Source organism: Bradyrhizobium sp. KB893862 SZCCT0404, assembly GCF_018130885.1.
In the GTDB taxonomy this organism is placed as follows: Bacteria; Pseudomonadota; Alphaproteobacteria; order Rhizobiales; family Xanthobacteraceae; genus Bradyrhizobium; species Bradyrhizobium stylosanthis.
In genome coordinates this window covers 57,672-170,809 of the sequence record NZ_JAFCLT010000002.1, presented here as the reverse complement: position 1 = coordinate 170,809, position 113,138 = coordinate 57,672, and the positions used below count along the sequence as shown (strand labels likewise).

General features: G+C 64.5%; 102 protein-coding genes (2 of these 102 cut by a window edge). 60 read left to right on the top strand and 42 right to left on the bottom strand.

All coding sequences use genetic code 11. The annotated features are described in order from the left end of the window. The 3 genes from JQ617_RS09620 to JQ617_RS09610 form a co-directional block, all read right to left on the bottom strand. Positions 1–422, bottom strand: partial view of a DegT/DnrJ/EryC1/StrS family aminotransferase gene (locus JQ617_RS09620; protein ID WP_212026116.1) — the 5' portion only. It extends 703 nt beyond the left edge of the window; the window shows 422 of its 1,125 coding nt (coding positions 1–422); the start codon lies at positions 420–422; its stop codon lies beyond the left edge, outside the window. A 125-nt stretch (positions 423–547) separates the two neighbouring features. Beyond that, entirely contained in the window at positions 548–1,576 is a 1,029-nt protein-coding gene (locus JQ617_RS09615; protein WP_212026115.1) for a glycosyltransferase family 2 protein, read from the bottom strand. Next, positions 1,576–2,436 (bottom strand): NAD-dependent epimerase/dehydratase family protein, encoded by an 861-nt coding sequence (locus tag JQ617_RS09610; protein WP_212026114.1) that lies wholly within the window; start codon positions 2,434–2,436, stop codon positions 1,576–1,578. Before JQ617_RS09610 ends, JQ617_RS09615 begins: the two co-directional genes overlap by 1 nt. Before the next feature lie 134 nt (positions 2,437–2,570). On the opposite strand from JQ617_RS09610, the gene rfbF reads away from it, so the two are divergent. The 7 genes from rfbF (at position 2,571) to JQ617_RS09575 (ending at position 11,507) form a co-directional block, all read left to right on the top strand. After that, complete coding sequence (gene rfbF / locus JQ617_RS09605) at positions 2,571–3,380, top strand: glucose-1-phosphate cytidylyltransferase (RefSeq protein WP_212026113.1); 810 nt, start codon at positions 2,571–2,573, stop codon at positions 3,378–3,380. After that, the gene (gene rfbG / locus JQ617_RS09600) at positions 3,377–4,483 is read left to right on the top strand and encodes a CDP-glucose 4,6-dehydratase (protein ID WP_212026112.1); all 1,107 of its coding nucleotides are present in this window, start codon (positions 3,377–3,379) and stop codon (positions 4,481–4,483) included. Before rfbF ends, rfbG begins: the two co-directional genes overlap by 4 nt. Beyond that, positions 4,407–5,705: a class I SAM-dependent methyltransferase gene (locus JQ617_RS09595; protein WP_212026111.1), complete on the top strand. Its 1,299-nt coding sequence runs from the start codon at positions 4,407–4,409 to the stop codon at positions 5,703–5,705. Before rfbG ends, JQ617_RS09595 begins: the two co-directional genes overlap by 77 nt. Positions 5,706–5,707: 2 nt before the next feature. Beyond that, complete coding sequence (locus JQ617_RS09590) at positions 5,708–6,532, top strand: glycosyltransferase family 2 protein (RefSeq protein ID WP_212026110.1); 825 nt, start codon at positions 5,708–5,710, stop codon at positions 6,530–6,532. Further along, positions 6,529–8,607, top strand: coding sequence for a hypothetical protein (locus JQ617_RS09585; RefSeq protein ID WP_212026109.1), 2,079 nt, complete (start codon positions 6,529–6,531; stop codon positions 8,605–8,607). Before JQ617_RS09590 ends, JQ617_RS09585 begins: the two co-directional genes overlap by 4 nt. A gap of 316 nt (positions 8,608–8,923) precedes the next feature. Continuing rightward, entirely contained in the window at positions 8,924–9,148 is a 225-nt protein-coding gene (locus JQ617_RS39930; protein ID WP_249156914.1) for a hypothetical protein, read from the top strand. 151 nt (positions 9,149–9,299) lie between these two features. After that, positions 9,300–11,507, top strand: a complete 2,208-nt coding sequence (locus tag JQ617_RS09575; protein ID WP_212026108.1) for a hypothetical protein — start codon at positions 9,300–9,302, stop codon at positions 11,505–11,507. 758 nt (positions 11,508–12,265) lie between these two features. Here the strand turns inward: JQ617_RS09575 and JQ617_RS09570 are convergent. Further along, positions 12,266–14,185 (bottom strand): N-acetylneuraminate synthase family protein, encoded by a 1,920-nt coding sequence (locus JQ617_RS09570; RefSeq protein ID WP_249156912.1) that lies wholly within the window; start codon positions 14,183–14,185, stop codon positions 12,266–12,268. A gap of 22 nt (positions 14,186–14,207) precedes the next feature. After that, on the bottom strand, positions 14,208–15,584 hold the full coding sequence (locus JQ617_RS09565) for a GHMP family kinase ATP-binding protein (protein WP_212026106.1): 1,377 nt from the start codon (positions 15,582–15,584) through the stop codon (positions 14,208–14,210). A 378-nt stretch (positions 15,585–15,962) separates the two neighbouring features. On the opposite strand from JQ617_RS09565, the gene JQ617_RS09560 reads away from it, so the two are divergent. Genes JQ617_RS09560 through JQ617_RS09550 form a run of 3 tightly spaced genes read left to right on the top strand, consistent with a single transcriptional unit; the run spans position 15,963 to position 18,599 of the window. Beyond that, positions 15,963–17,024: a Gfo/Idh/MocA family protein gene (locus JQ617_RS09560; protein WP_212026105.1), complete on the top strand. Its 1,062-nt coding sequence runs from the start codon at positions 15,963–15,965 to the stop codon at positions 17,022–17,024. Further along, a complete protein-coding gene (locus tag JQ617_RS09555) occupies positions 17,021–17,476 on the top strand; it encodes an acyltransferase (protein ID WP_212026104.1) in 456 nt (151 codons plus the stop codon). Before JQ617_RS09560 ends, JQ617_RS09555 begins: the two co-directional genes overlap by 4 nt. 25 nt (positions 17,477–17,501) lie before the next feature. Beyond that, complete coding sequence (locus JQ617_RS09550) at positions 17,502–18,599, top strand: DegT/DnrJ/EryC1/StrS family aminotransferase (protein WP_212026103.1); 1,098 nt, start codon at positions 17,502–17,504, stop codon at positions 18,597–18,599. On the opposite strand, the gene JQ617_RS09545 is transcribed toward JQ617_RS09550, so the two are convergent. Beyond that, on the bottom strand, positions 18,596–19,819 hold the full coding sequence (locus JQ617_RS09545; protein ID WP_212026102.1) for a phenylacetate--CoA ligase family protein: 1,224 nt from the start codon (positions 19,817–19,819) through the stop codon (positions 18,596–18,598). The genes JQ617_RS09550 and JQ617_RS09545 overlap by 4 nt on opposite strands. Before the next feature lie 86 nt (positions 19,820–19,905). Between JQ617_RS09545 and JQ617_RS09540 the strand changes: the two genes are divergently transcribed. Then, the gene (locus JQ617_RS09540) at positions 19,906–21,057 is read left to right on the top strand and encodes an AGE family epimerase/isomerase (RefSeq protein WP_212026101.1); all 1,152 of its coding nucleotides are present in this window, start codon (positions 19,906–19,908) and stop codon (positions 21,055–21,057) included. Positions 21,058–21,122: 65 nt separating this feature from the next. Here JQ617_RS09540 and JQ617_RS09535 read toward each other — a convergent pair whose 3' ends face one another. The 7 genes from JQ617_RS09535 to JQ617_RS09505 all read right to left on the bottom strand — a co-directional run bounded on the left by JQ617_RS09535 (position 21,123) and on the right by JQ617_RS09505 (position 28,280). Then, complete coding sequence (locus JQ617_RS09535) at positions 21,123–21,962, bottom strand: ABC transporter ATP-binding protein (RefSeq protein ID WP_212026100.1); 840 nt, start codon at positions 21,960–21,962, stop codon at positions 21,123–21,125. Positions 21,963–22,115: 153 nt separating this feature from the next. Continuing rightward, positions 22,116–23,399, bottom strand: coding sequence for an ABC transporter substrate-binding protein (locus JQ617_RS09530; protein WP_212026099.1), 1,284 nt, complete (start codon positions 23,397–23,399; stop codon positions 22,116–22,118). A 43-nt stretch (positions 23,400–23,442) separates the two neighbouring features. Then, positions 23,443–24,516: a branched-chain amino acid ABC transporter permease gene (locus JQ617_RS09525; RefSeq protein WP_212026098.1), complete on the bottom strand. Its 1,074-nt coding sequence runs from the start codon at positions 24,514–24,516 to the stop codon at positions 23,443–23,445. Between the two features lie 3 nt (positions 24,517–24,519). Continuing rightward, a complete protein-coding gene (locus tag JQ617_RS09520; protein ID WP_063688070.1) occupies positions 24,520–25,413 on the bottom strand; it encodes a branched-chain amino acid ABC transporter permease in 894 nt (297 codons plus the stop codon). 1 nt (position 25,414) lies between these two features. Then, positions 25,415–25,525, bottom strand: a complete 111-nt coding sequence (locus JQ617_RS09515; RefSeq protein ID WP_212026097.1) for an ABC transporter — start codon at positions 25,523–25,525, stop codon at positions 25,415–25,417. Positions 25,526–25,530: 5 nt separating this feature from the next. After that, positions 25,531–27,462 (bottom strand): long-chain fatty acid--CoA ligase, encoded by a 1,932-nt coding sequence (locus tag JQ617_RS09510; RefSeq protein WP_212026096.1) that lies wholly within the window; start codon positions 27,460–27,462, stop codon positions 25,531–25,533. Then, entirely contained in the window at positions 27,459–28,280 is an 822-nt protein-coding gene (locus tag JQ617_RS09505) for an ABC transporter ATP-binding protein (protein ID WP_063690633.1), read from the bottom strand. The genes JQ617_RS09510 and JQ617_RS09505 overlap by 4 nt, the downstream gene beginning before the upstream one ends. 336 nt (positions 28,281–28,616) lie before the next feature. On the opposite strand from JQ617_RS09505, the gene JQ617_RS09500 reads away from it, so the two are divergent. Next, a complete protein-coding gene (locus tag JQ617_RS09500) occupies positions 28,617–29,291 on the top strand; it encodes a Crp/Fnr family transcriptional regulator (RefSeq protein ID WP_063688065.1) in 675 nt (224 codons plus the stop codon). Here the strand turns inward: JQ617_RS09500 and JQ617_RS09495 are convergent. Together JQ617_RS09495 and JQ617_RS09490 are read right to left on the bottom strand one after the other, a co-directional pair. Further along, a complete protein-coding gene (locus tag JQ617_RS09495; protein WP_212026095.1) occupies positions 29,288–30,550 on the bottom strand; it encodes an MFS transporter in 1,263 nt (420 codons plus the stop codon). The genes JQ617_RS09500 and JQ617_RS09495 overlap by 4 nt on opposite strands. Before the next feature lie 124 nt (positions 30,551–30,674). Continuing rightward, positions 30,675–31,517: a uroporphyrinogen-III synthase gene (locus tag JQ617_RS09490; protein WP_212026094.1), complete on the bottom strand. Its 843-nt coding sequence runs from the start codon at positions 31,515–31,517 to the stop codon at positions 30,675–30,677. Between the two features lie 159 nt (positions 31,518–31,676). Here JQ617_RS09490 and purU point away from each other — a divergent pair, with 159 nt between their 5' ends. Continuing rightward, positions 31,677–32,540 (top strand): formyltetrahydrofolate deformylase, encoded by an 864-nt coding sequence (gene purU, locus JQ617_RS09485; RefSeq protein ID WP_145661446.1) that lies wholly within the window; start codon positions 31,677–31,679, stop codon positions 32,538–32,540. Positions 32,541–32,657: 117 nt separating this feature from the next. On the opposite strand, the gene JQ617_RS09480 is transcribed toward purU, so the two are convergent. After that, the gene (locus tag JQ617_RS09480) at positions 32,658–32,951 is read right to left on the bottom strand and encodes a hypothetical protein (protein ID WP_212026093.1); all 294 of its coding nucleotides are present in this window, start codon (positions 32,949–32,951) and stop codon (positions 32,658–32,660) included. A 580-nt stretch (positions 32,952–33,531) separates the two neighbouring features. Here JQ617_RS09480 and JQ617_RS09475 point away from each other — a divergent pair. From JQ617_RS09475 to JQ617_RS09450, 6 genes are all read left to right on the top strand, one after another. Next, the gene (locus JQ617_RS09475; protein ID WP_212026092.1) at positions 33,532–34,710 is read left to right on the top strand and encodes an ABC transporter substrate-binding protein; all 1,179 of its coding nucleotides are present in this window, start codon (positions 33,532–33,534) and stop codon (positions 34,708–34,710) included. A gap of 136 nt (positions 34,711–34,846) precedes the next feature. Next, the gene (locus JQ617_RS09470; RefSeq protein ID WP_063688054.1) at positions 34,847–35,716 is read left to right on the top strand and encodes a branched-chain amino acid ABC transporter permease; all 870 of its coding nucleotides are present in this window, start codon (positions 34,847–34,849) and stop codon (positions 35,714–35,716) included. A gap of 8 nt (positions 35,717–35,724) precedes the next feature. Continuing rightward, positions 35,725–36,753, top strand: coding sequence for a branched-chain amino acid ABC transporter permease (locus tag JQ617_RS09465; RefSeq protein ID WP_145661441.1), 1,029 nt, complete (start codon positions 35,725–35,727; stop codon positions 36,751–36,753). Next, positions 36,750–37,505: an ABC transporter ATP-binding protein gene (locus tag JQ617_RS09460; protein WP_063688050.1), complete on the top strand. Its 756-nt coding sequence runs from the start codon at positions 36,750–36,752 to the stop codon at positions 37,503–37,505. Before JQ617_RS09465 ends, JQ617_RS09460 begins: the two co-directional genes overlap by 4 nt. Continuing rightward, positions 37,498–38,214, top strand: a complete 717-nt coding sequence (locus JQ617_RS09455; RefSeq protein ID WP_063688048.1) for an ABC transporter ATP-binding protein — start codon at positions 37,498–37,500, stop codon at positions 38,212–38,214. Before JQ617_RS09460 ends, JQ617_RS09455 begins: the two co-directional genes overlap by 8 nt. Positions 38,215–38,234: 20 nt before the next feature. Next, positions 38,235–39,353, top strand: a complete 1,119-nt coding sequence (locus JQ617_RS09450; protein ID WP_212026091.1) for a cobalamin-independent methionine synthase II family protein — start codon at positions 38,235–38,237, stop codon at positions 39,351–39,353. A 171-nt stretch (positions 39,354–39,524) separates the two neighbouring features. Here the strand turns inward: JQ617_RS09450 and JQ617_RS09445 are convergent, their stop codons facing one another. The 4 genes from JQ617_RS09445 to JQ617_RS09430 form a co-directional block, all read right to left on the bottom strand. Beyond that, positions 39,525–40,253, bottom strand: coding sequence for a site-2 protease family protein (locus tag JQ617_RS09445; RefSeq protein WP_212026090.1), 729 nt, complete (start codon positions 40,251–40,253; stop codon positions 39,525–39,527). Next, complete coding sequence (locus tag JQ617_RS09440) at positions 40,250–41,179, bottom strand: DUF2167 domain-containing protein (RefSeq protein ID WP_212026089.1); 930 nt, start codon at positions 41,177–41,179, stop codon at positions 40,250–40,252. Before JQ617_RS09440 ends, JQ617_RS09445 begins: the two co-directional genes overlap by 4 nt. Before the next feature lie 259 nt (positions 41,180–41,438). Next, positions 41,439–43,160 (bottom strand): caspase family protein, encoded by a 1,722-nt coding sequence (locus tag JQ617_RS09435; protein WP_212026088.1) that lies wholly within the window; start codon positions 43,158–43,160, stop codon positions 41,439–41,441. Between the two features lie 93 nt (positions 43,161–43,253). Continuing rightward, the gene (locus tag JQ617_RS09430) at positions 43,254–44,345 is read right to left on the bottom strand and encodes a retropepsin-like aspartic protease (RefSeq protein WP_212026087.1); all 1,092 of its coding nucleotides are present in this window, start codon (positions 44,343–44,345) and stop codon (positions 43,254–43,256) included. 140 nt (positions 44,346–44,485) lie between these two features. Between JQ617_RS09430 and JQ617_RS09425 the strand changes: the two genes are divergently transcribed. The 7 genes from JQ617_RS09425 to JQ617_RS09395 all read left to right on the top strand — a co-directional run bounded on the left by JQ617_RS09425 (position 44,486) and on the right by JQ617_RS09395 (position 54,009). Next, positions 44,486–45,841, top strand: coding sequence for a hypothetical protein (locus JQ617_RS09425; RefSeq protein WP_063688040.1), 1,356 nt, complete (start codon positions 44,486–44,488; stop codon positions 45,839–45,841). A 63-nt stretch (positions 45,842–45,904) separates the two neighbouring features. Then, positions 45,905–47,101 carry a methionine adenosyltransferase gene (gene metK, locus JQ617_RS09420; RefSeq protein WP_212026086.1) on the top strand — a complete coding sequence of 399 codons (1,197 nt, stop codon included), beginning with the start codon at positions 45,905–45,907 and terminating at the stop codon, positions 47,099–47,101. Positions 47,102–47,224: 123 nt separating this feature from the next. Next, a complete protein-coding gene (ahcY, locus tag JQ617_RS09415) occupies positions 47,225–48,646 on the top strand; it encodes an adenosylhomocysteinase (protein ID WP_212026085.1) in 1,422 nt (473 codons plus the stop codon). Between the two features lie 167 nt (positions 48,647–48,813). Next, positions 48,814–49,071, top strand: a complete 258-nt coding sequence (locus JQ617_RS09410; protein ID WP_212026084.1) for a hypothetical protein — start codon at positions 48,814–48,816, stop codon at positions 49,069–49,071. Positions 49,072–49,074: 3 nt separating this feature from the next. Beyond that, on the top strand, positions 49,075–50,229 hold the full coding sequence (gene grrM, locus JQ617_RS09405) for a cyclophane-forming radical SAM/SPASM peptide maturase GrrM/OscB (protein WP_212026083.1): 1,155 nt from the start codon (positions 49,075–49,077) through the stop codon (positions 50,227–50,229). A 28-nt stretch (positions 50,230–50,257) separates the two neighbouring features. Beyond that, the gene (locus tag JQ617_RS09400; protein WP_212026082.1) at positions 50,258–52,459 is read left to right on the top strand and encodes a hypothetical protein; all 2,202 of its coding nucleotides are present in this window, start codon (positions 50,258–50,260) and stop codon (positions 52,457–52,459) included. An 80-nt stretch (positions 52,460–52,539) separates the two neighbouring features. Continuing rightward, positions 52,540–54,009, top strand: a complete 1,470-nt coding sequence (locus JQ617_RS09395; RefSeq protein ID WP_212026081.1) for a flavin-containing monooxygenase — start codon at positions 52,540–52,542, stop codon at positions 54,007–54,009. An 18-nt stretch (positions 54,010–54,027) separates the two neighbouring features. Here JQ617_RS09395 and JQ617_RS09390 read toward each other — a convergent pair whose 3' ends face one another. The 3 genes from JQ617_RS09390 to JQ617_RS09380 are packed head-to-tail and all read right to left on the bottom strand — an operon-like array spanning position 54,028 to position 56,265. Continuing rightward, a complete protein-coding gene (locus JQ617_RS09390; protein WP_212026080.1) occupies positions 54,028–55,269 on the bottom strand; it encodes an MFS transporter in 1,242 nt (413 codons plus the stop codon). A gap of 32 nt (positions 55,270–55,301) precedes the next feature. Then, a complete protein-coding gene (locus JQ617_RS09385; RefSeq protein WP_212026079.1) occupies positions 55,302–55,538 on the bottom strand; it encodes a tautomerase family protein in 237 nt (78 codons plus the stop codon). A gap of 16 nt (positions 55,539–55,554) precedes the next feature. Continuing rightward, on the bottom strand, positions 55,555–56,265 hold the full coding sequence (locus JQ617_RS09380; protein WP_212026078.1) for an SDR family NAD(P)-dependent oxidoreductase: 711 nt from the start codon (positions 56,263–56,265) through the stop codon (positions 55,555–55,557). A gap of 202 nt (positions 56,266–56,467) precedes the next feature. On the opposite strand from JQ617_RS09380, the gene JQ617_RS09375 reads away from it, so the two are divergent. The 3 genes from JQ617_RS09375 to JQ617_RS09365 all read left to right on the top strand — a co-directional run bounded on the left by JQ617_RS09375 (position 56,468) and on the right by JQ617_RS09365 (position 58,764). Beyond that, entirely contained in the window at positions 56,468–57,391 is a 924-nt protein-coding gene (locus tag JQ617_RS09375; protein WP_212026077.1) for a LysR family transcriptional regulator, read from the top strand. Between the two features lie 146 nt (positions 57,392–57,537). Beyond that, positions 57,538–57,693, top strand: coding sequence for a hypothetical protein (locus tag JQ617_RS09370; protein WP_018317399.1), 156 nt, complete (start codon positions 57,538–57,540; stop codon positions 57,691–57,693). A gap of 141 nt (positions 57,694–57,834) precedes the next feature. After that, the gene (locus JQ617_RS09365; RefSeq protein WP_212026076.1) at positions 57,835–58,764 is read left to right on the top strand and encodes an aspartyl/asparaginyl beta-hydroxylase domain-containing protein; all 930 of its coding nucleotides are present in this window, start codon (positions 57,835–57,837) and stop codon (positions 58,762–58,764) included. 159 nt (positions 58,765–58,923) lie between these two features. On the opposite strand, the gene JQ617_RS09360 is transcribed toward JQ617_RS09365, so the two are convergent. Beyond that, positions 58,924–59,751: an amino acid kinase family protein gene (locus tag JQ617_RS09360; RefSeq protein WP_212026075.1), complete on the bottom strand. Its 828-nt coding sequence runs from the start codon at positions 59,749–59,751 to the stop codon at positions 58,924–58,926. Positions 59,752–59,764: 13 nt separating this feature from the next. Beyond that, positions 59,765–60,577, bottom strand: a complete 813-nt coding sequence (locus tag JQ617_RS09355; RefSeq protein ID WP_212026074.1) for an amino acid kinase family protein — start codon at positions 60,575–60,577, stop codon at positions 59,765–59,767. A 136-nt stretch (positions 60,578–60,713) separates the two neighbouring features. On the opposite strand from JQ617_RS09355, the gene JQ617_RS09350 reads away from it, so the two are divergent. Further along, positions 60,714–61,172: a YybH family protein gene (locus tag JQ617_RS09350; RefSeq protein WP_212026073.1), complete on the top strand. Its 459-nt coding sequence runs from the start codon at positions 60,714–60,716 to the stop codon at positions 61,170–61,172. A gap of 66 nt (positions 61,173–61,238) precedes the next feature. Here the strand turns inward: JQ617_RS09350 and JQ617_RS09345 are convergent, their stop codons facing one another. The 3 genes from JQ617_RS09345 to galE form a co-directional block, all read right to left on the bottom strand. Next, entirely contained in the window at positions 61,239–61,940 is a 702-nt protein-coding gene (locus JQ617_RS09345) for a fumarylacetoacetate hydrolase family protein (protein WP_063688010.1), read from the bottom strand. Between the two features lie 37 nt (positions 61,941–61,977). Then, positions 61,978–63,780, bottom strand: coding sequence for an ABC transporter ATP-binding protein (locus tag JQ617_RS09340; RefSeq protein ID WP_212026072.1), 1,803 nt, complete (start codon positions 63,778–63,780; stop codon positions 61,978–61,980). Positions 63,781–63,900: 120 nt separating this feature from the next. Continuing rightward, a complete protein-coding gene (gene galE / locus JQ617_RS09335) occupies positions 63,901–64,914 on the bottom strand; it encodes a UDP-glucose 4-epimerase GalE (RefSeq protein ID WP_063688006.1) in 1,014 nt (337 codons plus the stop codon). Positions 64,915–65,040: 126 nt separating this feature from the next. Here galE and JQ617_RS09330 point away from each other — a divergent pair, with 126 nt between their 5' ends. Next, entirely contained in the window at positions 65,041–66,078 is a 1,038-nt protein-coding gene (locus tag JQ617_RS09330) for a glycosyltransferase family 4 protein (protein ID WP_212026071.1), read from the top strand. Between the two features lie 208 nt (positions 66,079–66,286). Here JQ617_RS09330 and JQ617_RS09325 read toward each other — a convergent pair whose 3' ends face one another. The 3 genes from JQ617_RS09325 to waaF form a co-directional block, all read right to left on the bottom strand. Beyond that, positions 66,287–66,595 (bottom strand): hypothetical protein, encoded by a 309-nt coding sequence (locus tag JQ617_RS09325; protein WP_063688002.1) that lies wholly within the window; start codon positions 66,593–66,595, stop codon positions 66,287–66,289. A 3-nt stretch (positions 66,596–66,598) separates the two neighbouring features. Continuing rightward, positions 66,599–66,781 carry a hypothetical protein gene (locus JQ617_RS09320; RefSeq protein WP_212026070.1) on the bottom strand — a complete coding sequence of 61 codons (183 nt, stop codon included), beginning with the start codon at positions 66,779–66,781 and terminating at the stop codon, positions 66,599–66,601. An 89-nt stretch (positions 66,782–66,870) separates the two neighbouring features. Then, positions 66,871–67,941, bottom strand: coding sequence for a lipopolysaccharide heptosyltransferase II (gene waaF, locus JQ617_RS09315; protein ID WP_212026069.1), 1,071 nt, complete (start codon positions 67,939–67,941; stop codon positions 66,871–66,873). Between the two features lie 170 nt (positions 67,942–68,111). Between waaF and rfaD the strand changes: the two genes are divergently transcribed. From rfaD to JQ617_RS09285, 6 genes are all read left to right on the top strand, one after another. Continuing rightward, positions 68,112–69,092, top strand: coding sequence for an ADP-glyceromanno-heptose 6-epimerase (gene rfaD / locus JQ617_RS09310; RefSeq protein WP_212026068.1), 981 nt, complete (start codon positions 68,112–68,114; stop codon positions 69,090–69,092). A gap of 12 nt (positions 69,093–69,104) precedes the next feature. Further along, on the top strand, positions 69,105–70,589 hold the full coding sequence (gene rfaE1, locus JQ617_RS09305; protein ID WP_212026067.1) for a D-glycero-beta-D-manno-heptose-7-phosphate kinase: 1,485 nt from the start codon (positions 69,105–69,107) through the stop codon (positions 70,587–70,589). 44 nt (positions 70,590–70,633) lie between these two features. Beyond that, the gene (locus JQ617_RS09300; protein WP_212026792.1) at positions 70,634–71,896 is read left to right on the top strand and encodes an O-antigen ligase family protein; all 1,263 of its coding nucleotides are present in this window, start codon (positions 70,634–70,636) and stop codon (positions 71,894–71,896) included. 84 nt (positions 71,897–71,980) lie between these two features. Then, entirely contained in the window at positions 71,981–73,894 is a 1,914-nt protein-coding gene (locus JQ617_RS09295; protein ID WP_212026066.1) for an SDR family NAD(P)-dependent oxidoreductase, read from the top strand. 2 nt (positions 73,895–73,896) lie between these two features. Next, positions 73,897–75,117: a glycosyltransferase family 4 protein gene (locus JQ617_RS09290; RefSeq protein ID WP_212026065.1), complete on the top strand. Its 1,221-nt coding sequence runs from the start codon at positions 73,897–73,899 to the stop codon at positions 75,115–75,117. Then, on the top strand, positions 75,114–76,061 hold the full coding sequence (locus tag JQ617_RS09285) for an NAD-dependent epimerase/dehydratase family protein (protein WP_212026064.1): 948 nt from the start codon (positions 75,114–75,116) through the stop codon (positions 76,059–76,061). The genes JQ617_RS09290 and JQ617_RS09285 overlap by 4 nt, the downstream gene beginning before the upstream one ends. Here JQ617_RS09285 and JQ617_RS09280 read toward each other — a convergent pair. Both JQ617_RS09280 and JQ617_RS09275 read right to left on the bottom strand, forming a co-directional pair. Beyond that, entirely contained in the window at positions 76,049–77,062 is a 1,014-nt protein-coding gene (locus tag JQ617_RS09280) for an MraY family glycosyltransferase (RefSeq protein ID WP_212026791.1), read from the bottom strand. The two genes, JQ617_RS09285 and JQ617_RS09280, sit on opposite strands and share 13 nt — an antisense overlap. A gap of 2 nt (positions 77,063–77,064) precedes the next feature. Then, entirely contained in the window at positions 77,065–78,024 is a 960-nt protein-coding gene (locus JQ617_RS09275) for a lysylphosphatidylglycerol synthase transmembrane domain-containing protein (RefSeq protein WP_212026063.1), read from the bottom strand. 243 nt (positions 78,025–78,267) lie between these two features. Here JQ617_RS09275 and JQ617_RS09270 point away from each other — a divergent pair, with 243 nt between their 5' ends. The 10 genes from JQ617_RS09270 to JQ617_RS09225 all read left to right on the top strand — a co-directional run bounded on the left by JQ617_RS09270 (position 78,268) and on the right by JQ617_RS09225 (position 90,443). Beyond that, positions 78,268–78,840 carry a Rossmann-fold NAD(P)-binding domain-containing protein gene (locus JQ617_RS09270; RefSeq protein ID WP_212026062.1) on the top strand — a complete coding sequence of 191 codons (573 nt, stop codon included), beginning with the start codon at positions 78,268–78,270 and terminating at the stop codon, positions 78,838–78,840. A gap of 7 nt (positions 78,841–78,847) precedes the next feature. After that, positions 78,848–80,260 carry a mannose-1-phosphate guanylyltransferase/mannose-6-phosphate isomerase gene (locus JQ617_RS09265; RefSeq protein ID WP_212026061.1) on the top strand — a complete coding sequence of 471 codons (1,413 nt, stop codon included), beginning with the start codon at positions 78,848–78,850 and terminating at the stop codon, positions 80,258–80,260. A 182-nt stretch (positions 80,261–80,442) separates the two neighbouring features. Next, the gene (locus tag JQ617_RS09260; protein ID WP_212026060.1) at positions 80,443–81,447 is read left to right on the top strand and encodes a Gfo/Idh/MocA family protein; all 1,005 of its coding nucleotides are present in this window, start codon (positions 80,443–80,445) and stop codon (positions 81,445–81,447) included. A gap of 33 nt (positions 81,448–81,480) precedes the next feature. Further along, positions 81,481–82,632, top strand: coding sequence for a DegT/DnrJ/EryC1/StrS family aminotransferase (locus tag JQ617_RS09255; protein WP_212026059.1), 1,152 nt, complete (start codon positions 81,481–81,483; stop codon positions 82,630–82,632). Positions 82,633–82,858: 226 nt separating this feature from the next. After that, positions 82,859–84,385: a murein biosynthesis integral membrane protein MurJ gene (murJ, locus tag JQ617_RS09250; protein WP_212026058.1), complete on the top strand. Its 1,527-nt coding sequence runs from the start codon at positions 82,859–82,861 to the stop codon at positions 84,383–84,385. Positions 84,386–85,046: 661 nt separating this feature from the next. Next, positions 85,047–85,436: a DUF1127 domain-containing protein gene (locus JQ617_RS09245; RefSeq protein WP_212026057.1), complete on the top strand. Its 390-nt coding sequence runs from the start codon at positions 85,047–85,049 to the stop codon at positions 85,434–85,436. Beyond that, complete coding sequence (locus JQ617_RS09240; RefSeq protein WP_212026056.1) at positions 85,437–85,607, top strand: hypothetical protein; 171 nt, start codon at positions 85,437–85,439, stop codon at positions 85,605–85,607. A gap of 145 nt (positions 85,608–85,752) precedes the next feature. Continuing rightward, a complete protein-coding gene (locus JQ617_RS09235; protein WP_212026055.1) occupies positions 85,753–88,062 on the top strand; it encodes a xanthine dehydrogenase family protein molybdopterin-binding subunit in 2,310 nt (769 codons plus the stop codon). 182 nt (positions 88,063–88,244) lie between these two features. Continuing rightward, entirely contained in the window at positions 88,245–88,691 is a 447-nt protein-coding gene (locus tag JQ617_RS09230) for a c-type cytochrome (protein ID WP_212026054.1), read from the top strand. 468 nt (positions 88,692–89,159) lie between these two features. Continuing rightward, positions 89,160–90,443 (top strand): cystathionine gamma-synthase family protein, encoded by a 1,284-nt coding sequence (locus tag JQ617_RS09225; protein ID WP_145661345.1) that lies wholly within the window; start codon positions 89,160–89,162, stop codon positions 90,441–90,443. A 9-nt stretch (positions 90,444–90,452) separates the two neighbouring features. Here the strand turns inward: JQ617_RS09225 and JQ617_RS40215 are convergent, their stop codons facing one another. Together JQ617_RS40215 and JQ617_RS09215 are read right to left on the bottom strand one after the other, a co-directional pair. Continuing rightward, positions 90,453–90,899 (bottom strand): VF_A0006 family four-cysteine protein, encoded by a 447-nt coding sequence (locus JQ617_RS40215; RefSeq protein WP_283842054.1) that lies wholly within the window; start codon positions 90,897–90,899, stop codon positions 90,453–90,455. 83 nt (positions 90,900–90,982) lie between these two features. After that, the gene (locus tag JQ617_RS09215) at positions 90,983–91,399 is read right to left on the bottom strand and encodes a CHRD domain-containing protein (protein ID WP_212026052.1); all 417 of its coding nucleotides are present in this window, start codon (positions 91,397–91,399) and stop codon (positions 90,983–90,985) included. A gap of 154 nt (positions 91,400–91,553) precedes the next feature. Here JQ617_RS09215 and JQ617_RS09210 point away from each other — a divergent pair, with 154 nt between their 5' ends. Beyond that, positions 91,554–92,483, top strand: coding sequence for a c-type cytochrome (locus JQ617_RS09210; RefSeq protein WP_212026051.1), 930 nt, complete (start codon positions 91,554–91,556; stop codon positions 92,481–92,483). A gap of 34 nt (positions 92,484–92,517) precedes the next feature. On the opposite strand, the gene JQ617_RS09205 is transcribed toward JQ617_RS09210, so the two are convergent. Continuing rightward, on the bottom strand, positions 92,518–92,763 hold the full coding sequence (locus tag JQ617_RS09205) for an Lrp/AsnC ligand binding domain-containing protein (protein ID WP_018317369.1): 246 nt from the start codon (positions 92,761–92,763) through the stop codon (positions 92,518–92,520). A 91-nt stretch (positions 92,764–92,854) separates the two neighbouring features. Next, positions 92,855–94,834 (bottom strand): hybrid sensor histidine kinase/response regulator, encoded by a 1,980-nt coding sequence (locus tag JQ617_RS09200; protein WP_212026050.1) that lies wholly within the window; start codon positions 94,832–94,834, stop codon positions 92,855–92,857. Positions 94,835–95,119: 285 nt separating this feature from the next. Here JQ617_RS09200 and thiD point away from each other — a divergent pair, with 285 nt between their 5' ends. From thiD to JQ617_RS09180, 4 genes are all read left to right on the top strand, one after another. Further along, a complete protein-coding gene (gene thiD / locus JQ617_RS09195) occupies positions 95,120–95,920 on the top strand; it encodes a bifunctional hydroxymethylpyrimidine kinase/phosphomethylpyrimidine kinase (protein WP_212026049.1) in 801 nt (266 codons plus the stop codon). Between the two features lie 218 nt (positions 95,921–96,138). After that, positions 96,139–96,951, top strand: coding sequence for a UDP-2,3-diacylglucosamine diphosphatase (locus tag JQ617_RS09190; RefSeq protein ID WP_063687950.1), 813 nt, complete (start codon positions 96,139–96,141; stop codon positions 96,949–96,951). Beyond that, on the top strand, positions 96,951–98,009 hold the full coding sequence (locus JQ617_RS09185) for a glycosyltransferase family 4 protein (RefSeq protein ID WP_212026048.1): 1,059 nt from the start codon (positions 96,951–96,953) through the stop codon (positions 98,007–98,009). Before JQ617_RS09190 ends, JQ617_RS09185 begins: the two co-directional genes overlap by 1 nt. Positions 98,010–98,137: 128 nt before the next feature. Then, positions 98,138–99,121 carry a threonine/serine dehydratase family protein gene (locus JQ617_RS09180; RefSeq protein WP_063687946.1) on the top strand — a complete coding sequence of 328 codons (984 nt, stop codon included), beginning with the start codon at positions 98,138–98,140 and terminating at the stop codon, positions 99,119–99,121. 428 nt (positions 99,122–99,549) lie between these two features. Here JQ617_RS09180 and JQ617_RS09175 read toward each other — a convergent pair whose 3' ends face one another. Further along, positions 99,550–101,382 carry a caspase family protein gene (locus JQ617_RS09175; protein WP_212026047.1) on the bottom strand — a complete coding sequence of 611 codons (1,833 nt, stop codon included), beginning with the start codon at positions 101,380–101,382 and terminating at the stop codon, positions 99,550–99,552. A gap of 176 nt (positions 101,383–101,558) precedes the next feature. Here JQ617_RS09175 and JQ617_RS09170 point away from each other — a divergent pair, with 176 nt between their 5' ends. Then, positions 101,559–101,999, top strand: a complete 441-nt coding sequence (locus JQ617_RS09170) for an RbsD/FucU family protein (RefSeq protein ID WP_212026046.1) — start codon at positions 101,559–101,561, stop codon at positions 101,997–101,999. A gap of 2 nt (positions 102,000–102,001) precedes the next feature. On the opposite strand, the gene JQ617_RS09165 is transcribed toward JQ617_RS09170, so the two are convergent. Further along, positions 102,002–103,681, bottom strand: a complete 1,680-nt coding sequence (locus JQ617_RS09165; RefSeq protein WP_212026045.1) for a Na/Pi cotransporter family protein — start codon at positions 103,679–103,681, stop codon at positions 102,002–102,004. Between the two features lie 173 nt (positions 103,682–103,854). On the opposite strand from JQ617_RS09165, the gene JQ617_RS09160 reads away from it, so the two are divergent. Continuing rightward, complete coding sequence (locus JQ617_RS09160) at positions 103,855–104,214, top strand: hypothetical protein (RefSeq protein ID WP_249156908.1); 360 nt, start codon at positions 103,855–103,857, stop codon at positions 104,212–104,214. Positions 104,215–104,218: 4 nt separating this feature from the next. Here JQ617_RS09160 and JQ617_RS09155 read toward each other — a convergent pair whose 3' ends face one another. Then, the gene (locus JQ617_RS09155) at positions 104,219–104,572 is read right to left on the bottom strand and encodes an ADP-ribosylation/crystallin J1 (RefSeq protein WP_212026043.1); all 354 of its coding nucleotides are present in this window, start codon (positions 104,570–104,572) and stop codon (positions 104,219–104,221) included. Positions 104,573–105,046: 474 nt separating this feature from the next. Then, entirely contained in the window at positions 105,047–106,495 is a 1,449-nt protein-coding gene (locus tag JQ617_RS09150) for a hypothetical protein (RefSeq protein WP_212026042.1), read from the bottom strand. Positions 106,496–106,570: 75 nt separating this feature from the next. Here JQ617_RS09150 and JQ617_RS09145 point away from each other — a divergent pair, with 75 nt between their 5' ends. Further along, on the top strand, positions 106,571–107,767 hold the full coding sequence (locus JQ617_RS09145) for an MFS transporter (RefSeq protein ID WP_212026041.1): 1,197 nt from the start codon (positions 106,571–106,573) through the stop codon (positions 107,765–107,767). Here JQ617_RS09145 and dgcA read toward each other — a convergent pair. After that, positions 107,737–108,732 (bottom strand): N-acetyl-D-Glu racemase DgcA, encoded by a 996-nt coding sequence (gene dgcA, locus JQ617_RS09140; protein ID WP_212026040.1) that lies wholly within the window; start codon positions 108,730–108,732, stop codon positions 107,737–107,739. The two genes, JQ617_RS09145 and dgcA, sit on opposite strands and share 31 nt — an antisense overlap. A gap of 134 nt (positions 108,733–108,866) precedes the next feature. Here dgcA and JQ617_RS09135 point away from each other — a divergent pair, with 134 nt between their 5' ends. The 5 genes from JQ617_RS09135 to mctP all read left to right on the top strand — a co-directional run. Then, positions 108,867–110,000, top strand: a complete 1,134-nt coding sequence (locus JQ617_RS09135; RefSeq protein ID WP_063687928.1) for an MlaE family ABC transporter permease — start codon at positions 108,867–108,869, stop codon at positions 109,998–110,000. A 2-nt stretch (positions 110,001–110,002) separates the two neighbouring features. Next, complete coding sequence (locus JQ617_RS09130) at positions 110,003–110,773, top strand: ABC transporter ATP-binding protein (protein WP_063687926.1); 771 nt, start codon at positions 110,003–110,005, stop codon at positions 110,771–110,773. Positions 110,774–110,801: 28 nt separating this feature from the next. Further along, positions 110,802–111,677 (top strand): MlaD family protein, encoded by an 876-nt coding sequence (locus tag JQ617_RS09125; RefSeq protein ID WP_063687924.1) that lies wholly within the window; start codon positions 110,802–110,804, stop codon positions 111,675–111,677. Between the two features lie 392 nt (positions 111,678–112,069). Beyond that, the gene (locus JQ617_RS09120; RefSeq protein WP_027552712.1) at positions 112,070–112,246 is read left to right on the top strand and encodes a DUF3311 domain-containing protein; all 177 of its coding nucleotides are present in this window, start codon (positions 112,070–112,072) and stop codon (positions 112,244–112,246) included. Continuing rightward, a protein-coding gene (gene mctP / locus JQ617_RS09115) for a monocarboxylate uptake permease MctP (protein ID WP_212026039.1) crosses the window boundary here: on the top strand, positions 112,236–113,138 show its 5' portion. Its footprint extends 588 nt past the window's final position; the window shows 903 of its 1,491 coding nt (coding positions 1–903); the start codon lies at positions 112,236–112,238; the stop codon falls past the right edge of the window. The genes JQ617_RS09120 and mctP overlap by 11 nt, the downstream gene beginning before the upstream one ends.

Sequence of the window (113,138 nt, the reverse complement as noted above, 5' to 3'; positions counted from 1 at the left end):
TCGCACAGGTTGCCGTAAAGATGGACGGCCAGGATAGCTTTTGTCCTCGGCGTAATCGCAGCCTCTACCATAGCGGGATCAATGCACCAGCTATCCTCTCGGATATCAGTAAATACCGGCGTGGCGCCGAGATGAATGATCGGCGCGGCTGAAGCGATCCAGTTGGTATCGGCCATGATGACTTCGTCGCCGGGACCAATCCCAAGCGCCGCCATTCCCATGTGCAGCGCTCCCGTGCAGCTAGACGTAGCAATCGCATACGATGTGCCAAGGTGGGCCTTGAACGCGGCTTCGAAGCGATTGATGTATTCATAACAGCGCTCGCCCCAACCATTTGCGGCCGCGTCCGTAGCATATCGAACTTCCAGCTCGGTAATGGAGGGTTTGGTGTAGAGAATTCGCGATGGTTTGGCTGTATCCATGCTGGCTTGCTCCTAAATGTGACCCATCAGGGCCAGCTCTGAAGAACGGAGACAGGATCGCGTCGATCAGACGCTTGCGCATCACGGGGACGGGCGGGCCAATTGGTCATCGCGTCATCTCCCAGCTAAGGTCTGTCATGATTTCCGGTCCAGAGAACCTCGATCGGTTGGCCGCTTATGGCCGCAGCACCGCCATCGGTCCCTTGTTGAATGGAGTGCTCGATAATTGCCAGCGGCTTGTCCTTGACCTGATTGTAGATCCGCTGCACGTAGAATCCCTGAATCGCAAATAGAAACGACACGGTAGCCATTGTTCCGAGCTGAAGTAGTGCTAGAGTCATGAATCCGAGCGGCATTGGCCTATCGCTCGTGATCCAGGCGAACAAATAGACGCACACCAACACGCTTGCCGCAGCTACCAGAATAAGCCCCAGATAGCTTGAAAGCCGCAACGGAATGGTGGTGTGATTGGTGATGCCGTCGATCGCCAATTTGAAGAGCTGTGAAAGACCGAATTTCGATCGTCCGTGTGCTCTCGACGAGCGCTCATATGTTATTCCGATCTGCTTCAGGCCAAGACTGGCGATCGTGCCGCGCAGATAAGGATCATTATCGTGCAGCGCGCAGACCACGTCCACGACTTGCCGGTCCAGCAGACGGAAATCACCGGCATCGTGGGGAAGGACATCATCGCTCAGATGATTGATGAGACGATAAAAAGCCATCCGCGCGGTTCTTGTAGGCAGATCCTCCTCGGGGCGCCGCCGCACACCGTAGACGATGTGATATCCTTCTTTCCATTTCCGCAAGAACTCGAGCAGAAGCTCGGGCGGATCCTGCATATCGGCATCGATTTGCGCGACCGCATGGCCTCGCGCCTTGTGATATCCGACGAGAATAGACTTCTGGAATCCAATATTGCGCGAAAAGCGGAAGATGCGAATGGTGAGTACGCGGGGGTCGATCTGAAGCGCCTGCTGTTTGAGCTCCTCGAGTGTCTTGTCGACAGAACAATTGTCGTTGGCCACGACCTCGGTTGACATATCGAACTCTTCGCGGATTCGCTTCGCCAGCGCGGTTAGCCGCTGGAATAAGGGTTCGATATTCCCCTCTTCGTTCAGGGCTGGAACGATAATGGAGACCGTGCCGGTCATCACGACCTCCCCACGTTCAGCTCCTTGAACCAACAAACGACTCCCTCGATCGGATCACGGTTCGCGGCAAGATAAGGACTGCGCTGATAGATACTTTCGAACACTTCGCCCTGAGAATGGATCTTGGAACCGACTTCCAGCAGATCAGTTTCATTGAAGTATTTGAACACGGCGGAGGCGAGGTCACGCAGACGGATCGGCTCCCCGGAACTCAACTCGATCATTTGATCCTGACCGTCTCCAGAGAGAAACGACCAGATGCTCGCTGCGATGTCATGGACATGATGGTATTCGCGCAGCTGCGCGCCGCCGCTCATCCTGAACCGTTCCTTCCGAACGAGCGCTTCGAACATCTGACCGGCGAACATGAATCGGTGTGGCCTCTTACTCCCCCCGTAGAGCGTGTGTAGCCGGATGTGGTGCCAGCGCAATGGGTCGCCTGCACGGGATAGGGCCTCAAACATACGGGACTTGGACGCCAAATAGGCATTGGAAGATGCCAGCGCACTGTGACTTTCGAGCACCGATCCAATTGTCACTAAGCGTACCCGGCCTGGCCGTGCCAGGTTGCCGAGAAGGGCGTAAAGGCGCCGTGGAAATTCGACGTTGATGGCCTCGATAACGGCGGGATCGGCGCCTGGATTGACAATGCCTACCGCACAGATCCAGTCCTGTGCGACGCCAGGTGCGAACAAAGATGAAACGACTTGGTGCCCATTTCCTTCCAGGACCTGCCTGACTAAGTCGCCGCTTGCAAGATCGACGCGAGCCCCTGGCTGCGCCTCGATTACGGCTCTTAGCGCAGTACCGAGAAAGCCCGAGTGTCCAATCAGTACAGCGTTGCGATTGGCGCCGTTCATGTCACCCTTAGATCAATCCGGCCTTGCGAGTCCCCCGGGACCGTGCCCAACAATACGCGTTTAGCTTGAGCGACCAGGGAAATGGTTATAGAGGACTGCCTTTGGCGTCAAGGTACGCCCGCATAGGAGGATCGATGAAACGTTCAGGGAAAAGCGGTGACCTTGGGGTTATAATCCTCTGTGGCGGACAGGGTACGCGCCTGCGTGAGGAGACCGAGTTCAAACCGAAGCCGATGGTGGCCATCGGGGGGCGCCCGATCCTCTGGCACATCATGCGGATTTACAATCATTTTGGCTGCAATGATTTTCATCTTTGTTTGGGCTATAAGGCGGAGATCATTAAGAACTACTTCCTGAATTATCGATCGAACACCGGCAGCTACCGCGTCCACCTGGCCGACAATCACGTCGAACACCTCGGGCCACAGGAGCGGGTGGAGAATTGGCGGGTGTCCTTGATCGATACCGGTATCGAGACCTTGACGGGAACGCGCGTGAAGCGCGCGCTTACCCTTCTCGACGGCGAGCGCTTCTTTTTGACCTATGGCGACGGCGTGGCCGACATTGACGTTGATCGCCTGCTTGAGCATCATTTCGCCTCGGGCAGGCTAGTGACAGTCACAGCGGTTCGACCGTCTTCAAGGTTCGGCGAACTCGATCTTGAGGGGGACACGGTGCGGAGCTTCGTCGAGAAGCCGCAAGTGGGGTCAGGCTGGATCAACGGCGGCTTCATGGTTTTCGAGCGGGCAGCGTTCGAAATGCTCTCGAGTGATGGCAACGATCCTCTCGAAACGTCCGTGCTCGAAATACTGTCCCGGAAAAACCAGGTCAGCGTGTATCGGCACAGCGGTTTTTGGCAGTGCATGGACACGTTCCGCGAGATGCAGTTACTCGAACAGCTGTGGGCGGAAGATCGGGCCGCCTGGCGCATGTGGAAGTCATGACCGAAGCCAATGCGGTTCTGGATCGCCATTTCTGGGACGGGAAAAAGATTCTGCTGACGGGGCACACGGGCTTCAAGGGCGCGTGGATGAGCATGTTGCTCGGCAGCTTAGGAGCGCGCATTGCCGGGGTCTCGCTTGAGGCCGACAAGCCGAGCCTCTTTGAGCAGGCCGGGCTAGCTAAACGCATCGAAGCCCATTACGCGGCAGATTTGCGGGATTTGAAGCAGATCCAGGCCATCGTGGATGCGGAGCGGCCAGAAATCGTCATCCATCTCGCCGCCCAGTCGCTCGTCCGCTTTGCCTATCAATTCCCAGTCGCTACCTTCGATACGAATGTGATGGGTACCGTCAATTTGTTCGAAGCATTGCGTGAGCAGAGGTCGTTGCAAGCGATTCTGACCACCACCACTGACAAGGTTTATTACAACCAGGAGCTGGGGCGACAATTCGTTGAAAGTGATCGCCTGGGCGGCCACGATCCCTATAGCGCGAGTAAGGCTGCCACCGAGGCGGTGATCGCCGCCTATCGCGCCTCTTATCAGCAGTCTAATGGTGTGATTTCACTGGTGGCGCGGGCTGGCAATATCGTCGGTGGTGGCGACTGGGCCCAGGACCGCCTGATCCCGGATGCCGTCCGCGCCGCATTTAGCCAAACTCCATTGAGCGTTCGAAGCCCGTCATCGACCCGGCCCTGGCAGTTTGTGCTCGATGCTCTGGTCGGCTATCTGATGTTGATCGAACGTTGCATCCGACAAAAGCAGTTGTTCGCTGATCCCAACGAAGCCGCGTACAATTTCGGCCCGCTGCCCGATCAACCCAGCGCGGCGGTCTCAGAGGTCTGCAACTGGATCGCCGAGATCTGGCCCGAGCGCTTCAGCTGGAACGTCGTCGTCGCCGATAGTCCAATGAAAGAAAGCAAGCTCTTGCAGCTCGATTCCCGCAAAGCGGTCGGCGTTTTGGGATGGCGGCCTCGCATGTCCTCTCGCGAGGCGGTCGCCGAAAGCATATCGTGGTATAAAGCCTTCCATGCCGGCAATGACCCATTCGAGCTTTGCCAACAACAGATTGAGCATCGACTTGCCCCCGTCCGTAATCCGATCTAGCCACTGCCGCTCCTGCGGCGCGGAGCTGCGCCAGGAAATCATCGATTTCGGCGCTATGCCGATCTCGAATGCGCTACTGCGTCCGGAGGACGTCGCTTCGGGTGAAAAATTCTATCCGCTGCGAGTCATGGCTTGCGAGGCGTGCCACTTGGTTCAGCTCGCTGAAGACCTTCCGGCCGATACGCACTTTCACAGTGATTACGCCTATTTCTCGTCCTTCTCGAATTCATGGCTGGCGCATTGCGAGGCTTTCGTCGATCAGGCCATTCAACGCTTTTCGCTCCAGGAAGGAGATGTCGTCGCCGAAGTTGCATCCAATGACGGTTATCTGCTGAATTTCTTCAAGAAGCGGGGGATGCAGGTGTTGGGCGTCGAGCCTTCGGCGAACGTCGCGAACGCGGCGCGCCAGAAGGGTATCCCGACCGAGACCGCGTTCTTCGGATTGCAGACCGCCGAGCGACTCGCCGCCGGTGGGTTGAAACCCAAACTGATTGTAGCAAACAACGTATTTGCGCATGTCCCTGACCTGAACGACTTCGCCGCAGGCTTTGCCCGACTCATGCACGGCGAGAGTGTGCTGACGGTTGAGGTGCACTACTTTCTTTCGCTGATCAAGAATTCGCAGTTCGATTCATTTTACCACGAGCATTACAGCTATTATACCATTCGCGCCGCGGTTGAGCTTTTCAACCGGCACGGTCTTCGCGTCTATGATGTCGATTTTCTGCCGACGCACGGAGGCTCGATCCGTTTGTACATCTGCCGCGAGACGGCGTCATTTTTGCGGTCTCAACAGCTGTCCGATACGCTGTCGCGTGAGGACACCGATTTCTCTACGGCAATTTTGGAAGCAGCGGCCTTTCGAGATCGAATCGATCGCATCGGCGACGATCTACGCCGCTTCCTTATCGAGGCGCGTCGCTCAGGGCGCAAGGTTGCCGGATTCGGTGCCCCCGCAAAGGCGACCACGCTGCTGAATCACGCGCGCATTACCAGACATCTGCTGCCCTTCACTGTCGATAGCAATCCCGCCAAGCAGGAACTGCTGATCCCGGGCGTCCATGTGCCGGTTTTTGCGCCGACTATTCTCGACAGTGAACGCCCGGACTTCGTGCTGGTGCTGCCATGGAATCTTCGAGAAGAACTATTGCGGCTGTTTGCGGCGCGTCGTGAGAACGGCACGAAAATCGTGTTTGCCGTACCTGAGCTTGAGATCGTTTAGCGATGGCTGGATCAAACGAGACAATCCAGGTCTATATTCCAGTCTACAACGATATTCGGTTCCTGCCTGACGCCGTTGCATCTGTGCTTATGCAGCAGGATGTCGACGTTGAGGTGATTGTCAGCGATAACGCAAGCAATGACGGAACTTCGGAATGGCTAAAAAACGCAGCCTTGACCGAGCCTCGCCTCGTGGTTCATCGCAATCGCGAGAACCAGGGGATGATGAACAATATCAATCGCCTTAGCGAGTTAGTTACGGCTGACTACTATATGTTCCTTTGCAGTGATGATCGCCTCGGCGCGCCCGATGCACTGAGCAGCGCGTTGAAGGTGATGATTGATGCGCCTGACGTCGTGTCGGTGTATTGTGATATGCTTTACATAGACGGACGGGGCAGGTCGTTGGCAGCACGCCGCTTCGACCGCGTAGGTCGCTTCGACACAGCTGCCACGCTCAAGGCCTCGATTATTTCGGGTAGAAATCTATTCGGTATTCCGCTGCTGCACCGCCGGTCGGCGGGAGCCTCCATCGCCTATCCCGACGAGTTCAGCTACCTCGCCGATGTGTATCACTCGGCCAAATGCGCTGAGCATGGTTCACTGTTTCATCTGCCGCGGCAGCTCATCCACAATCGATATTCAGGGGGCAATGCCACCGGCAAGCTTTATCATTTGAGCTTGCTGCAGTTCAATGCATTGGCCGACGACTTCGGTATCAAGTTGTCACGGACTGAGCGAATGCTGCAACGGCTGCAAACCCACAAGACCGTGCTGAGCAAGGCAGCGTTTATGCGCTACGCCGGCTGGCGGTCGCGGCGAAGATGAAGAATGGGTTCGCGAGCGTGCTGCTAACTCGACGATTGTTCGAGACGCCAGTCTCGAAGCTTGGCGCAGACGAATTGCCCGGCGCGCCGACCTCGAGTCCCATCTACTTTGCCGCTATTTTCGGATGGACCATGTCGGCGGTTTCGGCAGTCATATGCGCCGTCGTGCGCATGCCGCTGGGCAGCCCTCATTGGTTCGCCTTTATCAAGGCGTTCCTGTTGGCTGCCGCGATCATATCCTGCGCAACCGTCCTGACCGTAAGATGCGTTGAACAGCGGCGCAGTGGTTATGCTCCGGTGCTCCTGTCCATGCTCGCGGTGATGTTCCTCCCGTGTTTTGCCTGGCTGATCGGGGCGGCCGCGACGGACATTGTCGCCTATCCCTTGTTGTTTGGATTGATAGCAATCGGGGTACGTCAGGTCGTGGCTGCCCGCGATATGCCGGGCAGTCGATTTATGTTGGCGCTGACATGCGGATGCGCCGCCGGCGTCGGTTATTTCTTCGTGGTGAATTCAAAAGGCTATGCGACTGTTCTCACGCCAGAGCAGGCCGTGGTCGGTACTCAACATCTTGACACGCTCTTCCATGCTGCCATCGCCAACATGCTGCTCAAGTATGGCGCTCTAAGCTTCGGACTCGATGGGCTAACTCCGATCAAATACCACGTGCTCTCACACATATGGCTGGGCTGTCTCGGAATCTGGCTTCGGGTCCCCACGCTCGACGCTTACTACATTGGCGCTCAGATCGTTGCTATTCCAATGTTGTTTTTCAGTCTGGCGTCATCGGTCCACTTGCTGCGGCCGCTGAAAGCGGGATCGGGCGATGACGCAGTCGTCACACTGTTTCCACTTTTGCTTTTATTCGTTGCTGACCTTTGGGGATATACTTCTTATCTCGTCTCGGAGTCTTACATTCTATCGATCATCCTGCTTTTGCTCGCGTTGCCGTTGTTGGCAGAAATTGCTGCAGACGAGTTTCGGTTGCGTCCTAGCTTGCAGATCGCGGCGCTAGTCATTACCGGAATTTTGATCCAGCTCTCAAAAGTTTCCGTGGGTGTGATATTTTGGGGCGCTGCCGGCTTCCTGCTCTGGCGACAGCAGGGATTGACGCTGCCGAACCTGATCAAGCTGGCGCTGCCAATTCTCCTGTTCGTCGCGCCGCTGGCCGCGATCTTTTCGCCGGATGCAGGCTCATATTCTCGCGGGTTGAGCCCCTTTCGTTTCGTCGTGGATTATCCTCGGGCCGCATGGCCGAACATCGCGGCACATCTCGTGCTGCTATGTGCTGCAGCGAAGGTATGGCTATCTGGCTCCGCGCGCGATCGGAAAGTCGCCGAGACGTTTGTTATCATCGTAGCCGGTTGTCTTCTGCCGGCCTTGCTGCTCGACATCTACGATACAGCATACTATTTCATGAATGTCGGGACGTGGGGTTGCATCGTGTTTATAAGCGCCTACGGCCTGGCCGTTCTCGGAGAAGGAGGTCTTCGCTGGTTGACGCCTGGCGTTGTCATTCTGGCTATCGCTCTCGTGGCGCTGGCCACGGACGAAAAGAGGAGCAGCCTCAAGAAAGTTGCACTCCAGTTCGATGACCTTCAGACGCGGGTGCGCACGCTGAACCAAGAAGGTGTTGTTCGAGACACAAGGACAAGTCAAAGGCTTCTCGAGCTCCTCGCCCCTGGCAATGCAGTTCGCGCGGCGTTGGCAGACGACGTCAAGCGAACTTCCGGAGCCGAGGCAAAGCAAACATTATTGTCCCTAGGACTGGCGCAGGATCGCCACTCCGCCGTGTTCGTTCCTCCCGACAATTCGGTATTTTGGAGCACTTATGAGGATTGCCGCGGAGATCCCTTTTTTGTTTCGGCGATAATCGGCGTGCCGCTGCTAAAGGGTCTCACGCCATCTGCGCTCAAATGCGGCCTGTATTCTCCTCCCGTCTATGCGCCTGATGCTAGCTCTGCTCCAACGACGGACATACAGCTCTGCCTGAGGGCTGCTAGATCGAGCTTGACGACGGTATTCGTCCTGGAGACTCCGACCATCGTGCGCAAGATCGATTGTCCTCTTAAGTGACGCCAGTTGTTTCGGCATCGAAAACGGCCAGGTCCTCCGGGCCTCGATCGTATCGCGCCGTCACAGCGATCTGCAATTTACATTGCACCAGTTCTTCTAAAAGGCCAGCCGGAGCTATTCACGAATGTATGTGATTGGGATCAGCTCCGGCATCAAGCACGGCCGTCACGACCGTCCTGCTCCGCGACGAAGGGTTGATCGCGGGCGCTGAGGGGGGGCGATTCACGCTGGCCCAGCACGCGCGGAGCGATTTGCCGCGCGGCGCGAGCGGCTTCTGTCTCGATCAGGTCGGCACTAAGCCCGAGGATCGAGCTTTATGGCCATCAGCTCTGTCACGCGGCGAGCTCGTTCTGTGGCTCCCGTTTTTCAGAACCGACAGTCGCCTGCTTCGATTTTCTCCGGCGATTCTAGTTCCGGACTGGTCACGTATGCGCGCGGCAATGAGTTCGCGCTGACGCGGTTCAGCCAGCACAACGGCTTGGGTCTCGATTGCGGGATGCTGACCCAGTATCTCGGGTATCAAATGACCAATGACGAGTAGCATGCCTGCATCTGAAGTGATGTAGGAGCGCGCTGACCCGCTTGCCGGCACGGATTCCAGTTTTTCCCGCCGGGTTGCGCACCGAGGCCGTGAAAGTGCAAGACAAAAATCGCCTGTTTACTGGATAATGGCAGACGGGCAAATAGTAGGCATGCAAACCAATCGACTCAATCATCATGCCGTCCTGCTCCTAGTTTGCCTGATCGTCCTGATCAGCGTTTTTGCTAGCCGCCAGTTCGTGGATCTGTGGCACGGCCAAGTCGACACCGTGGGCCAGACCGAGTCGGTTTCACTCTCTCTGTATGGCCGTTTTCATGGCCTCGCCCTCGTGACGGACGCCTACTCGGGCGAGTTCCCGACCTACTATAACTTCCTATCCGACTGGCTGATTAATTCAGTTGCGTGGGCAACTGGCCTTCCAACGTATTCAGCTCAGGCCCTGATCTACGTTCCGTTTCTGATCGCATTCATGTTTCTTGGTACCTACTTGTCCGTCCGCGCCGTCGCGGGCAATCGCGAAGTAGCGTTGCTTTCGGCCGTTCTTGCCCTTGCCGCGGCTGAAACCCCGTTCGTTCACTATCTCTATCCTTTGTTTGAACCTATCTCGGGGCTGCATGCGCCCACCCAAACGTTGATACCGCCAGCGCAGGCGATCGGCATTGCCTCTTCGCAGGGCTTCGGTTGGGGCTGGTTTCTTCCTTCGCTCGCAGCGCTGTATTGTGCGAGACGGCAAGGCGGAGTGCTACTTACCTCGTTCGCAGGAGCGTTGCTTGGCGTATGCTGCCTGGCCCACACGCTGACCTTTCTGCAGGTCGCGACGACGGCAAGTGTCTATGTCGTCTCCGATACGATCGTAGCCCGTATCCGAGAGGGGCGAGCGATCGATGCCCTGTTGAGGATTGCGGCAATGCTAGTGCTTACAGTTGGTGTCGCGCTTGTGAGCCAGAGAACCGGCGTATCCATGCGTAATTTCGCGGTTTATTGGTTCTTTTGCTTCATCATCTCGCTGACGGACCTGAGAAGTCTGGGCTTTGCCACCGTTTATGGCTTTGCAGCCTTAGCCGTTGCGTCTCCCTATTTGCTTCAGGTATGGCAACTCGGGTTGCAGGGCAGTGCATTCCAATCCTACGATTCGCCTCTGCCAAAGACTGAGTTCGTTCTGTTCCATCTAGGCTACATCCTTTGTGCCCTGCTGGTTTTCCTGAACGCGTCACGGCTCAAGCGCTCCGACGCCTTGATCTGGATTGCAGTAATGTTGATCGTCTCGATCGGGATGGGTTACGGCAAGATCTTCGGGTTCCAGAGCCATGAATACCGTTTTCTGACTAACGCCATTCTCCCATTGGCGGTCGTCTCGGGTTTCATCATCATCATTCCGCTCTCAGCTAGCCGGACGATCGCGATCGTTGCGCTATTGCCCCTTTTGATGCTGGGCGTATTCCGCAATCTCTGGGCGACAACGGCTACACTGCCGGACTTTGTTGACAGATCAGTAGGCGCCTTCACATATCTTGGTCGTGCAATTCCGTTACCAGAGGGAGCTTCGACGCTGCTGGACCGTCTTCGGACTCAAACAGCGGAATTACCGAAAGGGAGCCGAGTGCTGGTGCCACCGGAATACGAGTATCCGCAGCAAGCTTATAGGAACGGCTTGCTCCTCGCTGTTTCACGATATCCAAGCTTTATTCCCGACCCGCGATACATCATGTGGAGGGATCTCTATGCGGACCGAGTCGCCGTGTTCTGCAGCCTTTTCCCTGCCTATCAACATATCGACACGCACACGTCGCTGCGGTTGTGCGACGAAACGCCAAAGGAATTCGCGCCGAACCTGATCCTTGCTAATTCCGGGTTCGACGTACTTTCCCTTTACAAAATCAATTTGCTCGCATCCTTTCGTGGTCCGCAAGATAGCTACCTCGCTGAGCGCGCCTTGGCTCTCGGCATGACGCCGATCTATGACGCCGACGGTGGTATGCTTTGGCAAAGCTTGGCCAAGCCGGATCCGGATCGGCTCTTCTTTGGCGCGGCGTCCTACGCCGACCGCTTTCTGTCGATTCCGGTCGTCGCGCCGCAGGCCGGAAAATATCTCGTCGTTTTTGCTGGCAGGTCGATAGTCAGACGCGTTGAGCACATCCAGATCGGCTCCGCAGTTGTTGAGTCACGTCCACTGGGGGATGATGCGTTGGCGATAACGGCGGATTTGGAGGTGGGGGCGTCACAGCTCACTCTTGCCCTGACGCCCGACCCCCGTTTTCGCTTTGTTTTTCCAACGCCTATCAGGCAGATCATAGGAGTTCGGCGAGAAGTGGCGGCGAAATTCCTGGCGGGGCAACAGTTGGAAGATTTGTTGCGGTGACGAGCAAGCAAAAGGGTAGTGCAGGACCAATTTCAATTCTGTACTCTTTGGTACAGGCTTTTTTCGCCTGTTTTGCCTGTGTCGGTAAGCGCCTAGACGTCAGGAGTTTTATGGGCGCGAGTTTGGCGCGACCATGAGCGGGCTGGGCGTCGCCTTGTAAGTTGCAGATGACAGGCTGAACGCAATTGGCGATGTCGACGCGCGATGGCTTGCGTCGCGCTCCCCGCCTCTGCGGAAAATCACGAAGGGTAGTGCACTCAGGCTGGAGCGATGTTTCTAAGTTGCTGCGGCGCGTTCTCGCCCTCAAAGCGCAAGAATGTAAGCTTTCGAGAGCGACGCTGCGCTAAACCTAAACCATCCCACCGAAGTCGATGCCTTCCTTGGCGAGCTCCTCCGCTTCCTCTGCAGACGCAGCCGGCTTCGTATCAAGGTAGGGATGCTCGGAAGCCGGCAGAATGGTCCGGATGTTCCGACCATCTGCCCGCGTGATACGGGCAGTCCAGCGCTTATGGTCGTGCTCAACTCGCTGAATGTGGTACTGCTTGTACGTAATCATGACTCATAAACGCAACTGACTTGGGGCTGGCCATCATTCTAGCCAGAGCGATGCCTCCGCACAATAGATCTTAAAAATTTCCTTACGACCGCACGCCGACCGCGCCGGCGGCTTCCGCCGCTTCCAGAATCCTGTCGCTGTCCGACGAGACCGCCACGACGTCGACGCCGCGCGGCGATCACGGCCAGCGCCTTGCGCGCCATCAGATGTGTCCCTCGAGACGTTCGAGCGCGGTCCAGAAGCCTTCGCCCATGTTCTTGTGGCCCTGCCAGATTTCGGGAATGAAGGATGCGGTGGGCGCATGCTTGCGCAGCACCTTCCCGATCTCGTCGAAGTCGATCTCGCCTTCGCCGACCTGAAGGCCTTCGCCGTCGAGGCCCTTGGCGTCGCCGAAATGCAAATGCGCGGTGTGCGGCCCGAGCTGGGCAAGACCCTGCGCGAAGTCGAAGCCGAAATGGTTGGCGGCGAGCTTGGTGTGGGAGATGTCGACGCACATGCGCAAATCATGCTCGGCGCAGAATGCGGCCGACTCGTCCGGGAAGATGAAGATGTTCTGATGGCGCTGGCCGCCAAAATGCCAGGGGAAGGGCGCCATGGTCTGCGGCGTCAGCTCGACGCCGTCCATGTCGAGCTCCTTCAGGCTCTGCGCGAAAATGCGGTAGCGCTCGGCCTTTTCCTCCGGGGGCAGGGGCTCGTCCATGGTGAAGCCGCCGATATTGGCGACGATCGGCGGGCGCTTGGTCTTGGGAAAGAACTTCTTCAGGCCGCGGGTGATGTCGATCACCGCCTGCGTCTGCTCGAGCGAATAGCGGCGCAGCGCCTCGTCGGGCGTTGCGAGATCCATCAGCTTGGAGCCGGCGAACAGTTCCGGCGCGTGCACGACGAAGCCGAGATCGTAGGTGCCGGACAGATAGGCCGCCGGATCGCGCTCCATGTCGCTGTAGCTGAGATGGAATTCGATGATGTCTGGCTCGCAGATCTCGAGGAAGCGCTCGGTGTCGTGATAGCGCACCGGCACGCCCCACGGCCGGTCGAAGCGATAGCGTCGCGCCTTCGCCGCGCCCTCGTCGAGGTCGCTCTGGAAGAAATAGTCGTCGGCCGCCATCCTGCGCTTGATCGTCCTGCCGATGAGCGCCGGCATCTTCAGCGGCGACAGGCCCTGGCCCGGGCTCTTCACGGCGATGTCGTCGTCGGAGATGACGGTGCCGGCCTCCAAATCGCGCGCGGCGACCAGGCTTTTGGCGAGGTTTTCGCGGTTGATCAGTTCGCCCTGGCTGAGCGCGCGCTCGGCGAGCTTCTCGCCGCGCGCTGCTTCCACCTCGCGGATGCCGGCGACGAGGGTCTTGAACTCTCCCGGCTCCAGGCTCGCGGCATGGTCCGGGCCTTCCATCTCGCGGTCGAGCGTGATGTGGCGCTCGATCACGACGGCACCGAGCGCGACCGCCGCGGTCGACACCGCGGTGCCGCGCTCATGGCCGGAATAGCCGACGTGCGAATGGATTTCGCGCAGCGTCTCCATGAAGCGCAGGTGGATGTTGTGCAGCGCCGCTGGGTAGGTGCTCTGGCAATGCAGTAGCACGTAGCCGGCCTTGCGGTCGTCGAGGAATTTTGCCGCGGTCTTGATCTCGTCCGTCGTGCTCATGCCGGTCGAGACGATCAGCGTCTTGCCGGTCGCGGCCAGCTTCGCGAGCAGGGGAAGGTTGGTGAGGTCGGCGGAAGCGACCTTGTAGGCCTGCACCCCGAAACCCTCGAGCACTGCGACGCTCTTCGCGTCCCAGGGCGTGCAGAGATACTGAATGCCCTTCGAGGCGCAATAGTCGGCGATCTTCTTCTGCTGCTCCGTGGTCAGCTCGAAGCGGCGGAGCAGGTCGAGCGTGTACTCGACGGCAAGGTCGTCGTCCTTTCCGGAGAGCGAGGAGGCGCGATAGACCTCGTCCAGCTTGCGCATCTGGAACTTGGCACAATCCGCGCCGGCCGCAACCGCGGCGTCGACGAGCGCAATGGCGCGGTCGAAATCGCCGTTATGGTTGTTGCCGATCTCGGCGATGACGTAGCAAGGCTCGCCCTCGCCCAGGAGGCGGTTGCCGATACGGACCGGAGCTGGCTGTTTGGGCGGTGTCATCAACATTCTCGTCTCACATGCGTCAGGCGGATCGCGCCGGAAGGCGTGATTTCCACGTCCGCAATCCGTTCTCTTCGAACATGATGCGGGAGCAGCTATGCCCCTGCTGTTCCAGCGCCGCGATGAGCTGGTAGCGCTCGAACGGACGGACGAAGAACATGAAGTAGCCGCCGCCGCCGGCGCCCAGCAGCTTGCCGCCGACGGCGCCGTGCGATTTAGCGAAATCGTAGAGGGCGTCGAGCTCGCTTGAGGAGATCTTGGAGCTGAGCTTGCGCTTGGCGTGCCAGGCTTCGTCGATGAGGCGTCCGCAATCCTGCAGCCGGCCGCGCAGGAGATGCTTGCGGATCTCGCGCGTCACCTCCTTCTGCTTGGCGGCGGCGCTCACGGCGTCGATCGTCTCGTGCTGCGCCTTCTGGTCGCGATGGATCGCCCCGGAGTCGCGGCCCGCGCCGGTGTAGCAGAGCACCAGGCTCTCCTCGAGCTCGGCGATGATGTTGGGGTCGAGACGTAGCGGTACGATGGTGTTCTGGTCGGAGAAGAACTCCATGTGGTTGAAGCCGCCGAACACGGTGGCGTACTGATCCTGCCATCCGCCGGGAATGTTCAGCATCAACCGTTCCGCCTGGAACGCCATTTCCGCGATCTCGTGGCGATCCCACTGGTCGCTGCGGAATTCGTTGAAGCAGCCGATGATGGCGGAGGAAACCACCGCCGAGCCGCCGAGGCCGGAGCCGACGGGGAAGTCCGCGGAGACCTCGAGCTCGAAGCCGTAGGCCGGCTTAATCAGGCGCACCACCGACTTGATCAAGGCGAGATCGCCGCCGGTGCCGAGTTCGACGAGATTGTCGGCTTCGACCGTGCGGCGAAAATCGTGCGAATAGATCCGGATGCGGGGATCGCTCCGGCGCCGCAGCGTCGCATGCGCGTACATCTTGATAGTGGCGCTGATCACCGCGCCGCCGTCATTGGCCACGAAATAGTGCGTCAGATCGGTGCCGCCGCCGGAGAAGGAGATGCGGACCGGCGAGCGGGCGCGCGCGAAGACCTCGCTCTCCTCCGACAGGTTGAACAGCTCGCGGCTGAACACGTCGACCAGCCGGCCGTCGGTATCGAGGATGGGCACCACATGCACGCGCTGGTCGAGCAGCTTGAGGATCTGCTCCCGCGGTCCCCCCGCCTGCGCCCTGACGAAGTTGCGGTTGATGCAGGCTGCCACCTGGTCGTGGATGGTGAGGCCCGTCAGCATCCGCCGACGGATGTCGCCATCGGTCACCGCGCCGACGATTCGTCCATTCCCATCCTGTGCGAACAGGATGCCGAGCATGTTGGCGTTGAGGCGCCGGAAGGCTTCCTCAATCGTCTCCGTTTCGGCGATGGTGAGATGGCTCGTTTCTGCCAATGCTGTGGATCCAAAAAGGGGAAGGAATTTCAGGCCCTTAACCCCGCGCGAGCCGCCTTTTCGAGTCGTTAGATACGGCAGGGGGGCGGATCATGCAAGTTTCCCGCATCGAGCGCGCCGGCGCCGCAAACCGGCTCGTCGGCGCTGGAACCGGCTTGATCCAAGGGCGGCTCGGACATGGCGGACCGCTCGCGCAATGCTGCCCCAGATGGCTGCGCCACGGGAGCTGCGGGGGCCGATCGACCCGGTTGGCCGCTCGCCTTGCCTTGCCGTCGGCTTTGCCTGTATTTGACGAGCCTGCCACTTCGGACGGTCGGCCTTGCCTCGGCCGGTCCCGTCTGCGACCACCGGCGTTTACCGGTATGATGAAGGCTCTGCATGATTAGATTTGGGCTGCTCGGCTGCGGGCGGATTGCCAAACGCCACTCCGATCTGTTGGGCGGCAACCACATCGAAGGTGCGAGCCTCGTTGCGGTCTGCGATCCCATCCGCGCGCGCGCCGATGCCATTGCCGGAAAATTCGGCGTGCCGGCGCATTACGACATGGACGACTTCCTGGCCCGCAAGGACATCGATGCGGTCGCGGTGCTGACGCCGAGCGGCCTGCATCCGGCGCACGTCATTGCCTGCGCCAAGGCCGGCAAGCATGTCGTCGTCGAGAAGCCGATGGCGCTCCGGCTGCAGGATGCCGACGAGATGATCCGTGCCTGCGACGAGGCGGGCGTAAAGATGTTCATCGTCAAGCAGAACCGCTTCAATGTTCCTGTCGTCAAGGCGCGCGAGGCGCTCGACGCTGGCCGTTTCGGCAAGCTGATCCTGGGCACCGTGCGCGTGCGCTGGTGCCGCGACCAGGCCTATTACGACCAGGATTCCTGGCGCGGCACCTGGGCCTATGACGGCGGCGTGCTGACCAACCAGGCGAGCCATCACATCGACATGCTGGAATGGTTCTTCGGCGATGTCGTCAGCGTGCATGCGCGCGGGATGACGGCGCTGGCGAAGATCGAGACCGAGGACACCGCGGTTGCGACGCTGAAGTTTCGCAACGGCGCTCTCGGAATCGTCGAGGCCACCACGGCGGCGCGGCCGACCGATCTCGAGGGATCGCTCTCGGTGCTCGGCGAAAAGGGCACGGTGGAGATCTCCGGCTTCGCGGTCAATCAGATCCGGCACTGGCGCTTCGTCGACGAACTGCCGTCCGACAAGGACGTGGTCGAGAAATTCTCGGTCAATCCGCCCAACGTCTACGGCTTCGGCCACCAGGCCTATTATCACCATGTGGTCGACTGCCTGGAGAACCAGCGCGCCGCGCTTGTCGACGGGCTCGAGGGCCGCAAGAGCCTGGAGCTGATCTCCGCTCTCTATGAATCGATCGAGACCGGCGCGGAGGTGCCGCTGCGCTTTACACCGCGGCTGAGCCGCCTGGGTGTCACCACGTGAACAAGCCGGAGATCCATCAGGCCGCCATTCGCGATGTCGTGTTCGGTGCCAGCGTCAAGGTCGTCGAGCCCTGCAATCTCTATGGCTGCACGATCGGCGACGATTGCTTTGTCGGTCCGTTCACCGAGATCCAGAAGGGCGTGGTGATCGGCGCGCGCACCCGCGTGCAGTCGCATGCGTTCGTCTGCGAACTGGTGACGATCGGTGACGACTGCTTCATCGGCCACGGCGTGATGTTCATCAACGATACGTTTTCGACGGGCGGCCCGGCGCGGGGCCGCAAGGAACTGTGGCGCGAGACGGTGATCGGCAATCGTGTGTCGATCGGTTCGAACGCCACCATCCTGCCGGTGAAGATCGCCGACGACGTCGTGATCGGCGCGGGCTCCGTGGTGACCAAGGACATCACGACATCAGGCACCTATGCCGGCAATCCGGCGCGCCGGCTGTAGACGGGTAGTTGAGGGAATTCGATCGATGGCCGTGCCTTTTGCCGACCTGCATCTGCAGCATCAGACCGTCAAGCGCGAGATCGATGCCGCCATTGCGGGCGTGATCGCCGACAGCGCCTTTATTCGCGGCAGCTATGTCGATGCCTTCGAACGGGAGTTCGCCGAAGCCGCCGAGGTGAAGCATTGCGTGTCCTGTGCCAACGGGACCGACGCGCTCTATCTCGCCATGAAGGCGCTGAAGGTGAAGCCGGGCGACGAGGTGATCACGACGGCGCATTCGTGGATTTCAACGGCGGCGATGATTACCCATGCCGGGGCTTCGGTCGTGTTTTGCGACACCGAGGCCGCGACCTTCACGATCGACCCGGCGGCAATCGAAGCCGCGATAACCCCGCGCACGGTTGGCATCATTCCCGTTCATCTCTACGGCCAGCCGGCCGACATGGACGCGATCATGGCGATCGCGGCGAAGCATGGATTGTGGGTGATCGAGGATTGCGCCCAGGCGCATCTGGCGCGCTACAACGGGCAGATGGTGGGTACGTTCGGCGCGGCCGCGACCTATTCGTTCTATCCGGGCAAGAATCTCGGTGCGATGGGCGATGCCGGTGCGGTGGTCACCAATGACGGCGCACTCGCCGAGCACATGACGATGCTGGCGCGCCATGGCGGGCTCGTGAAGCATCAGCACCAGATCGAGGGCGTCAACAGCCGGCTCGATGGCCTGCAGGCGGCCATCCTGTCGGCGAAGCTGCCGCATCTGGCGGCCTGGACCGAGGCACGGCAGGCTGCCGCGAAGGTCTACGACGCAGGGCTCGGCCAGATCGAGGATGTCATCGTGCCCGCGGTCGCGCCCCGGCGCAGCCACGTCTACCATCTCTATACGATCCGCCATCCGCGCCGTGACGCGTTGGCCGCCCATCTCAAGGCCAATGGTGTGCAGACCGCGATCAACTATCCCGTTGCGCTGCCGTTTCTGGCCGCCTATCAGCGGCTCGGCTACCGCACCGAGCAGTTTCCGAACGCGTACCGCGACCAGACGCAGATCTTGTCGCTGCCGATGTTTGCCGAAATCACGCGTCCGCAGCTGGACGAGGTGATCGACCTCGTCCGGAAGTTCTAGCGCTCGTCCGCAATCACCTTGCCGTCGTTCGGCAGTGCGCCGGGGCCAAGCAGTTCGACCGCGCCGCCGAGCTTCGTCACCGCCCGCAATGTGCCCGCGATCTCCTCGCGCAGCGTCTCGCTGGCGGCGGCGGTTTCCGCCCTCAGCGTCATCGCGTCGGCTTCGCCCTGGCGCGTGACGACGAGACGGAGGCGCCCGAGCGCGGGATGACGCTTGCCGATTTCGGCGACCTGCTCGGGACGGACGAACATGCCCTTGACCTTGGTGGTCTGGTCGGCGCGGCCCATCCAGCCCTTGATCCGCATGTTGGTGCGGCCGCAGGGGCTGGTGCCGGGCAGGGCGGCGGTGAGATCGCCGAGCGCAAGCCGGATCCAGGGATGATGGGGATCGAGCGAGGTGACGACGATCTCGCCGACATCGCCCGGCGCCACGGGATCGCCGGTGCCGGGCCTGACGATCTCCATGATCAGGTCCTCGTTGACGACCATGCCGTCACGGGCCTCGGTCTCGAACGCGATCAGGCCGAGATCGGCGGTGCCGAAGGCCTGGTAGGCGTCGATGCCGCGCGCCTTGATCTCGGCCTGGAGCGAGGGCGGGAAGGCCGCGCCCGAGACCAGCGCGCGCTTGATCGAGGAGACGTCGCGGGCCGAGCTTGCCGCCGCATCGAGCAGGATCTTCAAAAAGTCCGGCGTGCCGCTGTAGCCGACCGGCCGGTAGGCCTCGATCAGCTCGAATTGCTGCTCGGCATTCCCAGGACCTGCGGGGATCACCGCGCAGCCGAGCGCGCGCGCCGAGGAGTCGAAGATGAAACCGCCGGGCGTGAGATGGTAGCTGAAGGTGTTGAGCACGATGTCGCCCTCGCGGAACCCGGCCGCGAACAGCGCCCGCGCGCCGCGCCACGGATCGGCCTGGCGTCCCTCCGGCTCGAAGATCGGCCCGGGGGAGGTGAAAAGGCGCGCGAACGAGCCCGGGGCCGCCGTCACGAAGCCGCCGAACGGCGCGGAGGCCTTGTGCAGGGCCGGCAGTTCCGACTTGCGCAGCACCGGCAGTTGCGCCAGCGCCGCGCGCGTGGTCACGGCGCCCGGATCCACACCTTTGAGCCGCTCGGCGTAGGCCGGCGCCGCAATCGCGCTGCGCAGCACACCCGGCAGGCGCGAAAACAGCTCGGCCTCGCGCGCAGCTTGCTCGCGCGTCTCGAGGGCGTCGTAATGGGCGGTCATGGCTGATCTTTCCGGGTTGGCATCCGTTGCACGCCGCCGCTGGCATGGGTATCAGACGGCCATTGTCGGGACGTGGAGAGAGCGAGATGGCGGAGGAACCGGTCATGGCGGCGGAGGAGACGGCCGAGGTCGTCGCGCGCCTGAAACGCCGCATGATCGACGACGCGATGCCGCTGTGGTCGACCGTCGGCTGGGACGACGCCGCGGGCGGCTTCATCGACCGGCTGCACCGCGACGGCACGGCGGATGCCGCCGCGCCACGGCGCGTGTTCGTGCAGGCGCGCCAGATCTGGTGCTACGCCAAGGCGGCGCAGATGGGCTGGTACCCGGAAGGCCGCGCCATCGCGCTGAAGGGGCTGGAGCATCTCTTGGCGAAGGCGAAATCGCCGGACGGCAAGCCCGGCTATGTGCACCGGCTGACGCCGGAGGGCGCGGTGCTGGACGGAAGGCGCGATGCCTACGACCACGCCTTTATCCTGTTTGCGCTCGCGACGGTCTACGGGCTCGACAAGGACGCGCAGGTGCGCGCCGAGATCGACGCGCTGCTCGGCTTCCTCGACGGCCATTTGCGCTCGCCGCATGGCGGCGTCCACGAGGGCCTGCCGGTCTCGCTGCCGCGCCGGCAGAACCCGCATATGCATTTGTTCGAGGCGATGATCGCCTGCTTCGACGCGACCCACGATCTGTCGTTCCAGAACCGCGCCGGCGAGTTCTTCGCGCTGTTCCTGGCCAATCTCTACGACAAGCAGAAGCACGTCCTGTCCGAATATTTCGAGGAGGACTGGTCCAAGATCGAGCCGGTCAGCGTCGAGCCGGGCCATCAGGCGGAATGGGTCTGGCTGCTGAAGGGCTTTGAACGCATCACGGGTTGTCCGACCGGCCAGCGGCGCAGCGAACTGCTGGCGACCGCGCTGCGCTATTGCGACGAGGCGACCGGCTGCCTGATCGACGAGGGCGATGCGAGCGGTAACATTCGCCGCAGCACGCGCCGGCTGTGGCCGCAGACGGAGATCGCAAAGGCGTGGATCGCGCAGGCCGAGTCCGGCGAGGCGGGCGCGGCGGACAAGGCGCGTGCGGCGCTGGTGCGCCTCGAACGGAATTATCTCAGCCATCCCGTCAAGGGCGGCTGGTACGACCAGTTCGATCGCGACGGTAAATCGCTGGTCGACACTATTCCTGCGTCGTCGTTCTATCATGTTCTCTGCGCAGTCACGGAAGCGGAGCTGGTGCTCGAGTAAGGCTTTTTTGTTTTGACGCGTTTTCTTCACGCGAACCGGTTCCCGCTTCGCTCGAAAACGCTTTGTCAGAGCCACCGCTTGCGTCGCTTGAAGCTCTTGAGGTTCTTGAAACTCTTGCGCTGGTCGCCGGCGCCGCCGAGGTAGAACTCCTTGACGTCCTCGTTGTCGCGCAAGTCGTCGGCGGTGCCGTCGAGCACGACCTTGCCCTGCTCCATGATGTAGCCGTGGCTTGCCACCGACAGAGCGGCACGGGCGTTCTGCTCGACCAGCAGGATGGTGACGCCGAGATCGCGGTTGATCTTCTGGATGATGGAGAACACCTCCTTCACCAGCAGCGGCGACAGGCCCATCGACGGCTCGTCCATCAGGATCATCTTCGGGCGCGCCATCAGCGCGCGGCCGATCGCGAGCATCTGCTGCTCGCCGCCGGAGAGATAGCCGGCAAGGCCGGTGCGCTCCTTCAGGCGCGGGAAATAGTTGAAGACCATGTCGAGGTCCGCATCGACCTCGCGGTCCCTGCGGGTGAAGGCGCCGAGCTTGAGGTTCTCCAGCGACGTCATGTCGGCGACGATGCGGCGGCCCTCCATGACCTGGAAGATGCCGCGGCGGACGATCTTGTCGGGATCGATGCCGTTGATGCGCTCGCCCTCGAACAGGATCTCGCCGCGCGTGACCTCGCCGTCCTCGGTCTTCAGAAGTCCCGAGATCGCCTTCAGCGTGGTCGACTTGCCGGCGCCGTTCGCACCCAGCAGCGCCACGATCGCCCCCTTGGGCACGTCGAGGCTGAGGCCGCGCAGCACCAGGATGACGTCGTCATAGACGACCTCGATGTTGCGCACGGCGAGCAGGGGTGGTGCGGGCACGACGCTTGGCGAGGAGCGGGATGCTTCGATGATTTCGGTCATTGGGTATGCCGCCAAATCTACTGCTTTCGTCATGCCCGGGCTCGTCCCGGGCATCCACGTTCTTCGTGCCGAGCGGTCAGGGGTGGATGGCCGGGACATCTGTGCGAAGACGCGCTTCGCGCTTTTGCCCGGCCATGACGCCTGAAGTTGTGGCTACCAGCCCAGCAGTTCTGCCTTGCGCGGCAGCTCGACGGTCTTGACCTTCTCGAGCTTGATCGTGCCCTTGGCCATGAGGTCGTTGAGGTCGCCGTCGGTCGCGCCCGACACCTTGGTGCGGTAGAGGTCGACCTTCAGCGTGCCGCGGTGGTCCTTGTCGGTCCAGGTCGAGGGATTGCAGACGCCCTCCATGCCGGCCGGCACCCAGTCCTTCTTCTGGTAGAAGCCCTTGGCGACGTTCTCGCCGGTGGCGCCGCCGTTCTTGGCGGCCCAGTCGAGTGCCTCCTTCATGTACAGCGCCGAGCAGACTGCCGCGATGTAGTGCACGGGGCGATAGACCTTGCCGCTGGGGTCGGAGATCTTGGAGATCTCCATCACGGTCTTCATGCCGGGCGCATCGCCGCCCCAGCTCACCGCGGTGCGCAGCGGGAAGATCACGCCATTGGCGGCATCGCCTGCGGTCTTGGCGGCGTTCTCGTCCATGCCCCAGACGTTGCCGAGGAACTGGATCTCGACGCCGGCGGTCTTGCAGGCCTTCATCACCGAGATGTTTGAGGCCGCAGTGTTGCCGAGATAGGCGTAGTTGGCGCCCGAGGACTTCAGGCTGAGGCACTGCGCGCTGTAGTCACCCGGCGTGAGTGCGAACACCAGCGGCGGCAGCACTTCGAAGCCGAGCTCCTGCGCCATGGCCTCGCCGGCGGCCTTCGGCGCGTTCGGGTAGGGATGGTTGGCACCCATGTGGACGAATTTCGGCTTGCCGGACTTGCCCTTGGCCTTCCAGTCCTCGGCCGCCCAGATCAGCATCGCGCGCAGCGAGTCCGAATAGCTCGGGCCGTAGAAGAAATTGTAAGGCGCAGGCTTGGCCTTGCCGCTGACGCCTTCGGGATCGGTCAGCGCAGCGGCGTAGGAGCCGGAGAGATCGGGGATCTTGTCCTGGGCGAGGAAGCCGGTCAGTGCTTCGGTATCGGCCGTGCCCCAGCCCATGATCGCCGCGACCTTGCCGTCCGGCGCCGACCACTTCTTGTACAGCGCGATCGCGCGCGGCACCTGGTAGCCGTAGTCGTTGGTGTCGACGTTGAGCTGCTTGCCGCCGACGCCGCCGTTCTTGTTGACCCACGCAAAGGTGTCGGCGACGGCCTGGCCGTAGGGGGTGCCGACGTCGGAGGTGCCGCCGGAATAATCGGCGAGATGACCGATCGCGATCTGCGCCTGTGCACCCGCCGAGAATGCGGCGATCACGAAAGCGAGCGATGCGGTGCTCAAAAGGGACTTCATCGTCATGGGTCGGTTCCTCCTGTTTATTGTTTAAGTGAGATTGCCGCGCTCAGTGCGAGAACGGATAGAGTTTCCAGTACGCCTTGATCTGCCGCCAGCGATGCGCGAGCCCGTCGGGCTCGAACATCAGGAACGCGATGATGATCACCCCGATCGCGATCTCGCGCAGGAAGGTGATGTTGGTGTTGAGCGACAAAGCCTTATCGACCGCGCCGCCCTTCAGATAGTGGCTGATGAACTCCATTCCCTCGGGCAGCAGCACCACGAAGGCGGTGCCCATCAGCGTGCCCATGATCGAGCCGGTGCCGCCGATGATGATCATGGCCAGGAACAGGATCGATCGCTCGATCCCGAAACCTTCCTGGGAGACCACGAGCTGGTAGTGCGCGTAGAGCGCACCGGCGATTCCGGCGAAGAACGCGGCGAGGCCGAACGACAGCGTGCGGTATTTGGTGAGGTTGATGCCCATGATCTCTGCGGAGAGATAATGGTCGCGGATCGCCACCAGCGCGCGGCCGTCGCGCGTGCGCATCAGATTGGTGACCAGGATGAAGCTCGCCAGCACATAGGCCAGCACGACGTAGAAATATTGTTTGTCGCCGCGCAGCGTGTAGCCGAAGATCGAGAACGGGTTCGCGCTCGCCGGCACCGATCCGCCGGAGAACCATTCGGCGCGGGAGAAGAAGTCGAGCAGGATATATTGCGCGGCCAGCGTCGCGATGACGAGATAGAGGCCCTTCAGCCGCGCGGCCGGGATGCCGAAGATCAGTCCGACCAGCGCGGTCACGAGCCCTGCGAGCGGGATCGCGAAGAATACGGGGATCGGCGCGTTGTTGGAGATGTAGGCCGAGGTGAAGGCGCCGAGCAGGAAGAAGGCGGCGTGCCCGATCGAGATCTGGCCGGTGAAGCCGACCAGAATGTTCAGCCCGAGCGCGGCAATCGAGAAGATGCCGATCTGGATCAGGATGCTGAGCCAGTAGCCGCTGAAGAATTGCGGTGCGAGGCACAGCAGCGCAACGCCTGCGATCGCGAAGTTGCGGCTGGTGGTGGTCGGGAAGATCGTGGTGTCGGCCGCATAGGAGGTGCGGAAATCACCAGCGGGGATGAGGGCAGGGCCGGCCATGGGTCAGATCCGCTCGATGTCGTGGGTGCCGAACAGGCCGTAGGGCTTGATCATCAGCACGATGATGAGGACGTAGAACGGCGCGATCTCGTAGAGATTGCCCCAGTGTAGATATTCGCTGTCGACATATTGGGCGACGTTCTCGAGCAGCCCGATGATGATGCCGCCGAGCACGGCGCCGCCGACGGAATCGAGCCCGCCGAGGATCGCGGCCGGGAACACCTTGATGCCGTAGGCGGCAAGGCCCGAGGAGACGCCGTTGACGACGGCGACGACGACACCCGCGACCGCCGACACCGTCGCCGAGATCGCCCAGGCCATCGCGAACACGCTCTTGACGGAAATGCCCAGCGACTGCGCCACCTGCTGGTTGAACGCGGTGGCGCGCATCGCGAGGCCGTATTTGGAGGCACGGAAGAACCAGGCCATGCCGACCATCATCGCGACCGAGACGACGAGGCTCATCACGTAGACGGTCTGGATCTGAAGGCCGAACAGGCCCACCGACTGGCTCTCGAACACGCGCGGGAACGGCTGCGGATTGACGCCGAACATCCATTTCAGCGTGGCCTGGAGCACGGTGGAGAGGCCGATCGTCACCATGATGACCGAAATAATGGGCTCGCCGATCATCGGCCTGAGGATCAGGACCTGGACCGCGATGCCGAACACGAACATGAACACCAGGGTCATCGGCATGCCGATCCAGAACGGCACCTGGTATTTGGCGAGCAGCGCCCAGCACACCCAGGCGCCGACCAGCAGCAGTTCACCTTGTGCGAAATTGACGACCTGTGTCGCCTTGTAGATCAGCACGAACGACATCGCGACCACGCCATAGAGCGTGCCGACCACGAGGCCGTTGACCAGGAGCTGGATGAGGAAGGCGGTGTTCATGTTATTGACCCAGCTCGTCATTGCCGGGCTTGACCCGGCAATCCATCGATGCGGAAAGAAGCTTGTTCGGAAGGGGATGGATGCGCGGGTCGAGCCCGCGCATGACGACCATTTGTGTCACTCCGCGGCCTCCGCCATGTGCCCGTGCCCGCCGAGATCGACCACGCGCAGCGTCGTTCGCACGCGCTGCGTGGTGCCGTCCTGGAAGCGGATCACGGTGTCGACGGGGATGTCGGCATCGCCGCGGTAGATGGCGTCGATGATCCCTTCGTACTTCTCGTTGATGACGCCGCGCCGCACCTTTCGCGTGCGGGTGAGCTCGCCGTCGTCGGCATCGAGCTCCTTGTAGAGCAAGAGGAAGCGTGAGATCCGCTGGGCCGGCGGCAGCGTGGCGTTGACGGTCTCGACCTCCTTCTGCAGCAGCTTGTAGACCTCCGGCCGCGAGGCGAGATCGCTGTAGGTGGTGAAGGAGAGGCGGTTCTTCTCCGCCCATTTCGAGATGATGGAGTAGCGGATGCAGATCATCGCCGCGAGCGCGTCGCGTCCGGCCCCCAGCACCACCGCCTCCGCAATGTAAGGCGAGAATTTCAGCTTGTTCTCGATGAATTGCGGCGAGAAGCGCTCGCCGCGCGAGGTCTCGGCGAGGTCCTTGATGCGGTCGATGACGACGAGCTGCTGGTTGGCGTTGAAATAGCCGGCATCGCCCGACAGCATCCAGCCGTCCTTGATGTCGGCAACGCTCGCTTCGGGGTTCTTGTAGTACCCCAGGAACATATTGGGATGTCGGACCACGATCTCGCCGACGCCGTGGACGTCGGCATTGTCGATTCGGATCTCGACGCTGTCGGCCATCGGCACGCCGGTCGTGTCAGGGTCGACCTTGCCTTCGGGATGCAGCGTGTAGGCCCCCAGCAACTCGGTCTGGCCGTAGAGCGTGCGCAGCGGCACGCCCATGGCCTGGAAGAACTTGAAGGTGTCGGGGCCGAGCGCGGCGCCGCCGGTGGCGGCCGAGCGCAGGCGGGTGAAGCCGAGGCGGTCGCGCAGCGCACGGAACAGGATGGTGTCGGCAAAGCCGGAGCGCTTGCCCTGGTCGAGCGCGGCGAGGCCCGATTTCATGCCGATGTCGAACAGGCGCTGCTTGAAGGGCGTTGCGTCCATCACCTTGGCGCGGACGTCGGCGGCGATGGACTCCCAGACCCGCGGGGCAAAGAGCACGAAGGTCGGCGCGATCTCGCGCAGATCGTTCATCATCGTGTCCGGCTCTTCGACGAAGTTGATCTTCATCCGGCAGAGCAGGCCTTTGCCCAGCACATAGACCTGTTCCATGATCCACGGCAGAGGCAGCACCGAGACGTATTCGTCCTCAGGCCCCTTGGGATCGAAGGCGAGATAGGTCGCGCAATGGCCGAGCACGCGGCCGGCGGCGAGCATCGCCAGTTTCGGATGCGAGGTGGTGCCCGACGTGGTGCAGAGGATCGCGACGTCCTCGCCCTTGGTCGCATCGACCAGCTTGTTGTAGAGGTCCGGTTCGCGCGTCGCGCGGGCACGGCCGAGTTCGGCAAATTTCTCCGCCGACATCAGGCGCGGGTCGTCGTATTTCCGCATGCCGCGCGGGTCGGAATAGACGATGTGCTTCAGCTTCGGCACGCGCTCGGCCAGCGCCAGCAGCTTGTCGACCTGTTCTTCGTCCTCGGCAAAGACGAGCTGCGCCTCGCCATAGGTAAGAAGGTAGGCGGCTTCTTCATCGAGCACGTCGCGATAGAGCCCGAGGCTGAGGCCACCGATCGCATGCGTCGCCACTTCCGCCGCAACCCAGTCCGGCCGGTTGTCGCCGATGATGCCGATGACATCGTTGCGTCCGAGGCCGAGCTCGATCAGGCCGAGCGCGAAGTCGCGCACGCGCGTCTGATAGTCGTTCCAGGTGAAGATGCGCCAGAGCCCGAGATCCTTCTCGCGCAGCGCGATCTCGTTGCCGTGCTCTTTCGCGTTCAGCCGCAGCATCTTGGGATAGGTGTCGGCCTGCGCGACGCGGCCCGCATAATCCATCATGCCGCGCTCTCCTGCGCCGGCGGAGCATCGTCGGGGTCAACCAGCACCTCGTCCTCTTCGCCGAGATAAGCGCGCCTGACGTGGGGATCGGCGAGCACCGCGCCCGGATCGCCCTCGGCGATCTTGCGGCCGAAATCCAGCACCATGACGCGGTGGGAGATGTCCATCACCACGCCCATGTCATGCTCGATCATCACCACCGTCATCCCGAACTCCTCGTTGAGGTCGACGATGTAGCGGGCCATGTCCTCCTTCTCCTCGAAGTTCATGCCGGCCATCGGCTCGTCGAGGAGGATGAGGCGGGGCTCCAGCGCCATGGCGCGGGCGAGCTCGACACGCTTGCGCAGCCCGTAGGAGAGGGTGCCTGCGGTCGCCTTGCGCACCGACTGCAGGTCGAGGAAGTCGATGATCTCCTCGACCTTGCGGCGGTGCGCGAGCTCTTCCTTGCGCGCGCCGGTGAGCCAGTACAGCGATCCCGTGAGGAAGTTGTTCTTCAGGAGGTGATGGCGGCCGACCATGATGTTGTCGAGCACGCTCATGTGGTGGAACAGCGCCAGATTCTGGAAGGTGCGGCCGATGCCGAGCGAGGCGCGGGCGTTCGGCGTCAGGCCGGTGATGTCGCGGTCGCCGTAGAACAGCTGGCCTTCGGTCGGTTTGTAGCGACCGGAAATACAGTTCACGATCGAGGTCTTGCCGGCGCCGTTGGGGCCGATGATCGAGAACAGCTCGCCCTCCTTGATGGCGAAGCTGACATCGGTCAGCGCACGGACGCCGCCGAATCGCAGGGACACGCCGCGCACTTCGAGACTGGTAGCCACCAAACAAATCCCTCCCGGTGATGGCGCATTCTGCGGCGCTCTTCGTCCGTTCTTCGCGGGTGATCCTAGTACGGCCGTGCCGGACAGACCATGCAGCAGATGGTCCCGACCGGACCCGCGCCACTTTCGTTCCCGTTTGGGATCAAAAGCCGCATCACCCGAGGTGGCTCTCAATAAGGGAAAGCGCTATTTTGAAATGTCTCCGGCCTGACAATTCTGCGACAAAGTTTTTCGGACCGAGGCGGTCTTCATCTTTCGTCGGATGGCGGCGGGAATAATGATGCTGCGATGCAGCATGGAGCGGAGTGACGATACGGTGCGGCTGACTTCGGGATCATGATTTCAGAGGATCAACTGAAGCGCATTGCCGCCTGGTCGCGCGAGCTCACGCAAGCGGAGATCGAGGTCGCGCGCGCCGGGATCACGGAGCGGTCCTACGGCACCGGCGAGACCGTGTTCATGCGCGGCGATACTTTCGACTATTGGGCGGGAATGGTGTTCGGCCTTGCCCGGATGGGCGGGGTGTCGCGCGACGGCAAGGAGACCAGCCTTGCGGGGCTGACGGCAGGGGCCTGGTTCGGCGAGGGCAGCGTGCTCAAGAACGAGCCGCGCCGCTACGACGTGGTGGCGCTGCGCAACAGCCGCGTCGCGCTGATGGAGCGCAGCGCCTTCATGTGGCTGTTCGAGAACAGCGTCGGCTTCAACCGCTTCCTGGTGCGCCAGCTCAACGAGCGGCTTGGCCAGTTCATCGGCATGCTCGAGGTCAACCGCACGCTCGATGCCACCTCGCGCCTTGCCCGCAGCATCGCCTCGCTGTTCAACCCGATCCTCTATCCGGAATCGACCGCGCATCTGGAGATCACCCAGGAGGAGATCGGCGCGCTGTCCGGCATGTCGCGCCAGAACGCCAACCGCGCGCTGAACCGGCTGGAGAAGGAGGGGTTGCTGCGGCTCGAATATGGCGGCGTCACCATCCTCGATGTCGAGCGGCTGCGTGGTTACGGCGATTAGCGCGCGTTGGCGGGGGCGTGCAGCGGCCAGAGGTCGGCGCGCCAGCGGATAGCGATCGCCAGCATCGCGATGAAGCCGGCGGCGGCGTAGAGCGAGCCGGTCGCGGAATAGCCGATGATGTCGATCAGGCTGCCCGCCGCGAGCAATCCGAGCGGCAGGCCGTAGATCACCATCATGCGCACGCCCATCACGCGGCCGCGCAGATGTGCGCTCGCCGTGCGCATCAGGATCACGGCCGCCGAGATCATCGACATGCTCTGCGCGATGCCGGCGAGAACGAGGCAGGCCATCGCCACCGGCATGGTCCTGATCTCCACGAACACCAGCAGCATGGTGTACCAGGCCAGCGTCGCGCCGATCAGCAGCCGGGCAATCCGCAATCCGCCGACCAGGCTGAGCGTGATGGAGCCGATCAGCGAACCGACGGCGAAGCTCGCCGAGAGATAGCCGAGACCGGTCTGGTCGGTGTGAAAGATCTCCCGCGCGATGTAAGGCAACAATCCGCCGGTGAATGGAAATGCGGTGAGATTGGCGAGGAACGCCACGCACAGCGCAGCACCCATTCCAGGGCCGTTCCAGGCGTAGACGATGCCTTCCTTCAGCTCGTCGAGCAGTTTTGAAACGGCGCGGCTGTTCGCCGGCAGATCGGTCGTGACAACGGATCTTTCCGGCCGGGTCAGGCAGGACATGAGAATTGCCGCCACGAGATAGAGGCTGGCGACCGCCGCATAGACGAATCCAATGCCGAGCACGGCGAAGAGGCCGGCTCCCGTCAGCGCTCCGGCAATGCGGGCGCTATCCTGGGTCGTGCGTGACAGGCTGATCGCGCCGACGAGCTGCGCGGCCGGCATGATGTCGGCGAGCAATGCGCTGCGAAGGCCGAGATCGGAGGAGCGGATCAGGCCCATGATCGTCACGATGATCATGACGTTGAGCGGGGCGAGGTGTCCCGTCAGCGCCAGCACCATGATGGTCGCGGCCAGCACCGTATAGGTGAGGCGCAGCACGACGAGGAGATCGCGGTGACCCATGCGGTCGCCCACCATCCCGAGCACGGGTGCAATCAGCGTTCCCAGATATTGCAGCGAGGCGAGAACGGTCAGCAGCAGCACCGAGCCGGTCTCGACCAGGATGTACCAGCCGAGCACCAGCGTCTCGACCTCGAAGGCCCAGGAGGTGAGCAGGTCGGAGGGCCACTGGAAGCGATAGTTGCGGATGCGGAATGGCGCGAGTGCGGATGGCCGTGCGGCTGCACTCACGACGCGATGACGCGTGTCACTGCGATTCCCTTGCCCTTGTTGTTTCTTCTTGCTGTTCGGCAAACTAGCGCTGAGGTCAAGCCTGTCAATCGCAGCCGCCGCAGGCCGCCCCCGCGCTCGGCTCTTACCTCGCTGCGCGTCCCGACTTGCGCTCCGCCAGCGCACTCGCCATCGCCGAGATCAGCGGACGCATGAAATAGGCTTCCTCCGCAGGCGAGACGTCGGTGCGCAGGCCGTGCGCGGCGAGCTCGCCGGAGACGGCCGGGCCCACCGAGGCGATCAGCGTGCGCGCGAGGCCGGCGCGCAATTTCGACTCGCTGCCATGCGCCTTGGCGGCTTCGACCAGGCGGCGGACCTGGCCGAGATTGGTCAGCGCGATGGAGTCGATTCGGCCCTCCGCCATGTCGTCGATGGCGGCGACGATATTGGCATCCGCGGCCTTGGAATCGTAGACATAGGGCAGCACGGTATCGACTTCGGCGCCTTGCGCCGAAAGCGCGCCGGTCAATGCGCCGTGGTCCTTGTCCGGATAGAGCTGAAGACCGAGCCGCCGCCCTTTCAGGTCGAGCTTGCCCAGCATCTCGATCACGCCCTCGGTGGTCGGCTTCTCCGTGGTCTGCTGCGCCTCGAGCGAGATCTCGCGCAGCGCCTTCCCCGGCTTCGGCCCGCGGGTGAATTTTCGCGATTGGCCGAGCGAGTTCACGAGGGCCTGGTCGAGCCCGCGGGCGCGCGCGAGCTTCATGATCCGCCGCAGGCCTTCGCCGGTCATCAGCACGAGATCGTCGAACGGCTTGTCGATGGCGCGGCGGATCCAGGCCTCGACCGGGGCGGGGTCCGGTGCATCCTCGATGGTGAACATCGGGCATTGCACCACCTCGGCGCCTTGCTCGGCCAGGAGCTTCGAAAACTGCGCCTCCTCGCGTGTTTCCAGGATCAGGATGCGGGTGCCGTTCAAGCGGTCGGCCATGGGCGAGCTCCGGTCAGTCAAATCGCAATGGACCATTCATCCTGACTCCGCGGTCGGGATTGGCGCAAGGCCGGGGTCGGTGCTAGAGCAGGGCGCAAATCGCGGGGTGTTCCGCGCCCGTTGCCCAAACCTTCATCACGAGCCATTTCTTCAACAGCCATGCCCGACCATCAATATGTCCTGACCCTGTCCTGTCCGGATCGTCCCGGCATCGTCTCGGCGGTATCGACCTTCCTGGCGAATTCCGGACAGAACATTCTCGACGCCCAGCAGTTCGACGACGTCGAGACCAAGAAGTTCTTCATGCGCGTGGTGTTCACCGCGGCCGACCTTGCCGTGGAACTGTCCGCGCTGCAGACCGGGTTTACCGCGATCGCGGAGCGTTTCGGCATGGAATGGCAGATGCGCGACCGCGCTGCGCATCGCAAGGTGATGCTGCTGGTGTCGAAGTCCGACCACTGCCTGGTCGACATCCTCTACCGCTGGCGCACCGGCGAATTGCCGATGACGCTGGCCGCGATCGTCTCCAACCATCCGCGCGAGGTTTATTCGGGGCTCGATTTCGGCGAGATCCCGTTCCACTATCTGCCCGTGACGAAAGAGACCAAGCGCGAGCAAGAGGCGCAGATCATGGACCTCGTCGGCACGACGAAGACCGATCTGGTGGTGCTCGCCCGCTACATGCAGATCCTCTCCGACGATCTCTCGGCAAAGCTCTCGGGACGCTGCATCAACATCCATCACTCGTTCCTGCCGGGCTTCAAGGGCGCAAAACCCTATCACCAGGCCCATGAGCGCGGGGTCAAGCTGATCGGCGCCACCGCGCATTACGTCACGCGCGATCTCGACGAAGGTCCGATCATCGACCAGGACGTCGAGCGCATCAGCCACCGCGACACGCCGGAAGATCTCGTGCGCAAGGGCCGCGACATCGAACGCCGCGTGCTTGCCCGCGCGATCCGCTACCATCTGGACGATCGCGTCATCCTCAACGGCCGCAAGACCGTGGTGTTCGTGGATTAGCGCGGGAGTCATTCCGGAGCGCGCGAAGCGCGAATCCGGAATCTCGAGATTCCCCGGTGCGCAATTGCGCACCTGAGGTCTGGTCCTTCGGACCATCCCGGAATGACGGCTGTCCCCTCAGCGCACCGCGCTGCCCGACGTCGTGCCCGTCGCGCCCTTCTGCGCCTGCTCTTCCTTCTCGCGATCGGCCGCCGGCATCAGCCGCTTGCGCTCGCGCTCCTTCATGTAGGCGTCGTATTGCGGCGTTCCCGGCCGCGGCGGCGCGTCTGCCGGAAGGCCGCCGGCCCATTGCGGAACGTAGTCGCCCATGCCGGCCGAGAGTTTCTCGTTGACGGTGCCGCAGCCTGCAAGATTGGAAGCGAGCAGGGCGACTGCAGCAGCGATCGAAAGCGAGCGGGTACGCATGGACATCTTCTGGGTCGTGCCCGAACGGGCGCGGATGGAAGGGGGCCGCCAATGGGCGTCAGCGGCGAACTGTAGCTCTCAACATCTAAAATTGGCCTATTCGAGGGTGAGTGAAGCTGTATACAAAGAAGGTATTATAATAAGCAAATTTAGCCCTTGAAGGGGTGCATCCAGCTGCTACGGTATACATCACGTATTTTCTTGCTCGGTGAGTGTCATCGGCGGCCTCGCCGCGGAGCGCATGAGATGTCCGGATTCTGCAAATCAGAGGCGGAATCCTCCATCCACGGTGTCGTGCGGCCTTCTTAAAGTGACGCGCAAACCACCGCCCAGCCGGCCAGCGCCACGAGGGGCTTTTTCGTTGACAGGACCATTATATTTGTACAATCGTACAAATCTCTCTCTGCCGTCGTTGAGGCAGATCGCGCGGCTTGCGCCGAATGGTCGCCCAACGTCCGATTGACAACGGGGTTGCAGAGGACGCCATGTGGCCGCACGGCATGGCTCGTCCGAGAGTGAAGCGCGGCAAGGATCGGGCACTCGGTCCGGCGCACAAGAGATCAGGAATGAAGGGGAGGGACATTTGATGTTCGAACGCAAGATTTTCTCACGCACCGCAGCCGCGGCCGCCATCGCGGGCCTTGCAGCCGTCGCACCCGCGACGGCCGAGGACAGCGTCAAGATCGGCCTGATCCTGCCGATGACCGGCGGCCAGGCCTCGACCGGCAAGCAGATCGAGAACGCGATCAAGCTCTACATGCAGCAGAAGGGCGACACCGTCGCCGGCAAGAAGGTCGAGATCATCCTCAAGGATGACGCTGCTATCCCCGACAAGACCAAGACCGCCGCGCAGGAGCTGATCGTCAACGACAAGGTCAACTTCATCGCCGGCTTCGGCGTGACGCCCGCCGCGCTCGCCGCCGCGCCGCTGGCGACGCAGGCCAAGATCCCGGAAGTCGTGATGGCCGCCGGCACCTCCATCATCACCGAGCGTTCGCCCTACATCGTGCGCACCAGCTTCACGCTGGCGCAGTCCTCGACCATCATCGCGGATTGGGCCGTGAAGAACGGCATCAAGAAGGTGGCGACGCTGACCTCGGACTACGCGCCGGGCAATGACGCGCTCAACTTCTTCAAGCAGAACTTCACCGCCGGTGGCGGCGAGGTGGTCGAAGAGGTCAAGACCCCGCTCGCCAACCCCGACTTCGCGCCGTTCCTGCAGCGCATGAAGGACGCCAAGCCCGACGCCATCTTCGTGTTCGTGCCGGCCGGTCAGGGCGGCAACTTCATGAAGCAATATGCCGAGCGCGGCCTCGACAAGGCCGGCATCAAGGTCATTGGACCCGGCGACGTCACCGACGACGACCTGCTCAACAACATGGGCGACGCCGTGCTCGGCACGGTCACCGCGCACCTCTACTCGGCGGCGCACCCCTCGCAGATGAACAAGGACTTTGTTGCGGCCTACAAGAAGGCCTTCGGCAACCGTCCGGGCTTCATGGCCGTGAGCGGCTATGACGGCATCCACCTGATCTACGAGGCGCTGAAGAAGACCAACGGCGACACCAACGGCGACAAGCTGATCGAGGCGATGAAGGGCCAGAAGTGGGAGAGCCCGCGCGGCCCGATCTCGATCGACCCCGAGACCCGCGACATCGTGCAGAACATCTATATCCGCAAGGTCGAGAAGGTCGACGGCGAGCTCTACAATGTCGAGTTCGCGACCTTCGAGGCCGTCAAGGATCTCGGCAAGACCAAGAAGTGACGCGCGAAAAGCGCGTCATCCCGGGGCGCACATTAGCGCGAACCCGGGATCTCGAAATTGTTGAAACGAGATTCCGGGTTCAGCGCTGCGCGCTGCCCCGGAATGACCGGCGATTACCAGGGTTCACCCGCTACCGATGACCGCAATCCTCACCAACCTGTTCGATGGCGTTGCCTACGGCATGCTGCTGTTCGTGCTCGCTTGCGGGCTTGCGGTCACGCTTGGCCTGATGAACTTCGTCAACCTCGCGCACGGCGCCTTCGCCATGGCCGGCGGCTATGTCTGCATGGTGCTGGTCAACCGGATGGGCTGGCCGTTCTTCGCCGCGCTGCCGCTCGCTTTCGTCTCCTCGGCGGCGATCGGCATCCTGCTCGAACGCACGCTCTACCGCCATCTCTACGCGCGCAGCCATCTCGACCAGGTGCTGTTCACCATCGGCCTGACCTTCATGTCGGTCGCGGCCGTCGACTACATCCAGGGCTCCTCGCGCGTCTTCATCAACCTGCCGGCGGCGCTCCAGGGCCAGTTCGACGTGTTCGGCGTTGGCATCGGCCGCTACCGGCTGATGATCATCGTGATCTGCGGCCTGCTCACCATCGGCCTGCAGATGGTGCTGGCCAAGACCCGCTTCGGCAGCCGCCTGCGCGCAGCGGTCGATGATCCCCGCGCCGCGAGCGGCCTCGGCATCAACGTGCCGCAGGTGTTCGCCTTCACATTCGCATTCGGCTGCGGGCTCGCCGGCCTCGGCGGCGCGCTCAGCGCCGAGATCCTCGGCCTCGATCCGTATTTCCCGCTGAAGTTCATGATCTACTTCCTGATCGTGGTGACCGTCGGCGGCTCCTCCTCGATAACGGGCCCGTTCCTGGCCTCGCTCCTGCTCGGCATCGGCGACGTCGCCGGCAAGTATTACGTGCCGAAGATGGGACCCTTCGTGATCTACACCATGATGATCGTGATCCTGATCTGGCGCCCGAACGGCCTGTTCGGCCGCACGGCCGCGCGTTGAGTTCGCCGATGACCGCTTCTTCCGACGTCGGGTATCACGCCCAGCGCCAGGCGCGCTGGCATTACGGCGAAGTCGCCTTCTGGCTCATCGTGCTGGGTTGCGGCTTCCTGTTTCCCTCGCGCTATCTGATCATGACCGACATCCTGCGCCTCGCGTTGTTCACGATGTCGCTCGATCTCATCCTCGGCTATGCCGGCATCGTCTCGCTCGGCCATGCCGCCTTCTTCGGCGTCGGCGCCTATGCCGCGGGCCTGCTTGCGCTGCACGGCATCATCACGGAGCCGGTGCTGGCGCTGGTCGTGGCGGGCCTCGCCGCGATGGTGCTGGGCTTTGCCACCAGCTTCCTGGTGATCCGCGGCGTCGATCTCACGCGCCTGATGGTCACGCTCGGCATCGCGCTGCTGCTGGAAGCGCTCGCCGAACGCTTCTCCAACATCACCGGCGGCACCGATGGCCTGCAGGGCATCGAGATGCAGCCGATCTTCGGCGAGATCCCGTTCGACATGTTCGGCAAGACCGGCTTCTTCTATTCGCTGGCCGTGCTGTTCCTGCTGTTCCTGTTCGCGCGCCGTGTCGTGCATTCCCCGTTCGGGTTGTCGCTGCGCGCGATCAAGAACAATCCGCTGCGCGCCGCCGCGATCGGCATCCCCGTCAATCGCCGCCTGATCGCGATCTACACGCTGGCGGCGTTCTATGCCGGCATTGCTGGCGCGCTGTTCACCCAGACCACGGCGATCGCCTCGCTCGACGTCTTCGCTTTCGAGCGCTCGGCCGACCTGATGCTGGTGCTCGTGATCGGCGGCACCGGTTATCTCTATGGCGGGCTGATCGGCGCGGTGATTTTCCGCATGCTGCAGGAATTCTTCTCCACCATCACGCCGCAATACTGGCAGTTCTGGATCGGCCTCGTGCTGGTGGTCATCGTGCTGATCGGCCGTCAGCGTTTGCATCGCTGGGTGTTGTATGTGCCCAACCTGGTGATCAAGCAGGTGATGGGACGCAAGGCCGTCGTCGCCGTGCCGGAGAGCGACGCATGACCATCGCGCTGGAAACCCAGAATCTCGAAAAGACCTTTGGCGGCCTGCGCGTCACCCGCGACCTGTCCCTGAAGATCGAGCAGGGCGCCCGCCATGCGCTGATCGGCCCCAATGGCGCCGGCAAGACCACCGTCATCAACCAGCTCACCGGCGTCCTGAAACCGAACTCGGGCCGCATTCTGCTCGAGGGGCAGGACATCACCGACCTGCCCGTGCACAAGCGCGTGCTGCGCGGCCTGTCGCGGACCTTCCAGATCAACCAGCTCTATCCTGATCTCACCCCGCTTGAGACCATCGGCCTCGCCGTCTCCGAGCGACTCGGCCATGGCGGCGACTGGTGGCGGCGGATGGGCACGCGCAGCGACGTCAATGACGAGATCGCCGATCTTCTCACCCGCTTCCACCTGCTCGACGTCATGAACGAAGAGACCGTGACGCTGCCTTACGGCAAGCAGCGCCTGCTCGAGATCGCGGTCGCGATCGCTGCCAAGCCGCGCGTGCTGCTGCTGGATGAGCCCGCCGCCGGCGTGCCCGAGAGCGAGCGCCATGACATTCTCGCCGTCGTCGGCAGCCTGCCGCGCGACGTCACGGTGCTCTTGATCGAGCACGACATGGACCTCGTGTTCTCCTTTGCAGACCGCATCTCGGTACTGGTCTCCGGCGCGCTGCTGACCGAGGGCCCGCCGGAGCAGGTCGCGCGCGATCCGCAAGTGAAGGCGGTCTATCTCGGCGAGGAGGCGGTCAATGTCTGACCTGCTCGCGATCGATGCCCTTCGTGCCGGCTATGGCGAGGCTGTGGTGCTGCCGAAGATGAGCCTGCGCCTCGCCGAGGGCCAGGTGCTGGCTCTGCTCGGCCGCAACGGCACCGGCAAGACCACGCTGATCAACTCCATCGTCGGCGTCACTCGCCGCTTTTCCGGCACCGTCGCGCTCGCCGGCACCGACGTCACGGCGCTTCGGCCCGACCAGCGGGCCCGCGCCGGCATCGGCTGGGTGCCGCAGGAGCGCAACATCTTCCGCTCGCTCACGGTCGAGGAGAACATGACCGCGGTGGCCCAGCCCGGTCCCTGGACGGTGGAGAAGGTCTACGAGATGTTCCCGCGGCTGAAGGAGCGGCGGACCAATTTCGGCAACCAGCTCTCCGGCGGTGAGCAGCAGATGCTGGCGATCGGCCGCGCGCTGACCCTCAATCCCAAGGTCCTGCTGCTGGACGAGCCGACCGAGGGCCTGGCTCCCATCATCGTCGAGGAGCTGCTCAAGGCGATCGGGACCATTACCCGGGCAGGCGGCATCTGCTCCATCATCGTCGAGCAGAATGCCCAAAAGATTCTGGGGCTCGCCGACCGCGTTGTGATATTGGAGCGCGGAACGATCGTCCACGACGCCCCGAGCGCCGCGCTGAAGGCCGACCCGTCGGTCCTGGAGCGCCACCTCGGGGTCGCAGGGGCGGCCGGCCACTAAAAAACTTTCGGGAGTTGAGAATGCAGCGAACCAAAGCCCCCTTCCGCGCAGACGAGGTCGGCAGCCTCCTGCGCCCCGCCAAGATCAAGGAAGCCCGCGCAAAGCTGGAGAAGGGCGAGATCTCGGCCGACGATCTGCGCAAGATCGAGGACATGGAGATCGAGAAGGTCGTGCACAAGCAGGCCGCGATCGGGCTCAAGCTCGCCACCGACGGCGAATTCCGCCGCTCCTGGTGGCATTTCGACTTCCTGGCCAAGCTGACCGGCTGCGAGCTCTTCCACCCCGACACCGGCATCCAGTTCACGGGCGTGCAGACCCGTCACGACGCTGTGCGTGTGATCGGCAAGCTCGACTTCCCCGATGACCATCCGATGCTGGACCACTTCCGCTTCCTGAAGAAGGTCGCCGACCAGGCCCACGTCACCGCCAAGATGACGATCCCGTCGCCGGCGGTGCTGCACTTCCGCGGCGGCCGCAAGGCGATCTCCAAGGATGTCTATCCCGATCTCGAGCCCTTCTACGAGGACCTCGGCAAGACCTATCGCAAGGCGGTGAAGGCGTTCTACGACGCCGGCTGCCGCTATCTCCAATTCGACGACACCGTCTGGGCCTATCTCTGCTCGCCGGACGAATTGCAGAAGGCGCGCGAGCGCGGCGACAATCCGGATGGCCTGCAGCAGATCTATGCCCGCATCATCAACTACGCGCTGGCCGAGAAGCCCGCCGACATGGTGGTGACGACGCATGTCTGCCGCGGCAATTTCCGCTCGACCTGGATCTCCTCCGGCGGCTACGAGCCGGTGGCCGAGACCCTGCTCGCCGGCACCAATTACGACGGCTATTTCCTTGAATACGACAGCGACCGCGCCGGCGGCTTCGAGCCGCTGCGTTTCCTGCCTAAGGGCAACAAGGTCGTCGTGGTCGGCGTCATCACCTCGAAGTTCGGCGAGCTCGAGAAGAAGGAAGACATCAAGCGCCGCCTGGAAGAAGCCGCCAAGTTCGCGCCGCTGGAGCAGCTCGCGCTGTCCCCGCAATGCGGCTTCGCTTCGACCGAGGAAGGCAACATCCTTTCCGAGGACGAGCAGTGGAACAAGCTCGGCCTCGCGGTGGAGATCGCCAAGGAAACGTGGGGCAACTAAGTTGCCACGTGGCTGCTGTCATGCCCCGCCTGGTGCGCAATTGCGCACGGGGGCGGGGCATCTAATACGCCGCAGCTTCCCGGTGAATCGCTAACCCCTCGGAATACTGCATCGCCCGGTCAAGCCGGGCGACGACAGCTGCGCATGCAGCGCCGTCAGCGGCGAGCTTGACTATGGCGCCGTCCGCATCATCGGCCCGAGCATCTCGTGGACATCGTAGGTCATGACCGCGAGCAGCGCGGCGAGTGCGAGATAGGCGCCGCCATATTCGAGCTTGGTCTGGAGCGGGACGCCGTAATAGGCGACGTTTTCCGGCGCGTGCGGATCGTAGCGCCACGCGCTGATGAGTTGCGGAACGGCGAGGATCGCCACGATGAGCAGCATCGGGCTCGGCCGGTAGATCATGAGTGCGACCAGCATCGGCGCGCCAAGGAGCCAGATCCGCGGGCTGAGGACGGCGGTCACCCGGCCGCCATCGAGCGGCGAGATCGGCAGCAGGTTGAACAGATTGAGGAACAGGCCCGCATAGGAGATCGCAAGCAGCAGGGCGCTGTTCTCTGATCTGGCCCAGAGATACACCGCGAGCGCGGCACCGGTGCCGACGACAGGACCTGCGAGCGCGACATAGGCCTCGGTCTCGACGTCGACCGGCTGGTCCTTGAGCGCGATCCACGCGCCGACAAACGGGATGAAGGCCGGCGCGCCGACATCGAGGCCGCGCTGGCGCGCCGCGACGTAGTGGCCCATTTCATGCGCGAACAGCAGTGCGATGAAGCCGGCCGCATAGCGCCAGCCCCATATCGTCGCATAGACCGCGAGCGACAGCAGCATGCTGCCGCCGCTGGCCGCGAGCTTTCCCCATTTCAGGCCGGAGAACGGCAGCAGGAAGAGTGTCTTCATGCCGCGCCGCCGGCCGAATCGTCCCGTGGCTTGCGGCGGAAGAATTTCACGACGGCGGTGCCGAACACGGCCGCGCCGATGAAGATGGCCTTGGCGAATTTGAGCACGAAGGCGAGCACCAGGGCAAACAGGCCGAGCTTCTTGGCGGCGACGCCGCCGACCAGCGCGAGCAATCCGTATTCGGCGATCCGGTCGGTCGAGGCACTGAAATCCTCGTAGCGCTTGCCGGATTGATAGGAGAGGTTGGCGAGCAATTCGTGCGCGGCGGACTTGTCGGTCGCGATCATGGCCGAGTCCGACAGCAGGTTCAGGCTGAAATAGCCTTCGCGGCCCAAGGCATAGGTGTTGTAATTGACGTCCTTGCGGGCGTCGTTCGGTGCGCCCTTGTCCTTGCCCAGCACCGACCACACCAGGCGATGCGCCGTTGCATCATAGGTCGGCGGCTCGATCCAGCCGATCACCTCCATCTCGGGAAATCCGCGGGCGGCGCGATCCTTGTTGGACTCGTCGACGCCCTCCTTGAGGTTCTTCAGCAGGTCGTCGGCGTTCCAGTCCTTGGCGGCGTCATCCTTGATATAGCCTTCCTTGATGTAGTTAATCACGACCAGCCACCGGTCGTTCTGCCGTGTGCCGAGCACGAGGCCGACGAAGCTCGCATCGTGAATCGTGTTGCCAAGCGCGCGCATCACTCGCGCTCCCTCGGCCTTGGGTACGAAGAAGTCGCCGGCCGGAATTTTCAGCGTCGCCTGATCGATCAGCGGAACGTCTGCAGGGCCTGCGGTCCCGGCATTGCCGGCCGCCTGCCAGGCGGCGGCAAGCTCCGCCTTGCGTGCGGCTTCGCTCGGCGGAGTGGCCTGGGCAAAAGTGGGCTGTGCCCCGAATATGACGGACAGAATGATGCCGGCAGCGGCAATGAATTTTCGCACCAGATTTCCCCAGCAATCGGTCCACCGATGATCGGCGTTGACCGCACTGTAGGATAACGATGTGCGACAAAATAGAGCAGCCACAGGTTGTAGCCGACTATCTCTCGGGCTGTTGCAATTTTGGCTCTTTTGACGGGCCGCCGGGCCCAGGGCAGGTGGAGGTCGTTCGTAACCCGGATCAGCGAAGCGACATGCGGGGCTGCTTGGACCCGGATATCGCTTCGCTCATCCGGGCTACGGCATTCGCGCAAGCCCGCCGTCACTTCTCCGCCAGATAGACCTCGCCCAGCAGCGACGAATTCGACCACGGTACCTGCTTGTTCTTCGTGGAGGAGACCACCTCGGCCCGGACGCGCGTGAGCATCTGCTGCACTTCCAGGCCCGGCGTGCCGATATGGCGGGACAGCGCGGCCGAGAAGGGCGAGTTGGCGCCTTCGCCGTCCAGCGCGACCTGACCGGGCGCGGTTGCGAAAGCGATCAGCGTGCCGGCGCCGAGCGTCGCGCCGGCGCCGAGGCTGGTTGGCGCTGCAAGGCCCGAGGCACCCTCGATGGCGCGGTTGGTGCCGGTGCTCGCCACCTGCTGCGCCATTGGATTGTTGCGGCAGGCATCGAAGATCAGGATGTTGGTGCGGACCTGGTCGTCGAGACCGGCCATGATGGTGTCCATGTCGATCATCGCCTCCGTCATGCCGGTCCCCGGCTTGAGCTCGACGTCGACGGGAATGAGATAGTTGCGCCCGTCCACCTGCACGCCGTGCCCGGCGTAATACACCATCGCGACCTGCGCCCGTGCCGCCGCACGCAGGAAGTCCCGCGTCATCTTCTGCATCGCGGCGCGATCGAGGTCGATGCCCTCCGACACGGTGAAGCCGATGTCGCGCAGGCTTTTCGCGACCGCGCGCGCATCGTTGGCCGGGTTGGGCAGCGCCTTCACATGCGCATAGGCGCCGTTGCCGATGATCAGCGCCATGCGCGTGCCGCGAACGGCGGGGGCGGGCGAGGAGGAAGAAGGTGCCGTGCCGGTCTGCTGTGGGGCAGGGGATGCCGCTGCTTGCGCCGCGGGGGAAGGCGCATCGCGCGGGATTGGCGCGGCGGCGTCGGTCACCAGCGACAGCCGCACCTTTGCGGTAGCCTGGTTGGCCTTGCTGCCGGCGTCCGAGGCCACGATCGCCAGCGTCGCCTGGTAGTCCTCGCGCGCGTGGGCATAGTCGCCCCTGGCCTCATAGGCCAGCGCGCGATGAGTGTAGCCCGCGATCAGCACGCTGTTCGGCGGCGTCATGATGTTGACCGGCGGCTTCTCCTTGGCGAGCCGGATCGCCTCGCTGCCGTCGGCGATGGCGCGGTCGAAATCGCCCCTGGCGCGCCAGATCGCGGTGCGGTTGATCAGCGGCTGCGGCAGCGTCGGGTCGAGCCGGATCGCCTGGTTGATGTCGGCGAGCGCGCCGTCGAGATCGCCGAGCGCTTCCTTTGAGATGCCGCGGTTCTGGAACGAGAACGCCGATCTCGGATCCGACTTGATCGCCATGTCGTAGTCGGTGATCGCCTTGGCGTAGTCGCGCTTGCCGCGCCAGGCGTTACCGCGATTGTGGAAGATGGTGCCGCCGGGCGGGCCGAGCTTCAGCGCATCGTCGAAATCGGCGATCGCGATGTCGTAGTCGCCCTTGTCGTAATAGGCCGATCCCCTGAGATTGTAGACGGCCTGGCTCGGCTGCAGCCGGATCGCTTCCGTGGCGTCCGCGATGACCTTGGCGTAGTCGCCCTTCTTGTTCCAGCCCACGGCGCGCCAGAAATAGACGGTCGCGAGCTGCTCGCCCTTGAACACCTTCAGCGCGATGATCTTGCTGCACGCATCGACCATCTTGTCCGCCGGCGTGGTCTCGGTCGTGCAGAGCGGCCCGAGCTGGTTGCGCGTCTGCGCGTAAGCCGCCGCGCACCAGGAGAGGGCAGCGAGAAAAGCGGGGACCAGGAGCAGGCGGCGCAAGGAGACCTCGGCTGCAGGCGTTTTGCGATGGGATTGTCTGCTCTTGGTCGCGCGCGCCGCTTTTCGGGTTCACCCTGCGATCGTGAGGCGGTGCTACTTCCTGGGCTGGCGGGTGCGGACCTCGATCGACCCGCCCGCTATCTGGATCTCGAACCGGGACAGGAAGCTCATGCCGAGCAGGCCGTCGACGCCGGCACCAAAACCCTTGCCGTCACCGCTCTGCACCGCCACCGGCACGTTGACCGCCTCGAGCTTGCCGAGCGCGACCTTGTCGGCCTTGGAGAGTTTCGCCTTTGCCTCGCCATTGGCGGTGATCAGCGTGATGTCGCTGGCACCGTCGTCCGGTATCTTGGCCTTGCTCGCAAAGGCGGATTTCACCGACACATAGCTCGCACCGGTATCGAGGATGAACAATCCGCGTACGCCGTTGACCTCGGCTTTCACGGTGACGATGCCCTTCGGCCCGTGCAGCGGGAAGCTTTCTTTGCGCGCCTCGGTTGACGAGACGCAATTGCCCTGCCGCTCGTAGTCGGCAATCATCTTCTGGGTCCGGCTGGTGTCGCGTGTCGCCGGATCGAATGCGACCCAGCGGTTGATCGGCACTGTTGCCTCGCAGAACTGCTTCAGGGCCGCGTATGCGTTCGCCATGCGGACGAAGATCCCGCCCGAGATCATCTTCTTGTCGCCGCTGAACAGCTCGATCGTGTCGGAGTAGTCGGCGAGTGCGCGGCGGTAGTCGCCGGCGCCCTCGAGGGCCATGGCACGGACATAGCGTGCGCTCTGGTCGGACGGCGCGCGTTTGACATACTCCTCGGAGACTTCGACGGCCTTCTGATGGTCGGTGATGCTCATATAGATGACGGCGGCCTTGTTCAGCGCCGTCAGCGGGGCCCCGCAGGTCAGGACGAACTTGTAGAGCCCGTCGGCGGCTTGCCGCCGGTAGCCTCGCCTGTCGAGCATTCCTGCCAGATCGTCGATGCTCTGCTGGTCGCACGGTTCGCGCTTGAGCTCTTCCAGCTTCAGCCAGACCAGACGCTCGCGCGCCACCGCGGCCGGCAGCGCCCCGATGCGGGCGTAGACGGATTCAAAGACCTGGTCGGGATTGTCGGTGGCGGGGTCGCCGGCGCGGGCGAAACTCGAGAACGCAACGAGCAAAAGGACCGTCAGGCATTTTCGCCGGAACATATACACCCCAGAGTATCGCAATCGGCGCTCTCTATATCGGGAAGTGTGATCTGTGCAAATTGGGGTGCCAATCTTTCCTCGGTGGGCAGATGATGTTAGAAGTCCTCTATCCCACTCCTCTGCCCACCGCCTTCCCACTTATGAAAAACGACGAAATCCTGAGAGAGATCACCGAGTTCTGCCGTACGGCGGGCATGGCGGAATCGACCTTCGGTCGCCGCTCGGTGAACGATGGGAAGCTCGTGCACCGCCTGCGCGAGGGCAAACGCATCACCATCGATACGCTGGAGCGGATCCAGGCCTATATCGCGGCATCGACGACGGGCGGCCTGCCGCCGCCGCGCGGGCTCCAGGTGCCGCCCGAGAAGCGCGATCCCCGCGGCAATTTCCGATTCTTCGAGAACCGGCAGAAATACCTGCTGTTCGTCCACACCTGCAGCGAGAAGCGGGTGGTCGCGGACAGGGTCGCGCTGGAGCTCGCCGCCATCCACCCCCGCCCGCCGGCGCTGCGCATTTTCGACGCGGGCGTCGGCGACGGCACGGTGCTGGCGCGGGTGCTGCGCGCCACGCATCAGCGCTATCCGCACATGCCGTTCTATGTCGCCGGCAAGGAGCTCAGCCTCGAGGATCTGCGCCTGACGCTGGAAAAGGTGCCGGACCGCATTTTCGAGCATCCGGCATCGGTGTTCGTCTTCACCAACATGTTTTATTCGGAGGCGCCCTGGCTGACGCCGGCCTCGCCCGCGGCCGCAGCCGCTACGGTCTGGCACGAGGTGCCGCTGCGTGGGGCGTCATCGGGCGAGTTCGAGGCGCAGATCGCGGAGCTCCGGCCATTCCTGGAGCAGAACTGGCGCGCGGCGATCAGCCCCCGCACGGCCATGCCGCTCTACGAGCGGCCCGTCGTCCTCGTGCTCTATCGCGAGGACCACAGGTTCCTGCTCGATTCGACCATTCCGCGGCCGGGCCAGACCGAGGCCAATTTCGACCTCGTCATTGCCTCCCAGCCCTACCGCGCGCTGTCCTCGGTCAATTTCCGGGCAAAACGGATCATTGCGCCCCTGGCGCGGGCCCTACGGCCTGGGGGGAGGCTGATCGGAATCCACTCCCACGGCCAGGATCCGGGCATGGAAATGATCCAGGCGATCTGGCCCGGAGAAAATCCTTTCTCGGTGAGCCGTCATGAGCTATTGCGCGCCGTGAAGTACGAGCTCGGGTCGTTGGGCCGCGACTTAAATTTTAATGCATATGCTGATAACCGCTCGATCTTCAGGTATGATATGGAAGCGCTGCCCAACGAGGTAACGGGCTCCATCGGCACCTCGACGGCCTTTGCAGCTTGGAATGCGGCGGTGTATGTCGCTCAGATTGAGGACGACCGGTTGACAGAAATGACTCAAAACGGCCGCACTCTGGATGCCGCCAGGGACGTGCTGAGAAAGTACAACGGCCTCTGGTTTCTCGACGAATCCTACGTCATCTCGCGCCGGCGTGATTGACATCATCCAACGGTAAATATCGCAAACGAACCGCCATCGAGTGGCGGAACAAGGGGTTACTTGATGCGCGCGTCCTATCTCTTCACCAGCGAGTCCGTGTCCGAGGGCCATCCCGACAAGGTCTGCGACCGGATCTCCGATGAAATCGTCGACCTGTTCTACCGCGAGGGGCCGAAAGCCGGCATCGACCCGTGGCAGATCCGCGCCGCCTGCGAGACGCTCGCGACCACCAACAAGGTCGTGATCGCGGGCGAGACCCGTGGTCCGAAGTCGGTGACCAACGAGCAGATCGAGGCCGTCGTGCGCGGCGCCATCAAGGACATCGGCTACGAGCAGGAAGGCTTCCACTGGAAGACCGCCGACATCGAGATCCTGCTGCATCCGCAGTCGGCCGACATCGCCCAGGGCGTCGATGCGCTGCAGCCGGGCGAAGTCAAGGAAGAGGGCGCCGGCGACCAGGGCATCATGTTCGGTTACGCCACCAACGAGACGCCGGATCTGATGCCGGCCCCGATCTTCTACGCCCACAAGATCCTGCGCCTGATCTCCGAAGCCCGCCACTCCGGCAAGGAGAAGGTGCTCGGACCGGACTCCAAGAGCCAGGTCACCGTGCAGTACGAGAACGGCAAGCCGGTCGGCGTGCGCGAGATCGTGGTGTCGCACCAGCATCTGGTCGAGGACATCTCGTCCAAGCAGATCCGCGACATCGTCGAGCCCTATGTGCGCGAGGCGCTGCCGAAGGACTGGATCACCCCGAAGACCATCTGGCACATCAACCCGACCGGCAAGTTCTACATCGGCGGTCCCGACGGCGATTCCGGCCTGACCGGCCGCAAGATCATCGTCGACACCTACGGCGGCGCGGCCCCGCACGGCGGCGGCGCGTTCTCCGGCAAGGATCCGACCAAGGTCGACCGTTCGGCGGCTTACGCGGCGCGCTATGTCGCCAAGAACATCGTCGCGGCCGGTCTTGCCGATCGCTGCACCTTGCAGCTCGCCTACGCCATCGGCGTGGCACGTCCGCTGTCGATCTACATCGACACCCATGGCACCGGTAAGGTGTCGGAAGACCAGCTGGAGAAGGCCGCCGCCAAGGCGATGGACCTGACCCCGCGCGGCATCCGCACCCATCTCGACCTCAACCGCCCGATCTACGCGCGCACCTCGGCCTACGGCCATTTCGGCCGCACGCCCGACAACGAGGGCGGCTTCTCCTGGGAGAAGACCGATCTCGTCGAGCAGCTCAAGCGCGCGCTCTGATTCTCTTGCGTCATTTCGGGGCGCCGCGACAGCGGCTCCCCGGAATCTCGAACCTTTCGAATTCCGGGTTTGCTCGCCTCGCGAGCGCCCCGGAATGACGAGCCAAACAAACAGGAACCCCCTATGAACGCGAAGCCCGGCTTCACCGATTACATCGTCAAGGACATCTCGCTCGCCGATTTCGGCCGCAAGGAACTCTCGCTGGCCGAAACCGAGATGCCCGGCCTGATGGCCACCCGCGAGGAGTACGGCCCGAAGCAGCCGCTGAAGGGCGCGCGCATCGCAGGCTCCCTGCACATGACGATCCAGACCGGCGTGCTGATCGAGACGCTGGCCGCCCTCGGCGCCGACATTCGCTGGGTCTCGTGCAACATCTACTCGACCCAGGACCACGCGGCCGCCGCGATCGCAGCCGCCGGCATTCCGGTGTTCGCGGTCAAGGGCGAGAGCCTCACTGAATATTGGGACTACACCGCCAAGCTGTTCGACTGGCACGGCGGCGGTCATCCGAACATGATCCTGGACGACGGCGGCGACGCCACCATGTACGTCCATCTCGGCCTGCGCGCCGAGATGGGCGACACCGCCTTCCTCGACAAGCCCGGCTCCGAGGAAGAGGAAATCTTCTTCGCGCTCCTGAAGAAGCAGCTCAAGGAAAAGCCGAAGGGCTACTTCGCCGCGATCGCCGAGAGTATCAAGGGCGTTTCCGAGGAGACCACCACGGGCGTGCATCGTCTGTACGACATGCAGAAGGCCGGCACGCTGCTGTGGCCCGCGATCAACGTCAACGACAGCGTCACCAAGTCGAAGTTCGACAACCTCTATGGCTGCCGTGAATCGCTGGTCGACGGCATCCGCCGCGGCACCGACGTCATGCTGTCGGGCAAGGTCGCGATGGTCGCCGGCTTCGGCGACGTCGGCAAGGGCTCGGCCGCTTCGCTGCGCCAGGCCGGCTGCCGCGTCATGGTGTCGGAAGTCGATCCGATCTGCGCGCTGCAGGCCGCGATGGAAGGCTACGAGGTCGTGACCATGGAAGACGCCGCGCCCCGCGCCGACATCTTCGTCACCGCCACCGGCAACAAGGACATCATCACCATCGAGCACATGCGCGCGATGAAGGATCGCGCCATCGTCTGCAACATCGGTCACTTCGACAACGAGATCCAGATCGCCAGCTTGCGCAATCTGAAGTGGACCAACATCAAGCCGCAGGTCGACGAGATCGAGTTCCCCGACAAGCACCGCATCATCATGCTGTCGGAAGGTCGCCTCGTGAACCTCGGCAACGCGATGGGCCATCCGTCCTTCGTGATGTCGGCGTCCTTCACCAACCAGACGCTGGCGCAGATCGAGCTGTTCGCCAACAACAAGGACGGCAAGTACAAGAAGGAAGTCTACGTGCTGCCGAAGTCGCTCGACGAGAAGGTCGCGCGCCTGCACCTCGCCAAGATCGGCGTCAAGCTCACCGAGCTGCGCAAGGACCAGGCCGACTATATCGGCGTGAAGCAGGAAGGACCGTACAAGTCGGATCACTACCGCTACTGATTGCGTCAGGACGTTTGTCCTGGTTTGGCCGCGCCGGACGATCTGTCCGGCGCGGCTTTTTTTGCGACTAGTGAACTGGCTCACATGCTGGTCGACAGGTGGGTGTTACTGCAACCTCTGGGAGTGAATACTGGCAATTGCGATTTAATTTATTGCTGGAGGGTGCTGTGGCGTATTTCAAGGACGCATGGCCTTTGGCTTTTGTGCTGGCGGCGGCCAATCCCACCAATGCTGCAACTCCGATCGACACCGATCCTGCGGCGTTCTTCCAATCCGGCAGCCTTGCGAATGCGCTTGAAACAGCGTCTGCCGACGTCAAGCAGGACGAGAGCGGGGCGGGAGCGGCCTCAGGACCACGGCGGATCCGGTTGTCGCAGTGGTTCAATTTCGCCAATTGTTTCAGCGGGGTCTGGCGAAGGTGTTGAACGATGTGGCGCCCGGCTCTCATAGTCCTTCAGCCTACGCCGTTCTGTAACATCGCCTGCGACTATTGCTATCTGCGCCACCGCGACGACCGCACCGTGATGGGTGAGGAGGTCGTCTCTGCGATCCGCGACAGGATTTTCCCCAGGATCGCCCGCGACGCCACGCCGACGGTCATTTGGCATGCCGGCGAGCCGACGACGGTGCCCATTTCCTGGTATCGAAACGCCTACGCCGAGCTGCGGAAGACGGCGCCGGAGGCGACGAATTTCTCGCTGCAATCGAACGGGATCGGGCTCGGGCAAGACTGGATCCAGTTTGCCCGGCAGACCGGTACGCAGATCGGCCTTTCGATCGACGGTCCGCGCGAGTTTCACGACGCGCGCAGGAAGACGCGGAACGGGAAAGGGACCTGGTCTCTCGCCATGCAAACGCTGCACGAGCTGCAGCAGGCGCGGATCCATCCCAACGTCGTCACGGTCCTGCATCCGCGCTCGCTTGGGGCGGTTGACGAATATTTCGAGTTCTACCGCGACAACGACATCTCCCACGTCTCGTTTTCGATCGACGAGTCCGAGGGACGCCACGCGGCGAGCTCGTTCGGTGCCGGGGACTACACCGAGGCCATCACCGGATTCCTGTTCGGCCTGATGAAGCGCGCCTATCGCGAGGGCTTCCCGCTGCACATCAAGGAAGTCGAGCGGATCGCCTCGATCCTGGCCGGCGGGGAATTGCACAACGAGCAGATCGGCGCCTGGGATGTCCTCGTGGTCGCTGCGAACGGCGACGTGACGACGTTCTCGCCGGAGTTCATGGAGGTGCGCTCGCAGGCGCACCGCAATTTCAATTTCGGCAACATCCTGACCGACGATTTCGACCGGATCTTCAGCAGTGCGCTCGTCGCCCGGACCGAGGCGGAGATCCGGCGGGGCGTGGACCTGTGCCGCGCGCGGTGCCGATACTTCGCGGTGTGCGGCGGCGGCGCGCCGTCCAACAAGATGCAGGAAAACGGGTCGCTGGAGTCTGCCGAGACGCAATTCTGCAGATTCTCCGTGCAGCCCGCTGCAGAGGCTTTTCGTAAGATGATCCATTGGGCGCGGCAAACACCCCGGGATCGTTTCATTTCCAGTCCAAGACATTTTGCAGAGCCGCGGATTTAATCGGAAGTTATTTCGGTAGGAGGCCACGATGATGGAGTGCCCATATTCCGTTTTCTCCACCTTCTGCGCATGGACGCAGTATCTTCCTCCTGTCATTCAGCAGATTACGGGTTCGCAGATTGCCTCATTCCTGTTCGGCGTCCTTGTGGTCGTTGTCTTTGCGACCGATCACTACAAGGTTCCCACCTACGCCAAGACGACGGTCGGCGAATTCATCGAGCTGGCTCCGGAATCGCTCACGTCGCATTCGCGATACATGAAGGGTCTCGCGATCTACGTCGGCTTGATGTTGGGCTTCTATCTCATCCTGCTGGCGATCGGCCCGACCGCGATTGCGCCCGTCCTGTCCTACATTCCCGGCGGTTCGGACGGCAAGATCGACAATTCGGTGTGGCCGCTCGCGGCGACATCGATCATCACATTGATCGGAAGCCGCGACGACGACAAATATCTCGGCCGAATGGAGGGGTGGCTCCGATCCATCGCCCATGAAGCGGCCTACATCCCCTACGCAGTGACCAACCTTGCGGTCGCGCTCGACGGCAGCTTTCCGCTGACAGACGAAGAGCTGCGCGCCGCAGGAGAGCTCTCCCCGGCGACGCAGGCCCTGATCGAGGAAAGTCAGGAGGGCTCCCGGCAAAACTGGATTCGGGCCAAGTTTCTCTATTCGCGGCTCGAGCTGTTGCGGGACCGGGACGATCAGTTCAAGCCGGTGATGCGGCAGCCGGAGAACGAGCGTGCGTTCGGGTTCGTTCGCGAGCAGCGTGAGGCCCTGACCAAGGAGCTCGATCGCGGTGACCTCGGCGAAGATGTTTCGCGGAAGATCGACGCATTCAAGAATGCGCTCGCGGTGTTCCTGGCGTCGATCCTGTGGCGCGCCTGCGAGAACGAGACTGCCGTCAACGCCAAGCTGAGGTCGATCAGGCTCAACGTCAGCACGCCCGCGCCACGTTCGCCCGCGACGTTCATTTTTCACCTGGCGTTCTATCTCGGTGGCGTGGCGTCTGTGTTCCTGATCCTGATGAAAGTCAGGGCGATGCAATTCCAGGATGAATCGGTCCAGCAGAAGTGGCACCTCACGCTGGCCTTTCTCGTGTTTCTGCTCACCGCATTCTTCGTCACGCGCTGGCGCGAGAAACGGCTGGCGAGCGGCGACTGGAAGTACAGCTCGGATGTCATCATTCGCTGCGCGATCCTCAACACGTTCGCCATCACGATCATCTCGGCGTTGGTGACATTTGCCGTTCACCAGGGCGGAAGCGGGCGGTTCTATGCGATGCTCCTGATGGCGTTCGGGATAGCACTTCCGTCCACCCTGCTTTTTCAGATGTTGATGCGCTGGGCTGCGAGTTCGCCACCGACAGAGGAGGCGGTCGCGGCGACCGTGGGCTATCGCACAAATCGCGTCGAGCTGCTCAAGATGACATTCTATGCAGGCGGCAGCTATTCGATCATCGCCTTCGTATTCGCATTCGTGCTGTACTGGCCGTCGGATTATACCATCGTCAGCAGCACGCCGCTGCAATACGTGGAATCTGCGCTCATCACCCTCGGCAACATCGACAAGGTCAATCAGGACAAGAGGGACGAAGACAGCTGGTTCCGCACCTCCGTATCGCAGGCATCCGTGCGAAACCTGGAAACCGCGCTGCAGAATGTGAGAGGGAATATCCTCAAGGGCGACAAGAGTGTTTATGAGCCCGAAGCCCTGTCTGCGATCGTGACGGAATGCGATACCATGGGCGACCTGGGGGGTGGGCGGCAGCTCTTCAAGCCTGGTTGCGAGCTTGGCGGATTCTTGTCGACCTTATCGAAGGGCGAGGTCATGTCGAATCTGTATGTCCTGCAAATGCAGATAGCGAGCATGAAGCCCGCATTCGCGGCTCTGCAGAACTACCGAAAGCTTTCGAATGCCGTTGATCTGCAATGGCCGAACGCGTTGCTGGCAAGCCTGATGTGGGCCGTGATGGCCGGCGTCTTTGCCGTCTCTGCACTGCTGTATCGGCGGCGGGAGCTGTGGGATGGGTTGTCCCCCAGGAAGCTGCCGGACTTTGTGCCGGAGGATCGGCAGGAAAGGGAGACCTGGCTGCGTACCCCGCTTTACGACCTGGCGAAGCTCTCGCCGCTCGAGGCGTTGCGCTACCCGACGTTCCGTGCCCGTCTGGCGGACAATATGAGCACGCAGCCGAGCATCCAGCCGAGCGTGCCGCACCTGCGAACCGTGGCCTGAGGGCGGTCCGACACGTGTGTTGCGGGTCTCGCGCATCGTTTGGTGGTTGATTTTTTCGGCAATCGCGCGCTAATCAACCTATGGGAGCGCGTGACAACGACCATTTCGACGTCCTCATCGTCGGTGCCGGGCTATCAGGCATCGGCGCGGGCTATCATCTGCAGACCAAGTGCCCGGGCAAGAGCTACGTCATTCTCGAGGGGCGCGACTGCATCGGCGGCACCTGGGACCTGTTTCGCTATCCCGGCATCCGCTCCGACAGCGACATGTTCACGCTCGGCTATTCCTTCAAGCCGTGGACCGATCCGAAGGCGATCGCCGACGGGCCGCAGATTCTCGACTATGTGCGCGACACGGCGGCCGAGAACGGCATCGACAAGCACATCCGCTTCCACCACCGCGTCAAGCGTGCGGAATGGTCGACGCCGGAGGCGCGCTGGACCGTCGAGGCCGAGCGCACGACAGGAGAGGGCGCGACCGAGATCGTGCGCTTCACCTGCAACTTCCTCTTCATGTGCTCGGGCTACTACAAATACGAGGCCGGCTACACGCCCGAATTCAAGGGCGTTGCGGACTTCGCAGGCCGTATCGTGCATCCGCAGAAATGGACCGAGGATATCGACTACGCGGGCAAACGCGTCGTCGTGATCGGCTCGGGCGCAACCGCCGTGACGCTGGTGCCGGAGCTCGCCAAGAAGGCCGCTGAGGTCACCATGCTGCAGCGCTCGCCGACCTACGTGGTGTCGCGCCCGGCGCAGGATCCGCTCGCCAACAAATTGCGCCGCAATCTCCCGGCGCAGCTTGCCTATCATCTGATCCGCTGGCGCAACGTGATGTGGGGGATGTTCTTCTTCCAGCTCAGCCGGCGCCGGCCGGACAAGGTGAAGAACCTGATCCTCGGTGGCGTCCGCATGGCGCTCGGGCCCGACTACGACATCGCGACCCATTTCACGCCGCGCTACAATCCCTGGGACCAGCGGCTGTGCCTCGTGCCCGATGGCGACCTCTTCCAGGCGATCCGCGAGCAGCGCGCCTCCGTCGTCACCAATGAGATCGACACGTTCACCCGCGACGGCATCCGCCTCAAGGACGGACGCGAGCTTGCCGCCGACATCGTCGTGACGGCGACGGGGCTAGTGCTGCAGGTCGTCGGCGGCCTCGAGGTCAGCGTCGACGGCCGCGCCGTCGATTTCGCGAGCACGCTGACCTACAAGGGCATGATGTATGCGGACGTGCCGAACATGGCCTCGGCCTTCGGCTACACCAATGCGTCCTGGACGCTCAAATGCGATCTCACCTGCGAATATGTCTGCCGTCTCATCAACTACATGGACCGGCACAATTTCCGGCAATGCATGCCGCACAATGACGATCCTGAAATCACTGCGCAGCCCTCACTCGACTTCACTTCGGGCTATGTGCAGCGCTCGATCGCCAAGATGCCGAAGCAGGGTTCGAAGCGGCCGTGGCGGCTGTACCAGAACTATGCGTTCGACATCGTCTCCCTGCGCTTCGGCCGGATCGACGACGGCGTGATGCGATATTCCTGATCGCGCCGTCGCCTGCCCCTATGCCTCGCGCGTGGTGAGCGCGAGCGCCAGATCGATCGCCAGGGCCAGCACCACGGCGGCGCCGCCAAGACCGAACAGGACCAGATAGTCGCCGCCGGTCTGCGCGTAGATCCATGAGAAGCCGTAAGCGGCCGCCGCCTGAAACAGTGCAAAGCTGGTGGTGGCGTGGCTCCAGGTCGCGCGCTGCCGTTCGGTCGAATGAGGCACGAGCTCGTGGATGCGTCCGAGCACCAGCGGCACGATGCCGGGCGTGAAGCCGCCGACCACGACGCTCGACACGATCAGCGAGAGCGGTGCAGTGCTGACGGTCGGGAGCAGCACGGCCGCCGCCTCGATCAGGAACGCCGCGCGCAAGGCGGGGCCGAAACCTGAACGGTCTCCGAGATGGCCGGTGACGAGCGGGCCGACGATGGCGCCGAGGCCATACAGAACCCAGTAACGCGAGCCCGCCGCAATGCCCTGGCCGAGGCCACGTGCCACGAAATCGACGATGAAGACCATGTGGGGCACCAGCCCCACGGCGTTGAGCCCGTACTGGACCAGCAGGGCACGGGCCGCGGGCGAGGCGCGGTGCGGCTTGGCTTGGTGCGAATGTGCAGCATCATTCTTGGCTTCCGCAGGCCAGTTCCACCAGCTCGCGAGCGTTAGCAAGGCGGAGAGTACGCCGAGGCCATGCCAGCTCTGCTGCAAACCTTGCTGCAGCAGCAGCGGCACCAGCGTGCCCGATGCGGCGACGCCGAGCCCGACGCCGGCAAAGATCACGCCGCCGACGATGCCCCGCCTAGCCGCAGAGGTGTGCGGCAGAATGACGGAAGCCGCCAGCACCATGATGATGCCGCCGGTGAGGCCGGAGAGAAACCGCCAGGCGAAGAACCAGGTGAACGACACCGGCGTCGCGCTGGCGAAGAAGGAGAGTGTGGCGAGCAGCATCATCGCCCGCAGCGCGCGGACTGCGCCGATGCGGCTTGCCAGGGCGCGTGCCGCGAGTGCGCCGGCGAGATAGCCGGCAAGGTTTGCCGCGCCGAGATAGACGACGTCGGACGGGCTGAACCACTTTGCCGCGATCAGGGCCGGGATCAGCGGCGTGTAGGAAAAGCGGGCGAGACCGAGCCCGACCAGCGATGCAGACAAGCCGGCCACCGCGTATCGCCAGGTTTGTTGCGAAGTTGATTGCGCGTTCGAGCCCGGCCGCTGATGCGCCCGGGTCTCGATATGTTGCTTCGTTTCTGCGTTGGTCATGTCATCCTCCGGCGCGCACTCTGGCGCGCGGGTCATCCTGTCCGGGCGACGTGGCGGCGCCGGAATTCCTGAACGGGCAGGCCGCCCCAGCCCCAATTGTCGGTGTCGACTTCCTCGATCACGACGAACGTCGAATCGAGCGGCTTGCCGAGCACGTCGCGCAGCAGCTCGCTCGAGCCCTTGATCAGTGCGGCCTTCTCATCCGCCGTGAGCGACGCCGTTCCCGGCGTCGTTCCTTCGCGGGTCACTTGAATGGTGACGATGGGCATCGTGGATCTCCTCGGATCAGTGCCCGGCGCTCTGGCCGCCGTCGACATGCAAGATCTCGCCGGTGACGAAGGAGGCACCTTCGAGATAGAGCACGGCATCCACGATGTCGGACATCTCGCCCATGCGGCCGAGCGGATGCATCGCGCCGTATTGCGCATGCGTTGCCACGGCGTGCATCGGCGACTTGATGATGCCGGGCGATACGGCGTTCACGCGGATGCCGCGCCTGGCGTATTCGATCGCGAGCGACCTCGTCGCGGCGTTCAGCCCGCCCTTGCTGACGGAGGCCAGCACCGAGGGCACGTTGGAATTGGCGTGCTCGACCAGCGTGGTCGTGATCTGGACGACGTGGCCGGATCCCTGCTTCTCCATCTCGGCGATGGCGAGCTGGGTGATGTTGAAGAAGCCCGCGACGTTGGTGCCCATCACCGCGGCGTAGTCCTCGGCCGTGTACTGCGTGAACGGCTTGGCGACGAAGATGCCGGCGTTGTTGACCAGCGTGTCGACCCGGCCGAAGCGAGCGATCGCCTGCGACACCACTCGCTCGGCGGTGGATCGGTCGGCGATGTCACCGGGGACGGCGAGGACGTCGTCGTCGCCCGAAGGCTTGATGGAGCGCGCCGTCGCGACGACGCGATAGTTGCGATCGCGAAAACCCTGGACCAGGGCGGCGCCGATACCCTGCGATGCACCGGTGATGATGGCGACCTTCTGCTCGATACCCATGACGGGCTCCTGTGGTTGACTTGAGAACCTGCGCCAGCAGCGGCTGGCTTGTCGTGTGAGGTACGCCCCCGCGGCCCGGCTGCGAATATCCGCCGTCCGGCAGACACTCTTTCGCGGCGCGAACGAATGCCGGATCGGCGGTTGTCGCGGCCGCGGCGAACGCCTAGCCTGCAGCTGAAATCTCGGGGGCGGCGGGGCTCGCATGGATCGTCTGGATGCGATGAATGTGTTCGTGCTTGCGGTGGACGAGGGCAGCCTCGCCGCGGCGGGACGCAAGTTGGGCCGCTCGCCCGCGGCGGTGAGCCGTGCCATCGCTTTCCTGGAAGAGCGGATCGGCGTCGAGCTGCTGCACCGGACCACCCGCTCGATCAAGCTGAGCGAGGAGGGCGAGCGTTACGTCGCGATCTGCCGCCGCGTGCTCGCCGAGCTGGAGGAGGCTGAGGACATCGCCGCCGGACCGCGCACGGCGCCGCGCGGCCTGCTCACGATCACCGCGCCCGTGGTCTCGGGCGAGATGGTGTTGCGCCCGATCCTCGATGCGTTTCTCGACGCGTACCCGACCGTGTCGGCCAAGCTCCTGCTGTTCGATCGTGCAGTCAATCTGATCGAGGAGGGCGTCGATGTCGCGCTGCGGATCGGCCCGCTCGCGGATTCGGCGATGGTGGCGATGCGGGTCGGCGGGATCAGCCGCGTCGTGGTGGCTGCGCCCCGCTATCTGAAGCAGCACCCGCGCATCATCGAGCCCGGCGATCTCGCCAAGCACCAGATCGTGGCGATGGCGCATCTGCCCAATTCCTGGACCTTTGCCCCGCAGCCGGGCTCGTCGGCTGCGCGCTCGGTCCAGTTCACCCCGCGGCTCGTTGTCAACAGCACCTATGCGGCAGTGGCCTCTGCCGTCGCCGGGCGTGGCGTGGCGCGGATGTATTCGTACCAGGTGGCCGAGCAGGTCGGGCGCGGCGAACTCGAGATCGTGCTTGCGGACGACGAGGATCCGGAGATGCCGGCGCATCTGATCTGCCCGCAGGGCCGGCTGTCGGTGCCCAAGGTGCGCGCCTTCACCGACTTCGCCGTGCCCCGGCTGAAGAAGCAGTTTGCGCTGCTGAAGAAGAGCATCGGTGGAGCTTGAGCCGCTTCGCGCGCCCGCAATGCGTTGTTTCGCGTATACGGTGGGCTGCCTGAATCGGCGATGGTTCCCAAACGGTTAAGGCCGGCTTAACCGATGAGTCCTAGCCTGTCTCGGCCGGGGTTACTCGCAAGGCCGAGGTGAGCCCAATGGAAGCCCAGAAGATCGCGGTCGACGCTGTCGTCGCGCTGACCGATTGCGACCGCAGCGCTGTCGTCGCCTTTATCCGCCAGCTCTATCTCGCCGGCGTCACCGATCCCAAGCGCCTGACCTTCAAGGGCCTGCAGGCGCTGTCCCGGGCGTGATTCGGCTCGTTTCGGCCGGTTTAGCCCCATTACATTCCCTTGCTCTCTCCGGTGTGATTGCAACCCACCGGTGAATATCTTGCTGCTCGGGCCGGGTCGGAGTAGATGACGTCCCCGGCTGGGTCACTTGGGATTGGGGAAATGCTGAAACAGCTTTTTGCGCCGCAACTCGTCATTCTGTACGTGCTTGCGGCCTCGACGATTTACGTTCACTTCCGCGGCAAGCAGCGGCTGCGCTTCGCGCGCCAGCTTGGCGATCACTCGACCTATCTCGCACCCTACAACGTGCTGATGTATGCGGGCTCGGCGGTGCCGAACAAGCCGGTGATCTCGGTCGATCAGTTTCCGGAGCTCAAGCCGCTCAGCGAGAACTGGGAGACCATCCGCGACGAGGCCGTGCGCCTGTTCGACGAAGGCTTCATCCGCGCGGCTGCGAAAAACAACGACTGGGGCTTCTACTCGTTCTTCAAGAGCGGCTGGAAGCGGTTTTACCTGAAATGGTACGACGACTTCCTGCCGTCGGCGAACACGCTTTGCCCGAAGACGGTGGAGCTGCTGAAGTCGATCCCGAGCGTGCACGGCGCGATGTTCGCGATGCTGCCGCCCGGCGGCAAGCTCGGTGCGCACCGCGATCCCTTCGCGGGCTCGCTGCGCTACCATCTTGGCCTCGTCACGCCGAACTCGAACAAGTGCCGCATCCTCGTCGACGGCGTCGAATGCGTCTGGCGCGACGGCGAGGCCTTCATGTTCGACGAGACATTCATTCACAGCGCCGAGAACCAGACCGACGTCAACCGCATCATCCTGTTCTGCGACGTCGAGCGCCCGATGAAGTTCGGCTTCATGACCGCGATCAATCGCTGGGTCAGCCACCACATCGTCAAGGCGTCGGCGACCCAGAACGTCGAGGGCGAGAGTGTCGGCGTGCTCAACAAGGTGTTCGGCAAGCTCTACGAAATTCATCTCGGCAGCCGCAAGGTCAAGGAGTGGAACCGCAAGGTCTACTACACGCTGAAATACTCGCTGACGGCGCTGGTTCTCGGCCTCATCGTGTTTTCGGCGCTGCGGTAGGGGCGTAGCCCGGATGAAGCGAAGCGAAATCCGGGATTCCAACCGCGGCGAAAGTCCCGGATTGCGCTTCGCTCCATCCGGGCTACGGTGCAAATCCGCCCTACGAAAAAGCCCCGGAGTGATCTCCGGGGCTTTGTTGTTTGTGGTCGAGCCAAGCCGTTACGCCGGCTTGGCACCGGTGTTGATGAGCGTTCCCACATGCTGCCCGCGTAGCGCCGCGCTGATCCGGCCGGGAACGAGGCCATTGACGACCTGCACGCGCGCGATGTGGCGCGCATTCGCCATCACCTCGAGCAGCGCCGGATCGAATGGCAGTGTGCCCTTGAGCTTCGCAAGCTCGGCGAAGCTGGTTTCCTTCAGCAGCTCGGCCTTCTTGGCATCGGTGCCATTGGGGTCAGTGGTGTAGACGCCATCGACGTCCTCCACGATCGTGAGGCCGGCTGCGCCGAGCGCGTCGGCGAGCAGGAAGGCGCCGGTATCGGCCCGGTGTAGCGGGATGCGTGAGGTCGGGAATTCGTGATGGTGGTAGGGCGGGAATGCGCTGCCGACCACCGCGCGCGCCGCCTGCAGATGGATCGCGAGCTGGCTCGCGATGGTGGGATGCTCGACATAGGAGACGCCCTCAGGCGCGAGCAGGCTTGCGAGGATGTGGCCGTTCTGGCCGGCTTCGCTGGCGGCGAGCGGCGCCAGTGAGCCGACGGGAAGGCCGAGGTCAAGGCCGACGCTGTAGAGGTGGCGCGCGCGGATGCCGGCGCCGGTCAGGATCAGAAGACGATGCTCGGGCAGCAGCGCGCGCAGCTCGTCGACGAGCGGCAGGATCGCCTCGTGGCCGCGATCCATGATGCGGCCGCCGATCTTGATGACCTGAAGCCAGGGCAGCAGCTTGATCGGGCGGTTGCCGGCAACGGGACGGGTGAGGTCGCTGTCGAGCAGGGTCTGGCGCGCGAGCGGCGAAGCGACATGCTTGATCTGGTTGGTGTCAGCCATGACGATGCGCCCTTCAGCTCGCGGTGATGATGGTGCCGACATGCTCGCCCGCGAGCGCGCGGGTGAGGTTGCCGGGGACGAGGCCGTTGATGATCTGCACCTCGCGGACATGCCGCGAGGCGTTGAGCAGATCGAGCACCGGGAATTCCAGGATGGAGTCCTGCAGGCCCTTGGCCTTCATCTCCGCCACCGAGATCTTCGGGATGAACGTCGCGTTCTTCGACGTCTTCGGGTTGGCGGTGTAGAGGCCGTTCTCGTCCTTCACATAGATCATCGCCTTGCAGCCGAACTGCTCGGCGACGAGGAAGCATCCGGCGTCGGTGCGGTAGGGCGGGATCACGCCCTCGGCCGCGGGCCGCATCCACAGGCTATAGGGCGGCATGCCGCTGAAGATCACCGCATTCACCTCGGCGAGGAACAGCGGCACCGACGAGAGCCCGGCGCTGCTGACGGCGGAGATGCCGTGCTTGGCAAGCAGTTGCCCGAGCATCGCGGCGTTCTGGTCGGCGACGGAGGCGCCGAGCTGCGACAGCACGCCGGCCGGCAGGCGAAGCCCGGCCGCGATCGAATACAGATGCCGCGCGCGGGTGCCGGCGCCGGTTCCGATCAGGAGCTTGTGCGCCTTGCGCGCCGCGACGATCTCCTCGACCACCGGATAGACCGCGGCGCGGCCGCGATCGATCATGCTCTGGCCGCCGATCTTGATGACGGTCGCATCCGGCAGGATGCGGAAGTCGGAAGCCTTCTCCGCTGCGGCGACAAGCTGCGGGTCGGTGAGCGAGCGCTGCATCAGCAGGGCTTCGAGCTCGGTGGTCGTGGTCGACATCAGAGACACCTCTCTTGTCAATGCATTCTCTGCGGTGGCCTTGCCGGGCCTGAACACTGGCCGCGAGTCTTGCTGGATAGTTCGGCCCATGGCAACAAGGATCGCTGCCGTTTAGCGGCTGAACATGGAGCAGGCAATGGCGCCCTTGCCGACCGCGACCACCGAGATCGTGCAATTCTTCCGCGAGTGGCTGGAAACCTTCTCGGGCTATGTCCGCGAGGTCGACTATGCCTCGGCTCGGCCGCTCTTCCATCCTGACGTGCTGGCCTTCGGCACGCATAACGATGTCATCCCCGGCCTCGATCAATGGGTCACGACGCAGTGGGACAACGTCTGGCCGAAGACGAGCGACTTCCGTTTCGTCCTCGATCAGGTCTCGGTCTTGGCTTCACCTGATGGCACGATGGCGACGGTGATCGCGCCATGGACCAGCACGGGCTATCACCCCGATGGCAGCGCGTTTGCGCGCCCGGGCCGCGCGACCATGATCTTTTCGAAGAACGCCGATCGCTGGCTGTGCGTGCATTCGCACATGTCGCTCAATCGCGGTATCCCGCAGGCGAGCCACGCCAACCGGCCGGTGAAGGCCTGGTAGACGCGACCGGAATAGAAAAGGCCCCGGACGTGTCCGGGGCCTTGTGATTTCGATATGTCGCGGAGCCTACTCGGGCTGGCCGATGCTCACCTTCAGCGTGCCGACACCGTCGACGCCGCATTCGAGCTTGTCGCCGGGCTGCAGCTGCGACACGCCGGCCGGCGTGCCCGTCATGATGATGTCGCCGGCGGCGAGCTTCACCTGCTGGGAGAGCTGCCAGATCGTCTCCGGCACGTTCCAGATCATTTGCTCGAGATCGCCCGTCTGGGCTTCCTTGCCGTTGACCGTGAGCCAGATCTTGCCCTTCGTCGGGTGGCCAATCTTCGAGGCCGGCTGCACCGCGGAGGCGGGCGCGGAGCCGTCGAACGACTTGCCGATCTCCCACGGACGCTCCTTCTTGCGCGAGGCGATCTGGAGGTCACGGCGGGTGAGGTCGATGCCGACGGCGTAGCCGTAGACATGATCCAGCGCCTTCTCGGCGGGAATGTTGAGGCCGCCGCTCTTGAGCGCGACGATCAGCTCGACCTCGTGATGCAGGTCCTTGGTCAGCGGCGGATAGGGAATGGTCGCGCCGTCGGGCACCAGCATGTCGGCGTGCTTGGCGAAGAAGAACGGCGGTGCGCGCTCGTCATTGCCCATCTCGCGGATGTGCTCGAGATAGTTGCGGCCGACGCACCAGATGCGGCGCACGGGAAAGCGGCCGCTCTCCCCGACGACGGGAAGCGAAGCCTGGGGCGGAAGCGGGATGACGTAGGAGGCGGCGTTCATGGAGCGGTCTCGCTGCTCTTGGTGGGGTGAAGGAACTCTATGCGGTTGCGCTGATCGGCGCCAGAGTGCCGGCGTCGCGATGTTGCAGGCGGAAGAACGAGGCGTAGCGGCCGGAGCGGCGCAGCAGCTCGTCGTGGCGGCCCTGCTCGACGATCTCGCCGCCCTCGACCACCAGAATGGCGTCGGCGTGCATGATGGTGTGCAGGCGGTGCGCGATCACGATGGTGGTGCGGTTCTGGCAGAGATGCTCGATCGCCTCCTGCACCTGCCGCTCGGACTCCGAGTCGAGCGCGGCGGTGGCCTCATCGAGCAGGATGATCGGTGCGCTCTTGAGCAGCGCGCGCGCCACTGCGATGCGCTGGCGCTGGCCGCCGGAGAGCTGCGTGCCGTGCTCGCCGACCGGCGTGTCGTAGCCGAGCGGGAAGCCCGCGATGAAATCATGCGCGCAGGCCGCCTTGGCGGCCTCGATGATCTCGTCCTCGCTCGCACCCGGCTTGCCGAAGGCGATGTTGTTGCGGATGGTGTCGCGGAACAGATAGACGTCCTGGCCGACATAGGCTGTCTGGGCGCGCAGCGATTTGCGCGAGACCGCGCCGATCGACTGGCCGTCGATCACGATGTCGCCCTGCGTCACCTCGTAGAACCGAAGCAGCAGCGCCAGCACGGTCGACTTGCCGCCGCCGGACGGGCCGACCAGCGCGGTGACCTTGCCGGGCTCGGCGACGAAGCTCATGCGGTTGAGGATGGTCTCGTTGGCACGGTAGGAGAAGCTGACATCGCGCAGCTCGATCCGGGCGTCGGAGAGCTTCAGCGCCGGCTTGTCGTCGTCTGACCGCTCGCTCGCCGGGCTGTCGATGATCTCGAGCAGCATGCGGGCGCCGACGAGCTGGCTGTTGAGGTCGATGTTGAGCCGCGCCAGCCGCTTGGCCGGCTCGGTCGCCATCAGGAACGCGGTCATGAACGAGAAGAACGCGCCGGGCGTGGCGTTGAGCGCGACCACGGCGTACCCGCCGTACATCAGGCAGCCGGCGACGGCGAAGCCGCCGAGCATCTCCATCAGCGGATTGGAGCGGTTGGCGACGCGGGCCATCTTGTTGGCGTTGCGCTCGACGATCGCGATGTTCTCGTCGATGCGCTTCTGCATGGTCTCTTCGAGCGTGAAGGCCTTGACGGTGCGGATGCCCTGCAGCGATTCCTGCATCGTCTCCATGATGTCGGCAGTGCCGGTGAACTGGTTGAAGGCGAGGCCCTTGATGCGCTTGACCAGCTTGCGCAGCACCAGCATCGCCGGCGGCACCGCGACGAGGCCGATGAACGACATCAGCGGGTCCTGCCACACCATCACGCCGATCATCGCGAGCAGCATCAGCAAGTCGCGGCCGATGGCGTTGACCAGCATATTGAGCACGTCGGTGATGGATTTGGCGCCGGCCGTCAGCCGCGCCAGGAACTCGGACGAATGCCGCTCGGAGAAGAAGCCGACGCTCTCGCGCATCAGCTTTGCAAACAGCTGGCGCTGGTTGGTGGCGAGGATGGCGTTGCTGATCTTGGTCAGGATCACCATGTGGCCGTAGGTCGCGACGCCCTTGATGAAGAGCAGGACCACGGTGATCCCGGAGAACATCGCGATGCCCGGGATGTTCTTGTCGACATAGGCCTGGTTGATGACCTGGCCGAGCACGTAGGTCGCGCCGGCAGTCGAGCCCGCAGCGAGCGCCATCAGCGCGAAGGCGACGAGGTAGCGCCGCCAGTAGACGACGCCCTGCTCGGTGACGAGGCGGCGAATCAGGACCGCTGCCGCATAGGGGTCGTCGGTGATTTTCTTTGGAAACTGAGCCATCCGGTGTCCATTGACGGCTCAGGCTTAAAAGCCTGCCCGCGCGTCAGGGATCGATGGGCCTCTGTGCCCGCTCAAGCGGGGTTTTTCAAGCCCAATTAAGGGCTTGCGCTGGGGACGATTCTAGGCCGAGGCGGCGTGGCGGAGCTCGCCATGGCGTTCGCGGAACAGCTTGTCCTCCCAGGCCAGCGCATGGGCTGCGATGGTCTCGAGGTCGTCGTATTGCGGTTTCCAGTCGAGCAGGCCGCGGATGCGGCTGGTGTCGGCGACCATGGTCATGATGTCGCCGGGCCGGCGCGGGGCGTACTGGACCGCGAAGCTGCGCCCCGAAACCCGCCGGACGGCGTCGATGGTCTCCAGCACCGAATAGCCGCGGCCGTAGCCGCAGTTCAGCGTGGTCGAGGCGCCGCCGTTGCGCAGGTAAGCCAGCGCCGAGCGATGGGCCTGGGAGAGGTCCGTGACATGGATGAAGTCGCGGATGCAGCTGCCGTCCTGGGTCGGATAGTCGGTGCCGAACACGTCGATCTTGGCGCGCTGGCCGGTGGCGGCTTCGACCGCGATCTTGAGCAGATGCGTCGCGCCGACGGTGGCGAGCCCGATGCGCGCCTGCGGATCGGCGCCGGCGACGTTGAAATAACGCAAGGTGACGTACTGCATGCCATAGGCGGCGGCGACGTCGTGCAGCATGATCTCGGTCATCAGCTTCGAGGAGCCGTAAGGCGACAGCGGCCGCGTCGGCGCGTGCTCGGGCACCGGCACCTGGTCCGGATTGCCGTAGACGGCGGCGGTCGAGGAGAAGATGAAGCGGCCGATGCCGCGCTTGACCGCGACGTTGAGCAGGTTGCGCGCCGTGGTGAAATTGTTGCGGTAGTAGCCGAGCGGATCGCGCATCGAATCCGGCACGACCACGGAGCCGGCGAAATGGATGATGCTTTCGATGTTGTGCTGGGCGATCACGCCCTCGAGCAGGTTCTCGTCGCCGGCGTCGCCGATGAACAGCGGCACGCCCTCGGGAAGATAGGCCGAGAAACCGGTCGACAGATCGTCGATCACGACGACGTCCTCGCCGGCCTCCGCCAGCGCCAGGACCGTATGGCTTCCGATATAACCGGCGCCGCCGGTGACTAGCACAGTCATGGTCTCACCCGTCTGCGATCAACGCGCAAAGCTAGCGCTTGCGTGGTGAAGAGGGGGTATCGGCGCGGCTGAACTGGTCACTATGCTTAATGTTGCGTATAGGGACCTTTCGAAACGGAGCATGACGTGGCGAATTCCCCAGCCGATCTCGAAGTGATCGTGCCAAATCTGCACAGGCGCTATTCCGGGGTCACCGCGACCAACCGGATGGTGGCGCCGCGGCTGGCGAAGCTGTATCGCGCCGCCTGGTTCGGCTCCGACGCGCCGGAGGGGATCGCGCGGCTGAGTGGGGGCGATCTCTTCAAGCTCTGGCGCCGCAGGCAGCCCCTGATCTGGCATGCGCGGCGCAACAACGAGATGATCGCGGGTGTCGTGCTGCGTGCGCTCGGCTGGCCGCTGAAGCTGGTGTTCACCTCGGCGGCGCAGCGGCACCACTCATGGATCACGCGCTGGCTGATCCGGCGCATGGACGCGATCATCGCGACGTCAGATCTCTCCGCCTCGTTCCTGAAGGTGAAGGCGACCGTGATCCCGCATGGCGTGGACACCGATGTCTATGCACCGCCGACCGATCGCGCCGCGGCTTTTGCCGAAAGCGGTCTGCCGGGCCGCTACGCCATCGGCTGCTTCGGCCGCGTGCGCGCGCAGAAGGGCACCGATGTGTTCGTCGATGCGATGTGCCGCCTGCTGCCGCAGCATCCGGATTTCACCGCTGTGATCGTCGGGCAAATCACGGCCGAGCAGACGCCCTTCGCGAATGATCTGAAGAAGCGCATCGAGGCAGCGGGCCTGCAAGCGCGCATCGTCATCACCGGCGAATTGGGAATCGAAGCGGTGCAGCGCTGGTATCAGCGATTGACGATCTACGCCTTCACCTCACGCAACGAAGGTTTTGGTTTGACGCTGATCGAGGCGATGGCGGCGGGCAGCGCGCTGGTCGCTGCGCGCGCCGGCGCGGCCGAGCTTGTCGTCGAGGAGGGCGTCACCGGCGTGCTGATTCCGACCGGCGATGCGGATGCGCTGGCCGCGGCCCTCGAGCCGCTGATGCGCGACGTCGCGGCTGCGACGGCAATGGGCGAGCGGGGGCGGGCGCGGGTGCTCGAAAAATTCAGCCTCGATGCCGAAGCGGCGCGGATCGGCGAGGTCTATCGGCCGCTGCTGTGAGCATCGCTCGACAAAACTGCGAAAACAACCCCATGCACAGTAGCCGGCAATAACGGAATCAACGGCTTGGCGGCGGGCGTCGCCTCTTGCGGATTTTTCGAAGTCGATTTGACCCGTCGGGCAAAACAGTGCGAGGCAGGTAGCATCCCAAAACGTCCGATCGCACCGCCGCTGCAGGCCCGCACTCCGCTCCTTCCGCGCGATCCGATCAGACCGACGCCTCGCGGCTCGGCTTCTTTTTCGCGTTCTGGCGCAGGAAGCTGACTTCAAGCTCGTCGCCATTGACGCGATCGAGCTGGCACCTGCGATAGGCAAGCCCGGTCGAGGACAGCACGAGGAAGAACTCGGTCAGCGCGAGGCCTTCGATGGAGGTTTCGACGCGCAGCGTGGCCGAATTCTCGGACACGTCCTTGACCAGGCAGGGACGACGCCAGGTGCCGTCGATCGCCATCATCTGCGCCGTCAGCGGCCGCTCGAAGGCGACGCGTCGGCTCTCACGTTCCTTTTCCGTGGGCATTCCCTAGCGCTGCGCCTGCAGCTGCGAATAGACGCCGGTTGCTCGCGGTGCCGTGTGAGGCGGCGGGCGAAGCCTGCGCTCATAGCTGTCTGCAAGATCGAGCAGACGCTTTTGGATGAAAGGATCAGCCTTCGTCGCGAGCTCGCGGATGTGCTCGGCGCGTCCCCTGATGAAGTCTTCGTCCATTGGCTGTTTCCCCTTGAAGCAAGAGGATGCCAATTCTTCCCGAGGGTGTAAGCAACATATGTTAGGCCCGCCACGCATGGCGGCGCCGCTCAGGTCGTGACCCGTGCGGCAGCTTCCCCCAGCACGCGCTGCGCAATCGCCACCACCTCGCTCGCCGCGATGTCCCGCATGCAGCGATGGTCGTTCATCTTGCAGATCGTGCTCTGGCAGGGCTGGCACGACAGCACGCTCTTGTCCTGAACCACGGTCGCGGCGAGGCCGTTGAGGGGAGCCCAGAGATAGGGACTGGTCGGGCCGAAAATGCCCATGGTGGGCGTGCCGAGCGCGGCTGCGATGTGCATCAGGCCGGAATCGTTGGAGATCGCAACGCCCGCCGCCGCCATGGCCAGCACGCCGTTGCGCAAATCATTGCCGGTGAGGTCCCGCACCCCAGGGCCGCCCGCGGCGACGATCTCCTGGGCGAGGCCTTTTTCGGCGGGGCCGCCGACCACCCAGACCTCGAGGCCGCGCTCGACCAGCAGGCGGGCGGCTTCCGGGTAATAGGTCCAGCGCTTGGAGACGCCGACCGAGCCGGGCGCGAGCGCCACGGCGGCGCCGGCGCTGAGCCCGTTGGCCTGGCGCCAGCGGGCGATCTCGTCGGCAGGGACCCGCAATTGCGGCACCGGCCATTCCGGCGGCAGCGGCGCGCCGTCGGGCTGGGCCAGCGCAGCGTTCTTGTCGATGAAGCGGGGCAGCTTCTTCTCGCCCCAGCGCCAGCGGTTGAGCAGGCCGAACCGGAACTCGCCGACGAAGCCGACCCGTTCGGGAATGCCGGCCAGCGCCGGCGCAATGGCCGCCTTCCAAGTCCGGGGCAGCACCAGGGCGGTGCCGTAATCCCGCTCGCGGAGCAGCTTTGCCAGGCCGAACTGCCGGCCTACGGCCAGCCGGCTGCGCGGCAGGTCCCAAACAATGCCCTGGCGCACGCCGGGCATGTAATCGACCAGCGGGGCGCACAGGGACGTGGTCAGGAGATCCACCGGCCGGTTCGGCCAGCGCTCCTTCAGGACCCGCACCACGGTGTGATTCCGCACGAAATCGCCGATCCACATGTAGGGAACGATCAGGATCGGGCGCGTGTCGCTCCGGTCTGCGTTTCCACTAAGCTGCGAATCTTGGTTCATTCGTTAATAGGACCGAAGAGGGCTGATGTGGCGGTTCGGTTAGCCGCTCCGGGCCGGAACGTAAAGCCGGGAGAGTGCAAGTCCAAAGCTCCCGCCCAAAATGCTTACACTTTGGCAGATGATGCGCTACGGCAGGATCGGACCTTAAGAAAATCGGGCAGGTAGGTGGAATGTTGCTGGTGACCGGCGGGGCCGGTTTTATCGGATCGAATGTCGTGGCCGCGCTCAATGACGCCGGCCGCAGCGACGTCGTGGTCTGCGACCTGCTCGGCAGCGACGGCAAATGGCGGAACCTGGCCAAGCGCCAGCTTGTGGATATCGTCCCGCCGGCCGAGCTGATGGACTGGCTGAAGGGGCGCAAGCTCGATGCCGTGATCCATCTCGGGGCGATCTCCGCGACCACCGCAACGGACGGCGACCTCGTGTTCGAGAGCAACTTCCGCATGTCGATGCGCCTGTTGGAGTGGTGCACGGCCGGCGCCGTGCCGTTCATCTACGCCTCGTCGGCGGCGACCTATGGTGATGGCGAGACCGGTTTCGACGACGACGCTTCGCTGACGGCGCTGAAGAAGCTGCGGCCGATGAATCTCTACGGCTGGAGCAAGCACATGTTCGATCTCGCGGTCGCCGGTCGCGTCGCGAACGGCGATCCGCTCCCGCCGCAATGGGCAGGCCTGAAATTCTTCAACGTTTTCGGCCCGAACGAGTACCACAAGGGCTCGATGATGAGCGTGCTGGCGCGCCGCTTCGACGACGTCAAGGCCGGCCGCGTCGTGCAGCTGTTCAAGTCGCACCGCGAGGGCATCGCCCACGGCGACCAGCGCCGCGACTTCATCTATGTCGATGACGTCGTGCGCGTCGTCATGTGGCTGCTGGCAACGCCCTCCGTCTCAGGCCTCTTCAACGTCGGCACCGGCAAGGCGCGCAGCTTCAAGGACCTGATGCTGGCTGCCTATGCCGCGCTCGGTGCCAAGCCCAACATCGAATATATCGACATGCCCGAGAGCATCCGCGGTGCCTACCAGTACTTCACCCAGAGCGAGGTCGATCGCCTCTGCCGCGCCGGCTACAATGGCGGCTTCACGACGCTCGAGGACGCGGTAAAGGCCTATGTCGGGGATTATCTCGACCGGCCCGACCGTTTCCGCTGAGGCTCTTTGATCATGGCGACGCCCATTCTCGATTTCGACGCCCTCGCGCAAACCATCTCAGGCCGCACGGTGCTCTGCATCGGCGACATCATGCTGGACGAGTTCGTTTATGGCGAGGTGTCGCGGATCTCGCCGGAAGCCCCGACGCCGGTGATCGCGGCCCAGCGCAGCGAGATCCACATCGGCGGCGCCGGTAATGTCGCGCGCAATATCGCCTCGCTCGGCGTGCGCTGCATCTTCGTCGGCCTCGTCGGCGAGGACGATGCGGGCAAGCGGCTCGCTTCGGCACTGGCCGAACATGGCGCCATCGAAAGCGTGCTGGTGTGCGACCCGTCGCGACCGACCACACGCAAGGTCCGTTTCGTTTCCGAGCATTTTTCCACGCACATGCTTCGCGCGGACTGGGAGCAGGCGACAGCGGCCTCCGACGCGGTCGAGACCGAGCTGATCGAGGCGATCCTGCCGCAGATCGCGCGCGCCGACATCGTGCTGCTGTCCGACTACGCCAAGGGCGTGCTGACCGCGCGCGTGATCCGCCACACCATCGATGCCGCGCGAAAGCTCGGCAAGTCCGTGATCGTCGATCCCAAGAGCCTGAACTGGGCGATCTATCGCGGCGCGACGCTGCTGACGCCCAATCGCAAGGAATTCGCGGAAGCCACCCGCAGCCGCGCCGACACGCCGCAGAGCATTGTCGACGCCAGCGAGGACGTGATGCGGCTCGCCGATTGCGAGGCGATCCTGGTCACGCAGGGCGAGCACGGCATGACGCTGGTGCCGCGCAATGGCGAGGCGGTTCACGTTCCGGCCGTCCCGGTGAAGGTGCGCGACGTCTCCGGCGCCGGTGACACCGTCGCCGCTGCGCTCGCGGTGTCGCTCGCGGCGGGCGCGGACTGGGACACGGCGCTGCGCGTGGCCAATGCCGCCGCCGCCGTCGCCGTCGGCAAGCGGGGCACCGCCAGCGTGAGTGCGGACGAGCTGCGGCGCAAGATCCTGCCGCACGCCACTCTTGCGGCCGAGGAGAAGATCGTGCTCGAGCCTGATACGCTCGACGCGCAGCTCGCCGAATGGCGCCGCCAGGACCTGCGCGTCGGCTTCACCAATGGCTGCTTCGACATCCTGCATCCCGGCCACGTCAAGGTGCTGACCGCGGCGCGCGCCGCCTGCGACCGCCTGATCGTCGGCCTCAACAGCGACGCCTCGGTGCGTCGGCTGAAGGGCGCCGATCGCCCGGTCCAGGACGAGCGCGCGCGTGCGGAAGTGCTGGCCGCGCTCGAAGCGGTCGATCTCGTCGTCATCTTCGAGGAAGACACGCCGATCGAGCTGATCACCCGGATCAAGCCGAGCGCGCTGGTGAAGGGCGGCGACTACACCCGCGAGCAAGTGGTCGGCCACGAGGTCGTCGAGGCCGCGGGCGGCGTGGTCGTGCTGGTCGACATCCTCAAGGGCTTCAGCACCACCGCGCTGGTGCATCGCGCGCGGGGAGGGGGCAAGTGACGGCTCAAGTGACTGGCCAGGCGCCGGCGCTCGCACGGGAGACGATGGGCCAGATGCTGTCGCGCCGCCTGCGCAGCCCGGCGGCCTGGAGCGAGACGGTCGACCTGTTCGCGATCCTCACCGCCGCTTCGCTGCCCTGGTCGACGTCGCTGGCGGGGATCTTCAACGCGCTCATGCTCCTCTGCATGGTGCCGTTCCTCGACGTCCGCGCCTTCCTGCAATCGCTGAAGCGTCCGATCTGCGTCGCGCCGATCGCGCTGGTCCTGCTCGCGCTGGTCGGAACGCTGTGGTCCGACGCGGCCTGGGGCGCGCGCTTCTATGCGGTCAATCCGACCGTCAAGCTGCTGGTGCTGCCGGTCCTGCTCTACCATTTCGAGCGCTCGTCGCGCGGCCGCTGGATCTTCGTCGCCTTCCTGGTGTCCTGCGCGCTGCTGTCGGTGATGTCCTGGCTGGTCGCCCTCTACCCGAACCTCGCGCTCAAGAACGATCCGCCCGAGCGCGGCATCTTCGTCAAGAACTACATCGACCAGAGCCAGGAATTCGCGCTGTGCGCGGTCGCGCTCGCCTATCCGGTCGTGATGCTGCTGCGCCGGAAGAGCTATTGGCTCGCCGGGCTGCTCACCGCGCTGGCGCTCAGCTTCTTCGTCAACATGGCTTTCGTGGTGGTGTCGCGCACCGCGCTCGTCACCGTTCCGATCATGTTCGGCGTGTTCGCGCTGCTTCATTTGAGCTGGCGCAACATTGCGATCATTTCGGCCGCTTTGCTCGCCGGAGCGCTCGTCGCCTGGCAGGCCTCGCCGCAATTGCGCCGGACCGCCGATACGTTTGCCAGCGATTACAATCGCTATGTCGAGAAGGGCGAACCGACCTCGGCGGGCCTGCGGCTCGAATTCTGGCGGAAGTCGCTGGGCTTCTTCGCGGAGGCGCCGATCAAGGGCCACGGGACGGGCTCGACGCGCGGATTGTTCGAGCGTGTCGCCACACCCAGCGGTCAGTACCAGGCCTCCGCCGAGGTGATCGGCAACCCCCATAACCAGACGCTGAACGTCGCCGTGCAATGGGGCATCATCGGTATCGTCGTCCTCTACGCGATCTGGATCCTGCATCTGCGCCTGTTCCGCGGCGACGGCCTTGCCAACTGGGTCGGCCTGCTGGTGGTCGTGCAGAACGTCTTCACCTCGCTGTTCAACTCCCATTTGTTCGATTTCCACGAGGGCTGGATGTACGTCATCGGCGTCGGCGTCGCCGGCGGCATGGTGATCCGGGCACAACAGGCCGAGGCGAAGATGGGGGAAGCCGGTTCCTGAACGGCCGCGCGGCTGGCAAGTCCGGTTCAGATGGGTTATCAGCGCGGACAGGTTGCACCCAACGGGATATTCATCGGTCGGCGGATGACGCGTCTTTCGCATCTTACCTTGCGCAATTTTCTGATCGCGCTCCACGACCTCCTGGCGACCACGGCGGCGCTGTTCGCTGCCTTCTATCTGCGTTTCGAGGGCGGCGACGGCTTCTACGACCGCCTGCCGCTGCTGTTCCAGATCCTGCCCTATTTCCTCGCCTTCAGCGTGGTCGTGTTCTTCGTCTTCAACCTGACGACGACGAAATGGCGCTTCATCTCGCTGCCTGACGCGCTGAACATCATCCGCGTCGCCGGCGTGCTGACGGTCGCCCTGCTGGTGCTCGACTACGTCTTCGTCGCTCCCAACGTCCGCGGCGCCTTCTTCCTCGGCAAGGTGACCATTGTCCTGTACTGGTTCCTCGAGATCGCCTTCCTCAGCGCATCGCGAATGGCCTATCGCTACTTCCGCTACACGCGGGTGCGGCGCCATGCCCGCACCGAGGATGCGGCGCCGACGCTGCTGATCGGCCGGGCCGCGGATGCCGAGGTGCTGCTGCGCGGCATCGAGAGCGGGGCGATCAAGCGCATCTGGCCGGTCGGCGTGCTTTCGCCGTCGAGCTCGGATCGCGGCCAGTTCATCCGCAACGTGCCAGTGCTGGGCGGCATCGACGACGTCGAGGACGTCATCGCCGACTTCGCCAAGCGCAACAAGGCGATCGCGCGCCTCGTCATGACGCCGTCGGCGTTCGAGCCGGAGGCGCATCCGGAGCAGATCCTGATGCGGGCGCGCAAGCTCGGCGTGATCGTCAACCGCATGCCCTCGCTCGAGAGCGGCGACACGCCGCGCCTCACGGCCGTCGCGGTCGAGGACCTCCTGCTGCGGCCGAGCGAGAAGATCGACTATGCGCGCCTGGAAGCCCTGATCAGGGGCAAGGCCGTGATCGTGACCGGCGGCGGCGGCTCGATCGGTTCCGAGATCTGCGAGCGCGTCGTCGCCTTTGGCGCGGCGCGGCTCCTGATCGTGGAGAATTCCGAGCCGGCCCTCTACGCGATCACGGAGGCGCTCGCTGCGGACAATACGGTCGCCGAGATCGAAGGACGGATCGCCGACATCCGCGACCGCGAGCGCATCATGCGCCTGATGGCCGAGTTCAGGCCTGACATCGTGTTCCATGCCGCGGCGCTGAAACATGTGCCGATCCTCGAGCGCGACTGGAGCGAGGGCGTCAAGACCAACATCTTCGGCTCGATCAACGTCGCCGATGCCGCGCATGCCGCCGGTGCCGAGGCCATGGTGATGATCTCGACCGACAAGGCGATCGAGCCGGTGTCGATGCTCGGCCTCACCAAGCGCTTCGCCGAGATGTATTGCCAGGCGCTCGATCACGACCTCGCGGCGGCCGGCGGCGGCGGAAAGCCGGCGATGCGGCTGATCTCGGTCCGGTTCGGCAACGTGCTGGCCTCGAACGGCTCGGTGGTGCCGAAGTTCAAGGCCCAGATCGAGGCCGGCGGTCCCGTGACGGTGACGCATCCCGACATGGTCCGCTACTTCATGACCATCCGCGAGGCCTGTGATCTCGTCATCACGGCGGCGACGCATGCGCTCGGAACGCAGCGTTCGGACGTCTCGGTCTACGTGCTCAACATGGGCCAGCCGGTGAAGATCGTCGATCTCGCCGAACGCATGATCCGCCTGTCCGGCCTGCAGCCCGGCTACGACATCGAGATCGTGTTCACCGGCATGCGGCCGGGCGAGCGCCTGCACGAGATCCTGTTCGCCTCGGAGGAGCCGACCCGCGAGATCGGCGTTGCCGGCATCATGGCGGCGCAGCCGAACGAGCCGCCGATGCAGACGCTGCGCAAATGGACCGCCGCGCTGGAGCAGGCGATCGCGCGCGACGATCGCGCCACGATCAGGACCATCCTGAAGGATGCGGTCCCCGAATTCGGGTCGACCGCGGCCTGATCATGCAATCCAGAGGCAAGATCGTCGTCGCGAGCCAGCATTACCCGCCGGATCCGAGCACGACGGCGGCGATCATGGCTGAGATCGCCTGCCGCGTCGCCGGGGATCACGAGGTCGTCGTGCTGTCGGGCTCGCCGGGCGCATTGCCTGCAGCGCAGACCGGTCCGGGCAAGCCCCGTGTCGTCGCCATCAAGAACCGGATGGCGGGCAAGGCGGCGCTGGTGCGGCGCGGCCTGTCCGAATTGCTGTTCGTTGCGCGCACCTTCTTCGCGCTGCTCCGGGAGCTCAGGGCAGGCGACGTCGTGCTCACCGTGACCGCGCCGTTCATGCTGCCTTATGCGGTGGCCGCGGCGGCAAAGCTCAGGGGCGCGCGCTCCGCGCTGATCATGCACGACCTCTTTCCCGACGTCCTGGTGATGGCGGGCCTGTTGAAGCCGGGCTCGCTCGTGACGCGGACGATGCGCTTCGCCAACAGCCTGATGTTCCGCGCGCTCAATGCGGTCATCACCATCGGCCGTGACGCCGAGCGGCCGCTGCTGAGTTATTCCGGCATGAGGCGGAACAAGATCCGCTTCATCCCGAACTGGGCGACGCTGGTGCCGGGCCCGCGTCCGCTGTCGCCGGACAATCGGTTCCGCAAGGACCTCTCCGCGCGCTTCGTCGTCGGCCTGTCCGGCAATCTCGGCTTCACCCATGATCCCGAGATCGTGTTCGAGGCCGCGCGCCTGCTCAGGGACGAGCCGGACATCCACTTCCTACTCTCGGGGTGGGGCATCGGCTTTGCGCGGCTGAAGCAGTTGCAGGCCGAAGCGAACCTGCCCAATGTGTCCTTCGTGGCGCGGGTCGAAGACGCCGAGCTCGAGGCGTTTCTGGCAGCGGCCAATCTCTGGATCATTCCGTACCGGAAGGACGTTGCGGGGGTGTCGGTGCCGAGCCGGTTCTACAATCTCCTTGCGGTCGGCCGTCCCGTGGCGCTGGTCTCCGAGCCGGAGGCCGAGGCCGCGCTGACGGTGACGGAGAACGGGCTCGGCTGGGTGGTAACGCCGGGCCGTGCCGACCTGCTCGCAGACGCGATCCGTACGGCGTCCCGTTCCGGCGACGGTGCCATGGCGGAGCGCGCGGTGAAGGCGGCGGCGAAGTTCGACCGCGCCACCGCGATGAACGCCTATGCGGCCCTGATCGACGAGTTGTTGCGCAACCCCGACCTTTCGGAGCAACGATGAGCGAGCGCAAACCGGTGGTGCTGGTGACGGGAGCGAGCGGCTTTGTCGGCCGTCATGTCGTGCCGGCCCTCACAAGCGCGGGCTGGTCGGTGCGCCGCGCGGTGCGCAGCCCCGAGGGCGGCGACGACGAGACGGTGATCGAGACGATCGGTGCGGACACCGACTGGCAGGCGGCGCTCGAGGGCGTCGATGCGGTCGTCCATCTCGCCGCGCGCGTGCATCACAAGCACGAGGAGCATGCGGTCCAGCTTTACCGCAACGTCAACATCGCCGGCACGCTGCACCTGGCGCGCTCCGCGGCGAAAGCCGGCGTGCGCCAGTTCATCTTCATCAGCACCGTGCTGGTGCACGGCCGCAGCAACGAGGGCCGTGCGCCGTTCAGCGAGAGCGACATCCTGACGCCGCGCGGCCTCTACGGGATGTCCAAGGCCGCCGCCGAAGCGGGCTTGAGGACGCTGTCGCGCGACGGCGAGATGAAGATCTCGGTGATCAGGCCGCCGCTGGTCTATGGCGCCGGCGCCAAGGGCAATTTCGCGCTGCTGACGCGTGCGGTCAGCATCGGCCTGCCGCTGCCGTTTGCCGCGATCCGCAACCACCGCGCCTTCCTTGCCGTGCAAAACCTGTCGTCGTTCATCCTGCGCCGGCTCTCTGATCCCGATCCCGTCAGCAATTTCGAGATCTTCCTGGTGGCCGACAAGGAGCAGGTCTCGACGCCCGAATTCATCGAGCGCCTGGCGCGGGCCTCCGGCAAGAACCCGCGGCTGTTCGGCATGCCGCCGGACCTCCTCGGCATGCTGCTCAACGCGATGGGACGGCAGGATACGCATGACAGCCTGATCGGCTCGCTCGAGCTCAACGTCTCCAAGGCGCTCGCGACCGGCTGGCAGCCGGAGGTCTCGCTCGACGAGGGCCTGCTGCTGGCGCTGTCGGCTCAGGGCGCCTGAGGGCGGGAGAAGCGGCGCAGCAGGAATGCGACGGCGATCGCGCCTGCGAGCAGCGAGACGGCGGTGATCGCCGCCGAGCCGGCGCGAACGGCGACGATGGCAAGCATTGCCAGCACGAGATTGAGCGCGAACACTTCGCCGACCACCTGCCGGACGGTGAACCCATTGTCGGTCGCGCGTTGATAGAAATGCGAGCGATGCGCCGACCAGAACTGCTCGCGGCGCGCGATGCGGCGGAACAGCGTGATGGTGGAATCGGCGAGGTAATAGGCCGGGAGCAGCAGCGCCGCCGCCGCATGTCCGTGCCAGGCGAGCTCGAGCAGGCACCAGCCGAGCAGGAGGCCGATCGGCAGGCTGCCGACATCGCCCAGAAACACTTTTGCGATCGGCTTGTTGAACGGCGCGAAGCCGAGCATGGCGCCGCACAGCGCGGTGGCGAGCAGCGCGGCGGGCAGCGAGAGGTCACCAAACCATCCGAGCAGTCCGAGCGCAGCGGTGACCGGCACCACTTCCGCCACAGTCATCAGGTCGAGCCCGTCCATGAAATTGACGAGGTTCACGAACCAGATTCCGGCGATGAGAATGAGGGCGCGTTCAGCGGCAAGCGGCAGGGCCGGAACGATCCGCAGCGTCTCCGGCGCGGTGAATACGACGGCGGCCACGGCTGCCGCCTGCAGCAGGAGCCGAAGCCAGACGGGCAGGGGCCTGATGTCGTCGACGAGCCCGACCAGGGCGATGAGTACGGCGGAGCCGATCAGGGGCAGGGGAATCCCGGCGAGAGACCCGGCCACGAGGAGGGTGGCCGCGATCACCGCGATGCCCCCGCCTTGCGGTGTCGGAATCCTGTGTGACGAGCGCGCGTTCGGACGTGCCAGGGCGTAACGCTGGAGCAGCGGCATGCTCAGCCAGGTGGTGCAGGCGGAGATCGGTGCAGCCAGCACGGCCGGCGCGAGCGTGAACAGCGCCAGTCCGGTCGCGCCGCCCTCGGCCGCGAAGAACATCGTCACTCCGGCACTCCGAGCTGCGCCGAGCCTTGCGCGGCTTTCTCCGCGCTCAGGATCCAGACGAGGCCGCCGACCGCGCCGACGATGAAGTAGACCGCGCCGAACAGCAGCGAGATGTTGACGCCCTCGTTGGCGGCAAGGCCGGCGAAGCCGAAGGCGAGGCCCATGGTGGCTTCGCGCACGCCCCAGCCCGCGATCGAGATCGGCATCATCGTGATCAGCATCACCGGCGGCACGAGCTGGAAGACGTCGCTGAAGCCGACCGGAGCGGCGATCGACTGCACGACGCACCAGGCGATCACGACGGTGAGCACGTGCACGGCGAGCGACAGGATCGAGACGACCGGTCCGCGCCCGCGGCTGAAGAGCACGCGGTTCGCGATCACCGCGCAGGCGTGGATGTGATGCGTGGCCCACCAGGTCTTCAGCCAGCGCCATTTCAGTGCGCCGAAGACCAGGAAGCCGAGACCGCCCGCGAGCGCGGCAAGGTCGATCAACAGCAGCGCCGAGCGCCCGTGCGGATCGGTGATGAGAGCGTAGCTCCAGGGCAGGCTCGCGACGATCAGGATCGCGAGCGCGATCAGGCCGATCGCGCGGTCGACGAAGATCGAGTAGGTCGCGGCGCGCCAGCCGGCGCCGGCGCGCGCGACCAGCCACAGCCGGACCGCATCGCCGCCGATCGCCGAGGGCAGGGTCTGGTTGAAGAACGAGCCGATCACGTTGTAGCGCATGGCGCGGGCGAGCTCGAGCGGCGCGCCGCATTCGGCGCTGATCTCGCGCCAGCGCAGCACGCCGACGAAGATCTGCAGGAAGGTGATCGCGATGGCGAGGCCGATCCAGAACAGGCTGCTCACGGTGAAGCGCGAAAACAGCTCGGACAGGTTGACCTTGCGTAGCGCCAAATAGAGCAGCGCCGCGGAAATCAGGATCTTGGCCGCAGAAAGCAGGATTCGGCGCATCTCGCCCGCATGATCAGGGTTTGCGAAGATTTGAGGCAACCCGACGCGAGGCGCCGAATTCGGCCGCTTTGGTATGGTCTTGGCGCCGATCTTGCAATAGCGGTGATCAGCACGCTGATCGGAGCAGTTATAAGTGGCGGTCATGAACGGCCGTTATGACGGGCCGGACGGCACTTGCGACCCCCTCCGCGCGGCGGCTAAAGAGGCGCCGGTGGCTGGGGATCGGGTCCCCCAGGGAACAGGATGACGGATCAGGCGATTTTGGTCACGAAGGCCGCCGGATGCATCGGCATTCACCCCGTCCTGCAGCTCCTGGCCGAAGGCGGGCCGGTCGGCGGGCCCGGCAATCTCGACAGCTGCGACGATCCGGCGCCGAGCGAGGCGCGCCACGGGCTCACGCATGTCGGGCATATGGCCATGTTTCCGTGTGTGAACGCCATCATGGAGGGACGGCCGATCCGGCTCCTTGACCGCGGCAGGATGCGCGCGGGCTTCAGCTGTATTGACGGCGTCACCGCTGTCGTGTCCAAGCTGGTCGATCAGGTGCCCGCGGACGATCCGGCTGCCGCAAATGCGCCGTCTAAGGTCTACAATGTCGGCAACCACCGCCCCGAGGAGCCGACGCACGCCGTCGGACTCCGGGAGCAGGCGCTGGGTCGGACGGCGATCGAAGAATTGCCGCCGATGCAGCCGGGGAATGTCTTGGAAACGTTCGCGGATGTCGAGCATCTGATGCGCGACCGGCTTTGCACAATGCCGATCGCGCACGGGGTTCGTAATTTTGTCACCTGGTATCGGGACTCCTTCAAGGTTTGAAATGACGATGGACAAACGCATTATCCCCCTGATCATGTGCGGCGGTGCCGGCACGCGGCTGTGGCCCGCCTCGCGCGAGGTGCGCCCGAAGCAGTTCCTGCCGCTGTTCGGCGCCCGCTCGACCTTCCAGGACACGCTGCTGCGCGTCTCGGACGCCTCGCTGTTCGATCGTCCTGTTGTCATCACCAATGCGTCCTATCGCTTCATGGTGCTGGAGCAGCTCGCCGAGATCGGCATCGAGGCCGACGTGATCCTCGAGCCGATGCGGCGCGACTCCGGCCCGGCGATCGCCGCGGGCGCCGTGTTCGCGCAGAACCGCGCCAGTGAAGCGATCGTGCTGGCGCTCGCCGCCGACCACGTGGTGCAGGACAACGCCGCCTTCGTCGCCGCCTGCCGCGAGGGTCTTACCGCCGCGAGCGCCGGGCGCATCGTGACCTTCGGCGTCAAGCCGGAGCGGCCGGCGACTGAATACGGCTATATCAGCCCGGGCGATGCGATCTCGGGCGAGGTGCATGCGGTCGCGCGCTTCGTCGAGAAGCCGGATGCGGTCAAGGCCGCGGACTATCTCAATTCGGGCTATCTCTGGAACAGCGGCAACTTCATGTTCCCGGCGAGCGTCCTGCTCGACGAATACCGCAAGGTCGATGCGGCCAGCGTCGACGCCGTCACCAACGCGGTCAACAATGCCGGCCGCGATCTCGGCTTCGTCACGCTGGAGCCGGAGGCGTTCGGCGCGGCGAAGGCGATCTCGATCGACTATGCCGTGATGGAGAAGACCGCGCGCGCCGCCGTGGTGCCGGTGTCCTGCGGCTGGTCCGACGTCGGATCCTGGCATGCGGTGTGGGAGCTCTCGCCGAAGGACGCGCAGGGCAACGCGGCGCATGGCGCTGCCGTGTTCGAAGACTCGCGCAACTGCAACGTCACGACGGATCAGGCGCTGGTCGCGCTCGAAGGCGTCGACGATCTCGTCGTGGTCGCGACCGCCGACGCCGTGCTGGTCTCGCGCCAGAAGGATGCCAACGGCCTGAAGCGGCTCGTGACCAAGCTCAAGGCGGTCGCGCCGAAGGTCACCGAGGAGCATCTCAAGGTGCACCGGCCGTGGGGCAGCTACCAGTCGGTCGACAATGGCGAGCGCCACCAGGTCAAGCGCATCGTGGTGAAGCCGGGCGGGCGCCTGTCGCTGCAGAAGCACCATCATCGCGCCGAGCACTGGATCGTGGTCCGCGGCGCAGCCCGCGTCACCGTCAACGAGACCGTGAAGACCGTGCACGAGAACGAGTCGATCTACATCCCGATGGGCGCGGTGCACCGGATGGAGAATCCCGGTAAAATCATGCTGGAACTGATCGAGGTCCAGACCGGCTCCTATCTCGGGGAGGACGATATCATCCGGATTGAAGACGACTATCAAAGGTCGTAACCAGCAAGCTCCGAATCACGCGATCCGGGCCTGAAAAGCCCGCCTTGGGCGGCCTAAGGCCCGGAGAACGTGTAATTTTTTGAATCAAATCGTGTCCGGTCAACTAAGCCGGCATTCGCCACAAATGTGGCACCCGTGCTAGAAGCGGCCCGGGGATTTGCGTTGAATCGGGGTTTGCTCACATGAGTTCCAAAGGGTCAGCACCGGCAAAGGCCGGCTTGCGCGTCGGCGTGATTGGCGCGGGCGTGATGGGCAGCAACCACGCGCGCGTGCTGAGCGGTCTTCCCGGCGTCAATCTCGTCGGCGTGGTCGATCCCTCGCCGGCGCACCTGTCGCGCACCACCGAGCTTGCGAACTGCCAGGGTTTCGAGACGCTCGACCAGCTCGTCGCCGCCGGCGTCGATGCCATCACCATCGCGGCGCCCACCCATCTGCATCACGAGGTCGCGCTCGCCTGCATCGCCAAGAACATCCATGTTCTGGTCGAGAAGCCGATCGCGTCCACGGTCGAAGAGGGCCGCGAGATCGTCGCTGCCGCGCAGAAGGCCGGCGTCACGCTGATGGTCGGTCATGTCGAGCGTTTCAATCCGGCCGTGGCCGCCGTCAAGCAGGCGATCGCGGGCGAGGACATCCTCTCCATCGCGATCACGCGCGTCGGCCCGTTCCCGCCGCGCATGTCCAATGTCGGCGTCGTCATCGACCTCGCCGTACACGACATCGACCTGATCCGCTGGTTCACCGAATCCGACATCGTCGAGGTGCAGCCGCAACTCTCGAGCGCGGTCGCCGAGCGCGAGGACATCGCGCTGTTACAGTTCCGCACCGAGAGTGGCGTGCTCGCCCACATCAACACCAACTGGCTGACGCCGTTCAAGGCGCGCAGCGTCACGGTCGCAACGCGTGGCAAATACGTGATGGGCGATCTCTTGACGCGCCAGGTCACCGAATGCTTCGGCTTCAAGCCCGACGGCAGCTATTCGATGCGGCATCTGCCGGTCGGTCATGACGAGCCGCTGCGTGCCGAGCTGCTGGCGTTCCTCAAGGCCGTGCGCAACGGCGAGACGCCGGCGGTTACCGGTGACGAAGGCGTCGCCAGCCTCGAGATCGCGACGCAGTGCCTGGAGACGCCGTCGCGGCCCGCAGCCAAATCGCCTGCGCTCAAAGGTCCGCGCCGCGTCGCCGGCTGAACCCTTTCCATGTCGACACCACAAGAAGGCGTCATGAACCAGCATCTGCGTTCCGAACCCATTCCCTTCATCGACGTCGCCTCGCAGCGCCGCCGGCTCGGCGCCTCGCTCGATGCCGCGGTGAAGCGCGTGATGGACCATTGCCAGTTCGTCAACGGGCCCGAAGTCGCCGAGCTCGAAAAGCAGCTTGCGGCCTACGCCGGCGCCAAGCACGTGATCGGCTGCGCTAGCGGCACCGATGCGATCCTGATGTTGATGATGGCGAAGAATGTCGGGCCCGGCGATGCCGTGTTCTGTCCGTCCTTCACCTTCATCGCGACGGCTTCGCCGGTGGCGCGGACCGGTGCGACGCCCGTCTATGTCGACGTCGACGAGACCACCTTCAACATGAGCCCGGAATCGCTCAAGCGCGGCATCGCGACCGCCAAAAAGGCCGGGCTCAAGCCGGTCGCCGTGATTCCGGTCGATCTGTTCGGCCAGCCCGCCGACCACGATGCGATCGCCGAGATCGCGAAGGCCGAAGGCCTGTTCGTGCTCGACGACGCCGCGCAAGGCTTCGGCGCGAGCTACAAGGGCCGCAAGCTCGGCACATTCGGGCTCGCCACCGCGACCAGCTTCTTCCCCGCAAAACCGCTCGGCTGCTTCGGCGACGGCGGCGCGATCTTCACCGATGACGACGAGCTCGCGGCGACGCTGCGCAGCATCCGCGTGCACGGGCAGGGCACCGACAAATACGACAACGTCCGTCTCGGCCTCACCGGCCGGCTCGACACCATGCAGGCCGCGGTGCTGATCGAGAAGCTCAAGATATTTGACGACGAGATCGCCGCCCGCAACCGGGTCGCCGAGCGCTATGCGCGCGGCCTCAGCAACGTCGTCACCGTGCCGCGTCTGGCGCCGGGCAACACCTCGGTCTGGGCGCAGTACACGATCCGCCTGCCCAAGGGCACCGACCGTGACGGCTTCGCCGCCGCGCTGAAGGCCCAGGGCGTGCCGACCGCGATCTATTACGGCAAGTCGATGCACCAGCAGAGCGCCTACAAGCAGTATCCGGTCGCCGAGGGCGGCCTGCCGGGCTGCGAGAGCCTGTCGCAGGACGTCATCAGCCTGCCGATGCATGCGTACCTGACCGAAGCCGATCAGGAGCGAATCATCGCCGCCGTGCAAGGCGCGCTCGCGGGCTGATCTCCTTTCCTTCCCCTCTCCCCTTGCGGGAGAGGGTGGCTCGCCGCAAAGCGGCGAGGCGGGTGAGGGGTCTCTCTCCGCGCGGAGAGTGCCGAGAGATACCCCTCACCCGATTGAGCCTGTGTTGACCTTCGGTGCTGCCCTCTCCCGCAAGGGGAGAGGGCGCATCCATGCGCATCGCAAGATGCAATCGACCTCCACTCGATAAGTCTCTAGAAGAGTCCGCATGCTCGGACGCATCTTCACGGTCGGTGGTTATACGCTGCTCTCGCGGCTGACGGGGTTTGCCCGCGACATCATGCTCGCGGCGATCCTCGGCGCCGGCCCGGTGGCCGACGCCTTTTTCGTCGCGCTGCGGCTGCCCAATCATTTCCGCGCGATCTTTGCCGAAGGCGCCTTCAACGCCGCCTGGGTGCCGGCCTATGCGCATGTCCATGGCGAGAAGGGGGAGGCGGCGGCAAAGCTGTTCGCCGACCGCATCTTCACGCTGCTGCTGGCTTCACAAGTGGTGCTGCTGGTCGTCGCCTGGCTGTTCATGCCGCAGGCCATGAGCATTCTGGCTCCGGGCTTTTCCGAGGATGCCGAACAGCGCAAGCTCGCGATCGAGCTGACCCGGATCACCTTTCCCTATCTGCTGCTGATCACGCTGGTGACGCTCTATGGCGGCATGCTCAACGTGATGCAGCGCTTTGCCAGCGCCGCCGCCGCCTCGATCTTCCTCAACGTCGCGATGATGATGACGCTGGCGGTCGCGGTCTGGTTTCCGACCGCAGGCCATGCCGCCGCCTGGGGGGTCTTGATCTCCGGCTTCCTGCAATATTTCCTGCTCGCCGGCGATCTCGCACGCCATGGCGGCCTGCCGCGCTTTGCGCCCCTAAAGCTCGACGAGGACGTCCGCAGTTTCTTCAGGGCGCTGGGACCGGCGACGCTGGGCTCGATGGGCACGCAGGTCGCGCTGTTCGCCGACACCATCATCGCGACCTTCCTGCCGGCCGGTGCGCTGTCGGCGCTCTATTACGCCGACCGGCTCAACCAGCTTCCGATCGGCGTCATCGGCATCGCCATCGGCACGGTGCTGCTGCCCGAGATGTCGCGACGGATCACCGCCAACGACCATGACGGCGCGATGAGGGCGCAGCGCCGCGCCTTCGACTTCACGCTGCTGTTCTCGGTGCCGTTCGTCGCGGCCTTTCTCACCGTGCCCGACGAGATCATGCGCGCGCTGTTCGCCCGCGGCGCGTTCTCCAAGGCCGATGCGGCAGCCGCCGGCGGTACGCTCGCGGCCTATGCCATCGGCCTGATCCCTTTCGTCCTGATCCGCAGCGCGGTCGCGACCTTCTATGCGCGCAAGGACACGGCAACGCCGGTGCGGGCCTCGCTGACCGGCATCGCTGTCAACGTCGCCCTGAAGGTCGTCCTGATGGGATCGCTGGCCCAGATCGGCCTCGCGCTCGCCACCGCCATCGGCGTCTGGACCAATCTCTTGCTGGTGCTGTTCTTCGCCGTGCGGCGCGGCTTTCTCGTGCTCGATCGCGCCTGGCTGATGTCGCTCGGGAAATTTTTGCTGACCGGACTGATCCTCGCCGCGGTGTTCTGGCTGATCGCGCGCTTTGGCGGTCCCGCGCTGGGTGCAATGCGCTTCCACGATGAGTTGACGCTGGCCCTGCTGGCCGTCGGCGGCACGATCGTTTACGCGCTCGCGGTCCTCATCCTGTTCGGTCGCCGCTGGCTGGTCTCGCTGGTGCGCGGCTAGGCGGACTTGCGGCGAACGAGAATGCAGTTCGGCCGCGGGTCACTTGCAGACACGCCAATGCGATCGCGCCCCGAGGTTGCTGCGGCGGAAAACGACATTGCTCCTTGGGTCTGATATGAAGTGGTCGTCAGTTGAGGCGGCTCCGAGAGGTAGCAATGGCCGAAAAGTGTGAGACCCGAGACGCGTCTGAGTTCATCGTCGGCACCCTGCTTGTCAGAGGTGTGGTGAAACCAGAGGATGCCGAGCGAGCGCACGATATAGTCGAAGAAGAACTCAAAGCTTGGTTATCAATCCAAGAATTCAACGGGCACTGGCCGTTTGCAAGGTAGCGCACTGAACGCGGCGATCGCGCAGAGCTGTACCCAGCCAAGAGTGCTCCAAAGCCTCGGTGAATGAAGGCGCCGGAGTAGTTGCTCGCCCCCAGGCTGCATCCGACCTCCGCACATCTCTTGATTTTGCGCAATTGCCGTGCTATCAGCGCCCCATGATTAAATGCTCGCGCAAAGTCAACTTCAACCACATGACCCGCTTCGGCTGGGCCGTGGGAGGAGTCGCGCGCTAGGATTTCGTCGACGACATCTTTTCCACCAGGCCCCGCCGGCATCGGACGGGGCCTTTTGTTTGGCCACGCTCCCTGCCGGCACAACAGCAGGAGCATACGATGCCACCACAACTGACGGACATATCACCCGGAATTGAGGGCGATGCCGCAAGGCGCGGCCTCAACCTCTCCATCGTGCAGGCGAAGAGCGCGGTCGACCAGGCGTTCGCAGCACGCCTCAAGGCGTCTGCTGCGGCTCTGGAAAATGCTTCGTCGGATAAGGTTGCTGCCGCGCCAGCGGCGCGAAGTGTCCTCGGTCAGCTCAAGCAATATTGGAGTGCGTTCTGGCAGCGGCGCCAGGGCAGGCGGCTTGCCTTGCAGGACCTGAGCGACCGGGAGCTGATGGACATCGGCCTGACGCGCGGCGAGATCGATTCCCTCACACCGCAACGCGCGATCGATACGCTGAGAGACAGCACGCTGCACCTCTGGAGCCGTGGTGGGACCTAGATGATCAACTGCAAGAAACGGCGCTCCGAGAACAAGCGGCAGTCGCTACGGCCGTTTGTTCTCGAGCGTGCGCTGCGGTGCGAATTTGGCAACAGCTCTGCCGTCGGCCAACTGGCCGGGACGGCGACCGCCAAAGACATCCCTGGAATCACGATCTTTTTAGGGAAGTGACCGTGCTGTGGTCTTTCCGCCCAAGCTCGCGCTGAGGCGAGGCACGGGGCAATTTTTCGCGGACCGAGCCTGCCCGAACCCATTTGCCTTGCCACTTTTTCCACGGCAATATGCCGGCAAAACAACCATAGGACGGGATAAGAAAATGGCGGCTCCCATCAAGTTCGGCGTTGGCCAAAGCGTGCTGCGCAAGGAGGATGACGCGCTCATCCGCGGCAAGGGCCGCTATACCGACGATTACGCGCCGCAGGCCGCGCTGCGCTGCCTCGTGCTGCGCTCGCCGCATGCGCATGCCAAATACGCCATCGATGCGAGCCGCGCCCGCGGCCTGCCCGGCATCGCGCTGATCCTGACCGCGGACGACGTTGCGGATCTCGGCAATCTGCCCTGCCTGTTCAATCTCGAGACCGATCCGTTCACCGGCCCGCCTTACCCGATCCTCGCCAAGGACGAGGTGCGACATGTCGGCGATTCCATCGCCTTCGTCGTCGCCGAGACCATCGACCAGGCCCGCGACGCGATCGAGGCGATCGAGGTCAAATGGTCGCCGCTGCCGGCGGTGACCGGCGTCGTCAACGCCGTGAAGAAGGGCGCGCCGCAGGTCTGGCCGGACAAGGCCGGCAACGTGCTGTTCGACGTCTCGATCGGCGACAAGGCGGCGACGGAAGCCGCCTTCGCCAAGGCGCATGCGGTGGCCGAGATCTCCATCGTCAATCCGCGCGTGGTCGCAAGCTTCCTGGAGACGCGCGCGGCGGTCTGCGAATACGATGCCAAGCACGACCATCTGACGCTGACGGTCGGCAGCCAGGGCAGCCACCGCCTGCGCGACATCCTGTGCCAGAACGTGCTCAATATCCCGACCGACAAGATGCGGGTGATCTGCCCCGACGTGGGCGGCGGCTTCGGCACAAAGCTGTTTCCGTACCGCGAATACGCCCTGATGGCAGTCGCGGCGCGCAAGCTGAAGAAGGCGGTGAAATGGGCCGCCGACCGCTCCGAGCATTTCATGGGCGACGCGCAGGGCCGCGACAACGTCACCACCGCGAAGATGGCGCTGGCCGAGGACGGCAAGTTCCTCGCGATGGATTGCGACCTGATGGGCGACATGGGCGCCTATCTCTCCACCTTCGGGCCCTACATCCCGCATGGCGGCGCCGGCATGCTGCCGGGTCTGTACGACATCCAGGCCTTCCACTGCCGGGTGCGCACCATCTTCACCCACAGCGTTCCGGTCGATGCCTATCGCGGAGCGGGCCGCCCTGAGGCGGCCTATGTGATCGAGCGCCTGGTCGATGCCTGTGCACGAAAGCTCGACATGACGCCGGATGCCATCCGCCGCAAGAATTTCATTCCGCCGAAGGCGCTGCCCTACAAGACCGCGACGGGCAAGGTCTACGATTCCGGCGACTTCGCCGCGCATCTGAAGCGCGCGATGGAGATCGGCGAGTGGAAGGAGTTTGCAAAGCGCGCCAAGACGGCCAAGAAGGGCGGCCTGGTACGCGGCATCGGGCTTGCCAGCTATGTCGAGATTTGCGGCGTGATGGGCGAGGAGACGGCCAACGTTCGCCTCGATCCCAGTGGCGATGTCACTGTCCTGATCGGTACGCAATCGAGCGGGCAGGGGCATCAGACCGCCTATGCGCAGATCATCGCCGAGCAGTTCGGCCTGCCGCCTGAGCGGGTGCATGTCCGCCAGGGCGACACCGGCGAGATCGCGACGGGCCTCGGCACCGGCGGCTCGGCCTCGATTCCCACCGGCGGCGTCTGCGTGGAGCGCGCCGCGGGCGATCTCGGCAAGAAGCTGAAGGAGCTTGCGGCGCAAGCGCTGGAAGCGAGCGCCGGCGACCTCGAGATCACCGACGGCGTGGTTCGCATCTCCGGCACCGACCGTTCGATCTCGTTCGCCGATCTCGCCAAGCGGCCTGGCGCCGATCCGTCGAAGCTCAACGGCAGCGCGACTTTCGCCAGCGCCGACGGCACCTATCCCAACGGCACGCATCTGGCGGAAGTCGAGCTCGATCCGGCCACCGGCATCATCAGAATCGTCAACTACGTGATCGTCGACGATTTCGGCAAGACGCTCAATCCGCTGTTGCTGGCAGGTCAGGTGCATGGCGGTGCCATGCAGGGCATCGGCCAGGCACTGATGGAGCAGGTGGTCTATGGGCCGACCGACGGCCAGCTCATCACCGCGACTTTCATGGACTATGCGCTGCCGCGCGCGGCGGACGGTCCGGCGTTCGTGTTCGAGACCGCCAACGTCCCCTGCAAGACCAATCCGCTGGGGGTGAAGGGCGCGGGCGAGGCCGGCGCGATCGGTTCCTGTCCGGCGATCGTCAACGCCATCGTCGATGCGCTCTGGCGCGAATACAAGATCGACCACATCGACATGCCGGCAACCCCCGAGCGGGTGTGGATCGCCATCAACGAGCATCACCGCCGTCATAGCCTGTAAGCCGAAGCATGATTAGCTCGCGACAAACGCGCAAAAGCGCGTTTGCGCGGGCGATCGTGCCCGACGAACAACGGGGAGCGCGACAATTTATCCTCGCTCTCCCGGTGGAATGAAGTCTGCCTGTCGGTGTTGGCCCAATGTGGGGTCAGCACGATCCTGTCTCAAGGAAAGGGATTTTGCGAATGAAACGAGTTTTGGTTGTCGCGGGCGCGCTGTTGCTCGGCATGGGCGCCGTTTGGGCACAGCAGGACTCCGTCAAGGAGGTCCAGACCCTCATGAAGGGCAACGGCAAGAATGCCGGTGCGGTCGCCGCGATGGTCAAGGGCGAGAAGCCCTACGATCAGGCCACCGTCGATACAGCGCTGGCGCAGTTCGAGGACACCGCCAAGAAGCTGCCGAACCTGTTTCCGGCCAGCGCCAAGGGCGTGAAGCCCGAGGGCGACTACTCGGCCTCGCCGAAGATCTGGGAGGACAAGGCCGGCTTCGACGCCAAGATCGCGAGCTTCGCCAAGGTCGTCGGCGAAGCCAAGGGCAAGATCAAGGACCTCGATACGCTCAAGGCGAATTTCCCGGCCGTCGGCAAGGAATGCGGCGCCTGCCACGAGACGTTCCGCGTCAAGAACAGCTGAGGCGGAAACCTGTAGCCCGGATGGAGCGAAGCGAAATCCGGGAAACCTGCGCGAGTTGATGAACTGTCCCGGATTGCGCTTCGCTCCATCCGGGCTACCAGAATCAGGAAAGGGCGGTTGCGAGAGCAGCCGCCTTTTTTGTTGGGGTAACATCAGGTCTCGTAGCCCGGATGAGCCAACGGGTCGCGCGAATGCGCGCCCGATGACGGGCTCCGCGATTTCCGGGAATCGATCCGCGGCGATGGTCTGTCCCGGATGTCGCTTCGCTCATCCGGGCTACGGGAATCACGCCGGATGAGTCGGCGCTCGGCCCAACGGGAAATTCTGTTCGCAAGGTCTGACGGATCGCACCTGGAGCCGCTATCTTGATGTCAACGGCCGTGCGCTGACACGAGTCGACGCATCTCACCCGACGCCTGACGTCGGGAGTTCCAACGCGCGGCGGGCACCAGAACAGCGAGACTGGCCATGGCAAAACCGTTCCCGTCGAAGACCCATATCGGCAACCATATGCTGCATCCGGAAACCCTGATGCTGACCTATGGCTACGATCCGCAATTGTCGGAAGGCGCGATCAAGCCGCCGGTGTTCCTGACCTCCACCTTCGTGTTCAGGACCGCCGAGGACGGCCAGGACTTCTTCGACTTCGTCGCCGGCCGGCGCGAGCCGCCGGAAGGGATGGGGGCGGGCCTGGTCTATTCGCGCTTCAACCATCCCAACAGCGAGATCGTCGAGGATCGGCTCGCGGTGTACGAGCGCACCGAGAGCTGTGCGCTGTTCTCGTCCGGCATGGCGGCAATCTCGACCACCATCCTGGCGTTCGTCCGCCCGGGCGATGTCATCCTGCATTCACAGCCGCTCTATGGCGGGACCGAAACCCTGCTGACGAACACGCTGGCGCGCCTGTCGATCGGCGCCGTCGGATTCGCCGACGGCATCGATGAAGCCTCGGTCAGGCAGGCCGCGGACGAGGCGATGGGCAAGGGCCGGGTCTCGATGATCCTGATCGAGACGCCGGCCAATCCGACCAACGGCCTCGTCGACATCGCGCTGATCCGCCGCATCGCCGATTCCATCGGCAAGGCGCAGGGACACACGCCGATCATCGCCTGCGACAATACGCTGCTCGGGCCGGTGTTTCAGCGGCCGATCGAGCACGGCGCGGACGTGTCGCTGTACTCGCTGACCAAATATGTCGGCGGTCATTCCGACCTGATCGCGGGCGCCGCGCTCGGCACGAAGGCGATCATGAAGGGCATCAAGGCGCTGCGCGGCGCGATCGGCACCCAGCTCGATCCGCATTCGTGCTGGATGATCAACCGCTCGCTGGAGACGCTGAGCCTGCGCATGGAAAAGGCCGACGCGAATGCGCGCCTCGTCGCGAGCTATTTGCGCGATCACCCCAAGGTCGCGAAAGTGCACTATCTCGGTCATCATCCCGAAACCTCGCCGGCGGGACGCGTGTTCGCGCGGCAGTGCCTGGGGGCGGGATCGACCTTCTCGTTCGACATCGTCGGCGGCAAGGAGGCCGCGGTCAAATTCCTCAATGCGCTGCAAATCCTCAAGCTCGCGGTGAGCCTCGGCGGCACCGAGTCGCTCGCGAGCCTGCCGGCGACGATGACCCATTCCGGCGTTCCCGCCGGCATCCGCCAGAAGATCGGCGTGCTGGATTCGACGATCCGCCTGTCGATCGGGATCGAGAACCCGTCGGATCTGATCGCCGATCTCGCGCAGGCGCTGAACGCGGCTTGAGTGGTGGGATTAAAGCGGATTGGCCGCGCGGCACGCCGACATGATCGCCGCGGCGGCCTCGTTGCTCTGCGCACCCGAGAGCTGTCGCACGAGGCAGACGTAATAGCCCTTGCTGGATGCATTCAGCAGGGAATCGCCGTTGACGACGAGCCAGTTGCAGGCGGAACGGATGTACTGCACGGCCAGGGGCGATCGCGTGTCGCGGATGGCGGACAGCTCGCATTGAGCCTGCCTTTCCATGTCGCTTTGCGCGGCGACGGGAGCCGAGAACCAAAGCAGCGCGCCGGCAGCGAGCAGGCCTGCCAGACCATGCGGGCACCTGCGCGCCCTTCTCGTGCTGGCGCCGTTGCGCCGATCGGGAACGCTGGAAACAAGTCGCACGGTGCACTCTGGAGCTGGTGAAGGCCGAAGTTTACGGCCGAACGATCGGAGCTGGCAAGGTACGGGTCTGCACATCGCAGGTACCTGCGTGCAAATCGAAAAGGCCGGACGCTCCCTCCTGCGCCCGGCCTTTCCGCGACGAAGCCCGCGTTTTCGCTTTACTTCGTCACCTGACCACGGATCTCACCGCCGGGGTTCGCGGCGGTGTGGATGTTGATGTAATATTTGCCGCCAAGCAGATCGGCGGCCTGCGCGTCGGTGAGCGTCGCCTCGCCCTTGACGGGGCTTGCCGCCGCATTCGGGATCGCAACCGCGACGCCGCCGTTCTTGCCGGCCTCGGCTGGGCCGTGGAAATGGGCGGCGGTCGCGGGGCCGGAGAGCCCGGAATAGGTGACGGTCCAGGACAATTTCTTGCTCGCCGCATCATAGTTCAGATCGGCCGTTCCGGTGCCGCTGCTCGTGGTGGCCGGGACCTCGGCCTTGCCGTCGAGCGTTGCTTTCAGCTTCTCGGCGCTGGCGGAGCCGGCAAAAGCAGCGGCGCCGAGCGCGATCATGGCAATGACGGTCTTGTTCATGACATTCTCCCTGGTGGCTTCGTTGGGCAACCAAACTTCCAACATCTGGCGTTTCAGTTTATTCCCGTTTCCGGCCAGGGCGGGCTAAATTCTTCGTGGCTGGAGCCGCGCGGATATCGGCCGTAAGTTCGCCGCAACCGATGAATGGATCTGCATGTTGCAACGAACAATCCTCGCGGCGCTGCTCACCGCGGTCATTGCAGGCGGCGTCTATTGGTGGCTCAGCGCACCGGTGGTGGCCGCTTCCGGCGCCGCGCCGGCCCATGTCCCGAACCTCGCCAACGGCGAGGTAATGTTCAATGCCGGCGGCTGCGCGTCCTGCCACGCCGTTCCCGACCAGCCCGACCGCCTGAAGCTCGGCGGCGGCGTCGCGATCAAGTCGCCGTTCGGAACGTTCTACGCGCCGAACATCTCGTCCGATCCGACCTACGGCATCGGCAAATGGACCGACACGGACTTCGTCAACGCGGTGATGCACGGGGTCTCGCCGGACGGGCAGCATTATTTCCCGGCCTTTCCCTACACCTCCTATCAGCATGCCAGGCGCGACGACGTGCTCGATCTCTTCGCCTATCTGAAAACGCTGCCGGCAGTTAGCGGAAAAGTGCGCGACCACGACGTCGGCTTTCCCTTCAACATCCGCCGCAACATCGGAATCTGGAAATTCCTGTTCATGAACGGCAGGCCGTTCGTCGCCGACGGCAGCAAATCGCCGGAGTGGAATCGCGGGGCCTATCTCGTCAACAGCTTCGGCCATTGCGCCGAATGCCACAGCCCGCGCAATGCGCTCGGCGGCATCATCGCAGGCGAGCGCTTTGCCGGCGGCCCGAATCCCGAAGGCGAGGGCTGGGTGCCCAACATCACCCAGAAGCGCCTCGGTGAGTGGAGCGTCAAGGATATCGCCTATTTCCTGAAGACCGGCGAATTGCCCGACGGCGACAGCGTCGGCGGCGCGATGACACGCGTGATCAGGAACACCTCGCACTTGCCGGATGCGGATCTTGCCGCGATGGCGGATTACATCAAGTCGCTGCCGCCGGTGGACGGCCCGCCGCGGCCAAAGCGCAAGGAGGGCGGCGCCTGAGCGGCGATGGCCGGGCCGCGCCGATCGCGGCCCGCTAGCTCGCGCCGAACGCCTTGAAGGTGATGATGGTGAGCGTGTCCTGGATGCCCGGCAGCACCTGCACCTTCTCGTTGACGAAGTGGCCGATGTCGGTGTCCTTGTCGACGTAGAACTTCACCAGCAGATCGTACTGACCGGCGGTGGAATAGATCTCGGAGGCGATCTCGGCTTCGGCGAGCGCATTGGCGACCGTATACGACTGGCCAAGCTTGCATTTGATCTGGACGAAAAAGGGAACCATTGCAGTCACTCCGAAAGCGCATCTGGCCGCTAATAGGCCAAAACCGGCCGGGCTTGGCAAGCGACCTTGCCGGCCCCGGCCGGAGGCGCTTTTAGGACGGAAGCGGCGCGGCGGCAAACGCCTCCCGCAGCCGCCGGGCGAGCTCGGCGTTGCGATAGGGCTTGGTCAGCACGATCGACTGCGCGTGCGCGCGGCCCTGCTCGACCAGGGTCTCCAGGGCGTAGCCGGACGAGAACACGACCGGCAAAGCGGGGCGGATGCGCCGGGCCTCGTCGGCGAGCTCCCAGCCGCTCATCCCGCCGGGCATCACGATGTCGGTGAACAGCAGGTCGATGGCCGGATTGCTGCGGAGCAGCTGCAGGGCTTCCTTGCCGTTGACGGCCGAGATCACGCGATATCCGAGCGCCTCGACGCGCAGCGTGACGGAGGAGCGCACGAACGGATCGTCCTCGGCGACCAGGACCGTCTCGTGGCCGCGGGGGGCAGCCTCTTCGCGCACCGCAATGTCGGCCAGCGACTGCTCGCCGCCGGCATGCGGCAGATAGATGCGGACCGTCGTGCCGAGACCCGGCTCGCTGTAGATCGAGACATGCCCGCCCGACTGCTTGGCGAAGCCGTAGACCATGCTGAGCCCGAGGCCCGAGCCCTTGCCGACCTCCTTGGTGGTGAAGAACGGCTCGAAGGCGCGCTCGATGATTTCGGGCGTCATGCCCTCGCCGTCGTCGGTGACCGAGATCATCGCGTAGCTGCCGGACACGACCTCCGGATGCTGGATGCGGTAATGCTCGTCGATCGCGGTGAGCTCGGTGCTGAGGGTGAGATGCCCGCCCGACGGCATCGCGTCCTGCGCGTTGAGCGCGAGGTTGAGCACGGCGGATTCGAGCTGGGCGCGGTCGGCGAAAGCCAGGATGGAGCCGGATCCGAACGCGGTCTTGATCTCGATGTTCTCGCGCAGGGTGCGCTTGAGCAGCTTGTGCATGGAGGCGAGGAGCTCGCGGCACTCGATCGCGCGGGGCTGCAGCAATTGGCGCCGGCTGAATGCGAGCAGCCGCTGCGTCAGCTCGGCGCCGCGCTCGCCCGACTGGCAGATGTCGTCGGCGAAGCGGCGCAGGTCCGGACGGGCCTTGAGCTGCTCGCTGAGGAATTCCGCGTTGCCGATGATGACGGTGAGCAGATTGTTGAAGTCGTGGGCGATGCCGCCGGAGAGCTGGCCGACCGTCTCCATCTTCTGAGCCTGCTGCAGCTGCTGCTCGGTGAGCTTGCGCGCGGTGAGGTCGTGGACGATGCCGACATAGACCAGCTCGCCGTCCTGCCACGCCTGGCCCACCGACAGATTCATCGGGAAGCTCGTTCCGTCCTTGCGCAGACCGGCGGCTTCACCGGTTGCGAAACGCCCTGCATGAGCCGTGGATGAGCGCCGCTTCTCGTCGGACATCAGCATGCCGATGTCGAGATTCATGACCTCGTCGGCGCGGTAGCCGAACAGCCGCTCGCAGGCGGGATTGAACAGGAGGATGCGGGCCTGCGCGTCGAACAGGACGACGCCGTCGACCGCGGTGTCGACCACCGCGGTGAGGCGCGTCATGCTCTCGCGCAGCGCGCGCTGGGCTTCGTTGACCTGCTGCAGCAGCTGCGCCGCGTCCCGGTTCTTGGTCTCCTCCTCCTGGAGCGCGGCCTGGACCTTCCGGAGCTCGAACGGCGAGGGGATGGCGAGGATCTTGGGCAGCAGCGGCCAGAGCGCAGCGGCGGTGAAAATCGATGCCACGGCGGTTGCCGCCTTGACGATGCCCTCGATGCCGTAGATCGGGACCCAGAGGGTGTAGATTGACAGCACATGGGTCAGGCCGCAGGCCATGATGAAGACGGCGAAGGCCCAGAACACCCATCCGAATTTGAGGTCGCGGCGCTTGGTGACGAGGATCGCGAGCGCAAACGGGATCGAGAAATAGGCGAGCGCAATACAGGCGTCCGAGACGACGTGCAGCCAGATCAGCTCAGGTTCCCACAGCAGGCAGATCCCGTGCGGCGAGAACATCGAGGAATCGAGGAGACGTTCGAAATAGGCCCACATGATTGCTTGTATCCCGAGAGGATTGCGGGCCGAGGCTGGCCCGCAACATGGAGTCGCTGGACGAATCCACCCGTCAACCTCTCATTCAACCGAATCTCTGCCAAGGCCGGGCGATGCCGAGGGAATATCTCCTGACATAGGGAATATCTCCTGGCATGTGCACGCTGGGGGGACGACGGGGATGCCCCTGGCGCCCGGCTGATTCGCCGGCCCGGCTTGCTGGCCCATCCGGGGCGCGCTAGGACAAGGCATGGCAGCCTCCCCCTCAAACGCGTGTCCCCGGCGATGACGACCCCGGTCGCGCTCACTATTGCCGGCTCGGATTCCAGCGGCGGCGCCGGCATCCAGGCCGACCTCAAGACGTTTGCCGCGCTCGGCGTCTATGGTGCCTCCGCCATCTCGGCGCTGACGGCGCAGAACACGCGCGGCGTCACCGGCATCCATGCGGTGCCCGCCGATTTCGTCACCGCGCAGATCGATGCCGTGTTCTCCGATCTCGATGTGGGCGCGGTGAAGATCGGCATGGTGGCGCAGGCCGCCAGCATCGATGCGATCGCGGCCGCGCTGTCGCGCTGGAAGCCGCAGCACATCGTGCTCGATCCCGTGATGGTGGCGACCTCAGGCGACCGTCTGCTGGCGTCCGAGGCCGTCGATGCCTTGCGCACGAGATTGATGCCGCTGGCCTCGGTGATCACGCCGAACCTACCGGAGGCCGCAGCTCTCCTCGGCGAGCCGATCGCTGTGAGCGAGGCCGCGATCGAGGCCCAGGGGCGCCGGCTGCTGGCGCTCGGCTGCCGTGCGGTGCTGATCAAGGGCGGCCACGGCGAGGGCGCCGAGAGCACCGATTATCTCGTCACCTCTGCACACAGCCTCGCGCTCCCCGCGCCCCGTATCGCCACGAAAAACACCCATGGCACCGGCTGCTCGCTGTCCTCCGCGATCGCAGCCGAACTCGCCAAGGGCATGGATCTCGAGCCTGCCGTGCGGACCGCGAAGGCCTGGATCAGCGCGGCGATCGCGTCTGCCGACCGCTTCAGCGTCGGCCATGGTCATGGGCCGGTCCATCATTTCCACACATTCTACTGACGGTGCGCGCTCGCGCGGCACCGACGTTCCCCCGTTAACCAATGGGGCCGTGCCGGTCCGTGGTTTTGCGGAGGCGGCTTGCTGTGCCATGTCGCCTGATTGTCGCATGCGACTGATATTCGCGGGGAGGGCGAGGCAAGGCGTGATTCGTATTTGAAGGTGCCTCACAGGTTCAATTGGTCATCCCCCTGTCACGGGACATTGTTACAGGCTGGCGCATGGGAAGTTACGATGTGAGTGACGAGAGCCCGGAGCGGCGCTTTCGCACGTTGTTCATCTCCGACGTTCATCTCGGAGCCCGCGGTTCTCAAGCCGATCTTCTGCTCGACTTCCTGCGCTACCATGACGCCGATACGATCTATCTCGTCGGCGACATCGTCGACGGCTGGGCGCTGAAGTCGAACTGGCACTGGCCGCAATCGCATAACGACCTCGTCCAGAAGCTTTTGCGCAAGGCGCGCAAGGGTGCCAAGGTCATCTACATTCCCGGCAATCACGACGAGTTCCTGCGCAACTATTACGGCACGCATTTCGGCGGCATCGACGTGGTCGAGAACACCGTCCACACCGGCGTGGACGGCAAGCGCTATCTCGTCATCCACGGCGACATCTTCGATCTCGTGGTGCAGAACGCGCGCTGGCTCGCCCATCTCGGCGACAAGGCCTACGACTTCGCGATCCAGATGAATCGCTTCGTCAACTTCTTCCGCCGCATGTTCAAGGTGCCCTATTGGTCGCTGTCGCAATGGGCCAAGCAGAAGGTCAAGAACGCCGTCAACTATATCGGCGCGTTCGAGCAGGCGCTCGCCGCCGAGGCGCGGCGTCACGACGCAGACGGCGTGATCTGTGGCCACATCCACTACGCCGTGATCCGCGACGAGGCCGGCATCCGCTACATGAATTGCGGTGACTGGGTCGAGAGCTGCACGGCCCTCGTCGAGCACGACGACGGCCATTTCGAGATCATCACCTGGGCGGACCAGGCGCAGAAGCCCGCGCAGGTCCCTCAGGTCGCGGCAAGGGCGGCCTGATGCGCATCCTGGTCGCGACCGACGCCTGGCACCCGCAAGTCAACGGTGTGGTTCGGACGCTGACCAAGCTCGCTGACGCCGCCAAGGGACTTAACGTTCAAGGTTCTGGCGTCGAATTCACGTTCCTGACGCCGCAATCGTTCCGCACCTTCGCGATGCCGAGCTATCGCGACGTGCGTCTGGCCATGCCGCGGCCGGCCCGGATCGCGAAGCTGATCGAGGAGGCGCGGCCCGACAGCATCCACATCGCGACCGAAGGGCCGATCGGCCTGATGGTCCGCCGCTACTGCCGCCAGCGCAAGCTGCCGTTCACGACCAGCTTCCACACCCGCTTCCCCGAATATGTCCGCGCCCGCGTCCCCGTACCGGGCTCGCTGATCTGGCGAGCGCTGCGCCGTTTTCATGCGCCGAGCCGCGCCGTGATGGCGGCGACGCCGGCGCTCGCCCGCGAACTCGGCGAGCGCGGTTTCGACAACGTCGTGCTGTGGCCGCGCGGCGTGGACACCGGCCTGTTCCATCCCCGCGCCATCGACCTCTGCCTGCCGTCGCCGGTGTTCCTGTCGGTCGGCCGCGTTGCGGTGGAGAAGAATCTCGAGGCGTTCCTCGACCTCGACCTGCCCGGCACCAAGGTCATCGTCGGTGACGGCCCGGCGCGCGCCGCGCTGGAAGAGGCCTATCCCGATGCGATCTTCCTCGGCGAGAAGCACGGCGAGGAACTGGCTGATATCTATGCGGCCGCCGACGTGTTCGTCTTCCCGAGCAAGACCGATACGTTCGGCCTGGTGCTGCTGGAAGCGCTCGCCAGCGGCCTGCCGGTCGCGGCCTTCCCGGTCAAGGGCCCCCGCGACGTGATCGGCGATGCCCCGGTCGGCGCCCTCGATCACGACCTGCGCAACGCCTGCTTCGCCGCGCTCGACATTTCCCGGCAGGACTGCGTTGAATTTGCCGCCAATTACACCTGGGAAGCCTCGGCGCGGGCTTTTGTCGACAGCATCCAGGCTGTGGGGGCCGTGCTGCCCGGCCGGAACGGCGCGGAACAGCCTCGCTTCGTCGCCTGACGGGGTAGATTCTTGTTTTGACGCGTTTTCCTGGCGCGAACCGGTATCCGCTTCGCTCGAAAATGCTCTGCGGATCCTCGCACAGAGGTGTCTTGCCCGGGCCTCACCGGCCGCGATAACATTCGACCATGACCGAACAGCTCCTCCCGGTCGGCCCTGCCGACATCGATGCCGCAGCGCGCGTGATCGCGCCCTACGCGATCCGCACCCCGCTGTTGTCCTTTCCCGTGCTCAACGAGCGCGTCGGCGCGAAGGTGTTCTTGAAGCCGGAGATGCTCCAGCGCACCGGCTCCTTCAAGTTCCGCGGCGCCTTCAACAAGGTGTTCTCGATCCCGCAGGACAAGCGTGCCGGCGGCGTCGTCGCGTTCTCCTCTGGCAACCACGCCCAGGGCGTGGCTGCGGCGGCGAAGATCCTCGACATGCAGGCAACCATCGTGATGCCGGCGGACGCCCCGCTGTCCAAGCGCGAGCGCACCAAATCCTACGGCGCCGAGGTGGTGCTGTATGACCGCGACAAGGACGACCGCGAGGCGATCTCGCGCGGCATCGCCGAGAAGCGCGGCGCGACACTGGTCAAGCCGTATGACGATCCCTTCGTGATCGCGGGGCAGGGCACCGCCGGCCGCGAGATCGCGGAGGACATGGCAACGCTCGGCCTTGCCCCCGACATCGTGGTGGCGCCGGCCTCCGGCGGCGGCCTGATCGCGGGCGTCGCGACGGCCGTGAAGGCGCGCTATCCGCAAGCCGAGATCGTGGTGGCCGAGCCCGAGGCGTTCGACGATCACGGCATCTCGCTGACCGCAGGCCATCGCGAGCCGCATCCGCCGGCAGGCCGCACCATCTGCGATGCGCTGATGGCGCTGATGCCCGGCGAGATGACGTTCGCGATCAACAGCAAGCTGCTCGCGCGCGGCGTGACGGCCTCGGACAAGGAAGTCGGCGCGGCCGTGGCGTTCGCCTATCGCGAGCTGAAGCTGGTGGTGGAGCCGGGCGGTGCGGTGGGCCTTGCCGCATTGCTGGCCGGACGTCTCGATGTCGCCGGCAAGAACGTCGTCATCGTGCTGTCGGGCGGCAATGTGGATGCCGACCTGTTCGCCGAGCTGGTGGCCTGAGCCTCCATTCGACGCCCCTCTGGGCGCGCCGATGTCTCGACAGCGTCATGGCCGGGCCTGTCCCGGCCATCCACGGCTTTTCTCACAGCACGAAGAACGTGGATGCCCGGGACAAGCCCGGGCATGACGAGCTTTTCTGTGAGCGCGGCTGAGGCAAGAAGCCAGTTGCATTCTCGTTCCCCGACATAAAGAAGGGGCAGAGCGTTTCCGCTCTGCCCCTTCTTGTATTGTCGTTTGGTAATTTTTTGAACGTGCTCCTTGCTCGGTGCAACCTCTCCCGCTTGCGGGGGAGGTCGGCGCGAAGCGCCGGGTGGGGGTCTCTCCAAGCTGGGATATTTTCAGTACGTCAACTTTCCCGTTGTGGAGGCACCCTCTCCCCAACCCTCCCCCGCAAGCGGGGGAGGGAGCGCACCGTCTTCTCCTTGCGATCAGTGCATGAAGCCGCGGTGGTTGTTGCCGCCGCCCGTGCTCGGGGCCTGGTTCATCGACTGGCGGAAGTTGTTGCCGCCGTTGCTCACCATCCTGTTGGTCGTATTGAGCTGCGGACGGTTGTTGTTCTGGTTCTGGATCTGCACCTTGTTCACCGGATTGTTGTTGAGCTTCACGATGCCGGTGTTGCCGTTGTTGACGCGGATCGGGTCGTTCTTGGTCTGAACTGGCTTCACATCGACGGTTGAGCCGCCCTTGCCGACATTCACCGGCATGCTCACGATCTTGCCGGGGTTGCCGTTGGTCGTGCCATTGGTGGTGCCGTTGGTCGTGCCGGCAGTGATGCCGCCGTTCGGCTTGGTGTTGGTCACGGGCAGGGTCACGATCTTGCCGGTGCCAGTGGTGTTGGTGCCGGTGGTCGGCGCGGGCAGGGTGACGATCTTGCCCGGGGTCTGCGTCGGCGTGCCGCTCTGCTGGTTGCTGCCCGCCGGCAGGTTGACGACCTGGCCGCCGTTGCCGAGCTTTCCGATAACGTTGCCGTCGACCGGCTTCTGCACGACCGGCAGGTTGCCGTTGATCTGGCCGCCACCATTACCCTGCTGCGTCAGCGGCATGTATTTGGGCTGGCCGAGATTGCCCATCTTGAAGATCGGGGCAATGTTCTGCGGCGCCAGGAACTTGGTCGGCTGCATCAAGGGGATCAGCTTCGGCTGGGCCGCGAGCTTCAGCGCGGAGACGCCATAGGGGCTGTTGCCAAAGCTGTCGTAGAAGGTCTGATAGCCGAGCGGCGAGTTGGCGAGCACCGCCTTGTGCCAGGCCTGCGAGAGCAGGAGGTTGTTCAGCAGCCAGCGGATGTGGTCGCACAGCGGATCGTGCGGGTACATCTGGATGAACTCCTGATAGTACTCCGGCCGGCCCTCGGACACCACGTAGTCATAGGCCTGCCGCGTCGAGCGGCTCGGCAAATTGGCGGCCATCTGCACGACGGGCGCATTCAACGGCGCGCGGTTGGCGGCAACCGCGGTGTCGCCGAAGAAGGTGAAGTCGCTCGTGAGCGAGGAGCTCTCCCACGGGATCTGCGCGCCGCTCGTGGTCTGGTTCACCTGCAGACGCACGCGCTTGAACAGCTGCTCGATCGGCACATTGGGCTCGCGGGCAACGTCCAGGAAGGCTTGCGTGTATGGGCTGTGGCCGTTGGTGCCGTCCTGCGCTTCGGCGCCCGGCGCGGTGGAATAGCCGACGATCGAGCCGTTCGGCGCGTCAACGATGGCCAGGCCACGGCCGGCGTCGTTCACGTTCGGGAACGGGTTGTTGCGGCAGGCATCGAGAATGACGATGCGCATGCGGCTCGGGATCGTCTCCAGCGTCGACATCACGTCGACGAGGCGCACCGAGTTGTTGACGAGCTCGGTCGGGTTGCCGACCTTGGCGTCCACGGGAACGAGATAGTTCTCGCCGGCGAGCTGCACACCGTGACCGGCGTAGTACACCATCGCCACCGTGTTCGGGCCCCGCGCTGACACTTTGGCGGAGAAGTCCTGGACGACGCGGAGCATGTCGTTCTGGCCCAGATCGGTTGCCGAGACGACCTCGAACCCGGCGGAGTTCAGGAACTGGGCCATCGACTGGGCGTCGTTGTCGGGATTGGCGAGCTGCGGCGCATTCTGGTAGTTCGAATTGCCGATCACCAGCGCGACGCGCTGCTCCGGCCCCTGCAGCGCGGTGGGGGCGGGTTGGACCGGGGCGACTTGGGCGGAAACGGGGCCGCAGGCGAAGCCGAACAGGCTTCCCAAGAGGCCGGCCGTCATCAGGAAGGGTCTCAGGCGGAACATGGCGTGCTCCTTTCGGCACTGATCTCGATGCGAGATTGGTTGCGAGGAAGACTGGCCGCGTTCGAGGAAGAGGTCCGTGACCGCAATCACCATGATAGGCTGCGTGATCTGAATCACGCTTGGAACCGGCCTTGGTTAGCGGCTGCTTGCCGGCCACGAGACGTTTGGGAGACTTCATGCTGAAATCGATCGATCCGATCCTCACGCCCGACCTGCTCTGGCTGCTGGCCTCGATGGGCCACGGAGACGACCTGGTGTTCGTCGATGCCAATCACCCTGCCACCCGCATCGCGCAAAGCACGACGTCGCAGCGCCTGATCCAGCTGCCGGGCATGACCATGGAGGCCGCGATCCGTGCCATCATGTCGGTCTATCCGCTCGACGATTTCGATCCCGATCCGGTGCGCGTGATGGCGCCGGTGGACGATCCCGACCGCGTGCCCGACGTGCAGCGTGCGGTGCTGGCGGAGATCGCGCGTGCCGCCGGCAGCGCCGTCACGCCCGGCAAGCTCGCGCGTCCGGACTTCTATCGTGCGGCGGCGGCGGGCTTCGGCGTCGTGCAGGTCGGCGACAACAGGGGCTATGGCTGCTTCCTGATCCGCAAGGGCGTGATCTAGAGCTAGCCGCGACCGATGAGATGGATCGCCGAACGCCAGGCGTGCTGCGACAACGCCTCGAGGTTTCGAACCGCCTCGACGCGAAGGAGCGCAGCGTCGGCGGTCAGCGTTCCATTGGCCACCGCACCGAGCGTCGCACTGCGGTGGGCGCGCAGCATGTCGCGGAGCTGTGCCGTACAGCGCTCGAGCTCGGCGATGGCCTCATCGGGCGGGTCCGCGCGGGGACCTGCCAGCATGTCCCCGGTATGCGGGGCGTGGGTCGATCCATCGACGCGGGGCGGCGCCGCTACGCCGCGCGCAATCGCGGCGGCGGTCAGCATTACTTCTGCACACAGCTCTGCGGCGCGGATGTCCTCCGGTCCGCCTGCTATCGCGCCGGAAATGTTGCCCCCATTTGCGAGGTCCGTCAGTCGCGTCGCGTGGTCCAGTGCGTGCAGCGTGCTCGTGAGACGCCGTTGCTCGTCGTCGGTCTCGGGTGGTCCGGCCACGTCCGACAGGAATATTTGCGCCTGGCGCACGGCATCGGCGGCTTCCTGCACGGACACGGCGTCCCTTCCCAGGCGTATCGGTCCCGCGCGGGCCGCCAGTTGCGCCTCGACCCAACCGCACACCGTCATGAGTACGCGCGCGATCGTGCGCCGGACCGCTTCCACCGCCACGATCGGGGTCTGCAGCGCCGAAGGATCGAGGCATCGCGTCAGCGGCGAGCCGCGCTCGGGCAGAATCCTTTCGACCAGCCGCGTGAACGGGTTGATCAGCGGCAGCAGGACCGCGACACCGAGGACGTTGAATGCGGTGTGGTATCCGGCGAGCAGCGTGACGCCGTCGATCGTGTCCGAAGCGCGCAGCAGCAAGGGCGTCACGACGGGAAAAGCCACCAGCGCGATGAGCGCGGCGATCAGCTTGAAGAGGACGTAGGCGATGGCCAATCGTTTTGCGGTGGCACTCGCGCCGATCGCGGCGAGTGCGGAACTCGTCGCCGTTCCGATGTTCTGGCCGATGATCAACGCGCAGGCCTGATCCAACCCGATTGCGCCGGCGAAATAGCCGGACAAGGTCACTGCGATGGCGGCCGTCGACGATTGCATCAGCGCGGTCATGACCAATCCGGTCACGACCAGCGCCAGCACGCCGAGCAGGCCCGACCACCACGACGTCCCGGGACTGCCGAGGACCGCAGGCAGATCCGCCGGGTGCAAACGCTCCGCCAGCCCGCCCATACCCTGCTGCAGGGTCGTCAGTCCGAACAGCACGAGTCCAAATCCCGCGAGCGCGGCGCCAGCGCCGGAGATTCGTCCGCGGCCGAGCAGCCTGGTCAATGCGCCGACGAAGATCATCGGCAACGCCGCGGCCGTGAGCGAGACGCGGACGCCGATCAGCGCGACCAGCCAGCCGGTTCCCGTGGTGCCGATATTCGCACCGAAGACCAGGCTCAACCCTTGCTGGAACGTCAGCAGGCCGGCGCTGACAAGACCGATCGTCGTCATCGTCGTCGCGCTGGAGGACTGCACCAGCAGCGTGACGATGGCTCCCCAGAATGAGCCGAGCAGCGGCGTCGACGCCGCCTTGCCGAGCACCGCGCGCAGAGCGGAACCCGCCAGCGCCTTCAGGCCCTCCGTCATCACGGTCATGCCGAGCAGAAAGAGACCTACTCCGCCGAGCGTCGAGATCGCAATGGACATGCATGCGCCTCGCGATACTGCACCACGAATAGCGAGGTAGAGAGTACAGCAACAAAGCCCCGATGGGTCGGATCAATTGTGACGCGAGGGGCAGGCTTTCGAGTCGAAGCGGCAAAAAGCCTCCCACTCGAATTTGAATGGCCTTCCAGGAGGCCAGCGTCTATGGTCGACGCATGTCTCGCCTTGTGTGTCTATTCGTTGCTGTCATCCTCTCGCTGCTGCCGGCTGTCGCATCCGCTGAGCCCGCTCAAAAGCGACCCAAGCCGGTCTGGAAGGGCTACGGCTTCCTGCCGGGCTATCGCCAGCCGCTGAGCAACAGCATTCCGCTCTACAAGCAGAAGGACGCGATGCGGCGCCTCGCGCGCAACGAGCGCCGCCATTGGTACATCGACCCGGTTCCGCAATATTACCGCTGGGACGGCGAGTGGCACTATTTCGGCCGGCCCGGCTTCGGCGGCGGCCGTTACAACGGCGGCAGCTTTGGCCCGTGCTGGACGCGTACGCCGATCGGCGCGGTGTGGAATTGCGGGTGAGGGCTTAAGGAAAGCTGCGGACGACCTCGATCAATCCGACGATTGCGGCATTGAAGGCATCGAGCTCTTCGGCCGGAATCCAATGTTCGAGGTGTGAGCGTCCGCCGGCCTCCTGCACGTCGTACTTCGCAATGAAGTCGCGCCTGACCTCAAACCGTGTCACGAATCCCGAACCGCTCGCCGGCACATTCCAGTCGCGCGCGATCTTGACGGCGTAGTCCTCGGTCAGCACCGGATAGAAGATCGGCTGGTCCGGCAGGCGCGGCGGAAACGCGCGCATGCCGGATTGCGCGATCAGCTCGAGCTCCTTCGGGCCGACGGGACGCCAAAGCGTGATGGTGTCTGCGGTGGGGGACATCGGTGTGAGATCTGGTTCAGGACACTACATACACCGGCGGCATGTGGAGCGAAACTCGTAGCTCCATCACCGTCACCCCCGCGCAACGGCGAAGCCGTTGTCGCTGGCGGTGCTCGCCTCTTCGGCGAGCCTCGAAGGGCGACGACCCGGCCGCATCGGGGCCGTGCATCCTTCGAGGCTCGGCGCACGATGCGACGCATCGAGCGCCTCGCACCTCAGGATGACGGAGTTGATGCTGTCGTCATTGCGAGCGCAGCGAAGCAATCCAGACTGCCGCTGCGGAAGGATTCTGGATTGCTTCGCTGCGCTCGCAATGACGATGTGGCGAGAGTGTGCGCCACAATTCGCTCCGTGCCCCGGACGCAGCGCAGCGCCTCTTCGACGGTGCGCTGCTGGGCCGGGGCCCATGTTGCGGCGGAGGTTGTGGCCTCTGGGTCCCGGATCTGCGCTTCGCTTGTCCGGGACACGTAGCCCTTACGAGAAGAACGCGATCTTCTCGGCCTGGGTCATGCGGCGGATCGGCGCGAGCGGGTCGTTGGCCGGCGCGCGGGGCTTTTGCAGGATCCCGCTGGCGAGGATGGTGGCGCCGAGCGAGGCCTCGGGGAGCGGCGAGGGCATCGGCAGCGCCGCAGCGGGCGCCGCGGCGAACGTTGCCGTGGCCGCCATGGCGGGCGCCGGCTGCTCCATCACTTCGGCGGCGGCTTCCGCGATGGCGTCGGTGAGGCGCGCGAGCGAGTCCATCGCGATCGGTGCGTCGGCGGCGGGCTCTTCCGCGATTGCTGCGGCAACGGGCTGCGGCGCGACCGGCTCGGCGGCAATCGGGGCTTCGACCGCTGCCGCGGCCACAGGCTCCGGACTTGAGTCCAGACTTGGCCCCAGACTTGGCTCCGGGCTTGCAACGGCCAGCTCGACCGGCTCGATGATTTCGTCGAACTCCGGATCGGGCGCGGCCATCTCCAGCGCGATGGCCTCGAGGATCGCTTCGTCCTCGGCCTCCGCAGCAGCGTCCAGCGAAAACGCGTCGCTGACATCGGCGATGGCGGCGGGCTCGGCGGCCGGCTCCGTAGCAACAGTCTCCGGGACCGCGATGGTCTCGACCGCCGCCGTGTCGGACGCGATCTCGCTGTCCGCTACAGCCTCGGGCGCGACGGTTGCATCCATGGCCTGCTCGGCCATTGCGGTCGTGCCGGCTTCCTCGATGGAGGCTTCCTCGATGGCGGCTTCGGGCGCGGAGGTCGCTGCGACCTCCTGCGGCATCTCCGTAAAAGCCACGGGTGCTTCGCTCGTCATCGCGGCAGGCGCGGCCTCGACTGGCGCAGCTTCGGCGACGGGCGGCGGCGATTCCTGTGCAGGCGCGGGCGAGGAACGCTCGGCCTGCGGCACAGCGCCGCCCTCGGTCTGCTCGATCCGTTCCCTGAGCAAATCGAATGCGGCCTTGAGCTCGACGCGGGGGTCGATGGTCGAAATCTGCCCGCACGCCGCCTCGATCGAAGCGAGCTGCGAATCAATGAGATCGCAGATTCGCCCGTCGGCGCCGATCTCGCGCCAGCGCCAGGAGATCTCCTTGATGATGCGCACGCCGCGCGGGATCGGTGCGAGGCTCGCCTCGATCGCGGCGGGATCGAACGCTGCGATCGCGATCGTCTCGGCCTCGCGGATGGCGCGGCGGATCTCGATCAGCGCCTCGGGCAGGCGGTCCTCGACGACGGGTTGTCGCTGTGCCGCAAGGGTTTCTGCGATTTTGGCGACCGCATCGAGCACCATGCGGGTGTCCGCATTGCGGTTGCGCTTGGCATATTCGCCGAGGAACCAGCGGCCGCGCGCGGTCTCCATGAAGGCTTCGCGGATCGCGTCGTAATCCTGCTCGTTCGGCTCGGCCGCGCGGGCAGACATGGGCGAAAGGGCGAATGCTTCGTTGGCCATGACAATCTCGTCGCGCAAATCAGTGCGCGTTACTGTAACGATCACCACGATATCGACCGAATCGCAATTGGTTTGATGCAGACCGAATCACAAATCCCCACGCCAGCATCGGCGAAGCGGCGATTCGCCGTCAGCCTGGCGCTGTTCTATTCGGCGGTCTTCGCGGTCTCCGGCACGCATCTGCCGTTCTTTCCGGTCTGGCTGAAGGCGATCGGCATCGACGCGGCCTGGATCGGCCTCATCAACGCGCTGCCGGCGATCACGCGCTTCACGACGCTGCCGCAAGTGACCGCCTTTGCCGAAAAGCGACACGCCATTCGCGCGGCCATGATGGTGTCGGTGCTGGCGACCGCGATCGGCTTTACGGCCGTGGGCTTGCAGCAGCAGCCGCTGGCGCTGTTCCTGATCTACGCGCTGACCTGCATGATGTGGACGCCGACGATGCCGCTGACCGACGCCTATGCGCTGCGCGGCGTCGCGCGCTACGGGCTCGATTACGGCCCCTTGCGGCTGTGGGGCTCGGCGGCGTTCGCCGCGGGCTCGCTCGCCTGCGGCTATCTCGTCGACGTCATCGCGGCGCGCGAGCTGATCTGGGTCATCGTCGCCTGGGCCGTCGTTGCCATCCTCGCCAGCCTGCTGCTGCAGCCGCTCGACGACATCAGGCGCAAGAGCGCAGGGGCGCGTGCCGACACCGCGCTGCTGCGCGACGCCGGCTTCTGGGCGGTCATCGCCTCGGCGGCGCTGATCCAGGGCAGCCACGTCGCCTACTACACTTTCTCGGCGATCAACTGGCAGCTCCATGGCATCAGCGGGCTGACCATTGCGGGGCTGTGGACGCTCGGCGTGATCGCCGAGATCGTCGTGTTCGCGCTGTCGCCGCGCTTCTCGCTGCATCCGTCCACGATGATCGCGATCGGCGGGGTGAGCGCCGTCGTGCGCTGGGTCGTCACCGCGAGCGAGCCGCCGCTCGCGCTGCTCGCGATCGTGCAGCTCGGCCACGGCCTCAGCTTCGGCATGACCATCGTCGGCACGATGAATCTGCTGGTGCAGCGCGTCCCCTCGCATCAGATCGCGCGCGGGCAGGGCTATTATGCCGCCTGCAACGGCCTCTTGGGTGCTGCGACCTCGATCGCGTCAGGCGCGATCTACGCCAGCATCGGCGACAGCCTCTATTACGTGATGGCCGCAATGGCGGCAGTGGGCGCGGTTCTGATCTGGTCTGCGCGGCATCGGCTGAAGGCTCAGCCCCAGAGCGAGGCGTCCGGCGGATAGACCAGGCTGTCATCATAGCGCAGGGCGTGATCGCGGTCGCGCGCCAGCAGCAAGGGGCCGTCGAGATCGACGAAGCGCGCCTGCGGCGTCACCAGCATGGCGGGCGCCATCGACAGCGAGGTCGCCACCATGCAGCCGATCATGATCTCGAAGCCGAGCGCCTGCGCGGCGTCCGCCATTGCCAACGCCTCGGTGAGGCCGCCGGTCTTGTCGAGCTTGATATTCACCGCGTCGTAGCGCTCGCGGAGCGGGGCCAGCGAGTTGCAGTCGTGCACGCTCTCGTCGGCGCAGACCACGAGCGGCCGCTTGATCCGCGCCAGGGCGTCGTCCTTGCCTGCGGGCAGCGGCTGCTCGACCAGGGTGACGCCGACGGCGTCGCAGGCGACGAGGTTGGCTTCCAGATTGGCCTCGGTCCAGGATTCGTTGGCATCGACGATCAGCTCGGATTCGGGGGCCGCCTTGCGCACCGCCGCGATCCGCGCCGGATCGCCATCGCCGCCAAGCTTGATCTTGAGCAGCGGCCGGTGCGCGGCTTTGGCCGTTGCGGCGGCCATGGCCTCGGGGGTCCCTAACGAGATCGTGTAGGCGGTGGTGCGCTCGCCGGGCACGGGGCGGCCGAGCAGGTTCCAGGCCCGGAGGCCGGCCGCCTTGGCTTCGAGGTCGATCAGGGCGCAATCCAGCGCGTTGCGGGCCGCGCCGGGGGGCATGGCGGCTTGCAGGGCCTGCCGGGTCATGCCGGCGGCCACGGCTCCCTGCATGGCCTCGATGGCGGCAAGGGTCGCCTTGGGGGTCTCGCCATAGCGGGGATAGGGCACGCATTCGCCGCGGCCGGTCAGGCCGTCCCGGCTCACTTCGGCCACGACGGTCACGGCCTCGGTCTTGGCGCCGCGGCTGATCGTGAAACTGCCGGCAATGGGAAAGCGCTCGATTCGCGCCAGAAGGGCCGGAACTTTGCTGGAAGTCATTTTGAACTCTGGCGAAATCTGAACCTGCTAGTTACCTCTAGCAACTAACGTTAACCAGTTGGGGATACCTTCTCTGGGTAAGGGCGCGTGCGCAACTATCTGATTTTCTCCGCCCCGGTACGGGAGCGGACAACTTGAGCAGCGATCCGAAGCTGGAGCGGATTGCGAAGGGCAACGCGCTGGCACTCTGCGCCACCGGAACCTGGACCGCGAGCTTTGCGCCGGTCCTGGAGCGAATGGTGGCGGACGCCGAGAAGCTCGCCGGCAGCCCCCAAAGCATCTTCATCGACGTCTCCGAGGTCGCCAAGCTCGACACCTTCGGCGCCTGGCTGATCGAACGGCTGCGCCGCAGCCTGACGCATGGGGCGGTCGAGGCACAGATCGCGGGGCTCTCGGCCAATTATTCGAGCCTCGTCGACGAGGTGCGGCGGGTCAGGGCGACCCCCGTGGTCGAGACCTCGACGGTCACCATCACCGGCATGCTGGAGCAGATCGGCCGGGCCGTGGCCGGCGTCGGCGGCACCGTGGCCGGCCTGATCGACATGCTCGGCGCGGTGCTCGCGGCCGGCTTCCGCGTGCTGATCCACCCCCGTTCGTTCCGCCTGACCTCGACCGTGCACCACATGGAGCAGGTCTGCTGGCGCGCGGTGCCGATCATCGTGCTGATCACCTTCCTGATCGGCTGCATCATCGCCCAGCAAGGCATCTTCCATTTCCGCCGCTTCGGCGCCGACATCTTCGTCGTCGACATGCTCGGCGTGCTGGTCCTGCGCGAGATCGGCGTGCTGCTGGTCGCGATCATGGTCGCGGGCCGCTCGGGCAGCGCCTACACCGCCGAGCTCGGCTCGATGAAGATGCGCGAGGAGATCGACGCGCTGCGCACCATGGGCTTCGACCCTATCGAGGTGCTGGTGCTGCCGCGCATGCTGGCGCTGGTGCTGGCGCTGCCGATCCTCGCCTTCCTCGGCGCGATGGCCGCGCTCTATGGCGGCGGTCTCGTCGCCTGGCTCTATGGCGGCGTCGATCCCGAGGCCTTCCTGCTGCGCCTGCGCGATGCCATCTCGATCGACCATTTCATCGTTGGCATCGTGAAAGCACCTGTCATGGCCGCGGTGATCGGCATCGTCGCCTGCGTCGAGGGCCTCGCCGTGCAGGGCAGCGCGGAATCGCTGGGACAGCACACCACCGCGTCGGTGGTGAAGGGCATCTTCTTCGTCATCGTCATGGACGGCGTGTTCGCCATCTTCTTCGCCTCGATCGGGATGTGACGATGGCTGGCGAAATTCAAAACCCCATCATCCGCGTCCGCGACATCACCGTGCAGTTCGGCGCGACGCGCGTGCTCGACGGTCTCAATCTCGACGTCAAGCGCGGTGAGATCCTGGGATTTGTCGGCCCATCAGGCGCGGGCAAGTCCGTGTTGACGCGCACCATCATCGGCCTGGTGCCGAAGGTCGCCGGCTCCATCGAAGTGTTCGGCGTCGACCTCGATTCCTCGAACACCTCGCAGCGCCGCAATGTCGAACGGCGCTGGGGCGTGCTGTTCCAGCAGGGCGCGCTGTTCTCGTCGCTAACCGTGCGCCAGAACATCCAGTTTCCGATGCGCGAATATCTTCGCGTCTCGCAGCGGCTGATGGACGAGATCACCATGGCCAAGCTGACCATGGTCGGGCTCAAGCCCGAAGTCGCCGACCGTTTCCCCTCGGAGCTGTCGGGCGGCATGATCAAGCGCGTCGCGCTGGCGCGCGCGCTGTCGCTCGATCCCGACCTGGTGTTCCTCGACGAGCCGACATCGGGCCTCGACCCGATCGGCGCCGGCGATTTCGACGAGCTGGTGCGGACCCTCCAGCGCACTTTGGGGCTGACCGTTTTCATGGTAACCCACGACCTCGACAGCCTTTACACCGCTTGCGACCGCATCGCCGTTTTAGGGAACGGTAAGATCATTGCGGCAGGGTCGATCGCCGACATGCAGGCCTCGCAGCATCCCTGGCTGAGGCAGTATTTCCATGGCAAGCGCGCCCGCGCGGTCATGGGTTAGTAGCTGGGTTGAGTAGCCGGAGCACCTGATGGAAACGCGGGCGAATTACGTATTGATCGGATCGTTCACGCTGGCGGTGATCGCCGCGGCGATCGGTTTCGTGCTGTGGTTCCAGTCGCTGCATACCACCAAGCAGCGCAGCCCGTTGCGCGTCGTGTTCGAGGGGCCGGCGGCGGGCCTGCGCAACGGCGGCAGCGTCAACTTCAACGGTATCCGGGTGGGTGAGGTGGTCTCGGTGAAGCTGGACAACCCGCGGCGGGTTGTCGCACTCGCCATGATCGAGAACAACGCCCCGATCCGCAAGGACACCCTGGTCGGCCTCGAATTCCAGGGTCTGACCGGCGTCGCCGCGATCTCGCTCAAGGGCGGCGAGGAGGCCGCGGCCCCGCCACCGCTCGACCAGGACGGCATCCCCACGCTGACGGCCGATCCCAACAAGCTGCAGGACGTCACCGAGGCGATCCGCGGCACGCTGCAGAACATCAACAAGATCGTCGCCGACAATCAGGAATCGGTGAAGAACTCGCTGAAGAATCTCGAGACCTTCACCAACTCGCTGGCGCGCAATTCCGAGAAGATCGACGGCGTGATGGCCAAGGTCGACGGCGTCATGCTCAAGGCCGACAGCCTCATGCTCGGCCTCAACACGCTGGCCGGCGGCAAGGACGGCGGCGAGCTGTTCCAGGCGGTGAAGTCGATCCGCGAGCTCGCCGACGATTTCGACAAGCGCTCCGGCGCGCTGATGGCCGACGGCCGTCGCACGCTCGGCGACATCAGCCGCGCCGTGAACAATTTCGACCGCAACCCGACCCGCGTGCTGTTCGGCGCCAGCAACTCATCGCAGGCCGCCCCGCCGCCCGAGCCGCCGAAGCCGGCGGCGACGCCGCCCAGGCGGCAGCAGTAACGCGTCGTCTCTCTTTCGTCGCTTCGCTCCTCGCAATGACGGCGGCGGGACGACCTCCGCGCAATCACTCTCGTGTCCCGGACGCGCTGCAACGCGCAGCGTTGCTGCTCAGAGCCGGGACCCAGAGGCTACACGGTACAACGCCGCGACATGGGCCCCGGCTCAGCAGCGCACCGCTGAAGTAGCGCTGCGCTGCGTCCGGGGCACGCGGGCGTGCACGCTCTCTCCACCCGTCATTGCGAGCGTAGCGAAGCAATGACGGGCCGATACGAAAGTATGGGGGTCCGGCCGAGCCAAGGTAGGGGGAGGGGCTGGCCGTCATAGTCCGCTATATCGCGCTCAAGGCGCGCCCACGAAAAGGCGCGTCGACTTCACTCACAGGGGAGGCGAGCGTGATACGTCTGTTGCTGCTGCTGCCGTTCATCGGACTGATGATCGTGCCGTTCTACAATATCCGGGAGCCGCATCTGTTCGGCTTTCCGTTCTTCTACTGGTATCAGCTCGCCTGGGTGCCGCTGACCTCGCTCCTCACCTACATCGTCTACAGGAGCGTGCGCCGTGCTGACTAATGTCGATAGCGCGGCATTCGCCGTATTCCTCGCCCTGTTCGTCCTCGTCACCGGCATGGGCTTCGTCGCCTCGCGCTGGCGCAAGCCGGAGACGCTCGCCCATCTCGACGAGTGGGGCCTCGGCGGCCGCAAGTTCGGGACCTGGATCACCTGGTTCCTGGTCGGCGGCGATTTCTACACCGCCTACACCGTGATCGCCGTTCCGGCACTGGTCTACGCGGTCGGCGCCTACGGCTTCTTCGCGCTGCCCTACACCATCATCGTCTATCCCTTCGTGTTCGCGGTGATGCCGGTGCTGTGGAAGGTCGCCAAGGAGCGCGGCTACGTCACTGCGGGCGACGTGGTGCGCGGCGCCTACGGATCGCGCGGGCTCGAGCTTGCAGTTGCGGCCACCGGCGTGCTGGCGACGATGCCCTACATCGCGCTCCAGCTGATCGGCATGGAGGTGGCGATCAAGGCGCTCGGCCTGCATGGCGAGGTGCCGCTCGTTCTCGCCTTCCTGGTGCTGGCGCTCTATACCTATTCGTCGGGCCTGCGTGCGCCGGCGCTGATCGCCTTCGTCAAGGACATCATGATCTACATCGTGGTGATCGCCGCGATCGCGATCGTGCCGTCCAAGCTCGGCGGCTACGGTGCGATCTTCACCGCGGCAGATGCGGCATTCGCCAAGAAAGGCGCGGGCGGCATCCTGCTGTCACCGGCGCAGATCATGCCCTATGCGTCGCTGGCGCTGGGCTCGGCGCTCGCCGCCTTCATGTACCCGCACACGCTGACCGGCATCTTCGCATCCTCGGGCGGCAACACCATTCGTAAGAATGCGATGCTGCTGCCGGCCTACACGCTGCTGCTCGGCCTGCTCGCGCTGCTCGGCTACATGGGCCATGCGGCGGGT

What these genes read in the sequence shown, in the direction of transcription:
- JQ617_RS09615 (WP_212026115.1), bottom strand. Translation starts at nt 1,576, where the DNA reads ATGACCGGCACGGTCTCCATTATCGTTCCAGCCCTGAACGAAGAGGGG.
- JQ617_RS09610 (WP_212026114.1), bottom strand. Translation starts at nt 2,436, where the DNA reads ATGAACGGCGCCAATCGCAACGCTGTACTGATTGGACACTCGGGCTTT.
- rfbF (WP_212026113.1), top strand. Translation starts at nt 2,571, where the DNA reads ATGAAACGTTCAGGGAAAAGCGGTGACCTTGGGGTTATAATCCTCTGT.
- rfbG (WP_212026112.1), top strand. Translation starts at nt 3,377, where the DNA reads ATGACCGAAGCCAATGCGGTTCTGGATCGCCATTTCTGGGACGGGAAA.
- JQ617_RS09595 (WP_212026111.1), top strand. Translation starts at nt 4,407, where the DNA reads ATGCCGGCAATGACCCATTCGAGCTTTGCCAACAACAGATTGAGCATC.
- JQ617_RS09590 (WP_212026110.1), top strand. Translation starts at nt 5,708, where the DNA reads ATGGCTGGATCAAACGAGACAATCCAGGTCTATATTCCAGTCTACAAC.
- JQ617_RS09585 (WP_212026109.1), top strand. Translation starts at nt 6,529, where the DNA reads ATGAAGAATGGGTTCGCGAGCGTGCTGCTAACTCGACGATTGTTCGAG.
- JQ617_RS39930 (WP_249156914.1), top strand. Translation starts at nt 8,924, where the DNA reads ATGGCCATCAGCTCTGTCACGCGGCGAGCTCGTTCTGTGGCTCCCGTT.
- JQ617_RS09575 (WP_212026108.1), top strand. Translation starts at nt 9,300, where the DNA reads ATGCAAACCAATCGACTCAATCATCATGCCGTCCTGCTCCTAGTTTGC.
- JQ617_RS09570 (WP_249156912.1), bottom strand. Translation starts at nt 14,185, where the DNA reads ATGACACCGCCCAAACAGCCAGCTCCGGTCCGTATCGGCAACCGCCTC.
- JQ617_RS09560 (WP_212026105.1), top strand. Translation starts at nt 15,963, where the DNA reads ATGATTAGATTTGGGCTGCTCGGCTGCGGGCGGATTGCCAAACGCCAC.
- JQ617_RS09550 (WP_212026103.1), top strand. Translation starts at nt 17,502, where the DNA reads ATGGCCGTGCCTTTTGCCGACCTGCATCTGCAGCATCAGACCGTCAAG.
- JQ617_RS09545 (WP_212026102.1), bottom strand. Translation starts at nt 19,819, where the DNA reads ATGACCGCCCATTACGACGCCCTCGAGACGCGCGAGCAAGCTGCGCGC.
- JQ617_RS09540 (WP_212026101.1), top strand. Translation starts at nt 19,906, where the DNA reads ATGGCGGAGGAACCGGTCATGGCGGCGGAGGAGACGGCCGAGGTCGTC.
- JQ617_RS09535 (WP_212026100.1), bottom strand. Translation starts at nt 21,962, where the DNA reads ATGACCGAAATCATCGAAGCATCCCGCTCCTCGCCAAGCGTCGTGCCC.
- JQ617_RS09530 (WP_212026099.1), bottom strand. Translation starts at nt 23,399, where the DNA reads ATGACGATGAAGTCCCTTTTGAGCACCGCATCGCTCGCTTTCGTGATC.
- JQ617_RS09525 (WP_212026098.1), bottom strand. Translation starts at nt 24,516, where the DNA reads ATGGCCGGCCCTGCCCTCATCCCCGCTGGTGATTTCCGCACCTCCTAT.
- JQ617_RS09520 (WP_063688070.1), bottom strand. Translation starts at nt 25,413, where the DNA reads ATGAACACCGCCTTCCTCATCCAGCTCCTGGTCAACGGCCTCGTGGTC.
- JQ617_RS09515 (WP_212026097.1), bottom strand. Translation starts at nt 25,525, where the DNA reads ATGGTCGTCATGCGCGGGCTCGACCCGCGCATCCATCCCCTTCCGAAC.
- JQ617_RS09510 (WP_212026096.1), bottom strand. Translation starts at nt 27,462, where the DNA reads ATGATGGATTATGCGGGCCGCGTCGCGCAGGCCGACACCTATCCCAAG.
- JQ617_RS09500 (WP_063688065.1), top strand. Translation starts at nt 28,617, where the DNA reads ATGATTTCAGAGGATCAACTGAAGCGCATTGCCGCCTGGTCGCGCGAG.
- JQ617_RS09490 (WP_212026094.1), bottom strand. Translation starts at nt 31,517, where the DNA reads ATGGCCGACCGCTTGAACGGCACCCGCATCCTGATCCTGGAAACACGC.
- purU (WP_145661446.1), top strand. Translation starts at nt 31,677, where the DNA reads ATGCCCGACCATCAATATGTCCTGACCCTGTCCTGTCCGGATCGTCCC.
- JQ617_RS09480 (WP_212026093.1), bottom strand. Translation starts at nt 32,951, where the DNA reads ATGTCCATGCGTACCCGCTCGCTTTCGATCGCTGCTGCAGTCGCCCTG.
- JQ617_RS09475 (WP_212026092.1), top strand. Translation starts at nt 33,532, where the DNA reads ATGTTCGAACGCAAGATTTTCTCACGCACCGCAGCCGCGGCCGCCATC.
- JQ617_RS09470 (WP_063688054.1), top strand. Translation starts at nt 34,847, where the DNA reads ATGACCGCAATCCTCACCAACCTGTTCGATGGCGTTGCCTACGGCATG.
- JQ617_RS09465 (WP_145661441.1), top strand. Translation starts at nt 35,725, where the DNA reads ATGACCGCTTCTTCCGACGTCGGGTATCACGCCCAGCGCCAGGCGCGC.
- JQ617_RS09460 (WP_063688050.1), top strand. Translation starts at nt 36,750, where the DNA reads ATGACCATCGCGCTGGAAACCCAGAATCTCGAAAAGACCTTTGGCGGC.
- JQ617_RS09455 (WP_063688048.1), top strand. Translation starts at nt 37,498, where the DNA reads ATGTCTGACCTGCTCGCGATCGATGCCCTTCGTGCCGGCTATGGCGAG.
- JQ617_RS09450 (WP_212026091.1), top strand. Translation starts at nt 38,235, where the DNA reads ATGCAGCGAACCAAAGCCCCCTTCCGCGCAGACGAGGTCGGCAGCCTC.
- JQ617_RS09445 (WP_212026090.1), bottom strand. Translation starts at nt 40,253, where the DNA reads ATGAAGACACTCTTCCTGCTGCCGTTCTCCGGCCTGAAATGGGGAAAG.
- JQ617_RS09430 (WP_212026087.1), bottom strand. Translation starts at nt 44,345, where the DNA reads ATGTTCCGGCGAAAATGCCTGACGGTCCTTTTGCTCGTTGCGTTCTCG.
- JQ617_RS09425 (WP_063688040.1), top strand. Translation starts at nt 44,486, where the DNA reads ATGAAAAACGACGAAATCCTGAGAGAGATCACCGAGTTCTGCCGTACG.
- metK (WP_212026086.1), top strand. Translation starts at nt 45,905, where the DNA reads ATGCGCGCGTCCTATCTCTTCACCAGCGAGTCCGTGTCCGAGGGCCAT.
- ahcY (WP_212026085.1), top strand. Translation starts at nt 47,225, where the DNA reads ATGAACGCGAAGCCCGGCTTCACCGATTACATCGTCAAGGACATCTCG.
- grrM (WP_212026083.1), top strand. Translation starts at nt 49,075, where the DNA reads ATGTGGCGCCCGGCTCTCATAGTCCTTCAGCCTACGCCGTTCTGTAAC.
- JQ617_RS09400 (WP_212026082.1), top strand. Translation starts at nt 50,258, where the DNA reads ATGATGGAGTGCCCATATTCCGTTTTCTCCACCTTCTGCGCATGGACG.
- JQ617_RS09395 (WP_212026081.1), top strand. Translation starts at nt 52,540, where the DNA reads ATGGGAGCGCGTGACAACGACCATTTCGACGTCCTCATCGTCGGTGCC.
- JQ617_RS09390 (WP_212026080.1), bottom strand. Translation starts at nt 55,269, where the DNA reads ATGACCAACGCAGAAACGAAGCAACATATCGAGACCCGGGCGCATCAG.
- JQ617_RS09385 (WP_212026079.1), bottom strand. Translation starts at nt 55,538, where the DNA reads ATGCCCATCGTCACCATTCAAGTGACCCGCGAAGGAACGACGCCGGGA.
- JQ617_RS09380 (WP_212026078.1), bottom strand. Translation starts at nt 56,265, where the DNA reads ATGGGTATCGAGCAGAAGGTCGCCATCATCACCGGTGCATCGCAGGGT.
- JQ617_RS09375 (WP_212026077.1), top strand. Translation starts at nt 56,468, where the DNA reads ATGGATCGTCTGGATGCGATGAATGTGTTCGTGCTTGCGGTGGACGAG.
- JQ617_RS09370 (WP_018317399.1), top strand. Translation starts at nt 57,538, where the DNA reads ATGGAAGCCCAGAAGATCGCGGTCGACGCTGTCGTCGCGCTGACCGAT.
- JQ617_RS09365 (WP_212026076.1), top strand. Translation starts at nt 57,835, where the DNA reads ATGCTGAAACAGCTTTTTGCGCCGCAACTCGTCATTCTGTACGTGCTT.
- JQ617_RS09360 (WP_212026075.1), bottom strand. Translation starts at nt 59,751, where the DNA reads ATGGCTGACACCAACCAGATCAAGCATGTCGCTTCGCCGCTCGCGCGC.
- JQ617_RS09355 (WP_212026074.1), bottom strand. Translation starts at nt 60,577, where the DNA reads ATGTCGACCACGACCACCGAGCTCGAAGCCCTGCTGATGCAGCGCTCG.
- JQ617_RS09350 (WP_212026073.1), top strand. Translation starts at nt 60,714, where the DNA reads ATGGCGCCCTTGCCGACCGCGACCACCGAGATCGTGCAATTCTTCCGC.
- JQ617_RS09345 (WP_063688010.1), bottom strand. Translation starts at nt 61,940, where the DNA reads ATGAACGCCGCCTCCTACGTCATCCCGCTTCCGCCCCAGGCTTCGCTT.
- JQ617_RS09340 (WP_212026072.1), bottom strand. Translation starts at nt 63,780, where the DNA reads ATGGCTCAGTTTCCAAAGAAAATCACCGACGACCCCTATGCGGCAGCG.
- galE (WP_063688006.1), bottom strand. Translation starts at nt 64,914, where the DNA reads ATGACTGTGCTAGTCACCGGCGGCGCCGGTTATATCGGAAGCCATACG.
- JQ617_RS09325 (WP_063688002.1), bottom strand. Translation starts at nt 66,595, where the DNA reads ATGCCCACGGAAAAGGAACGTGAGAGCCGACGCGTCGCCTTCGAGCGG.
- JQ617_RS09320 (WP_212026070.1), bottom strand. Translation starts at nt 66,781, where the DNA reads ATGGACGAAGACTTCATCAGGGGACGCGCCGAGCACATCCGCGAGCTC.
- waaF (WP_212026069.1), bottom strand. Translation starts at nt 67,941, where the DNA reads ATGAACCAAGATTCGCAGCTTAGTGGAAACGCAGACCGGAGCGACACG.
- rfaD (WP_212026068.1), top strand. Translation starts at nt 68,112, where the DNA reads ATGTTGCTGGTGACCGGCGGGGCCGGTTTTATCGGATCGAATGTCGTG.
- rfaE1 (WP_212026067.1), top strand. Translation starts at nt 69,105, where the DNA reads ATGGCGACGCCCATTCTCGATTTCGACGCCCTCGCGCAAACCATCTCA.
- JQ617_RS09300 (WP_212026792.1), top strand. Translation starts at nt 70,634, where the DNA reads ATGGGCCAGATGCTGTCGCGCCGCCTGCGCAGCCCGGCGGCCTGGAGC.
- JQ617_RS09295 (WP_212026066.1), top strand. Translation starts at nt 71,981, where the DNA reads ATGACGCGTCTTTCGCATCTTACCTTGCGCAATTTTCTGATCGCGCTC.
- JQ617_RS09290 (WP_212026065.1), top strand. Translation starts at nt 73,897, where the DNA reads ATGCAATCCAGAGGCAAGATCGTCGTCGCGAGCCAGCATTACCCGCCG.
- JQ617_RS09285 (WP_212026064.1), top strand. Translation starts at nt 75,114, where the DNA reads ATGAGCGAGCGCAAACCGGTGGTGCTGGTGACGGGAGCGAGCGGCTTT.
- JQ617_RS09280 (WP_212026791.1), bottom strand. Translation starts at nt 77,062, where the DNA reads ATGTTCTTCGCGGCCGAGGGCGGCGCGACCGGACTGGCGCTGTTCACG.
- JQ617_RS09275 (WP_212026063.1), bottom strand. Translation starts at nt 78,024, where the DNA reads ATGCGCCGAATCCTGCTTTCTGCGGCCAAGATCCTGATTTCCGCGGCG.
- JQ617_RS09270 (WP_212026062.1), top strand. Translation starts at nt 78,268, where the DNA reads ATGACGGATCAGGCGATTTTGGTCACGAAGGCCGCCGGATGCATCGGC.
- JQ617_RS09265 (WP_212026061.1), top strand. Translation starts at nt 78,848, where the DNA reads ATGGACAAACGCATTATCCCCCTGATCATGTGCGGCGGTGCCGGCACG.
- JQ617_RS09260 (WP_212026060.1), top strand. Translation starts at nt 80,443, where the DNA reads ATGAGTTCCAAAGGGTCAGCACCGGCAAAGGCCGGCTTGCGCGTCGGC.
- JQ617_RS09255 (WP_212026059.1), top strand. Translation starts at nt 81,481, where the DNA reads ATGAACCAGCATCTGCGTTCCGAACCCATTCCCTTCATCGACGTCGCC.
- murJ (WP_212026058.1), top strand. Translation starts at nt 82,859, where the DNA reads ATGCTCGGACGCATCTTCACGGTCGGTGGTTATACGCTGCTCTCGCGG.
- JQ617_RS09245 (WP_212026057.1), top strand. Translation starts at nt 85,047, where the DNA reads ATGCCACCACAACTGACGGACATATCACCCGGAATTGAGGGCGATGCC.
- JQ617_RS09240 (WP_212026056.1), top strand. Translation starts at nt 85,437, where the DNA reads ATGATCAACTGCAAGAAACGGCGCTCCGAGAACAAGCGGCAGTCGCTA.
- JQ617_RS09235 (WP_212026055.1), top strand. Translation starts at nt 85,753, where the DNA reads ATGGCGGCTCCCATCAAGTTCGGCGTTGGCCAAAGCGTGCTGCGCAAG.
- JQ617_RS09230 (WP_212026054.1), top strand. Translation starts at nt 88,245, where the DNA reads ATGAAACGAGTTTTGGTTGTCGCGGGCGCGCTGTTGCTCGGCATGGGC.
- JQ617_RS09225 (WP_145661345.1), top strand. Translation starts at nt 89,160, where the DNA reads ATGGCAAAACCGTTCCCGTCGAAGACCCATATCGGCAACCATATGCTG.
- JQ617_RS40215 (WP_283842054.1), bottom strand. Translation starts at nt 90,899, where the DNA reads ATGTGCAGACCCGTACCTTGCCAGCTCCGATCGTTCGGCCGTAAACTT.
- JQ617_RS09215 (WP_212026052.1), bottom strand. Translation starts at nt 91,399, where the DNA reads ATGAACAAGACCGTCATTGCCATGATCGCGCTCGGCGCCGCTGCTTTT.
- JQ617_RS09210 (WP_212026051.1), top strand. Translation starts at nt 91,554, where the DNA reads ATGTTGCAACGAACAATCCTCGCGGCGCTGCTCACCGCGGTCATTGCA.
- JQ617_RS09205 (WP_018317369.1), bottom strand. Translation starts at nt 92,763, where the DNA reads ATGGTTCCCTTTTTCGTCCAGATCAAATGCAAGCTTGGCCAGTCGTAT.
- JQ617_RS09200 (WP_212026050.1), bottom strand. Translation starts at nt 94,834, where the DNA reads ATGTGGGCCTATTTCGAACGTCTCCTCGATTCCTCGATGTTCTCGCCG.
- thiD (WP_212026049.1), top strand. Translation starts at nt 95,120, where the DNA reads ATGACGACCCCGGTCGCGCTCACTATTGCCGGCTCGGATTCCAGCGGC.
- JQ617_RS09190 (WP_063687950.1), top strand. Translation starts at nt 96,139, where the DNA reads ATGGGAAGTTACGATGTGAGTGACGAGAGCCCGGAGCGGCGCTTTCGC.
- JQ617_RS09185 (WP_212026048.1), top strand. Translation starts at nt 96,951, where the DNA reads ATGCGCATCCTGGTCGCGACCGACGCCTGGCACCCGCAAGTCAACGGT.
- JQ617_RS09180 (WP_063687946.1), top strand. Translation starts at nt 98,138, where the DNA reads ATGACCGAACAGCTCCTCCCGGTCGGCCCTGCCGACATCGATGCCGCA.
- JQ617_RS09175 (WP_212026047.1), bottom strand. Translation starts at nt 101,382, where the DNA reads ATGTTCCGCCTGAGACCCTTCCTGATGACGGCCGGCCTCTTGGGAAGC.
- JQ617_RS09170 (WP_212026046.1), top strand. Translation starts at nt 101,559, where the DNA reads ATGCTGAAATCGATCGATCCGATCCTCACGCCCGACCTGCTCTGGCTG.
- JQ617_RS09165 (WP_212026045.1), bottom strand. Translation starts at nt 103,681, where the DNA reads ATGTCCATTGCGATCTCGACGCTCGGCGGAGTAGGTCTCTTTCTGCTC.
- JQ617_RS09160 (WP_249156908.1), top strand. Translation starts at nt 103,855, where the DNA reads ATGTCTCGCCTTGTGTGTCTATTCGTTGCTGTCATCCTCTCGCTGCTG.
- JQ617_RS09155 (WP_212026043.1), bottom strand. Translation starts at nt 104,572, where the DNA reads ATGTCCCCCACCGCAGACACCATCACGCTTTGGCGTCCCGTCGGCCCG.
- JQ617_RS09150 (WP_212026042.1), bottom strand. Translation starts at nt 106,495, where the DNA reads ATGGCCAACGAAGCATTCGCCCTTTCGCCCATGTCTGCCCGCGCGGCC.
- JQ617_RS09145 (WP_212026041.1), top strand. Translation starts at nt 106,571, where the DNA reads ATGCAGACCGAATCACAAATCCCCACGCCAGCATCGGCGAAGCGGCGA.
- dgcA (WP_212026040.1), bottom strand. Translation starts at nt 108,732, where the DNA reads ATGACTTCCAGCAAAGTTCCGGCCCTTCTGGCGCGAATCGAGCGCTTT.
- JQ617_RS09130 (WP_063687926.1), top strand. Translation starts at nt 110,003, where the DNA reads ATGGCTGGCGAAATTCAAAACCCCATCATCCGCGTCCGCGACATCACC.
- JQ617_RS09125 (WP_063687924.1), top strand. Translation starts at nt 110,802, where the DNA reads ATGGAAACGCGGGCGAATTACGTATTGATCGGATCGTTCACGCTGGCG.